Source organism: Enterobacter sp. EC_50, assembly GCF_019584525.1.
GTDB classification, from domain to species: Bacteria; Pseudomonadota; Gammaproteobacteria; order Enterobacterales; family Enterobacteriaceae; genus Enterobacter; species Enterobacter roggenkampii.
Genome location: NZ_VDAF01000005.1, coordinates 61,961 through 172,209, shown reverse-complemented (window position 1 = coordinate 172,209; position 110,249 = coordinate 61,961). Strand labels below are relative to the sequence as shown.

Here is a 110,249-nt window from a genome sequence, read left to right as displayed (position 1 = left end):
ATTTGGTTGCGGGGGCCGGATTTGAACCGACGACCTTCGGGTTATGAGCCCGACGAGCTACCAGGCTGCTCCACCCCGCGTCCGTGGATGCGCACTATACTCGGATAGACTTGTGATGCAACCCCTTTTTCACATTTATCATGATTTTGTATGCAAATTGAACGACATGGCGCTGTTTGGACTATTTTTTGCGCAAAATTTGCCAAAGGGCATGCGATCGCATTTCATTAGCCCTGGCGGTTTGTTATCTTCATCACGCGGAAATGGGCAACTTAAAGACGAGACAGAATGAAAGGACGTTGGGCGAAGTATCTGATGGCGGGCGCAATGGTAGCGATTCTTGCGGCCTGTTCTTCCAAACCGACCGATCGCGGTCAACAGTATAAAGACGGGAAGTTATCCCAGCCTTTCTCTTTAGTTAATCAGCCTGATGCGGTCGGCGCACCGATCAATGCCGGAGATTTCTCCGAGCAGGTCTACCAGATCCGCAACGCGTCACCGCGTCTGTACAGCGCACAGAACAATGTTTATAGCGCGGTGCAGGACTGGCTGCGCGCGGGCGGCGATACGCGCAACATGCGCCAGTTTGGTATCGACGCCTGGCAGATGGAAGGGGCCGATAACTACGGCAACGTCCAGTTCACCGGCTATTACACCCCGGTTATTCAGGCACGACACACGCGTCAGGGCGAGTTCCAGTACCCTATCTACCGTATGCCGCCAAAACGTGGCCGTCTGCCGTCGCGCGCTGAGATCTACGCCGGTGCGCTGAGCGAAAACTACGTTCTTGCTTACAGCAACTCCCTGATGGACAACTTCATCATGGACGTTCAGGGCAGCGGCTATATTGATTTTGGCGACGGCTCGCCGCTTAACTTCTTCAGCTATTCCGGTAAAAACGGCCACGCCTATCGCAGTATTGGCAAGGTGCTGATCGACCGCGGCGAAGTGAAGAAAGAAGACATGTCGATGCAGGCGATCCGCGAGTGGGGCGAAAAGCACAGCGAAGCCGAGGTGCGTGAGCTGCTGGAGCAGAACCCGTCGTTCGTCTTCTTTAAACCGCAAAACTTCGCGCCGGTGAAAGGGGCGAGCGCGGTACCGCTGATTGGCCGTGCGTCGGTGGCATCGGATCGTTCGATTATTCCTGCGGGCACCACGCTGCTGGCTGAGGTCCCGTTACTGGACAACAACGGCAAGTTCAACGGCCAGTATGAGCTGCGTCTGATGGTGGCGCTGGACGTTGGCGGCGCGATCAAAGGGCAGCACTTCGATATCTATCAGGGCATTGGCCCGGATGCAGGCCACCGCGCAGGCTGGTATAACCACTACGGACGCGTGTGGGTGCTGAAGGCCGCACCGGGTGCCGGAAACGTATTCAGCGGCTGATTGTGGTATTCTGAGCGCAATACGGATTACTGTTCAGGGTGAGGAGAACCTCACCCTTTTTACATCTGAGGTGTTATGTCTGTGGTAATCAGCGATGCCTGGCGCCAGCGTTTTGGCGGCACGGCACGTCTCTATGGTGAAAAAGCCCTGCAGCTGTTTGCGGATGCGCACGTCTGCGTCGTGGGCATTGGTGGTGTGGGGTCGTGGGCCGCAGAAGCGCTGGCGAGAACCGGTATTGGCGCAATCACGCTGATTGATATGGATGACGTGTGCGTCACCAACACCAACCGTCAAATCCACGCTCTGCGTGATAGCGTCGGCCTGGCAAAATCGGAGGTCATGGCGGAACGTATCCGCCTGATTAACCCGGAATGTCGGGTCACGGTGATTGATGATTTTGTGACGGCTGATAACGTCGCCGAATACATGAGCAAAGGCTACAGCTATGTGATTGACGCCATCGACAGCGTACGTCCAAAAGCGGCGCTGATCGCCTACTGTCGTCGTTACAAGGTTCCCCTGGTGACGACCGGCGGCGCGGGCGGGCAAATCGATCCGACGCAGATCCAGGTGGCCGATCTGGCGAAAACCATTCAGGATCCTCTTGCCGCCAAGCTGCGTGAACGCCTGAAAAGCGACTTCAACGTGGTGAAGAACAGCAAGGGCAAGCTGGGCGTAGACTGCGTGTTCTCGACCGAAGCGCTGGTCTACCCGCAGGCGGATGGCTCCGTGTGTGCGATGAAAAGCACGGCGGAAGGGCCAAAAAGAATGGATTGCGCCTCAGGCTTTGGCGCGGCCACCATGGTGACCGCTTCCTTCGGCTTTGTGGCGGTGTCTCACGCCCTGAAGAAGATGATGGCGAAGGCGGAACGTCAGGCCTGAGCCTGACGAGCAGCGTCCAGTACCGCGTCGCTGAGCGCGATCAACCCCTGACCGCGCGAGGCGCTGAGCTGCGCGCGCAGCCCCAGCTCATCAAATAACGCCAGCGGCGAATGCGCCAGCAGTTCCGCCGCGCTTTTCCCTTCCACTGCCGTCAACAATACGGCCAACAGGCCCCGGACGATGCGGCCTTCGCTGTCGCCGAAGAAGTGCAGCTTCTCACCGGAAACGCTCACGCCCAGCCAGACGCGATTTTCACAGCCTGCAATCTCTTTCGCCTGCGCCTTGAGATCGTCAGAGAGGGTCGGTAACTGCTTACCGAGAAGAATCAGCTGGCGATATTTATCTTCCCACTGTGAAAGCGGGGCAAAGGTCTGTTTTAACGTCTCTTCAGTGATGACGGTGCCAAACGGATGTCCGGCTAAAGCAGCGTGAGTCATTAATCCACCAGTATTTCAAGCGCGCGGTCAACGGCGGAAACCAGCGCGTCAACATCGCTTTGTGTGTTATAGGGCGCGAACGAGGCGCGCAGCGTGCCGCTCACGCCGAGCGCCGCCAGCAGCGGCTGCGCGCAGTGCTGCCCGGCGCGCAGGGCGATGCCATACCCGGCCAGCAGCGTTACCATGTCGCTGTGATGCACGCCCACAAAATCAAAGGCGAGCAGGCTTGAATCCTGAACGCGGAACGAGCGGAAACCCGGGCGCTTTTTCAGTTCTTCCTCTGCCAGCGTCGCCAGCCCCCGGCTCCAGCTTTCAGCCTGAACACTGTCTGTTTCTGCCAGCCATTCCAGCGCCGCGCTTAGGCCAATCACGCCGGCCACGTTCGGCGTACCGGCTTCAAGGCGGTAAGGCACATCCTGCGTTTTGAAACCGTCAAAAGTCACTTCAGCGATCATCTTGCCGCCCCCGAGCCACGGGGTCATTTTTGCCAGCAATTCCGGCTTGCCGTACAACACCCCAATACCGGTTGGCCCGTAGAGCTTATGTCCTGAGAAGGCATAGAAGTCGATATCCAGCGCCTGCACGTCGGCGGGGAAATGCACCACGCCCTGCGCACCGTCGACCATCACCACCATCCCGTTGGCATGCGCGATGCGAATCGCCTGAGCCAGGTCCGGGCAACCACCGGTGACGTTAGACATCTGTCCAAGCGCCAGAATGCGGCTGCGGGGGGTAATCAACTCGGGGAGACGGGCCACATCGGGCAGAAGGTCTGCGCCCAGCGGAAGCTTCACCACGCGTGCACCCGTTTGTTCGGCCACCATCAGCCACGGCACCAGGTTGGCGTGATGTTCCGCCTCGCTGACGACGATCTCATCGCCCGGCTGAAGCAGCGGGCGCGCGTAGCACTGGGCCACCATATTGATGGCCTCGGTGGTGCCGCGCGTCCAGACGATATTTTTCCCGCTTTCGGCATTGATCAGGTGCGCCACGCGATCGCGTGCGGCTTCGTAGCGCGCGGTTAATCGCTGCGCCTCGGCAAACTGGCTGCGATGCACGTTCCCGGCGCTCAGGCTGTAAAACTGCTGCGTGGCGTCAATGACCGCCTGTGGCTTAAGGGCGGTGGCGGCACTGTCCAGATAAATACCGGCATCGGCCAGCGCCGGAAACTGTGCGCGGAACTGCGCAGGACTGAAAGCGTTCATGGGATTCCTCATTTCAATATCACGATCGTCGCGCAATTTCCGCGGCAGGGCAAGGAGGTTGATATCTATCAGAATTGTCTGCTTATCCTCATGACCCCAAAAAAGCAGGTTATGCTAAATAGTGTTAGGCGGATGTTTTAGCCTGTTATAAATCGAGGTTTGAATAGCATTAATTGCTAAAGGAGAATAATCATGAATAAGACAGCTGCAATCATCTCTGCCTGTGCGTTTACTTTTGCCCTGAGCGCCTGTTCCGGTAACAACTACGTGATGCACACCAACGATGGTCGTTCCATCGTTTCGGAAGGGAAACCGACAACCGATAACGATACCGGGATGATTTCGTACAAAGATGCTAACGGGAACAAGCAGCAGATCAACCGCACGGACGTGAAAGAAATGAAAGAGATCGAGCATTAACCGATCGCAGGCGAAAAAAAAGCACCGCAAGTTGGCGGTGCTACATTAATCACTATGGACAGACAGGGTAAATGTACAGGAAGTGAAAAATTGGTAGCGTTGCTACCGTGGTCTGAATCGCAGACCAATTGCAAACACAACAACACAACATCACAACCGTAAGCCAAAAGCCCTTCAGAACACGCATTCCGAAAAAAGCTCTTCGTTCCGGCTCAGGAAGTGCCGCCACTATAGGTATTTGCTGGTAGTTCCTCAACGGACAAATTATAATGGCTCAGATAAAAAAAACTAATAGGTTAAACGTTGTTTCCTATTTGTTAAATTCCTTTAACATCTAAGCCATATAACCATGTCAAAGCGATTGCCCCCCCTCAACGCATTACGTGTTTTTGATGCAGCAGCACGTCACCTGAGCTTCACCCGCGCAGCCGATGAGCTTTTTGTGACACAGGCCGCAGTAAGTCACCAAATCAAGTCTCTGGAGGATTTTCTGGGCCTTAAGCTGTTTCGTCGACGCAACCGCTCGTTGCTGTTGACCGAAGAGGGGCAGAGCTATTTTCAGGATATTAAAGAGATTTTTTCGCAGCTTACTGAAGCCACGCGTAAGCTACAGGCACGCAGTGCAAAAGGTGCTCTGACTGTCAGTTTATTGCCCAGTTTTGCCATTCAGTGGCTGGTGCCAAGACTCTCAAGCTTTAACTCAGCTTATCCGGGGATAGACGTTCGAATCCAGGCCGTGGATCGTCAGGAAGACAAGCTGGCCGATGACGTGGACGTCGCGATTTTTTATGGGCGCGGTAACTGGCCGGGCTTGCGTGTTGAGAAATTATACGCAGAATATCTCCTGCCGGTCTGTTCCCCTCTGCTGTTAACGGGCGACAAAGCGCTGAAGTCTCCCGCTGACCTGGCGCAGCATACGCTTTTGCATGATGCCTCTCGACGCGACTGGCAAACTTATACCCGTCAATTAGGTCTTACACATATAAACGTGCAGCAGGGACCCATCTTTAGCCACAGTGCGATGGTGTTACAGGCTGCCATTCACGGGCAGGGCGTGGCGTTGGCGAACAACGTCATGGCGCAGTCCGAAATAGAGGCAGGTCGCCTGGTCTGCCCTTTTAATGATGTACTGGTCAGCAAGAATGCGTTTTATCTGGTTTGTCATGACAGTCAGGCAGAACTGGGTAAAATAGCCGCCTTCCGGCAGTGGATACTGGCGAAAGCGGCAAGCGAGCAAGAAAAATTCCGCTTCAGGTATGAACAATAACGTTTGTGTGCCGGGCACGCATCAATTCAGGACTTAAACATGACCAGCCGATTCATGCTGATTTTTGCCGCGGTGAGTGGCTTTATTTTTGTTGCACTGGGCGCCTTTGGCGCACATGTCTTAAGCAAGTCGTTGGGCGCTGTAGAGATGGGCTGGATCCAGACCGGCCTTGAATATCAGGCGTTCCATACGCTGGCAATCTTTGGGCTGGCGGTGGCGATGCAGCGCCGTATCAGCATCTGGTTTTACTGGAGCAGCGTCTTTCTGGCGCTGGGTACGGTGCTTTTCAGCGGCAGCCTTTACTGTCTGGCACTTTCGCATTTACGCCTGTGGGCGTTTGTTACACCTGTCGGTGGCGTCAGCTTCCTGGCGGGTTGGGTATTAATGTTTATCGGAGCTATCCGTCTGAAACGCAAGGGCGTTGTTCATGAATAAGGTTGTTTTATATTGTCGCCCGGGGTTTGAGAAAGAGTGCGCCGCGGAAATTACCGATAAAGCGGCGAAGCGCGAAATCTTCGGCTTTGCCCGCGTAAAAGAAAACGCGGGCTATGTGGTATTCGAATGCTATCAGCCTGAAGATGCGGATAAGCTGGCGCGCGAGCTGCCGTTCAGCTCGCTGATTTTTGCGCGCCAGATGTTTGTCGCGGGTGAGCTGCTCAAAGACCTTCCCCCTGAAGACCGCATCACGCCAATCGTGGGCATGCTGCAGGGCGTGGTGGAGAAGGGCGGCGATCTGCGCGTTGAAGTGGCGGATACCAACGAAAGTAAAGAGCTGATGAAGTTCTGCCGTAAGTTCACCGTTCCGCTGCGCGCGGCGCTGCGTGAGGCGGGCGTGCTGACGAACTACGAAACGCCGAAGCGTCCGGTGGTGCATATCTTCTTTATTGCACCGGGCTGCTGCTATACGGGCTATTCGTACACCACCAACAACTCTCCTTTCTTTATGGGCATTCCGCGTTTGCGCTTCCCGGCCGATGCGCCAAGCCGTTCTACGCTGAAGCTGGAAGAGGCGTTCCACGTCTTTATCCCGGCGGATGAGTGGGATGAGCGTCTGGCAAACGGCATGTACGCTGTCGATCTCGGCGCGTGCCCGGGCGGCTGGACCTATCAGCTGGTGAAACGCAACATGTGGGTATCGTCCGTTGATAACGGCCCAATGGCGCAAAACCTGATGGACACCGGACAGGTCACCTGGCTGCGTGAAGACGGTTTCCGCTATCGCCCGAACCGCAACAACATCTCATGGATGGTGTGCGACATGGTTGAGAAACCGGCGAAAGTGGCCGCGCTGATGGCCTCCTGGCTGGTGAACGGCTGGTGTCGCGAGACCATTTTCAACCTCAAGCTGCCGATGAAAAAGCGCTATGAGGAGGTGTCGCAGAACCTGGCCTACATTCAGGAGCAACTGGACGAACACGGGATTAACGTGGAGATCCAGGCGCGTCAGCTGTATCACGACCGCGAAGAGGTGACGGTGCATATTCGTCGCTGGTGGGCGGCCGTAGGCGGGCGTCGCGACGAGCGATAGCACGTACTTTGTTTTGCCCGGTGGCGCTGCGCTTACCGGGCCTACAAAACCCTGTAGTCGTTTTATCGTTCTAAGCGCAACTGCTGTAAATTCCCGTCCAGCTGTAAATCCGTCTGTAGCGTTGCGATTTCCCGGCAGATAAACGCCATCTCTTTATGCGCCTCCAGCTTCTTGCGCCATTTTTCGGGCACCTCGTCCAGACGGGCGTAAATGCCCTCCAGACTCTGAAAATCGGTCAGCAACTGCGCGGCGCTCTTCGGCCCAATACCGGCCACGCCCGGAACTTTAGAGCTGCTGATGCCTGCCAGACCCCAGTAATCCGGCAACTGCTCAGGCGATACGCCAAACTCGCTGGCAATGAACGGCGCGTCCAGCCAGCGTTTTTGAAAATAGTCGCGAATACGGATAGTGGGGGAGAGCAGCTGGCAGTAGCCTTTGTCCGTTGAAACGATCGTGGCCTGATGCCCGGCACTCGCCACCTTTACGGCCAGGGTGGCCGCGAGATCGTCGGCTTCATTTCCCTGTGCGCCCCAGCAGGGGACGCCCCGCTGTTCAAATGCGGCACGCAGCATGGGTAATTCGGCGTGAAGATCGTCCGGCATCGGTGCGCGTCCGGCTTTGTAGTCGGGCAGACGCTGGTGCCGCCAGCCCGTGTTGCGGGCTTCGTCATCAAAAACCGCGACCGCATGGGTGGGTTCACTGTGGCGGATAAGCTGTTCCAGCGCGTGCAGGCAGGTGTCTTTACAAGGCGTCCCCTGTACCGCATGGATACGGCGAATCAGGTTAAGTGCATCGACGATAAGTAAATGAACGGCCACAGATAATCTCCCTTCTATCTAATGCGTGAAGGGTAACACTGTCAGCAGCGTGAAACTATGAATGGTGGGGAAAACAGGAAGAAGCCTCGCAAAACGAGGCTTCCTGAGAGGCTTAATCGCAGGTTACGATCTTCATCGCCAGGCCACCGCGAGAGGTTTCGCGGTATTTGGCGTTCATATCTTTACCGGTTTCGTACATGGTCTCGATAACCTTATCGAGACAGACGCGCGGTTCGCTGGTGCGGCGCAGCGCCATACGTGCCGCGTTTACCGCCTTCACGGAGGCAATCGCGTTACGCTCGATGCACGGAACCTGTACCTGTCCGGCAACCGGATCGCAGGTCAGCCCCAGGTTGTGTTCCATGCCGATTTCCGCAGCGATGCACACCTGCGCCGGGCTTGCGCCCAACAGCTCCGCCAGACCTGCCGCCGCCATGGAGCACGCCACGCCGACTTCACCCTGACAGCCCACTTCCGCACCGGAAATGGAGGCGTTCATCTTATACAGCGAACCAATCGCACTGGCCACCAGCAGGTAGCGCGCCAGCGAGTTCGCGTTCACTTCACGGATAAACTTGTCGTAGTACGCCAGTACGGCCGGAACGATGCCGCAGGCACCGTTGGTTGGCGCGGTGACCACACGGCCCCCTGCGGCGTTTTCTTCGTTTACCGCCAGGGCGAACATGTTGATCCAGTCCACCACGGCCATTGGGTCCGTAGTCGTTTTGTCAGTGCTCACCAGCATACGGCGCAGCGCTGCCGCACGACGCGGTACGCGAAGCTTGCCCGGCAGAACGCCTTCGGTGGTGATCCCGCGCTCAATACCGCCGCGCATCACGTCCCAGACGTTAGCGAAGTGCTGTTCCAGCTCCTCTTTGCTGTGCAGCGCCAGCTCGTTTTTCATCATCAGACCGGAGAGGGAAAGGCCCGTCTCCTGGCAGTGGCGCTGGAGGTCTGCCGCCGTTTTGTACGGATACGGCACCTCGACAGAAGAGGTACTGGTTTGACCAAAGTGGTCTTCGTCGACGATAAAACCGCCGCCGATAGAGTAGTAAGTCTGGCTGTATACCGCTTTGTCGCCGGCCAGCGCGGTAATGCGCATGCCGTTTTCGTGTAGCGACAGGTTGTCCGCATGGAAATTCATGCAGTGGTCAACCGGGAATTCAACCTCATGCTCGCCGTTCGCCAGCAGCAGGCGCCCGTGGGTGTTCACGTCCTGGATAAAGCCAGGGATCGCATCAATATCAACGGTATCCGGCAGGTTTCCCGCCAGGCCCATGATAATGGCGATATCGGTGTGGTGGCCTTTCCCGGTCAGGGAAAGTGAGCCATATACATCGACAACCACGCGGGTGATGTCGTGCAGGATGCCGCGTGCAATCAAGTCATCCGTGAACTGCTTACCGGCTTTCATCGGTCCGACGGTGTGAGAGCTGGAAGGACCAATACCGATTTTGAAGATATCGAATACGCTAATCATGATGCGTCCATTGCTTTCAGTCAGAGAGGAGGGAGTGCGCCGTCCGGGGACGGCGCGGGTGAGAATCAGAACATGGTGTACAGGGAGTAGAAGATCGCAGAGATAGCGATAAGCCCCATGATAACCACAAAGACGTTGCTGACATGACCGCTGTACTTACGCATAGCCGGGACTTTCTGAATCGCGTACATCGGCATCAGGAACAGAATCATCGCGATGACCGGGCCGCCCAGGGTTTCAATCATGCCCAGGATGCTTGGGTTCAGCGTCGCTACCGCCCAGGTGGTGAGCAGCATGAACAGTGCAGTGATTTTGTTCAGCTTGTTGATTTCAATGCTCTTGCCTTTACCGCGCAGAGATTTAATCACCATACCGTTGAAGCCTTCACGTGCGCCGAGGTAGTGGCCCAGGAAGGATTTGGTGATGGCGATCATCGCGATGATCGGTGCCATCCACGCAATCAGCGGTGCGTTAAAGTGGTTCGCCAGGTAAGACAGAATTGAGATGTTCTGCTCTTTCGCTGCCGCCAGGTCCGCCGGGGAGAGACTCAGTACGCAGCTGAAGACGAAGAACATAACGGTCAGCACCATCATGATGTGAGCGCGTGCCAGGATGCTGGAGCACTTCTTCTCTGCGCCATTACCGTACTCTTCACGTTTCGCCACGGCGAAAGAGGAGATGATTGGGGAGTGGTTGAAGGAGAAGACCATTACCGGGATCGCCAGCCACAGGGTCATCAGCAGGCCGTTACCGGTTGCAGACGCGCTGCTCAGGGATAGGGTTTCCAGCGCTGCGCCGTTCCACTGTGGGATCAGGTAGCAGGCCAGCAGCATCAGTGCGGCCACAAACGGGAACACCAGCACGCTCATCGCTTTCACAATCATCTGCTCACCGAAGCGCACGATGGTCATCATGCCGACAATCAGGATCAGAGACAGGATGGCACGCGGTGGCGGCGTCATGTGCAGCTGGTGCAGCATGAAGCTTTCAACGGTGTTGGTGATCGCCACGCTGTAGACCAGCAGGATAGGGTAAATCGCGAAGAAGTAGAGCAGGGTAATCAGTTTACCTGCGCCCACGCCGAAATGCTCTTCAACCACTTCAGTGATGTCTTCGCCCGGGTTTTTACCGGACAGCACGAAGCGGGTCAGACCGCGGTGTGCAAAGAAGGTCATCGGGAAAGCAATGATAGCCATAATGATCAGCGGAATCAGACCGCCGACGCCTGCGTTGATAGGAAGGAACAGTACACCAGCGCCGATTGCCGTGCCGTAAAGGCCAAGCATCCACATGGTATCCGTTTTGCGCCAACCACTTCGGGATTCAATCGAAGCAACGGTGCTGGTTTGAGTGGTTTCCATCTGTATCTCCTGGAGGAAGCAAATTGTCAGGTTTTTAGTCAAATCCGATGAAAAAGTGCCTGACGGTAATATGAAATTCGTTCAGTGACGGTTTTTTAATAATTTTCGCCCGTAACTATTGGCGGGCGGAAAGATACATTCTCGTTATGAATCTATCAGTGATCGCGATCCCAAATGCAATAATCCACTTATGATGTGGGCATCTTTAGACCATTTATCTGTTAAAAAAACATCAAAGAGAATTTACGCGCGCGAAGGCTACCACCAACGACATGTGCGCTGAAAGACTGGCCCTTGATATAGGTGTCTTTCGCTGTAAAGAAATGGGTTTTTAGTATTTTCTGGCAGGTAATTTGGATTAAGGCTGATAATTTACGGTTGAAGAATACAGGTAATCGTTTGCGTTTGTGGCGATTTTGTAAAAGATATAAGTGATGCCTATGAATTACATCAGGAATAAAAAAAGCCGGGACGCGCAACAGGGCGACCCGGCTTTGATGAGATATCGCTAAGCGTTAGGTGCAGATTTCGTAGCAAGGAATATAGGCAGAGCCCGGCAGCTTCATGCGGTGCTGGGCGACAAAGCCCTGCAGCATGTCATCCATACGGCGCATCATCTCCGGATCGCCGTGGATCTTGTACGGACCGTACTGCTCAATGGCGCGTATACCGACCTCTTTGACGTTGCCCGCCACAATCCCGGAGAAGGCGCGACGCAGATCGGCGGCCAGGACTTCCACCGGCTGATCCGGGTAAAGTTTCAGGTTCGCCATGTTCTCGTGTGAAGGCTCGAACGGAATCTGCAGATCCGGTGCAATGCGGATTGACCAGTTAAAGCTGTAGGCATCCCCGGTATCGCGACGGTTCTCCTTCACCAGCGGCATCGCTTTTTTCATCTGGCGCGCCACTTCCGCAGCATCGTCGATGATGATGCGATAGTGACGACGCGCGGCTTCACCCAGCGTGTGTACGATAAACTCGTCCAGCACGCGGAAGTAGTCGGCGCTCTCTTTTGGCCCGGTCAGGATCAGCGGCAGGACCTGATCTTTGTTGGCCGGGTTCATCAGAATACCCAGCAGATAGAGCAGCTCTTCCGCTGTCCCCACGCCGCCCGGGAAGATGATGATGCCGTGGGCGATACGAACAAACGCTTCAAGACGTTTTTCGATATCCGGCATGATAATCAGCTCGTTAACCAGCGGGTTAGGTGGCTCAGCGGCGATGATGGACGGCTCGGTCATGCCGATAAACCGTCCCTCTTTGTAGCGCTGCTGCGCGTGACCCACTGCGGCACCTTTCATTGGCGCTTCCATCGCACCCGGACCACATCCGGTACAGATATTCAGCTCGCGCAGGCCAAGCTGGGTGCCCACCCGACGCGCATAAAGGTATTCGGTTTCGTTAATGGAGTGACCGCCCCAGCAGACGACCATGTTCGGCGCTTCACCCACGTGCAGGGCACGGGCGTTGCGCAAAATAGAGAACACCAGGTTGGTGATATGGACCGAGCTTTCCAGGTCGAGATGCTGGAAACGGCCTGCGTTGTGGATCTGCCCGTTAACAAACAGGATGTCACGCAGCACGGCAAACAGGTTAGCCTGAAGTGAACGGATGATGCGTCCGTCGACAAACGCCTCTTCCGGCGGGTTGATGACTTCAAGCTTCACGCCGCGCTCGCGGCGCAGCACGTTGATATCAAAGCTTTCGAAGCGGGACAGCAGTTCTTTACTGTTATCTGTCAGGCTTCCGGAGTTCAGAACGGCAAGTGAACAGTTACGAAACAGTTGATAAAGATCGCTGCTGGCCGTGCGTTTAAGCATGTCCACTTCCAGCTGCGACAACATATCCATTGAGCCAAGCGGGCTAATATGTGTAATCAAGTGAGCTCCTTACGGGACGATTATCGTCTTTCCCTGTTGATTACAATAGCCCTGCCGCGTGACGTTTCACAACCTAAAGCGCGGAAGATACCGCGCATATTGTGAAAATATTTATATTACTGACGCACCAGCCGGCCCGTCGCCGGCACAAAATCGGTATTGGTGCGCCACGGGTTGATGTCCAGGCCGCCGCGGCGGGTGTAGCGCGCGTAAACGCTCAATTTTTCTGGCTGGCAGAAGCGTTGGATATCGCTAAAGATGCGCTCCACGCACTGCTCGTGGAATTCATTGTGATGGCGGAACGACACCAGGTAGCGCAGCAGCTTTTCCCGGTCGATTTTTGGCCCGCGATACTGGATCTGCACCGAGCCCCAGTCCGGCTGGTGGGTAATCAGGCAGTTGGATTTCAGCAGATGGCTCACCAGCGTCTCTTCAACCACCTTGCCGCTCGCCGCGTTTTCGAGGTAATCGGCGCTGAATTCATAATTCTCCACCTCGATATCCTGATCGTCGATGCAGGCCCCGTTGAAGTGGGCGACTGGCTGGCCTTCCAGCTCGTGCAGGCGATACAGTGATACGCTCACCTTTCCCTGCGCGCAGGCGCTTAAATCACGTTCCAGGGTGCGCTGAACGTCGTCCCAGCTGTTGAATTTGGTCTGGTTAAAACTGTTGAGATAGAGCTTAAAGCTTTTGGACTCGACGAGATTCACGCTGGCATAGTCCAGCTCAACGTGTCCCACCGCCACCTGCGGCAGGCCGCGCGCGTTGAGCCACGAGAGTTCGTACAGCGTCCAGATATCGCCACCCACGAACGGCAGCGCGTCCGCGTGCAGTCCCAGAGGGTCGCGGTTCAGGCTACGCGGCACGCCCTGCAGCAGGCTTGCATCGTAGGTATCGCGGTAATCGGTCGATTTACCCAGCGTTAAGCCGGTTAACGCCTGATGATTTTCGTAAGACATGTTTCATAGCCACTTTACAGGTACACTTATGGCCTGAGTTTATCCTGTCTGACAAGAAGAGAGAAATCGGTGGACATCGAAACTGCAAATGCCCTCACTACCTTCACGACCCGCTACTGCGACGTATGGCATGAAAAGCAGGGCACGTGGCCGCAAAGTGCTGATTTATATGGCGTCCCTTCGCCGTGCATTATCTCTTCGCTTGAGGATTACGTGATCTGGCAGCCGAAGCCGAATAACGGTGAGCAGAATGTAAATGCGGTTGAACGGGCAATGGACATTGTGGTACAACCAGCGGTTCATGCGTTTTATGCCACGCAGTTTGCAGGGGATATGCCCGCGCGCTTTGCGGACATGACGCTGACGCTGTTGCAGACCTGGAGCGAAGACGATCTGCAGCGTGTTCAGGAAAACCTGATTGGTCATCTGGTCACGCAAAAACGTCTTAAGCTTTCTCCGACGCTCTTTATTGCCACGCTGGACAGCGAGCTGGACGTTATCTCCGTCTGTAACCTGTCAGGCGAAGTGATTAAAGAGACTATCGGTACCCGCAATCGCGAGACTCTCGCCCCTTCTCTTGCGGATTTCCTCACCCGACTTGAGCCCCTTCTGTAATCCATGCTGCTACAGCGCGTGTGAGAGATCTCTTACAAGGTTTGTGAGAGATCGCTGGAACATTCAGTATTACCTCATTAAATTCAGATTAATATCACTCTATTTTTCAACGAATTAGTTGTTCCTCCTATTATTTTTAGGGAGTCCCCGCGTCTTACAACGCTGGCTGAGTGGGTTGTAAGACGAAGCGGAATAGCGGATTCTATCTCCGTCGACAGGAAGCCGACACGAGAAACGAACATCAGGATGATGGCGTTTCTCACACAGGACTCGTCAGGATGGCGCAGCAGGAAGGCTTCTGGATGAAGCGAAGTGGATAACGCAGGATGCGTAAGGGACACCTCCAGGAAGGAGAACGAGAGCCGGTCAGGATGGTCGGTGGGTCAGGAAGGCCAGGACGTTTCAGGATGAAACAAACACGTCAGGAAGATGTGTGCAGGATGCGAAAGGTAGACGGATGACCAGGCCTTCGGGCTTCAGGAAAAGTTGTCACGGATGAGCAGGGAGCACGAATTGTAGCTGGAATGCTGCGGAACGAACCGGGAGCACTGTTTTTACAGTGCTCCCTTTTTTTATTTCTGCCTTTCGCAATGCTATGCTGCGCGCCGTTCACATTTTCAGTTGAGGTTACTATGACGCAACACGATAGCGTTCGTGCTCAGTTGCACGCCATCGAAGCCCTTTTGCGCCAACATCAGCTGTGGCAGGAGACCGCGCCGCAGCCAGAAGCGTTCGCCAGCACCCAGCCTTTCTGCCTGGATACGCTGGCGCCTTTCGAGTGGCTGCAGTGGGTGTTAATTCCGCGCATGCACGCCCTGCTTGAGGGGGGGCACCCCTTGCCGCAGGCGTTTGCTGTCTCTCCCTATTATGAAATGGCGCTCGACGCGACGCACCCTGCGCGCGACGTCATGCTGGTCGAACTGGAAAAGCTGGATGCCCTGTTTGCCGGTGAAAATGCATGACGCTGGAAATCCTCTATCAGGACGAGTGGCTGGTGGCGGTGAATAAACCGTCAGGCTGGCTGGTGCACCGCAGCTGGCTGGATCGCGATGAGAAAGTGGTGGTGATGCAGACCGTTCGTGACCAGATTGGTCAGCATGTGTTTACCGCCCATCGCCTCGACAGGCCGACCTCCGGCGTGCTGCTGATGGGGCTTTCCAGCGAAGCTGGCCGTCTGCTGGCCCAGCAGTTCGAACAGCACCAGATCCAGAAGCGCTACCACGCGATCGTGCGTGGCTGGCTGACCGAGTCCGCCACCCTGGATTATCCGCTGGTGGAGGAGCTGGACAAAATCGGCGATAAATTTGCCCGGGATGACAAAGGCCCGCAGCCGGCCGTGACCGATTATCGCGGCATGGCAACCACGGAAATGCCGGTAGCCACCAGCAAATTTCCGACCACACGCTACAGCCTGGTTGAGCTTCTGCCGAAAACCGGGCGCAAGCACCAGCTGCGACGCCATCTGGCGCATCTGCGCCACCCGATTATTGGCGACAGCAAACACGGTGATTTGCGCCAGAACCGCAGCGCGGCCGAACACTTTGGCTGCCATCGTCTGATGTTACACGCAAGCGAGCTGAGCCTGACGCACCCGTTTACCGGCGAGCCGCTGACTCTCCGCGCGGGGCTGGACGACGTCTGGATGCAGGCGCTGTCACAGTTTGGCTGGCTGGGACAACTCCCCGAAAATGAAAGGGTTGAGTTTGTATCGGGCAACGTTCAGGATGAAGAGTAAGCGCATTCACTATGGGAAAATAGCATGGCTGAAGTAGGCATTTTTGTCGGCACAATGTACGGCAACTCGCTGCTGGTTGCGGAAGAGGCGGAGGCGATTCTGGCAAGCCAGGGTCATAAAGCCACGGTCTATGAAGACCCGGAGCTGGCGGACTGGGAAAAGTATAAAGATAAATACATTCTGGTGGTGACCTCCACCACCGGGCAGGGCGATCTGCCGGACAGCATCGTGCCGCTGTTCCAGGGCATTAAAGACCAGCTTGGCTATCAGCCAGACGTTCACTACGGCATCATCGCCCTCGGCGACAGCGCTTACGCCAACTTCTGCGGCGGCGGCAAGCAGTTCGATGCGCTGTTGCAGGAGCAGAGCGCCCAGCGCGTCGGCGAGATGCTGCTGATTGATGCGGGTGAGCACCCGGAGCCAGAAAGCGAATCAAACCCGTGGGTGGAGAACTGGGCCTCACTTCTCAAATAAACACTCTGCCCGGCGGCGCTTCGCTTGCGCGGGCCTACGGGTTTTCCAGGCCGGGTCAGGCGTAGCCGCCACCCGGCATTACACTCTGCACCAAACGCCATTTCCGTGAACCACCTTCCACTCCTCTGGGCTTATGCCCTAAACAACCTCCCTCACGCCCTTTAATACTGTGTTTTTGCACGGTGAGGTGAAGAGGCACTCCTTCATATACTTTTCCGGTCACGATAAAACGGCTTCAGGCCGTACCAAAACGACAAAAACCAATCTCATTCTGCTTACCCTACCGGTGCTGTACAGAATGAACCAGGCGAAAGCTATGTTTCAGGAGTGCAACAATGAGTTCATTAAGCCACGCAGCGAGCAGCGCTGAAAAGCGCACCAATGCCCGCTACTGGATAGTGGTGATGCTGTTTATCGTCACGTCCTTTAACTATGGTGACCGCGCCACGCTGTCGATTGCCGGCTCGGAAATGGCAAAAGATATCGGCCTTGATCCCGTGGGCATGGGTTACGTTTTCTCCGCCTTCTCGTGGGCCTACGTCATCGGGCAAATTCCTGGCGGCTGGCTGCTCGACCGCTTTGGCTCGAAACGGGTCTACTTCTGGTCCATCTTCATCTGGTCTGCCTTTACTCTGCTGCAGGGCTTCGTCGATATCTTCAGCGGCTTCGGCATTATCGTGGCGCTCTTCACGCTGCGCTTCCTGGTGGGCTTAGCGGAAGCGCCTTCCTTCCCGGGCAACAGCCGCATTGTGGCGGCCTGGTTCCCGGCGCAGGAGAGGGGAACGGCGGTGGCGATTTTCAACTCCGCACAGTACTTCGCGACGGTGATCTTTGCGCCCATTATGGGCTGGCTAACCCATGAGGTGGGCTGGTCGCACGTGTTCTTCTTTATGGGCGGACTCGGGATCGTCATCAGCTTTATCTGGCTGAAAGTGATCCACGAACCCAACCTGCACCCTGGCGTAAACAAAAAAGAGCTGGAGTACATCGCTGAAGGCGGCGCGCTGATCAATATGGATCAGAAATCCTCGACGGCGAAAGTCCCGTTCAGCCAGAAATGGGCGCAGATCAGGCAGCTTGTCGGCTCGCGCATGATGATCGGAATCTATCTGGGCCAGTACTGTATCAACGCCTTGACCTACTTTTTCATCACCTGGTTCCCCGTGTACCTGGTGCAGGCACGCGGCATGTCGATTCTGAAAGCGGGGTTTGTTGCCTCGGTCCCGGCAATCTGTGGCTTCGTGGGGGGCGTGCTCGGCGGGGTCATTTCCGACTGGCTGATGCGCCGCACCGGTTCCCTGAACATCGCGCGTAAAACGCCCATCGTGCTCGGCATGCTGCTCTCCATGACCATGGTGTTCTGTAACTACGTCAATGCCGAGTGGATGATTATCGGCTTTATGGCGATGGCCTTCTTCGGCAAAGGCATTGGCGCGCTGGGCTGGGCGGTGATGGCGGATACGGCCCCGAAAGAGATTAGCGGCCTGAGCGGCGGTCTGTTCAACATGTTCGGCAACATCTCCGGGATTGTGACGCCCATCGCTATCGGCTACATCGTCGGTACCACCGGCTCGTTCAACGGTGCGCTAATCTACGTGGGTGTGCATGCGCTGGTGGCGGTCCTGAGTTACCTGGTGCTGGTGGGGGATATCAACGCGTCGAACTTAAACCTGTTGCGGAGCGTGGCTGATGACAACGCAATCGAGCCCTATCGTCACCGAGATGAAGGTCATCCCGGTGGCCGGGCAGGACAGCATGCTGCTCAATATTGGCGGCGCCCATAACGCCTGGTTTACCCGTAATATCGTCGTGCTAAAAGACAGCGCAGGGAATACCGGCGTGGGCGAGGCCCCTGGCGGAGAGGTGATTTACCAGACGCTGGTCGATGCCATTCCGCAGGTCGTGGGGCAGGAGATTGCCCGTCTGAACAGGCTGGTTCAGCGGGTGCATAAGGGCAACCAGTCGGCAGACTTTGAGACGTTCGGTAAAGGTGCCTGGACATTTGAACTGCGCGTCAATGCGGTCGCCGCGCTGGAAGCGGCTCTGCTTGATTTACTGGGTAAGGCGCTCAATGTCACGGTCTGCGAACTGCTGGGGCCCGGCAAACAGCGCGATGCAGTCACCGTGCTGGGCTATCTGTTCTACATTGGCGATCGCAATAAAACCGATCTCCCCTATCTGGCTCGCTCCAGGGGCGAACACGACTGGTATCGCCTGCGCCACCAGGAAGCGCTCTCCAGCGACGCGGTGGTGCGGCTGGCCGAGGCGGCGCAGGATCGCTACGGCTTTAAGGATTTCAAGCTGAAGGGCGGCGTGCTGCCCGGCGAGCGGGAGATTGAAACGGCCCGGGCGCTGAAAAAGCGCTTCCCGGATGCGCGGATCACCGTCGATCCCAACGGCGCATGGCTGCTGGATGAAGCCATTAGCCTGTGCAAAGGGCTGGGGGATGTCCTGACCTATGCGGAAGACCCCTGCGGCGCGGAACAGGGCTTCTCGGGCCGCGAAGTGATGGCCGAGTTCCGTCGGGCCACCGGGCTGCCGGTGGCGACCAATATGATCGCCACGAACTGGCGCAAAATGGGCCATGCGGTGATGCTCAACGCCGTCGACATTCCGCTGGCGGACCCGCACTTCTGGACGCTCTCAGGCGCGGTCCGCGTGGCGCAGCTGTGCGATGACTGGGGACTCACCTGGGGCTGTCATTCGAACAATCACTTTGATATTTCGCTGGCGATGTTTACCCACGTTGGCGCCGCTGCGCCGGGTAACCCGACCGCCATCGACACGCACTGGATTTGGCAGGAAGGCGAAGCCCGCCTGACGAAAAATCCGCTGGAAATCATCAATGGCAAGATTGCCGTACCGGATGCGCCGGGCCTGGGCGTGGAGCTGGACTGGGATCGGATCCATAAAGCCCATGAGGCGTATAAAAAATTGCCGGGCGGCGCGCGTAACGATGCGGGCCCGATGCAGTACCTTATTCCCGGCTGGACATTTGACCGTAAGCGCCCTGTTTTCGGACGTCACTGATAAAAGGATTACACGATGAGTACTTTTACGACCCCTGTCGTCACCGCCATGCAAATCATTCCGGTTGCGGGCCATGACAGCATGCTGATGAACCTGAGCGGCGCGCACGCGCCGTTCTTCACGCGCAACATTGTTATCATCAAAGACAATGCCGGCCATACCGGCGTGGGTGAAATTCCGGGCGGGGAGAAGATCCGCAAAACGCTGGAGGACGCCATTCCGCTGGTGGTGGGCAAAACGCTGGGTGAGTACAAAAATGTCCTCAACACCGTGCGTAACACCTTTGCCGATCGCGATGCCGGGGGCCGGGGTCTGCAGACCTTCGATCTGCGCACCACTATCCACGTGGTGACCGGCATTGAAGCCGCGATGCTGGATCTGCTGGGCCAGCATCTGGGCGTTAACGTTGCGTCGCTGCTGGGCGAGGGGCAGCAGCGCAGCGAAGTGGAAATGCTGGGCTATCTGTTCTTTGTCGGCGACCGCAAGCTGACGCCACTGCCGTATCAGAGCCAGCCGGATGAACAATGCGACTGGTACCGGCTTCGCCACGACGAGGCAATGACCCCGGATGCGGTGGTGCGCCTGGCGGAAGCGGCATACGAAAAATATGGCTTCAACGATTTCAAACTGAAGGGCGGCGTGCTGGCCGGGGAAGAAGAGGCGGAAGCCGTCACCGCGCTGGCAAAACGTTTCCCGCAGGCGCGTGTGACGCTCGATCCGAACGGGGCCTGGTCCCTTGATGAAGCGATTGCGATCGGCAAGCAGCTGAAAGGCGTGCTGGCCTACGCGGAGGACCCGTGCGGGGCTGAGCAAGGCTTCTCTGGCCGTGAAGTGATGGCGGAATTCCGTCGCGCTACGGGGCTGCCGACCGCGACCAATATGATTGCGACCGACTGGCGTCAGATGGGACACACCTTATCCCTCCAGTCAGTCGATATTCCGCTGGCCGACCCGCACTTCTGGACGATGCAGGGTTCGGTGCGCGTGGCGCAGATGTGCCATGAGTTTGGCCTGACCTGGGGTTCGCACTCCAACAACCACTTCGATATCTCGCTGGCGATGTTCACGCACGTCGCCGCCGCTGCGCCGGGCACGATCACTGCTATCGACACCCACTGGATCTGGCAGGAAGGTAATCAGCGTCTTACTAAGCAGCCGTTTGAGATCAAAGGTGGCATGGTGCAGGTGCCTTCCACGCCGGGGCTGGGGGTTGAGCTGGATATGGATCAGGTCATGAAGGCCCATGAGCTGTATCAGAAACACGGTCTGGGCGCGCGCGACGATGCGATGGCGATGCAGTATCTGATCCCTGACTGGACATTCGACAATAAACGCCCGTGCATGGTACGATAAACGCATTGGGACCGCTCCCATGAGCGGTCTTTTACGTGGTGTATGCTTAACGTAACGACTATGCGTAAGGATGGCTTATGAAAATTGTTATCGCACCGGACTCGTATAAGGAAAGTTTGAGTGCGCTTGAGGTTGCGACAGCGATAGAGCGTGGTTTTCGCGAGATCTTTCCCGAGGCGGTTTACGTGAAGCTGCCGGTCGCGGACGGTGGCGAAGGGACGGTTGAGGCGATGATCGCGGCAACGCAGGGAAGCATTGTACATGTTCCGGTGACCGGCCCGCTGGGCGAGCGCGTGGAGGGGTTTTATGGCTTGTCCGGTGATAAGCAGAGCGCCTTTATTGAAATGGCGGCGGCAAGCGGCCTGGAGCGGGTTGCGCCTTCGCAGCGTAATCCGCTGAAAACCACCTCCTGGGGCACGGGCGAACTGATTCGTCACGCGCTGGATGCGGGCGTTAAGCATATTATTATTGGCATTGGCGGCAGCGCTACCAACGACGGCGGCGCAGGGATGGTGCAGGCGCTGGGGGCGAAGCTGCTGGACGACAATGAACAGCCTCTTGGGCAGGGCGGGGGCGAGCTGGGAAAACTCGCGCGTATCGACCTGAGCGGGCTGGACAAGCGTCTGGTGGAATGCCGGATTGAGGTGGCCTGCGATGTAACCAATCCGCTTACCGGGAAGGATGGCGCGTCAGCGGTATTCGGCCCGCAGAAGGGCGCCACACCCGAGATGATCGTCACCCTGGACAACGCGCTTGCGCACTATGCGAGCGTCATTGTCCGGGATCTGGATATCGACGTACTGAACCTTGCTGGCGGCGGCGCGGCGGGGGGCATGGGCGCGGCGCTCTACGCCTTTTGCGGCGCGCAGCTGCGCCAGGGCATTGAGATCGTGACCGATGCGCTACACCTGGCCGACCAGGTGGCCGATGCGGATCTGGTGATCACGGGGGAAGGCCGCATTGACAGCCAGACGATCCACGGCAAAGTCCCGGTGGGGGTGGCGAAGGTGGCAAAACGCTTTAACAAACCCGTTATTGGCATTGCAGGCAGCCTGACGGCGGACGTTGGCGTGGTACACGATCACGGCATTGATGCCGTGTTTAGCGTGATCTACACCATTTGCACGCTGGAAGACGCGCTGGAAAATGCCGGCGAGAACGTCAGGATGGCCGCAAGGAATATCGCGGCGGTGCTGAAAGTGGGGCAGGCATTTTAGCTGTGATTGCCGGGTGGCGGCTTCGCCTTACCCGGCCTACGTTAGTGCACCTGTAGGCCCGGCAAGCGTAGCGCCACCGGGCTTTTACCTCAGCTCCCCAACACCTTCATCGCTTCGCGCGTCACGTTATCCATTTCATCCAGCAGCTCCAGGAACTCCGGTTCAAGCTCCGATTCCGGCGTGCCCGCACGCAGCTGCTGCTCCAGCAACTGACAGAGGTTTTTCAGCCGCGGTACGCCGCTGTACCCGCAGCTGCCGTGCAGCTTGTGGATTGCGTCCAGCAGATCTTCCGGGTTTTCACCCACCAGCTGCTCTTCCACCTTGTTGCGAATTTCCGGCAGAAACGCGACCAGCATTTGCAGCATGTCGCGGGCCAAATCGGGTTTACCTGCCGCCTGGCGCAGCGCGAGCTGCCAGTCAAAGGTGGCGTTCTGATTAACGCTTATCTCAGCCTGCTCGCTGGAAACCGTGTACGTTCCGCCAATATGACCCGGCTTGTAGCGCAACAGCAGGCTATGAAGTTTCTCTTCATCGATGGGCTTTGCCAGATAGTCATTCATCCCGGCGCTCAGCAGCTTCTCCTTCTGGCCCGCCATCGCGTGCGCGGTGACAGCAATAACCGGCGTTTGCTGCTGATGCGGCAACTGGTGGATCAGCTCGCAGGCCCGGATGCCGTCCATGCCCGGCATCTGAATATCCATCAGGATTAAATCGAACTGCATCTGCTTAGCCTGTTCAACCGCCTGCGCGCCGCTGGTGCACAGCTCCACATGCTGAACCTGGTCCTCAAGCAATGCGCCAATGAGCTTCAGGTTGGCCGGATTATCATCCACCGCCATCACGCTCATCGGCAATTTTTGCTCATCGTTAATCAGCGGAATGGCATGCTGGCTAAGACGGCAATATTCCGTGAGGGCTGGCAGCAAACGGGTTGCGGTCAGTGGTTTCAAAAGGCACGCGGCCGCGCCGTCGTTTTTCAGTTCTTCCGCGTTGAGCTGCCCATGGCACGGCAGCGCCAGCAGCAGGTAGTCGGTCATCGACGCGGCTTTCGCCAGGCGCTCCTGCTGCATGGTCAACTCGCCGGTGAAGGTGACCGGAATGCCCATCAGCAGAATATCGTAATGCTCTACGGCAAGCGCCGAGAAGGTGGGGCTGTAGACCACCTCCAGCGGCGTGGTGCTTAAGATGTCGAGCGTACACTGCGCCGCCGCCGCGTTAGGCTCAACGTAGGCCAGACGCTTGCCTTTCAGGCAGTCCGTCACCGGGCCATCGGTCAGCACGTTCGGATTAAGGTCCAGATTAATGTGGAACCAGAAGGTTGAACCGCGGTTTGGCTGGCTGTGGAAAGAGATATCGCCGCCCATCTCGTTCACCAGGCGCTGGGTGATCACCAGCCCCAGACCGGTACCGCCATGACGGCGGGAGATGCTGGCGTCCGCCTGACGGAACGCCTGGAACAGACGCGACTGGTCGCGCTCCGGAATACCGATGCCGGTATCGCGGATCTGGACTTCAATCTGGACCTTATTGCTGCTGATCGAGCGTTTCTCTACCAGGATGTCGATATTACCGCTTTCGGTGAACTTAATGGCATTCCCGACAAGGTTGGTTATGACCTGCTGCAGGCGCAGCGGATCGCCAATAACGTTATCCGGCACGTCGTTTTTAATGTTAAGCGTCAGCTCCAGGCCTTTGTCGTGCGACGAGTGCGCGAGCAGCGTCACCACTTCATCCAGCGTGCTGCGCAGCGGGAAGGGGATACTCTCGAGGATCAGCTTGCCCGCTTCCAGCTTGGAGAAGTCCAGCACGTCGTTAATGATCGCCAGCAGGTTGTTGGCCGAGCGTTCAATGGTATGCAGGTGATCCCGCTGAGTGGGGTTGAGCTCGCTTTTCAGGGTCAGACGGGTAAAGCCGATCACGCCATTGAGCGGCGTGCGCAGCTCGTGCGACATATTGGCAAGGAATTCCGATTTAATACGCGCCGCTTCCTGAGCGCGCTTTTTCGCCAGATCCAGCTCAACGTTCTGGATCTCCATCTGCTCCAGCGTTTCGCGCAGGTCGGACGTCGCCTGGTCAACGTTGTGCTGCATCTCTTCGTGATAGGCCGCCAGCGACATCGCCATCGAGTTGATGCCGTTTTTCAGCATGTCCAGCTCGCCCAGCATAAACCCTTCCACACGGCTGTCGAGCTGTCCCCGGCGGATGCGGTCAACCGTGTTAACCATGTTGCGGATGGGACCCGTCACGTCGCGCATCAGGCGCCAGCCGAAGATCAGCGCAATGCCGATGCAGAACAGCATCATCACGCCGGAAATGAAGATCTCTTTGTACTGCTGTAGCCGGACCGACTTGAGATCCAGCTCCAGCGCCACATATCCCAGCATATTATTGCTGGATTTGGCGTCGGACTGCGCAGACTCATCGGGGGAATAGCTTTCCGACACGATCGGCGTGCGCAGGATCATGATATCGCCGCGCCGCAATACGGTGAGGTGGCGCGGGAACGGCGTACCGTCCGGGATCTTCAGTGCTGCCGGATCGAGATGAAAGTTTGAGGTCACAAACAGGCGGTTATGTTCGTCGTAAACGGAAATGGCGCGTACGATATCCGAGTGACGACGGTGGAGTACGCTGATTAACTGCCCAATGGATTCGCGGTTTTGCAGGTTCATGCCGTACTCGCTGGAGACGGCAAGCGGTTCGATAATACTGGCACCTGCATCTTCCAGCTGTCGCTGCAAATCGTTATAGCGGTGCACCACAAAGAAGATACTCAGCAGCAAACCGATAAGAACGGTGGGGGCGAGGATCAAAATCATCATGCGCGCGCGCAGGCTGTAGTTGGTCATGGCGTTCCGTTATGGGACAATTAAGATAATTATGGTTATGTGAGAAAAATCTCGGCGATGGCGCAATTCTACTCTGCAAAGCGACGCGTGACGACGCGTCAAATCATCACTGTTGAGGCCACGGACCTCGATCCGTTTGGCCAGGGAGTGGCACGCCACAATGGTAAGGCTCTGTTTATAACAGGTTTACTGCCAGCAGAACGAGCAGAAATTACGCTGACGGAAGATAAACGCCAGTTTGCGCGCGGGCAGGTTAAGCGTCGCCTCAGCGATAGCCCGGAGCGTGTGGCACCCCGCTGCCCCCATTTTGGCGTGTGCGGCGGCTGCCAGCAACAGCATGCGAGCACAGAATTACAGCAAAAAAGCAAAAGCCGCGCGCTGGCGCGTCTGCTCAAACATGACGTTAACGAAATTGTTGCCGATGAGCCCTGGGGCTATCGTCGTCGCGCGCGCCTGAGCCTCAGCTATCAGCCAAAAACGGAGCGGCTGGAGATGGGGTTTCGCAAGGCCGGCTCCAGCGACATCGTTGACGTGAAGCAGTGCCCCATTTTGGTGCCCCATCTTGAGGCATTGCTTCCGGAAGTGCGCATCTGCCTTTCCGGGCTGGACGGCGTACGCCATCTTGGGCACGTCGAACTGGTCATGGCAAACAATGGCCCGCTGATGGTGCTGCGCCATACCGCGCCGTTGTCGAAGAAAGATCGCGAAAAACTGGAACGCTTTTCGCATTCCCACGACCTGGCGCTTTTCCTTGCACCACAAAGCGAGATACTTGAACAGGTTACCGGTGAGGCGCCCTGGTATGCGTCAAACGGGCTACGCTTAACGTTCAGCCCGCGGGATTTCATTCAGGTGAATGATGGCGTTAACCAGCAGATGGTGGCGAAAGCGCTGGCGTGGCTGGACGTTCAGAAAAGCGACCGGGTGCTCGATCTGTTCTGCGGAATGGGCAACTTCACGCTGCCGCTGGCGCAAGAAGCGGCCAGCGTCGTCGGTGTGGAAGGCGTTGAGGCGCTGGTGGCGAAAGGGCAGGGAAACGCGCGGCAGAACGGCTTGCAAAATGTGACATTCTTTCATCAAAATCTTGAGGACGATGTCACCCAACAGCCGTGGGCAAAGCAGGGCTTTGATAAAATTTTGCTCGACCCGGCACGTGCCGGTGCCCCGGGCGTGATGGCACATATTATTAAACTCGCGCCAAAGCGTGTGGTCTATGTTTCCTGTAACCCGGCAACGCTTGCCCGGGACAGCGAGGCACTGCTCAGCGCGGGTTACCAGATTCAGCGTCTGGCAATGCTGGACATGTTCCCGCACACTGGGCATCTGGAATCGATGGTGTTGTTCGAGCACATCTAATTTGTTTGGCTTGTCGACTTCGACAGGCCCTGGTCCCTAAAGGAGAGGACAATGGTTGCGGTAAGAAGTGCACATCTCAATAAAGCTGGGGAGTTTGACCCACAAAAATGGATCGCAAGTCTGGGAATTTCCAGCCAGCAGTCGTGTGAACGCTTAACCGAAACCTGGGCCTATTGTCTGCGCACCACGCAGGGGCATCCCGACGCCGATCTTCTCCTGTGGCGCGGCGTGGAGATGGTTGAAATCCTGTCCATGCTGAACATGGACATCGAAACGCTGCAGGCCGCGCTGCTCTTCCCCCTCGCGGATGCGGACGTGGTCAGCGAAGACGTGCTGCGCGACAGCGTCGGAAAATCCGTCGTCGCGCTGATCCACGGCGTGCGCGATATGGCAGCCATTCGTCAGCTCAAAGCCGCGCATACGGATTCTGTCTCCTCAGAGCAGGTCGATAACGTTCGCCGGATGCTGCTGGCCATGGTGGATGATTTCCGCTGCGTGGTCATCAAGCTGGCCGAGCGTATTGCCCATCTGCGAGAGGTGAAGGATGCGCCGGAAGACGAGCGCGTGCTGGCTGCCAAAGAGTGTACAAACATCTATGCGCCGCTGGCGAACCGGCTGGGGATTGGTCAGCTGAAGTGGGAGCTGGAAGATTACTGCTTCCGCTATCTGCACCCGGCGGAATACAAACGGATTGCCAAACTCCTGCACGAGCGCCGTATCGATCGCGAGCACTATATCGAGGAATTTGTCGGCGGACTGCGCCAGGCGATGAAAGAAGAGAACGTGCGCGCCGAAGTCTACGGTCGACCAAAGCACATCTACAGCATCTGGCGCAAAATGCAGAAGAAACACCTCGCCTTCGACGAGCTGTTTGACGTGCGCGCCGTGCGTATCGTGGCGGAGCGTCTGCAGGACTGCTACGCCGCGCTGGGGATAGTGCACACGCACTTCCGTCATCTGCCCGATGAGTTCGACGACTATGTCGCCAACCCCAAACCGAACGGCTATCAGTCAATCCATACCGTGGTGCTTGGCCCTGGCGGTAAAACGGTCGAGATTCAGATCCGCACCAAACAGATGCACGAGGACGCCGAGCTGGGCGTTGCCGCGCACTGGAAATACAAAGAAGGCACGTCCGGCGGGGCGCGTTCAGGCCACGAAGACCGCATTGCCTGGCTGCGTAAGCTGATTGCGTGGCAGGAAGAGATGGCCGATTCCGGCGAGATGCTCGACGAAGTGCGCAGCCAGGTCTTTGACGATCGCGTCTACGTCTTTACCCCGAAAGGGGACGTTGTCGACCTGCCGGCCGGCTCTACGCCGCTCGATTTTGCCTACCACATCCATAGCGATGTCGGGCACCGCTGCATCGGGGCGAAAATTGGCGGGCGTATCGTACCGTTCACCTATCAGCTGCAGATGGGCGACCAGATTGAAATCATTACCCAGAAGCAGCCGAACCCGAGCCGGGACTGGCTTAACCCGAACCTGGGGTATGTCACCACCAGCCGCGGGCGCTCGAAGATTCACGCCTGGTTCCGCAAACAGGATCGAGACAAGAATATCCTTGCCGGCCGCCAGATCCTTGACGACGAGCTGGAGCATATCGGGATCAGCCTGAAAGAGGCGGAGAAATTCCTGCTGCCGCGCTACAACTTCAACGAGCTTGATGAGCTGTTAGCGGCGATTGGCGGCGGTGATATTCGTCTGAATCAGATGGTGAACTTCCTGCAGGCGCAGTTCAATAAGCCAAGCGCGGAAGAGCAGGACGCGGCGGCGCTGAAGCAACTGCAGCAGAAAACTTACGCGCCGCAGCAGCGCAGCAAAGACAACGGCCGCGTGGTGGTCGAAGGTGTCGGTAACCTGATGCACCACATTGCCCGCTGCTGTCAGCCAATTCCAGGCGACGATATCGTCGGCTTTATCACTCAGGGGCGCGGAATTTCGATTCATCGTTCCGACTGCGACCAGCTTGCCGAGCTGCAGTCCCATGCGCCGGAGCGCATCGTGGAAGCGGTCTGGGGCGAGAGCTACTCCGCCGGCTACTCGCTGGTGGTGCGCGTCACCGCCAACGACCGCAGCGGCCTGCTGCGCGACATTACGACCATTCTCGCCAACGAGAAGGTCAACGTGCTGGGCGTCGCCAGCCGCAGCGATACCCGCGAGCAGCTTGCCACCATCGATATGACCATCGAAATCTATAACCTGCAGGTGCTGGGCCGCGTGCTTGGCAAGCTGAACCAGGTGCCGGATGTGATTGACGCGCGTCGTCTGCACGGCGGCTAAACATCCTCTTCCGTAGGCCGGGTAAGGCAACGCCGCCACCCGGCATTTTTCATCAGGACAGTATTATGACTCAAATCGACCGCCTGCTCGGCATCATGAAACGCCTGCGCGACCCGGAAAACGGCTGCCCGTGGGACAAAGAGCAGACTTTCGCCACCATCGCCCCGTACACCCTTGAAGAGACCTACGAGGTGCTGGACGCCATTTCCCGTGAAGATTTTGACGACCTGCGCGGCGAGCTGGGCGATCTGCTTTTCCAGGTTGTGTTCTACGCGCAGATGGCGCAGGAAGAGGGGCGCTTTAACTTTGACGATATCTGCGCTGCCATCAGCGACAAGCTTGAGCGCCGTCATCCCCATATTTTCGGTGACGCTACCGCAGGAACCAGCACCGAAGTCCTGGCCCGCTGGGAGCAGATCAAGAGCGCCGAGCGGGCAGAAAAATCCCAGCACTCCGCGCTGGACGACATTCCGCTGAGCCTGCCCGCGCTGATGCGCGCGCACAAAATCCAGAAACGCTGCTCCGCCGTGGGGTTTGACTGGACCTCACTCGGCCCGGTGCTGGATAAAGTGCACGAAGAGATTGACGAGGTGATGCACGAAGCGCAGCAGGCGGTGGTGGATGAAGCAAAGCTTGAGGAAGAGATGGGCGATCTGCTGTTTGCGACCGTCAACCTTTCTCGCCACCTGGGTGTAAAAGCGGAAACGGCGCTGCAAAAAGCCAACCTTAAGTTCGAACGCCGCTTTCGCGAAGTGGAGCGGATTGTCGCCTCGCGAGGCCTGGAAATGAGCGGTATTGACCTCGACGCGATGGAAGAAGTCTGGCAGGAAGTAAAGCGCCAGGAATCTGATCTCTAACGAAATTTTGCGATCAAGCGCAATTTGTGTGATTTTTTAAATGACAAGCGCTTGATTTGCGTCAAAAACATTTACCCAAAAGGGGCTATTTTCTCACTCCTTATGTTTGTCATGGCCTGGAATGGAGACGGAGAATGAAAGTTTGTGGCGCTCGCCGTGTTCGGGTATACTACTTTCCCGTCCTGGTTATTCCATCGTTTCACCCTAACTTCTCAGGTTCAGCATGACAACGAACTATATTTTTGTGACCGGCGGGGTCGTATCCTCTCTGGGTAAAGGCATTGCCGCAGCCTCCCTCGCAGCCATTCTTGAAGCCCGTGGCCTCAATGTGACCATGATGAAACTGGATCCGTACATCAACGTCGATCCTGGCACCATGAGCCCAACCCAACACGGGGAAGTGTTCGTTACTGAAGACGGCGCTGAAACCGATCTGGATCTTGGCCACTACGAGCGTTTCATTCGTACCAAAATGACCCGTCGTAATAACTTCACGACTGGCCGCATCTACTCTGACGTTCTGCGTAAAGAGCGCCGTGGTGACTATCTGGGCGCGACCGTGCAGGTTATCCCACACATCACCAACGCCATCAAAGAGCGTGTCCTTGCCGGTGGCGAAGGACATGACGTTGTGCTGGTTGAAATCGGCGGTACCGTGGGTGATATCGAATCCCTGCCGTTCCTCGAAGCGATTCGTCAGCTGGCGGTAGACATTGGTCGTGAACACGCGCTGTTCATGCACCTGACGCTGGTGCCTTACATGGCGGCGGCAGGTGAAGTGAAAACCAAACCGACCCAGCACTCTGTTAAAGAGCTGCTCTCTATTGGTATTCAGCCTGACATCCTGGTTTGCCGTTCCGATCGCGCCATTCCGGCGAACGAACGTGCGAAAATTGCATTGTTCTGTAACGTGCCTGAAAAAGCCGTTATTTCAATGAAAGATGTCGATTCCATTTATAAAATCCCGGGCCTGTTGAAATCACAGGGTCTGGACGATTATATTTGTAAACGATTCAGCTTGAACTGTCCGGAAGCTAACCTGTCTGAATGGGAACAGGTTATTTACGAAGAAGCCAACCCGGCAGGCGAAGTGACTATCGGTATGGTCGGCAAGTACATCGAGCTGCCGGATGCCTATAAGTCCGTGATCGAAGCGCTGAAACACGGTGGTCTGAAGAACCGTGTCTCCGTGAACATCAAGCTGATTGATTCGCAGGATGTTGAAACGCGTGGCGTTGAAATCCTGAAAGATCTGGATGCTATCCTTATCCCTGGCGGCTTTGGCTACCGTGGTGTAGAAGGCAAGATCGCCACCGCGCGTTATGCGCGTGAAAACAATATTCCATACCTCGGCATCTGTCTGGGTATGCAGGTTGCGCTGATCGAATTTGCGCGCAACGTAGCGGGAATGGAAAACGCGAACTCTACGGAATTTGTGCCAGACTGTAAGTACCCTGTTGTGGCGCTTATCACTGAATGGCGTGATGAAGACGGTAACGTCGAAGTCCGTACCGAGAAGAGCGATCTGGGTGGCACTATGCGTCTCGGCGCACAGGCCTGCCAGCTGACTGACGATAGCGTGGTTCGCAAGCTTTACGGCGAGCCGGTCATCACCGAGCGCCATCGTCACCGCTATGAAGTCAACAACATGCTGTTGAAACAAATTGAAGCTGCGGGTCTGCGTGTTGCGGGCCGCTCCGGGGATGATCAGTTAGTCGAGATCATCGAAGTGCCAAACCATCCGTGGTTTGTCGCCTGCCAGTTCCACCCGGAATTTACTTCAACGCCACGTGACGGGCATCCGCTGTTTGCAGGCTTCGTGAAGGCCGCCAGCGACTACCAGAAGCGTCAGGCGAAGTAAAAAAAGTTAGAACGGCAACGCGTACCTTTGGTACGCGTTGTTTGTCTGGAGTTTTAGTTTAACTTGTACTGAGGAAAATCTAATGTCCAAAATCGTTAAAGTCATCGGTCGTGAAATCATCGACTCCCGTGGTAACCCGACCGTTGAAGCCGAAGTTCATCTGGAAGGTGGTTTCGTCGGTATGGCAGCTGCTCCATCAGGTGCTTCTACCGGTTCCCGCGAAGCGCTGGAACTGCGTGATGGCGACAAATCCCGTTTCATGGGCAAAGGCGTACTGAAAGCGGTTGGCGCTGTTAACGGTCCTATTGCTCAGGCTATCGTTGGCAAAGATGCCAAAGATCAGGCTGGCATCGACAAGATCATGATCGATCTGGACGGTACTGAAAACAAATCTAACTTCGGTGCGAACGCAATCCTGGCCGTTTCCCTGGCGAACGCCAAAGCGGCTGCGGCGGCTAAAGGTATGCCACTGTTCGAGCACATCGCTGAACTGAACGGCACCCCAGGCAAATACTCCATGCCTGTACCAATGATGAACATCATCAACGGTGGTGAGCACGCAGACAACAACGTTGATATTCAGGAATTCATGATTCAGCCAGTTGGCGCGAAATCCCTGAAAGAAGCAGTACGTATGGGTTCTGAAGTGTTCCACAACCTGGCTAAAGTTCTGAAAGCTAAAGGTATGAACACGGCTGTGGGTGACGAAGGTGGCTATGCGCCAAACCTGGGTTCTAACGCAGAAGCACTGGCTGTTATCGCTGAAGCGGTAAAAGCAGCGGGCTACGAGCTGGGCAAAGACATCACCCTGGCGATGGACTGTGCAGCATCTGAATTCTACAAAGACGGTAAATACGTTCTGGCTGGCGAAGGCAACAAAGCGTTCACCTCCGAAGAGTTTACTCACTTCCTGGAAGACCTGACCAAACAGTACCCAATCGTGTCTATCGAAGACGGTCTGGACGAGTCTGACTGGGCTGGCTTCGCATACCAGACTAAAGTACTGGGCGACAAAATCCAGCTGGTGGGTGACGACCTGTTCGTAACCAACACCAAGATCCTGAAAGAAGGTATCGAGAAAGGCATCGTTAACTCCATCCTGATCAAATTCAACCAGATCGGTTCCCTGACCGAAACGCTGGCTGCGATCAAAATGGCGAAAGACGCTGGCTACACCGCGGTTATCTCTCACCGTTCTGGCGAAACTGAAGACGCGACCATTGCTGACCTGGCTGTGGGTACCGCTGCTGGCCAGATCAAAACGGGTTCTATGAGCCGTTCTGACCGTGTTGCTAAATACAACCAGCTGATTCGTATCGAAGAAGCGCTGGGCGAAAAAGCACCATACAACGGTCGTAAAGAGATCAAAGGCCAGGCGTAATCGCCTAAGCTTTAACATGAAAATGCCAGTCGAATGACTGGCATTTTTTTTGGCTATTTAAAATCGACCGCCATTTGCTCCGGAATGGTCAGCCCCCGGGTGGTTTGCACGCAGCGGGCAATATAATCCGTAAACCGGGGTGGCTTCGGCATCCCCATGCTCAGCAGCTTATCGTTGCTGAAGCGCACGTTAAGCGTGGCAAACGCGCCGTATAACCGCATGGCTCTCAGCATCAGACGTTCGTTGCACGGGCCAAAAATCGTTTTCAGTTCACGGCGCATTCTGACCAGCGTTTCGTAGCTGACCTGGGCATATTTATCTCCGACGGGGGCTTTCTCCAGCGCCTGCGCCATCGCATTATCAATATCCGCAAAGCGAACGCTGTTCTCTTCTCCGGCCGAAATGTGTACCACTTCCCCCGGACGCGCGTTGCTGTTGAGCAGCATTAACAGCGCGTCGGCGCAATAATCCACCGGGACAACGTCGATCCGGTCCTCCATCGAGCACATAAACTTCTGCAGCATCAGGCCCATGCTGAAGACCCAGAAAATACTGCTCGAGGGCGTGCAGCCGTGGCGGGTATGGCCGACAACGATGGACGGACGCGCGATGAGCAACGGCAGGTTCGGACATTCCTGGCGCATCAGCTGTTCGATGGTTGACTTCGAAAACGTGTATTCCACCAGGTGTTCAGCATTCTCTCTGAATTCGGCGCTTTCGGCGACCAGGGAATCCTGCTCCGGCGTACATGACATTGCCGTGCCCACGTGGAGGAAGCGTTGTAGCGTTGAAACCTGCTCCATGCGGCGCGCCAGTGCCAGCGTTCCTTCCACGTTGACCTTCCAGATGAGCGGGTTGTTACCAAATGAGGCAACAGCTGCACAGTTGACGACATGCGTGACCTGGTCCAGACGCGGATCGTTCAGGAAGGCTTCAGGCTGGCTGAGATCGCCAATGAGAATATTGTCCACGCTCAGAGTGGCCAGTTTGTTCTCAGGAACGTTGAACTTGCGCATGTTCTCCAGCACGCGCTCCAGCCCGCTCTGCGGATCGCTGGCACGCGCGAGCAAAAGCAGTTTTACGGATTGATCGCTGGTCAGAATTTTTTCCAGTACTGCACCGCCCAGAAACCCCGTCACGCCTGTAATCATTAACATCTTCATTAATACCGTCTCATTATGATTGATGAGGCGGATTGTAGGCGTGCAAAAGTAAACGGCATTTAAATAATAAAACGCCGAAATAGACAGCATCTTAAGCTTATTTTAAGGAAAGGAATTCGGGTGGAGATATTGGACATTACAGGCAGGGTGAAAATTCAATTTATTAAAATGAATATTTCAACATGATGATTTTAAAGTTCTTTTTGTGATACTCATCGGATGATGAACTTAATTCTAAATGTAATAAATATAATACTTTGTTACACCAAACATTTACCGGATAAATGATTTAAACACCACTTAACTTAAATCAGGCGACATTAAGCGCAGGCTATTTTATTTAGCCTGCGAAGGGTTTTTAGAGTAACAGAGGAAGCGTGGCGCTGGCCGTTTGCTGGCTAACGTCGCCGTAACGGCCATCCAGCGCAATCATGGACGTGGTCAGCAGTTCGACCAGCAGCATGACCCCAACTTTGGCATTGAGCGCGCCCGCGCTAAGCGGCCCCTCTGGCTTGGCGGCCACCAGCTGCATGTCGCTCAGGGACGCCAGCGGGCTGCGAGGCGTATTGCTGAGTGCCAGAACCTTAACGCCGCGTTTGCGGGCAAGCTTCACTACATGGAGTAGATCCCGCGTTGAGCCGGAACTGGAGATTGCCACCACCAGGGTTTCTGACGAAAGCGTTGTCGCATTCATTGCCGCGCGGTGCATATCGCTAAACAGCTGTGCGGGTTTGCCCAGCCGCAACAGCTTGTAGTGCAGATACTCCCCGAGGATCGCGCTGGCTGCAACGCCATAAATCTGCACCGACTGCGCCTGATGCAGCGCCAGCGCGGCCTTTTCAAGCAGCGTGCGGTCAAGGAGCCTGGCGGTGTCCTGCAAAGCCTGCACCGACTCATCCACGACGTTATCAATCTCATCCCCCGCCTGACGCGCGGGCTGGCCCTGCTGAATATCCAGCGCAAGCGCCATTTTAAATTCGTTATAGCCCTTGCAGCCCAGCGTGCGGCAAAGACGCGTCACGCTGGCCTCGCTGGTGTGGCTCTCGCGCGCCAGTTCGGTGATCGTCAGGTAGAGCACCCGGGCAGGATCGCTGAGAACAAACTCACCGAGTTTTTGTTGTGTTGGGCTGTACCCGGAAGCCTCCTGGCGTAGCTTCAGCAGCAGGTTTTCATGGTCTGACATGCTCGATCCTTAATGCGTTTCTCTGCGACTAGTGTGGCGGAAAGCGGGGGAAGGATGCCAGTCATTTCGAAAAAGTATGATCGTCGTCCTGGTTTTTGATGATAATTTTCACTGCTTAAAATTAATATGGTAAAAATTTTCATCTATTAATGGGGGGATGAAAAAATGATGCAAATATTCAGTGGGGCTTCTTCAGGGGGATGGTTTGAAAAAGCGCAGCGCTTTGGCAAATCCTTTATGTTGCCGATTGCCGTGCTGCCTGCGGCAGGTCTGCTGCTGGGGATAGGCGGCGCGCTATCCAATCCCAACACGCTGGCGGCCTATCCGTTTTTAGACGTGAGCTGGCTGCAGGCCATTTTCACCATCATGAGCAGCGCAGGATCCATCGTGTTTGCGAACCTCTCGGTGCTGTTTGCCGTTGGGGTGGCCGTCGGGCTGGCAAAAAGCGATAAGGGCACGGCGGGGCTGGCGGCGCTTCTCGCGTTTCTGGTGATGAATGCCACCATCAACGCGCTGCTGATCCTCACCGGCAAACTGGCGCATGAGAACCCGGGCGCGGTGGGGCAGGGCATGACGCTGGGTATTCAGACGCTGGAAACCGGCGTCTTTGGCGGCGTGGTGATTGGGCTGGTAACCTGCGCGCTCCATCATCGGTTTAACAAGATTGCACTTCCGCAGTTCCTGGGCTTTTTTGGCGGCTCGCGCTTTGTTCCTATCATCAGCTCGCTGGCGGCGATACTCGTCGGTGCGCTCATGACCGTGGTCTGGCCGCATTTCCAGAAGCTGATTTTTGGTCTCGGCGGGCTGGTGGATGCGACCGGGTATCTGGGCACTTTGCTGTACGGCTTCATTTTACGCATGCTGGGTCCGTTCGGTCTGCACCACATCTTCTATTTGCCTTTCTGGACCACGGCGCTTGGCGGGAGTGAAATCGTCAATGGCCATCTGGTTGAGGGCACACAGCGGATCTTCTTCGCTCAGCTGGCTGACCCGAACACGCAACATTTCTATGAGGGCACGTCACGCTTCATGTCCGGGCGTTTTATCACGATGATGTTTGGCCTGCTCGGGGCGTGCCTGGCGATGTACCACACGGCAAAACCCGAGAACAAAAAACGCGTTGCCGGGCTGCTGCTTTCTGCGGCGTTAACCTCGTTCCTGACCGGGATTACCGAGCCTATCGAATTCTCGTTTCTGTTTATTGCGCCGGTGCTCTACGTCATCCATGCGCTGTTTGACGGGCTGGCATTCATGCTCGCGCACATGCTGCATATCACCATCGGGCAAACCTTCTCCGGCGGTTTCATCGACTTCGTGCTGTTCGGCATTTTGCAGGGAGAAGCCAAAACCAACTGGATGTTCGTTCCGCTGGTCGGCGTACCGTGGTTCTTCCTTTACTACTTTACCTTCCGCTATCTGATTAACCGCTTTGATTTCGCGACGCCAGGTCGGGAAAAGGAGGCGATGGCTGATGAGGTCAGTCTGCCGCAAAACGAACGCGCAGCCGCGGTGATCGCCGGATTAGGCGGAAAAGAGAATCTGGACGAGGTGGACTGCTGCGCCACGCGTCTTCGCGTCACGGTTAAAGACGGCAGCAAAGTGAATGAGTCGGCACTGAAAGCCACCGGGGCGCGCGGCGTTATCGTGCGCGGCAACGGCGTTCAGGTCATTTATGGCCCGCACGTCACGATTATCAAAAACGAAGTGGAAGAGATCTTATCGTAATGAAAACTGTACTGGATAACCTGAAGGGAAAACTGGTCGTCTCCTGTCAGGCGCTGGAAAATGAACCGCTGCACAGCCCGTTTATTATGTCGCGCATGGCGCTGGCTGCGGCACAGGGCGGGGCTGCCGCCATTCGCGCGAACAGCGTGGTGGATATCGAGGCCATCAGGCAGCAGGTGTCTTTGCCGGTCATCGGCATCATCAAACGGGATTATCCCGAAAGCGAGGTGTTTATCACCGCGACAATGAAAGAAGTGGATGAGCTCATGAGCGTCTCGCCGGACATCATTGCGCTTGATGCGACGGCGCGGCCACGTCCCGGCGGAGAATCTCTGGAAACGCTGGTCTCACGCATCCGCGCACGTTATCCCGCGGTGCTGCTGATGGCGGATATCTCCTCCGTGGAGGAAGCCGTGACGGCGCAGGCGCTGGGCTTTGACTGCGTCGGCACCACGCTTTACGGCTACACGGCGGAAACGGCGGGCCATTCACTTCCGGAAAACGACTGCGCGTTCCTGAAGGCGGTGCTGGCCGCCGTGACGGTGCCCGTGGTTGCCGAAGGCAACGTGGATACCCCCGAGCGTGCGGCCAGGTGTCTGGCGCTGGGCGCGCATACGGTGGTGGTCGGCGGCGCGATCACCCGTCCGCAGCAAATTACCGAACGGTTTATGGCGGCGATTGACGCGCAAAGCACCGATGGAGCATGACCATCCGGCGGGGATCTGCGATACTTATCGTTTATCCCCTTTACTGAGATGACTATGCAGTACCCGATTAACGAGATGTTCCAGACCCTGCAAGGCGAGGGTTACTTTACCGGCGTTCCCGCTATTTTCATTCGTTTACAGGGATGCCCGGTTGGCTGTGCCTGGTGTGATACCAAACATACGTGGGATAAGCTCGCAGATCGGGAAGTGTCGCTGTTTAGCATTCTGGCGAAAACCAAAGAGAGCGATAAGTGGGGGGCAGGCAGTGCCGAAGATCTGCTCGCCATCATTGGTCGTCAGGGCTGGACGGCGCGTCACGTGGTGATCACCGGCGGTGAACCCTGCATCCACGATCTGACGCCGCTGACCGAGCTGCTCGAAAAGAACGGCTACAGCTGCCAGATCGAGACCAGCGGCACCCATGAAGTGCGCTGCTCGCACACCACCTGGGTGACGGTATCGCCAAAAGTGAATATGCGCGGCGGGTATGACGTGCTGTCTCAGGCGCTGGAGCGCGCGGATGAGATTAAGCACCCGGTAGGACGCGTGCGTGATATCGAAGCGCTGGATGAACTGCTGGCCACGCTGACGGACGAAAAGCAGCGGGTCATTGCCCTGCAGCCTATCAGCCAGAAAGACGATGCAACGCGCCTGTGCATTGAAACCTGTATTGCGCGCAACTGGCGCCTGTCGATGCAGACGCACAAGTATTTGAATATCGCCTGAAAAAAAGCCCGGTGGCGCGAGCGCTTACCGGGCCTACGGTTCCAGGCGATTGTAGGCCGGGTAAGGCGAAGCCGCCACCCGGCAAGCATCACTCGCCGCGATACACGCAGCCTGCCGTACAGGTCTCTTTGATCATCACCGCGCTCAGCAGCGGTACCCGCGGTTTCATCTGATCCCAAATCCATTTTGCCAGCACCTCGCTGGTCGGGTTTTCAAGGCCCGGGATCTCATTCAGGTAGTAGTGATCCAGACGATCGTAGGTCGGCTTAAACGCCGCCTTCAGCTCGGCAAAATCCATGATCCAACCGGTATGCGGATCAACTTCACCGGTGATCTCAAGACGCACCATGAACGAATGCCCGTGCAGACGGCCACATTTATGCCCTTCAGGGACATGCGGAAGGTGGTGGGCGGCTTCGAAGGTGAAATCTTTAAACAGTGTGGTGGACATGATCGCTCTCAGTAATGCGGAAAAAACCGCCGCATAGTACCGGAAAGCACAATTTTTAGCATTAACTAAAACGGCTCTGAGCGGCAACCGCCTCGTATACGGGGTGTTTATCGCTATTTGTTCTTATATTTCAAATAATTATTTAATCGCTTTTATCGCTAAGCATGACAATCAAAACAGGTTAGTCCATTTGGTTATTTATTATTTCCATCCCTTCTTTAATTGTTATTATCCTCGCCGTTAACCTTATCTTCAGTTTGGATTTATTCGATTAAAGTCCGCTTGGCTACTGGAACATAACGACGCATGACAACACAGGCCCCACCTTCAAACTTGCTTCCCCTGAACCCGGAGCAGCTGGCGCGCCTTCAGGCTGCCACCTCTGATTTTTCTCCCACTCAGCTTGCCTGGGTCTCCGGTTATTTCTGGGGAATGCTTAATCAGCAGCCTGGCGCTGTGGCGGGTGCACCGGCCACGGCCGTAGAAATTCCGGCCATTACCCTGATTTCCGCCTCGCAGACGGGTAACGCCCGCCGCGTGGCCGAAGCGCTGCGTGACGACCTGCTGGCCGCCAGGCTGAACGTGAACCTGGTCAACGCCGGGGATTATAAATTTAAGCAAATCGCGTCAGAAAAACTGCTGGTGGTGGTGGCTTCTACGCAGGGTGAAGGTGAACCCGCAGAAGAAGCGGTGGCGCTGCATAAGTTCCTGTTCTCGAAAAAGGCGCCGAAGCTGGATGGCACGGCGTTTGCCGTCTTTGGCCTGGGCGATACCTCCTATGAATTCTTCTGCCAGTCCGGCAAAGACTTCGACAGCAGGCTGGCGGAGCTGGGCGCAGAGCGCCTGCTGGACCGCGTTGACGCAGATGTCGAATACCAGACCGCCGCCGCTGAATGGCGTGCCCGCATCGTCGACGTGCTAAAAGCGCGCGTGCCGAAAGAGACGTCAGCCCAGGCCGCGTTCACCGCGACGGGTGCTGTTAACGACATCCACACCAGCCCATACACCAAAGAGGCGCCGCTTGCGGCGAGCCTGTCGGTGAACCAGAAAATTACCGGCCGCGATTCCGAAAAAGACGTTCGCCATATCGAAATCGATCTCGGCGACTCGGGCCTGCGCTATCAGCCTGGCGATGCGTTGGGCGTCTGGTATCAGAACGATCCGGCGCTGGTGAAAGAGCTGGTTGAGCTGCTGTGGCTGAAAGGCGACGAGCCCGTCACCGTTGACGGCAAAACGCAGCCGCTTTCTGAAGCGTTGCAGTGGCATTTTGAGCTGACGGTGAATACCCCGAATATCGTCGAAAATTATGCCACCTTAACGCGCAGCGAATCCCTGCTGCCGCTGGTGGGCGACAAGGCGAAGCTGCAGCATTACGCCGCGACGACGCCGATTGTCGATATGGTGCGCTTCTCTCCGGCTCAGCTGGATGCCGATGCGCTGATCGGCCTGCTGCGTCCGCTGACCCCACGCCTGTACTCGATTGCCTCGTCTCAGGCCGAGGTGGAGAGCGAAGTGCATATCACCGTCGGCGTGGTGCGCTACGACATCGAAGGCCGCGCCCGTACGGGTGGAGCATCGGGCTTCCTGGCAGACCGCGTGGAAGAAGAGGGCGAAGTGCGCGTCTTTATCGAGCACAACGACAACTTCCGCCTGCCTGCAAACCCGGAAACGCCGGTCATCATGATTGGCCCGGGCACCGGCATTGCGCCGTTCCGCGCCTTCATGCAGCAGCGCGCGGCAGACGGCGCGCCGGGTAAAAACTGGCTGTTCTTCGGCAACCCGCACTTTACGGAAGATTTCCTCTACCAGGTGGAGTGGCAGCGCTATGTGAAAGAAGGCGTACTGACCCGCATCGATCTGGCCTGGTCCCGCGATCAGAAAGAAAAAGTATACGTACAAGACAAACTGCGCGAACAGGGCGCAGAGCTGTGGCGCTGGATCAATGACGGTGCCCACATTTATGTCTGCGGCGACGCCAATCGCATGGCGAAAGACGTTGAGCAGACTTTGCTGGAAGTGATTGCCGAATTCGGCGGTATGGATGCCGAAGCGGCGGATGAATTTTTAAGTGAGCTGCGCGTTGAGCGCCGTTATCAGCGAGATGTCTACTAATGAGCGAAAAACATCCAGGGCCACTGGTGGTCGAAGGTAAACTGACAGACGCCGAGCGCATGAAGCTGGAAAGCAACTATCTGCGTGGCACCATTGCTGAAGATCTGAATGACGGTCTCACCGGCGGTTTCAAAGGTGACAACTTCCTGCTGATCCGTTTCCACGGCATGTACCAGCAGGACGACCGCGACATCCGCGCCGAGCGTGCAGAGCAGAAGCTGGAGCCGCGTCATGCGATGCTGCTGCGCTGCCGTCTGCCGGGTGGGGTGATTACCACCAAACAGTGGCAGGCGATCGACAAGTTTGCCGGTGAAAACACGATCTACGGCAGCATCCGTCTGACTAACCGTCAGACCTTCCAGTTCCACGGCATTCTGAAGAAGAACGTCAAGCCGGTGCACCAGATGCTGCACTCCGTTGGGCTGGACGCGCTGGCGACCGCCAACGACATGAACCGTAACGTGCTCTGCACCTCGAACCCGTATGAGTCCGAGCTGCATGCCGAAGCGTACGAGTGGGCGAAGAAGATCTCCGAGCACCTGCTGCCGCGCACCCGCGCCTATGCAGAGATCTGGCTCGATCAGGAAAAAGTCGCGACCACCGATGAAGAGCCGATCCTCGGCCAGACCTACCTGCCGCGTAAGTTTAAAACCACGGTAGTGATCCCGCCGCAGAACGATATCGACCTGCACGCCAACGACATGAACTTCGTGGCGATTGCCGAAAACGGCAAGCTGGTGGGCTTTAACCTGCTGGTGGGCGGCGGCCTGTCCATTGAGCACGGTAACAAGAAAACCTATGCCCGCACCGCGAGCGAGTTCGGCTTCCTGCCGCTGGAGCATACGCTGGCCGTGGCGGAAGCGGTGGTGACGACCCAGCGCGACTGGGGTAACCGTACCGACCGTAAAAACGCGAAAACCAAATACACCCTGGAGCGCGTGGGCGTGGAGACGTTCAAAGCGGAAGTGGAGCGTCGCGCGGGCATCAAGTTTGAGCCGATCCGCCCTTACGAATTCACCGGTCGCGGCGATCGCATTGGCTGGGTGAAGGGTATCGACAATAAATGGCACCTGACGCTGTTTATCGAAAACGGCCGTATTCTGGATTATCCGGGGCGTCCGCTGAAAACCGGTCTGCTGGAAATTGCGAAGATCCATAAGGGCGAGTTCCGCATTACGGCTAACCAGAACCTGATCATTGCCGGCGTGCCGGAAAGCCAGAAGGCGAAGATCGAGAAGCTGGCGCGCGAACATGGATTGATGGATGCGGTGAAGCCGCAGCGTGAAAACTCAATGGCCTGCGTGTCGTTCCCGACCTGTCCGCTGGCGATGGCGGAAGCGGAACGTTTCCTGCCGTCATTCACTGACAAGGTAGAAGCGATTCTGGAAAAACACGGCATTCCGGACGAGCATATTGTTATGCGCGTGACGGGCTGCCCGAACGGCTGCGGTCGCGCGATGCTGGCCGAACTGGGGCTGGTGGGGAAAGCGCCGGGGCGCTACAACCTGCACCTGGGCGGTAACCGTATCGGCACGCGCATTCCGCGTATGTTCCGCGAGAACATCACCGAGCCGGAAATTCTTGATTCCATCGACGAGCTTGTCGGGCGCTGGGCGAAAGAGCGCGAAGCGGGTGAAGGCTTCGGCGACTTTACGGTGCGTGCGGGCATCATTCGCCCGGTGCTCGATCCCGCCAGGGATTTCTGGGAGTAAACACGAGAGGTAATTATGTCCGTACTCGATCTAAACGCCCTTAATGACCTGCCAAAAGTCGAACGCATTCTGGCGCTGGCAGAAACCAATGCCCACCTTGAAAAGCTGGACGCTGAAGGGCGCGTGGCGTGGGCGCTGGAAAACCTGCCGGGAGAGTATGTGCTCTCGTCAAGCTTTGGTATTCAGGCTGCGGTCAGTTTGCATCTGGTGAATCAGATCCGTCCGGACATTCCGGTGATCCTCACCGATACCGGCTATCTGTTCCCGGAAACCTACCAGTTCATTGACGAGCTGACGGACAAGCTCAGGCTGAACCTGAAAGTTTACCGCGCGACGGAAAGCGCGGCCTGGCAGGAGGCGCGCTACGGCAAGCTGTGGGAGCAGGGCGTTGAGGGCATTGAGAAATACAATGAGATCAACAAGGTCGAGCCGATGAACCGGGCGCTGAAAGAGCTTAATGCCCAGACGTGGTTCGCGGGCCTGCGCCGTGAGCAGTCCGGCAGCCGGGCAACCTTACCGGTGCTGGCGGTGCAGCGCGGGGTCTTTAAAGTGCTGCCGATTATCGACTGGGATAACCGGACGGTGTACCAGTACCTGCAAAAGCACGGGCTGAAATACCATCCGCTGTGGGACCAGGGCTATCTGTCGGTGGGCGATACCCACACCACGCGTAAGTGGGAACCGGGCATGGCGGAAGAAGAGACGCGATTCTTCGGGCTGAAGCGCGAGTGCGGGTTGCACGAAGGGTGATAACCTTTTTGCCCGGTGGCGCTGCGCTTACCGGGCCTACTAAGGCTCGTTCCATATGTAGGCCCGGTAAGGCGTAGCCGCCACCGGGCTTAACGGCCTCAGGCTTTCCCCGCTTTCGCCAGCTCCTTCACCAGCGGCAGCATCACCTTCACCACATCACGACTGCGGTGTTCAATCCGCTGCGGCAGCGCGCGATCGATGTGCTGCTGATTGTCCAGCATCACGTTGTGCCAGCTTGTCCCGTCCGGGAAGGCCTTCGATTTAGCCCGCTGCTGGTAGCCATCTTTTTTGCCCAGCGCCCAGTTCGTCGCTTCCACGTACAGCACCGGAATGCCCGCCCTATCGAACACTTCCCCGTCGTTGCAGCAGCCTGTGCCTCGCGGATAATCTGGGTTACCGCCGGGGTTGCTGGTGGCATAAACCCCATGGCTGCGGGCTATCGCCAGCGCCCGGTCGCGCGTCAGTTTCCGCACGGTACCCGGCGTACTCTGCCCGCTGTTGAAATAGAGCTTGTCGCCGACGATCAGGTTGTCGAGGTTGATCACCAGCAGCGTATTTTTCTTCTCCTCAGCGCTCATACGCTTAAGGAGATTCTCAGCGCCGAGTTTGCCCTCTTCCTCACCGCTGGTGGCAACAAAACGAATGCCATATTGGGTGGGAATATCTTTCATCCGCTCGGCCAGTTCAAGCATCACGCCGAGGCCTGCGGCATTGTCGTCCATGCCCTGCAGCGTCAGCCCGCCAAGATTGTTATCCGTATCGGCGTCACTCATCGGGGCGTAGGTATCAAGGTGCGCCATAATGATAATTTGCTCTTTTGCGCTGCCTTCGTGGGCCGCAATCACCGTACTGCCGGTCACGTTATGCCAGTTTTTCGTTTTATTGCGTGAGGTATAGACGTAGCGGCTGTGAAACGATCGGATATCGCTCTGGTAACCCATGTCGGCAAACTGCTGGCGAAGATAGTCCGCGGAGAGCATTTCCGCAGGCGATCCGGTCATGCGGCCAGGGAAAACGGTGGCAATATGCCGCGCCTGCATAGTGGCGATTTCACCATAAGGTTGGTTTTTTGCCTGGGCAGGAAGAATAAAGCAAACGCCGAGCGCCAGGGCAGCAATACGGTGGCGCGTTGCGGAAAACATAGTGAGTCCTTAAAAACAGAGCAAAATAATAACCCGCCTAGTATGAAACTGTGATCGTCCATACACAATTTGAATCGTTCTTAAATGCCCGAAATGTCGCGCGTTAAGCACTTTTTGGTATTAGCTTTTTCATAGCGTTATTCCATTGAGTAACTACTCATTCCAATTCGTAATTTCATTCGGTCTAAGCCGCCCCCTATAGTCCCTCTATTCCTCGTTGTTAGTGAGTTGTTGCCTGTGGACTATCTGCCCTTATTTGCTGCGATTAAAGAGAAACCGGTGCTGGTGGTTGGCACGGGTGAAATCGCCGATCGCAAAATCGTGTTTCTGCAGCGCGCAGGGGCCCAGGTGCAGGTCGTTGAAGAGGCGGATTTCGACGAGTCACAAATCGACAGCGTCGTGCTGGTAATTGCGGCGACCGACGATCGTGAACTGAACCAGCGGATCTCCGACGCCGCTCAGGCCCGTTACCGCCTGGTGAACGTGGTGGACGACCAGCCTTTATGCTCGTTTATTTTCCCGTCGATCGTTGACCGTTCGCCGCTGCTGGTGGCGATCTCCTCCGGCGGTACCGCACCGGTGCTGGCGCGCGTGCTGCGGGAAAAAATCGAAGCGCTGCTGCCGACCAGCCTCGGGCGCATGGCGGAGAAAGCCAGCTACTGGCGCAACCATCTGAAAACCCGCCTGACCAGCGTGACGGAGCGCCGTCGCTTCTGGGAACGCGTGTTTCGCGGCCGCTTTGCCAGCCTGATGCATGCCGGTAATGAGACAGCTGCGCAGAAAATCCTCGAGGACGAACTGGATAACCCCGGCAGTACGGGCGGGGAGATCATTCTGGTGGGCGCGGGGCCGGGCGATGCCGGGCTCCTGACGCTGCGCGGCCTGCAGGTGCTGCAGGATGCGGACGTGGTGTTCTACGACCACCTGGTCACCGACGGCGTGCGCGAGCTGATCCGTCGCGACGCGGAGCAAATCTGCGTCGGCAAACGGGCGGGCGAACACTCGGTGCCGCAGCACGACACCAACCAGATGCTAATTGACGCCGCGAAAGCGGGCAAAACCGTGGTGCGCCTGAAGGGGGGCGATCCGTTCATTTTCGGTCGCGGCGGCGAAGAGCTGCAGGCGGCAGCCGAAGCGGGCGTTCCGTTCCAGGTGGTGCCCGGCATCACGGCGGCTTCTGCGGTAACGGCCTACGCCGGTATCCCGTTGACCCACCGCGATTACGCCCAGAGCGTCACCTTTGTGACCGGCCACTACAAGGCGGACAGCACGCCGTTCGACTGGTCGCATCTCGCCCAGAGCCGCCAGACGCTGGCGATATACATGGGCACGATGAAAGCGGCGGACATCAGCGAACAGCTTATTCAGCACGGTCGCGAGGCGACGACCCCCGTCGCCGTCATTTCTCGCGGCACGCGCGTCGATCAGCATGTTGCTGTCGGCACACTTCAAGACCTTGCAACCCTGGCGAAAGATGCCCCGATGCCTGCCCTGATCGTGGTGGGGGAAGTGGTGCAGCTGCACAGCACGCTCGCCTGGTTTCAGCACACAACCGATACAGAAGGCTTTGGTTCTTCTGTTGTAAATTTGGCTTAAGGAACGGTTATGGACCAAAAACGTCTTACACACCTGCGGCAGCTCGAAGCGGAAAGTATCCATATTATCCGCGAAGTGGCCGCCGAGTTTTCTAACCCGGTGATGATGTACTCCATCGGTAAAGATTCCAGCGTCATGCTGCATCTGGCGCGTAAAGCGTTTTATCCGGGCACGCTGCCGTTCCCGCTGCTGCACGTGGACACCGGTTGGAAATTCCGCGAGATGTACGAATTCCGCGACCGTACCGCGAAAGCCTACGGCTGCGAGCTGCTGGTGCATAAAAACCCGGAAGGGGTGGCGATGGGCATTAACCCGTTCGTGCACGGCAGCGCCAAACACACCGATATCATGAAGACCGAAGGGCTGAAGCAGGCGCTGAATAAATACGGTTTTGACGCGGCCTTCGGCGGCGCGCGCCGTGACGAAGAGAAGTCCCGCGCCAAAGAGCGTATCTACTCCTTCCGCGATCGCTTCCACCGCTGGGACCCCAAAAACCAGCGTCCGGAGCTGTGGCACAACTACAACGGCCAGATTAACAAGGGCGAAAGCATCCGCGTCTTCCCGCTCTCCAACTGGACCGAGCTGGATATCTGGCAGTACATCTATCTGGAAAACATCGAGATCGTTCCGCTGTATCTGGCCGCCGAGCGCCCGGTGCTGGAGCGTGACGGCATGCTGATGATGATCGACGACGATCGCATCGACCTGCAGCCGGGTGAAGTGATCAAAAAACAGATGGTGCGTTTCCGCACCCTCGGCTGCTGGCCGCTGACCGGCGCTGTGGAATCCAACGCCCAGACGCTGCCGGAGATCATCGAAGAGATGCTGGTGTCGACCACCAGCGAGCGACAGGGGCGCGTGATTGACCGCGACCAGGCAGGCTCCATGGAGCTGAAGAAACGTCAGGGTTATTTCTAAGGAGCCGCCATGAATACCACTATTGCTCAACAAATTGCCAACGAAGGCGGCGTGGAAGCGTATCTGCACGCGCAACAACACAAAAGCCTGCTGCGTTTTCTGACCTGCGGCAGCGTGGATGACGGGAAAAGTACCCTGATTGGCCGTCTGCTGCACGATACGCGCCAGATTTATGAAGATCAGCTCTCCTCCCTGCATAACGACAGTAAGCGTCACGGTACCCAGGGCGAAAAGCTGGATCTGGCACTGCTGGTAGACGGCCTGCAGGCGGAGCGCGAGCAGGGCATCACGATTGACGTGGCCTACCGCTATTTCTCTACCGAGAAGCGCAAATTTATTATCGCCGACACCCCGGGGCACGAACAGTACACCCGCAATATGGCGACCGGCGCGTCGACCTGTGACCTGGCGATCCTGCTGATCGACGCCCGTAAAGGCGTGCTGGATCAGACCCGTCGCCACAGCTTTATCTCCACGCTGCTGGGGATCAAACATCTGGTGGTGGCGGTCAACAAAATGGATCTGGTGAACTTCAGCGAAGAGAAGTTCGAGGAGATCCGCCAGAGCTACCTGGCCTTTGCCGAACAGCTGCCGGGCAACCTGGATATCCGCTTTGTGCCGCTCTCGGCGCTGGAAGGGGATAACGTCGCCTCCCAGAGCGCGAACATGCCGTGGTATAGCGGCCCGACGCTGCTGGAGGTGCTGGAGACGGTTGAAATTCAGCGCGTGGTCGACACTCAGCCGATGCGCTTCCCGGTGCAGTACGTCAACCGTCCAAACCTTGATTTCCGCGGCTTCTCCGGCACGATTGCCTCCGGGACCGTGAAGGTAGGGCAGCGCGTCAAGGTGCTGCCATCCGGTGTGGAATCGACCATCGCACGCATCGTGACCTTCGACGGCGATCTCCAGGACGCAGGCGCCGGTGAAGCGGTTACGCTGGTGCTGAAAGACGAGATTGATATCAGCCGGGGCGATCTTCTGGTGGATGCCCAGGAAACGCTGGCCGCCGTGCAGGGGGCTTCCGTGGATGTGGTGTGGATGGCGGAGCAACCGCTGACGCCGGGCCAGAGCTACGACATCAAAATCGCCGGCAAGAAGACCCGCGCCCGCGTGGACGGTATTCAGTTCCAGGTGGACATCAACAACCTGACCCAGCGCGAGGTCACCGAGCTTCCGCTGAACGGTATTGGTCTGGTCGATCTGACCTTTGACGAACCGCTGGTGCTCGATCCGTATCAGCAAAATCCGGTGACGGGCGGGCTTATCTTTATTGACCGCCTGACGAACGTCACCGTCGGCGCGGGGATGGTCCGTGAGCCAAACGAACAGGCGTCCGCAGCTTCAGAATTCAGCGCCTTTGAGCTGGAGCTGAACGCGCTGGTGCGTAAGCACTTCCCGCACTGGGGCGCGCGCGATCTGCTGGGAGGCAAGTAATGGCTGCCCATGATGAGAACGTCGTCTGGCATCCTCATCCGGTCACCGTCGCCCAGCGCGAACAGCTCCACGGTCACCGTGGAGTTGTGCTGTGGTTTACCGGGCTGTCCGGCTCGGGTAAATCGACGGTGGCGGGCGCGCTGGAAGAGGCATTGCATCAGCAGGGCGTCAGCACGTACCTGCTGGATGGCGACAACGTGCGCCATGGCCTGTGCAGCGATTTAGGGTTCAGCGACGACGACCGCAAAGAGAACATCCGCCGGGTCGGGGAGGTCGCCAGCCTGATGGCCGACGCCGGGCTGGTGGTGCTGACCGCATTTATCTCTCCACACCGCGCCGAGCGCCAGATGGTGCGCGAACGGGTCGGTCAGGATCGCTTTATCGAAGTGTTTGTGGATACGCCGCTGGAGGTTTGCGAAGCGCGCGACCCGAAAGGGCTGTACAAAAAAGCGCGTGCCGGAGAATTGCGCAACTTCACCGGCATTGACGCGGTATACGAAGCGCCTGAATCGCCAGAAATTCACCTGGAGGGTCAACAATTGGTAACAAATTTAGTAAGCCAATTATTAGACCTGCTCAGACGGGACGATATTATCAGATCCTGAGACGGTATCGTTCGGGAGCTGTCTTCCCGAACGATGAGTCACGGTCACAGGACTAGCTATGCGCAACAGTGAACATTACATCACCACCACCGGGTCGGAGCCGCTTGCGACCGACGACGAAACGACCTGGTCATTTCCTGGGGCCATCATTGGCTTCGTCTCATGGTTGCTGGCGCTGGGTATCCCGTTTCTTATCTACGGCGGCAACACGCTGTTCTTCTTTCTCTACACCTGGCCTTTCTTTCTGGCGCTGATGCCCGTGGCGGTTGTCGTCGGCATTGCGCTTCACTCGCTGCTCAACGGCAAGCTCCTGTACAGTACCGTGGTCACGATTGTGACGGTGGTGCTGATGTTTGGTCTGTTATTTTTGTGGCTCATGGGCTAACTTCAGCCATAATTCAAACCGTAACCAACTGTGTAACGATATTGAGCAGGACGATTCTGCGGAAAAAATGTGGTACATTTGCCCGCGATGTTGCGGCATCTCTGTTACCCCGGCGTAGTGCTCTGGGGAAGTCTTGGGATGATGATGCCGTTTTTCAGGGGGCAGGATGGGTAAACTAACGCTGCTGTTGCTGGCTTTGCTAATCTGGCTGCAATATTCGCTGTGGTTCGGTAAGAACGGACTGCACGACTATAGCCGGGTGAGCGATGACGTCGCGGCTCAGCAGGCAACAAACGCCAAACTTAAGGCGCGAAACGATCAACTCTTCGCTGAAATTGATGACCTCAATGGCGGGCAAGAGGCGATTGAGGAACGCGCACGCAATGAACTCAGTATGACTAAGCCGGGCGAAACCTTTTATCGTCTGGTTCCGGATGCGTCTAAACGCAATCAGGGCTCAGCACAAAACAATCGATAATCAGGCCCAGGATTACGACATGGCAGTAACTTTTTCGGACGTATGCGCCGTGGTGCCGGCCGCAGGTTTTGGCCGGCGCATGCAGACAGAATGTCCCAAGCAATACCTCTCTATTGGCGATAAAACGATCCTCGAGCACGCCGTGGCGGCGCTGCTGGCGCACCCGCGGGTGACGCACGTGGTCATCGCCATCAGCCCCGGCGATGCGCGCTTCGCGCAGCTCCCGCTGGCAAATCATCCACAGATTACCGTTGTCGATGGCGGTGCCGAGCGCGCCGATTCCGTGCTGGCAGGCATTCAGGCGGCCGGTAATGCGCCGTGGGTGCTGGTCCATGACGCGGCGCGTCCGTGCCTGCATCAGGACGATCTCGCTCGCCTGCTGGCATTGAGCGAAACCAGCAAAGTGGGTGGCATTCTGGCCGCCCCCGTGCGCGACACCATGAAGCGTGCCGAGCCGGGCAAACGGGCTATCGCCCACACCGTCGATCGCGTCGATCTCTGGCACGCGCTGACGCCGCAATTTTTCCCCCGCGAACTGCTCCACGACTGCTTAACGCGCGCGCTTAACGAAGGTGCGACCATCACGGACGAAGCCTCTGCGCTGGAGTACTGCGGTTTCCACCCTGAGCTTGTTGAAGGACGTGCTGATAATATTAAAGTGACGCGTCCGGAAGATTTACAGCTCGCGGAATTTTATCTTACCCGTTCGACCCATCAGGAGAAGGCATAATGCGAATTGGACACGGTTTTGATGTACACGCCTTTGGCGGCGAAGGCCCAATTATCATTGGCGGCGTGCGCATTCCTTATGAAAAAGGGCTGCTGGCGCATTCTGATGGCGACGTGGCGCTGCATGCGCTGACCGACGCGCTGCTGGGCGCGGCCGCACTGGGTGATATCGGCAAGCTGTTCCCGGACACCGATCCGGCGTTTAAAGGGGCGGACAGCCGTGAACTGCTGCGCGAAGCGTGGCGCCGCATCCAGGCGAAAGGCTACACCCTTGGCAACGTCGACGTGACGATTATCGCTCAGGCCCCAAAAATGCTGCCGCACATTCCGCAGATGCGCGTATTTATTGCAGAAGATCTGGGCTGCCACATGGACGACGTGAACGTGAAAGCGACGACGACCGAGAAGCTGGGCTTTACCGGTCGCGGCGAAGGCATTGCCTGTGAAGCCGTGGCGCTACTGGTGAAGGCGAGCAAATGACAGACTTCGACAACCTGACATACCTGCACGGTAAGCCGCAGGGGAACGGGGTGCTAAAAGCCAGCCCGGAAGATTTCCTCGTGGTGGAGGATCTGGGCTTTGAGCCGGATGGCGAAGGCGAACATATCCTGGTGCGTATTCTGAAAAATGGCTGCAATACCCGCTTTGTGGCCGACGCGCTGGCAAAATTCCTCAAAATTCATGCCCGCGAGGTGAGCTTTGCCGGGCAGAAAGATAAACACGCCGTCACGGAACAGTGGCTCTGCGCGCGCGTTCCCGGCAATGCGATGCCTGATTTAAGCAAATTTGAGCTTGAGGGCTGTAAGGTACTGGAATATGCCCGCCACAAGCGCAAACTGCGTCTGGGCGCGTTAAAAGGCAACGCGTTTACGCTGGTGCTGCGCGACGTGACTGACCGTGAAGACGTTGAAAAACGCCTGAATGCCATCAGCGACCGCGGCGTACCGAACTACTTTGGCGCGCAGCGCTTTGGCATCGGCGGCAGCAACCTGCAGGGCGCACTGCGCTGGGCGCAAAGCGACGCGCCGGTGCGTGACAGGAATAAACGCAGTTTTTGGTTGTCGGCGGCCCGCAGTGCGTTGTTTAATCAGATTGTGAGCGAAAGGCTGAAAAAACCGGACGCGAATCAAGTTGTTGTTGGCGATGCGCTACAATTAGCGGGACGCGGAAGCTGGTTTGTGGCAACGGCCGAAGAGATGGCCGATGTCCAGTCGCGCGTGGACGCAAAAGGGCTGCTGATCACCGCCGCGTTGCCCGGTACGGGCGACTGGGGAACACAGGGCGACGCGCTGGCCGCCGAGCAGTCAGCCGTGGCGGATGCGCCAGAATTGCAGTCCTTGCTGGTGCGGGAAAAAGTCGACGCGGCACGCCGCGCGATGCTGCTCTATCCGCAGCAGTTAAGCTGGAACTGGTGGGATGACGTGACCGTCGAGTTACGCTTCTGGCTGCCGGCAGGCAGCTTTGCCACCAGTGTTGTCAGGGAACTTCTCAACACCTCGGGTGATTATGCGAATATTGCTGAGTAACGATGACGGGATCCACGCGCCAGGCATTCAGACCCTGGCGAAACACCTCCGTGAGTTTGCGGATGTGCAGGTTGTGGCGCCCGATCGTAACCGCAGTGGAGCGTCTAACTCGCTGACGCTGGAGTCGTCGCTTCGCACCTTTACCTTTGAAAATGGCGATATTGCCGTACAGATGGGTACGCCAACCGACTGTGTTTTTCTGGGCGTGAACGCGCTGATGCGGCCGCGTCCGGATATCGTCGTCTCCGGCATTAACGCCGGGCCTAACCTCGGCGATGACGTGATTTACTCCGGCACCGTGGCGGCCGCAATGGAAGGCCGCCATCTGGGATTCCCGGCGCTGGCGGTCTCGTTGAACGGCTACACGCACTACGACACGGCCGCCGCGGTGACCTGTTCGATCCTGCGGGCGCTCGGCCGCGAGCCGTTGCGTACCGGGCGCATCCTCAACATCAACGTGCCGGATCTTCCTCTCGATGAAATTAAAGGCATCCGCGTCACCCGTTGCGGGAGTCGACATCCTGCCGATAAGGTGATCCCGCAGCAGGATCCGCGCGGCAACACGCTTTACTGGATCGGCCCTCCTGGCGATAAGTGTGATGCGGGTCCGGATACCGACTTTGCCGCCGTGGAGGAAGGCTATGTTTCGGTTACCCCGCTGCACGTAGATTTAACCGCGTATAGCGCGCATGATGTGGTGTCGGGCTGGCTGGATCGCGCAGGAGTGAACGCGCAATGGTAAACAAACGTGTACAAACTCTTCTGGAACAACTACGCGCGCAGGGGATCCGCGACGAGCACGTGCTCGAAGCGCTCGCCCTGGTTCCGCGTGAGAAATTTGTAGACGAGGCGTTTGAACACAAAGCGTGGGAAAACGTGGCGCTGCCCATCGGGCAGGGCCAGACGATTTCGCAGCCTTACATGGTGGCTCGCATGACGGAGCTGCTGGAGCTGACGCCCGATTCCCGCGTGCTGGAGATTGGCACCGGGTCGGGGTATCAGACCGCGATCCTGGCGCATCTCGTTCATCACGTATGCTCCGTGGAGCGGATCAAAGGTTTACAGTGGCAGGCGCGTCGTCGCCTGAAACAACTTGATTTACATAATGTTTCGACACGACACGGTGATGGATGGCAGGGTTGGAAGGCTCGCGCCCCGTTTGACGCGATCATCGTGACGGCGGCCCCGCCAGAAATTCCAGCTGCCCTGTTGTCGCAGCTGGATGAGGGGGGCATTCTGGTTCTGCCTGTCGGGGACGAGCAGCAGCTGTTGAAGCGCGTTCGTCGGCGCGGCGGCGAGTTTATTATCGACACCGTGGAAGCCGTGCGCTTTGTGCCTCTGGTGAAGGGGGAGTTGGCCTGAGACTCGGAATTATCCAGGGTTATTAAGGCAAATTCAGCGTATGGTGTGGCGCGAAAGATTCGTGCCATCACGGTAAATTTTAAGTCACTGGTAGTTAACACATTCCTGGGGGATAAATGAGCGCGGGAAGCCCTAAATTCACCATCAGCCGTGTTGCGGCATTATCACTGGTTTCGCTCTGGCTGGCAGGCTGTACAAGTTCTAACAACGCACCTGCGCCCGTCAGTTCCGTCGGCGGAAACAGCGGCTCCGGTAACACGTCCAGCGGAATGTTAATCACGCCGCCACCTAAAATGGGAACAGCTGCGCCGCAGCAAACACCACAAATCCAGCCTGTGCAACATCCTGTTACACAGCCAATGCAGGTTCAGCCAGTTGAACAGCCTGTTCAGACCCAAAACGGCCGCATAGTCTATAACCGCCAGTATGGGAACATTCCGAAAGGCAGCTACACCGGTGGCAGCACCTATACCGTGAAACGCGGCGATACGCTGTTCTACATTGCGTGGATCACCGGGAACGATTTCCGTGACCTCGCGCAGCGCAACAACGTCCAGGCCCCATATGGTCTGGAAGTCGGGCAAACGCTCCAGGTGGGCAACGCGACGGGTACGCCGCTTACGCCTGGCAACACGGTTTCAGCGGCCGATGTGACGGCTCAAAATAACAGCGTTAAGCCTGCACAAAAATCCACCACGGTGGTTGCTTCACAACCTGTAATTACGTATTCTGAGGATTCAGGTGATCAGACTGCTAACAAAATGTTGCCGAATAATAAAGGGACTGCGACTGCTGTCACAGCACCGGTTACGGCACCTGTGGTTAGCTCTACTGAACCGACTGCCAGCAGTATGACCTCCAGTTCGCCGATTTCTGCATGGCGCTGGCCGACTGACGGCAAGGTTATCGAGAACTTCTCTTCTTCCGAAGGGGGAAATAAAGGGATCGATATCGCAGGGAGTAAAGGACAGGCTATCATCGCGACCGCAGATGGACGCGTTGTGTATGCCGGTAACGCTCTGCGCGGTTACGGTAATCTTATCATCATCAAACACAACGATGATTACCTGAGTGCCTACGCCCATAACGACACAATGCTGGTCCGGGAACAACAAGAAGTTAAGGCGGGGCAAAAAATCGCTACCATGGGTAGCACCGGAACCAGTTCTACACGCTTGCATTTTGAAATTCGTTACAAGGGGAAATCCGTAAACCCGCTGCAGTACTTGCCGCAGCGATAATTTGACGGGGCATGCCAGCCAGGGTGTCTCGTTCAGGGATCACGGGTAGGAGCCACCTTATGAGTCAGAATACGCTGAAAGTTCATGATTTAAATGAAGACGCGGAATTTGATGAGAACGGAGTAGAGGCTTTTGACGAAAAAGCCTTAGTAGAAGAGGAACCCAGTGATAACGATTTGGCTGAAGAAGAGCTGTTATCGCAGGGCGCCACACAGCGTGTACTGGACGCGACTCAGCTTTACCTTGGGGAGATTGGTTACTCCCCACTGCTAACGGCCGAAGAAGAAGTCTATTTCGCACGTCGTGCTTTGCGTGGTGATGTGGCCTCGCGTCGTCGCATGATTGAAAGTAACCTGCGACTGGTCGTGAAAATTGCCCGCCGTTACGGCAATCGTGGTCTGGCTCTGCTGGATCTGATTGAAGAGGGCAACTTAGGTCTCATCCGCGCAGTTGAGAAGTTTGACCCGGAACGCGGGTTCCGTTTCTCAACCTACGCGACCTGGTGGATTCGTCAGACCATCGAACGGGCTATTATGAACCAGACCCGTACGATTCGCCTGCCGATTCACATCGTCAAAGAGTTGAACGTGTATCTGCGTACCGCGCGCGAGTTGTCCCATAAGCTGGACCACGAGCCAAGCGCAGAAGAAATTGCCGAACAACTCGATAAACCGGTTGATGACGTAAGCCGTATGCTGCGTCTCAACGAGCGCATTACCTCGGTTGACACCCCACTGGGTGGCGACTCCGAAAAAGCGCTGCTGGACATCCTGGCCGATGAAAAAGACAACGGTCCGGAAGACACCACGCAGGACGATGACATGAAACAGAGCATCGTCAAATGGCTGTTCGAACTGAACGCCAAACAGCGTGAAGTGCTGGCGCGTCGTTTCGGTTTACTGGGGTATGAAGCTGCGACACTGGAAGACGTCGGCCGCGAAATTGGCCTGACCCGTGAACGTGTTCGTCAGATTCAGGTTGAAGGTCTGCGTCGCCTGCGTGAAATCCTGCAGGGGCAAGGTCTGAATATCGAAGCGCTGTTCCGCGAATAAGCAACCTTTCGTCAAAAAAGGCCCGTCGTGAGACGGGCCTTTTTCTTTTGTGTTACGGCTGCGTCGCCGTCTCGTGCAGCAGACGCCAGGTTATTTTGTCACCTTCCTGATTAAGCACCGCGGTTGACCAGCGCACGTTAACGGGCAGGTCTGGCCGGGTTTGCGTCTCCCGGTAGTGAAGCACTGCACCCCGTTCGCCGCTCTGGATCGTGGTTAATTCGTCAATGACGATTTTCAGCCCGGGACGGCTTCCGCGCTGTTTTTCCAGAAAACTGGCCAGGCCGTTATAGTCGACCTGCACACCGCCCGGCGGGATCATCAGAAAATCGCGCTGGAAACGGGCGAGCAGCGCGTCGGCCTCGCCTTCACCTTTGCCTAACCATGCTTCAAGCGCAATGTGGAGGTCGATAATGTCGTGTTCGAAAGGCGTCATGAATTCTCCTGTCGCAGCGGGTTTAGCACCTGCGTATTGTTAAGACGAAAAACGTACGGTACAGGCAGCAAGGTCATGCCTGCGGCAAAAATAAACATCCCGTGCCAGGCGGCGTGTGGCGTCAGCCACGCCTGCGCCAGGTTCAGCACCTGCGCCAGCAGCAGGGCACCGGCAAAAAAGCTCAATTGACGATTGAGATTCCACAGCGCGCTGGCATCCGGCATCTCGTCCCGGCGCGTTGTCAGAAACGCGCTGCTCTGAGCCGTGCTGCTGCACAGGCTTCCCCCGGCGCCCATCAGGGCAAACGCGACGGCAGGCAACAGCGTAGCCGAACTGACGTCAATCAAAAGCAGAATGCCCGTCGCCTGCAACAGGCAGCCGATGACGATCAGGGGGCGGGGGCCGATACGGTTAAAATAACGTCCCGTTGCCGTGATGGCGATAAACGATGCCACAGACCACGGCAGCATGAGCATGCCCGTAGCGGCTGGGCTCATGTTCGCCACGTTCTGAAGATAAAACATGCCCGTGACGTTCACCCCAATAAATACGCCAGGAACGCAGATATAGACAAGCATGGAAAAACGCAAAAGCGGGTCCGCGAGCAATGACAGGTTTAGCAGTCTGGCCGCGTTCATCGCAGGCATTTCGTGTTTAAGCCACAGGCAGGCCAGAACAAAGGTCACGATAGCGACCGGTAGCGTGGCGAAAAAGATCCATCGCCAGCTTAGCGTCTGTACCAGCAGTCCCCCGATAGCCGGGGAGCAGGCCGGGGCAAGCAGCGCGACCAGCATCACCGCCGAGGAGAGTCTGGCACGCTCGTGAGGCTTATACTGTTGCCAGGTCAGCGCCTGTCCAACGGGGATCAGTAAGCCTCCTCCCACGCCCTGAAGCACTCGCCAGGCGATCAGACTTTCCAGCGTTGCAGACAGGCCCGCCGCTGCGGAGGCTGCGCTGAACAGAAAAAGCGAAAGCAGGATGACGCGCTTTGGTCCGATGCGGCGCGAGAGCAGGCTGCTGAACGGGATCGCCAGCGTCAGGCCGGCAATGTAGCCGTTACTGACCCAGGCAAGGGCAGAAGGCGTGGCGTTAAAGGCGTGAGCCATCGCCGGAAAGGCGACGCTGGCAATAAACATGTTGATCAAATCAAGAAAAAAGCCCAGCAGATAGACAACGGCAACTTGGCTGCGATACGTCATGGTGGATCCTCCGGTGAGGTGGCGTATCGTATCGGCTCGGGCATCACGGATAAACCTGACAAAGCGCGATATACTGTCAAAAATATTTTGACAGTAAAGGGCGTGATGATGATTAACCTACAGCGGACGCAGATGTTTGTCGCAGTGGCCGACACCGGCAGTTTTACGGCGGCCGCCGAGGCGATGGGGCTGACAAAAGCGGTCGTCAGCTTCAATATCCGCCAGCTTGAAGATGAGCTGGGCGTTACGCTGCTGCTGCGCTCCACCCGCCGCCTGACGCTAACCGAGGCGGGCGTGCTTTTTCATCAGCGCAGCGTGGCGCTTCTGAAGGAGGCCGAACGGCTGCAGGATGATGTCCGCGCGAACCATGCGGGGCTCACCGGCGAACTGCGGATCACGACCACGCCTGAATATGGCGCCCGGGTCGTGGTGCCGCTGCTGGCCAGGTTTAGCCAGCAGCACACGGATCTTCGCGTCCGACATGTTTCGTCGTCACTGCACGCAGACCTTATCTCGGAGCGCTTTGACGTGGCCATCCGGCTGGGGACGCTTGTTGATTCGCGCAACCACGCCGCACTGATTTCTCACTTTTCTATTCTCCCCGTCGCGACGCCCGAGTGGCTTGCGAGAAACCCGATCGAATCGCTTGCGCAGCTGGCGCAGGCCGACTGGATTATCCACGAGCGCTTAGCCTCGCCGCTGCGCTGGCAGGTGAAAGATGCCCGCGGTGCGCCTGACATGCTGGAGATAAAAAAGGCGCCGCGTTTGTTTGCCGACAGCGCTCAGGCCCTTATGGCTTTTGCGCTCGCAGGCGGTGGGGTGGCGTTACTGCCGGAATGGCTGGTGCGCGATTCGCTTGATGCGGGAACGCTGGTGACGATTTTACCGGAGTATACCTTTGCGCGGCAGGGGATCTATGCGGTCTATCCTGATGCCCGGCATGTGCCCGCAAAAGTGCGCACCTTTATCGATTTTATGCGCACCAGCGTGAGTTAATCGTGCATCATCTTTTTGATGAGCGCAGAGAACTGCTCCCGCTCGGCCTTGTTAAGGCGTCCTAAAAAGGCCTCATCAACCTCATTGCCTACCGGCTTACAGTCTGCAAGCAGGGCCTCACCTTCTGGCGTGAGGAAGACAAAGCGACGGCGCTTATCCGCAGGGTCGTGCTCGCGTTTGACCAGCCCGCGCGCCTCCATGCGGCTCAGCATTTCCGCCAGGGTCGCTTTCGTGCTGACCGCGACTTCAGTCAATGCCACCTGTTCAATGCCCGGATGCTCGGCAATCGAGCGCATCACCGCATACTGCGGCTTGGTCAGTTCCGGCAGGGCATGTTGCCACTTCGCGGTATGCTGTTGAAAAAGCTGACGTAACAGGTGGAACGCCTCTTGTCTTAGTTCCATGAACACTCCGACAGAAAAAATCACCCCCTATGATAGCCGCTAAAGTCCAGGATGATAATGCGGCATTTTTTAGCATTTTGTGTGATCGTGTACGAACAATCTTGTCAGAAAAACAATCCGGGAGTAGTTTACCTCTAATGTTCGTACACGAACAAATTGATTGAGGTGATGAATGAGATTGATCGTGGGAATGACGGGGGCGACGGGTGCTCCGCTGGGCGTGGCGCTGCTGCAGGCGCTGCGGGAAATGCCGGAAGTAGAGACGCATCTGGTGATGTCGAAGTGGGCAAAAACCACCATTGAGCTGGAAACGCCTTACACCGCCCAGGACGTTGCTGCCCTGGCTGACGTCGTCCACAGCCCGGCTGACCAGGCCGCCACCATCTCCTCCGGCTCGTTTCGTACCGACGGCATGATCGTCATTCCCTGCAGCATGAAAACGCTGGCCGGGATCCGCGCGGGCTATGCCGAAGGGCTGGTGGGCCGTGCGGCGGATGTCGTGCTGAAAGAGGGGCGTAAGCTGGTACTGGTGCCCCGTGAAACGCCGCTCAGCACCATTCATCTGGAGAACATGCTGGCGCTCTCCCGCATGGGCGTGGCGATGGTGCCGCCCATGCCTGCGTACTACAACCACCCGCAAACCGCCGATGACATTACCCAGCATATTGTGACCCGCGTGCTCGACCAGTTTGGCCTGGAGCATAAAAAGGCGCGTCGCTGGAACGGGTTGCGGGAGGCGAAACATTTTTCACAGGAGAATAAAGATGGCATTTGATGATCTGAGAAGCTTCCTGCAGGCGCTCGATGAGCAAGGGCAACTGCTGAAAATTGAGGAAGAGGTAAACGCCGAGCCGGATCTGGCGGCGGCAGCCAACGCGACCGGCCGCATCGGTGACGGCGCACCCGCGCTGTGGTTCGACAACATTCGCGGCTTTACCGATGCCCGCGTGGTGATGAACACCATCGGCTCCTGGCAAAATCACGCTATTTCGATGGGGCTGCCTGCGAACACGCCGGTGAAAAAGCAGATCGACGAGTTTATTCGCCGCTGGGATAAATTCCCGATTGCGCCAGAGCGCCGCGCCAACCCGGCCTGGGCGCAGAATACGGTGGACGGTGAAGACATTAACCTGTTCGACATCCTGCCGCTGTTCCGCCTGAACGACGGGGACGGTGGTTTTTATCTCGACAAAGCGTGCGTTGTCTCGCGCGATCCGCTCGACCCGGATAACTTCGGCAAGCAGAACGTTGGCATCTACCGCATGGAAGTGAAGGGCAAGCGCAAGCTCGGCCTGCAGCCGGTGCCGATGCACGATATCGCCCTGCATCTGCACAAAGCGGAAGAGCGCGGCGAAGACCTGCCGATTGCGATTACGCTGGGCAACGACCCGATCATCACCCTGATGGGCGCGACGCCGCTGAAATACGATCAGTCGGAATATGAAATGGCCGGCGCGCTCCGTGAAAGCCCGTACCCGATTGCCACCGCGCCGCTGACCGGCTTTGACGTGCCGTGGGGTTCTGAAGTGATCCTGGAAGGGGTGATTGAAGGCCGTAAGCGCGAAATTGAAGGGCCGTTCGGCGAGTTTACCGGCCACTACTCCGGTGGCCGTAACATGACGGTTGTGCGTATCGACAAAGTTTCTTACCGCACCAAACCGATTTTCGAATCCCTTTATCTCGGCATGCCGTGGACCGAGATTGATTATCTGATGGGGCCAGCCACCTGCGTGCCGCTCTACCAGCAGCTGAAAGCGGAGTTCCCGGAAGTGCAGGCGGTGAACGCGATGTACACCCACGGCCTGCTGGCGATTATCTCCACCAAAAAGCGTTACGGCGGTTTTGCCCGCGCGGTCGGCTTGCGCGCCATGACCACGCCGCACGGCCTGGGATACGTGAAGATGGTGATCATGGTGGATGAGGATGTCGACCCGTTCAACCTTCCGCAGGTGATGTGGGCGCTGTCATCGAAGGTCAACCCGGCAGGCGATCTGGTGCAGCTGCCGAACATGTCGGTGCTTGAACTCGATCCGGGATCCAGCCCGGCGGGCATTACCGACAAACTGATTATTGATGCGACCACGCCTGTCGCACCGGACACCCGGGGCCACTATAGCCAGCCGGTTCAGGATCTGCCTGAAACCAAAGCCTGGGCTGAAAAACTGACCGCGATGCTGGCTGCACGCCAATAAGGAGGAAAAGATGATTTGTCCACGTTGTGCCGATGAGCATATTGAAGTGATGGCGACGTCACCGGTGAAAGGGGTCTGGACCGTTTACCAGTGCCAGCATTGTCTGTATACCTGGCGCGATACCGAACCGCTGCGTCGTACCAGCCGCGAGCACTACCCGGAAGCGTTCCGCATGACGCAGAAGGATATTGACGAGGCGCCACAGGTGCCGACAATCCCGCCGCTGCTCTAAAAAAAAGCCCGGTGGCGCTGCGCTTACCGGGCGATAATATTGTGCGGCCTTTTGCCCGGTGGCGCTGCGCTTACCGGGCCTACGGTTTTGTAGGTCGGGTAAGGCGAAGCCGCCACCCGACAAAACAGACCGCAGAGAACTAAACCAGACTCTTCAACCGATAAATCCACTCCAGCGCCTGACGCGGCGTCAGGGAATCAGGATCGAGATTCTCCAGCGCTTCCACTGCAGGCGATGTCTCTTCCGCTGGCACCAGCAGCGACATCTGCGTACCATCGATCTGCGTCGCCGCCGCATTCGGTGACAGGCTTTCCAGCTCACGCAGTTTCTGACGCGCGCGCTTGATCACCTCTTTCGGTACACCGGCCAGCGCCGCAACGGCCAGACCATAGCTCTTGCTTGCCGCGCCATCCTGCACCGTGTGCATAAAGGCGATGGTGTCGCCATGCTCCAGTGCATCAAGGTGGACGTTAGCCACGCCTTCCATTTTCTCCGGCAACTGCGTCAGCTCGAAGTAGTGGGTGGCGAACAGCGTCATGGCCTTGATTTTATTCGCGAGGCTTTCCGCACAGGCCCAGGCCAGCGACAGACCATCGTAGGTTGACGTTCCGCGTCCGACTTCGTCCATCAGCACCAGGCTGTGCTCCGTCGCGTTATGCAGAATGTTAGCCGTTTCAGTCATTTCGACCATGAAGGTTGAGCGGCCGCTCGCCAGATCGTCCGCAGCCCCGACGCGGGTAAAAATACGGTCGATGGGGCCAATCTCCACGTTTTGCGCCGGGACGTAGCTGCCGATATAGGCGAGCAGCGCAATCAGCGCCGTTTGACGCATATAGGTACTCTTACCGCCCATGTTCGGACCGGTAATGATCAGCATTCTTCGCTGCGGCGACAGGCTCAGCGGGTTGGCGATGAACGGTTCGTTCAGCACCCGCTCGACCACCGGGTGACGGCCTTCAGTGATGCGAATGCCGGGCTTGTCGGTAAAGGTCGGGCAGGTGTAGTTCAGCGTTTCCGCGCGTTCGGCCAGGTTCACCAGCACGTCCAGTTCCGCCAGCGCGCTGGCGCTCAGCTGCAGGTCGGCCAGGTGCGGCATCAGCATGTCAAACAGCTCTTCATAGAGCTGTTTTTCCAGCGCCAGCGCTTTGCCTTTCGAGGTGAGAACTTTGTCCTCGTACTCTTTCAGCTCGGGAATGATGTAGCGTTCAGCGTTTTTCAACGTCTGGCGGCGCACGTAGTGAATCGGCGCCAGATGGCTCTGCCCGCGGCTGATTTGAATGTAGTAACCGTGAACCGCGTTATACCCCACCTTCAGGGTGTCGAGACCAAGACGCTCGCGCTCGCGGATTTCCAGCTTATCAAGGTAGTCCGTCGCGCCGTCGGCCAGCGCGCGCCATTCGTCCAGCTCCTCGTTGTAGCCAGGGGCAATCACGCCGCCATCACGCACGAGAACCGGAGGCGCATCAATAATGGCGCGTTCAAGCAGCTCGCGGAGTTCGGTAAATTCGCCCATGGTTTCGCGGAGTTTCTGTACCGGCGCGCTGTCAACGTCGCTCAGCTGCGCACGCAGTTCCGGCAGCTGCTGGAAAGCATGACGCATCCGCGCCAGATCGCGCGGTCGCGCCGTGCGCAGCGCCAGACGGGCCAGGATACGTTCCAGATCGCCCACCTGACGCAGGACCGGCTGCAGCTCGGTATAGCGATCCTGCAGGGCGGCAATCGTCTGCTGACGGCAAACCAGCGTAGCGGTATCGCGAATCGGCATATGCAGCCAGCGTTTCAGCATACGGCTGCCCATTGGCGTGACCGTACTGTCGAGGACCGACGCGAGCGTATTTTCTACGCCGCCCGCCAGGTTCTGGGTGATCTCCAGGTTACGGCGCGTGGCGGCATCCATGATGATGCTGTCCTGCTGGCGCTCCATGGTGATAGAGCGGATATGCGGCAGGGCGGTGCGCTGGGTATCTTTTACGTACTGCAGGAGGCAACCAGCCGCGCACAGCCCGCGCGGGGCATTTTCAACGCCAAAGCCAATCAGATCGCGTGTGCCAAACTGCAGATTCAGCTGCTGGCGCGCGGTATCAATTTCGAATTCCCACAGCGGACGGCGGCGCAGCCCGCGACGGCCTTCAATCAGCGACATTTCGGCGAAATCTTCGGCGTAGAGCAGTTCTGCCGGGTTGGTGCGCTGCAGTTCGGCTGCCATTGTTTCTCGGTCAGCCGGTTCACTCAGACGAAAACGCCCGGAGCTGATGTCCAGCGTCGCGTAGCCAAAGCCTTTGCCGTCCTGCCACAGCGCGGCCAGCAGGTTATCCTGGCGCTCCTGAAGCAGGGCTTCATCGCTGATGGTGCCTGGCGTGACGATGCGCACGACCTTGCGTTCCACCGGACCTTTTGAGGTCGCGGGGTCGCCGATCTGTTCGCAGATGGCGACAGACTCACCCTGATTCACCAGTTTCGCCAGGTAGTTTTCTACCGCGTGGTGGGGTATACCGGCCATTGGAATGGGTTCACCAGCCGATGCGCCACGTTTGGTCAGCGAGATGTCGAGCAGCTGCGATGCGCGTTTGGCATCGTCATAAAACAGCTCGTAAAAATCGCCCATACGATAGAACAGCAGGATTTCCGGATGCTGTGCCTTCAGCTTCAGATACTGCTGCATCATCGGCGTATGTGCGTCGAAATTGTCGAGTGTGCTCATGGAGTTATGATGTCCATTTCTTTGAATATAAACCGTTTTGAGCGGCTCAGTGGCCGTTTGTTCCTTCTATTGTCGCATGAAAAAAAGGTACGGCGCAGAAAAATGTCGCCGCTTTACGAGGCGTCTTCCGACATGAGCTCAATGACGATTTTTCCATGCTCCACACCCACTCGCACCCGGGAGTGGGTGGTAAACCCTGCCTTTTCAAGCCAGTCACCTTTTAAGCTCAGCGCCGCATGCACGCTGTAGCGCTTCGGTATCTTGGTATTGCGGTCTTCATGGCGCTTTCTGACATATCCCACTGTTAAATGGCGATAGGGTTTGTTGATAGCGAGTTCTTGCATAGGGTCTCCCGACAACACGGATAAAAGTCATTACTGATGCCTGTATAAAATACCAGTGATGGTTGGGCCTTGCAGGGCTAAAACTGGAATCAGGCTTCAGAAAACGACATGCAATAACTGAAATCCCGCATTGAAAGGTGTATTATTTTTGCACTTTATTGTTCGGTAAGTCGCTATGTCCGGTAAACGAATTTCACGCGAAAAAGAGACCATCGCGAAAATGATCGCGCTGTATCAGAAGCAGTGTCCTCAGGCCTCTGTGGAAGAGGGGCACTATCAGGCGCTAAATGCCTATGCCGATAAGCGTCTGGATAAATGCGTTTTCGGGGAGGAAAAGCCCGCCTGTAAACAGTGTCCGGTCCACTGCTACCAGCCTGCAAAACGCAAAGAGATGAAGCAGATTATGCGCTGGGCAGGCCCGCGAATGCTCTGGCGTCACCCCATTCTGACCGTCCGCCATCTGATGGATGACCGTCGTCCCGTACCGGAACTGCCGGAAAAGTATCGTCCGAAAAAGTGACCGGTTCAGCTTCTGAGCGGGCGGCAAATCACGTTAAGGGCCAGCGCGCTGCAGAGCGGGAAGAGGGCCAGGAGCAGCCAGGGGAGCATCGCCTGCGTTGAGGGCACCAGCGCGCGATCCAGAAGGCTGCCAAACAGCAAATTTCCGGCCAGTACCGCAATGCCTCCGGCGGTGGCGAGTGCGCCGTAGTGCGCCCCCAGCGTGGACTCCTCGGCAAACCGGGGGACCAGATCCTTAGCTGAGGGTACCAGCAGCATCTGTCCCAGCGTCAACAGCGTCACGAAACAGACCGACGGCAGCAGGCGCAGCCAGCCCTCAGGCGGTGCCGTCGGCGCAAACATTGCCACGCTTGCAAAGGCGGCGGAGAGGAATAAAAAGCCCACCGGCAGGATCCTCACCGCGCCCACGCGCCGGGCGAATCGCGCCAGCGGCAGCTGTAAAGCAACAATCAGTACAGAGGCCAGCATAAAAAGCGGGCCGAGATCTTTCTCGTTACCGCCGGCGCGCTGGATCTCTACCGGCAGCGCCAGATAGAGCTGGTTATAGCTTAAAAGCCACGAGCTATAGGCAATGATAAAGGCGACAAAGCGGGGCTGGCGGAACGTCGTCCACCAGGGAACGAGCTTCAGCGTCCGCGCGGCGTGGCGTGACGCGGGCAGGCAAAAGTAGAGAACCACCAGCGCAACGAGAAAGACGCCAGCGCCCGCCAGCGCCACCTGGCGAAAGCCCAGGCCGGTGAGCAGGGCGCCGGCAACCGGACCCAGTACCGCACCGAGTTCCCCGCAGACCGCAAACAGCGCGAACCACTCCGCCCGGCTTCGTTTACCTTTCGCCTCGCTGTGCGTGCCCGCTTTCGCCAGCAATGCCTCAATAGAGGGAGAAAACAGCGCGCCGCCCACCCCCGTCAGGCACGCGCCCAGAATAATCGGCCACAGCGATTCTCCAAGCGCCAGCAGCAGATACCCCGCGACGCGAATAATGCACCCGCTCAGGATAACGATTTTCGCGCCAAACCGGTCCGAGAGCGCGCCGCCGATGATAAACATCCCCTGCTGAGAGAACGTGCGCAGGCCGAGGATCAGCCCGATCAGCCCGCCGGAGAGCAGCATATCGTCGCGCAGGAATATCGCCAGGAAGGGGACAACGGCGTAAAAGCCGATGTTAAAAACAAACTGGCTACCCAGTAAAACGGGCGGCCAGAGCGTGGTGGCAGGGCGAAGGGGCATCGTTGGTCACTCGCCCCTAAACGATAAAGTGAATGTGTTTTTTGCCATGGAACGGCGAGATCTCGATTTTGGTTTTGACCCGGAAGACGTCCCAGAGCAACGACTCGGACAGGATGTCCTGCGGTGTCCCCGTCGCCACAATTTGCCCTTTCTGCATCACAATCAGCGAGTCGCAGAACATCGAGGCGTGGTTGAGATCGTGGATAGCGACAATGCTGGTGACCGGTAATTCGCTGATCAACTGCATCAGCTGCATCTGATGATGAATGTCCAGGTGGTTTGTTGGTTCATCCAGCAGGATTTCCGTCGGGGTCTGGGCCAGCGCGCGGGCAATGTGGACGCGCTGGCGCTCACCGCCGGAGAGGCTCAGCCACCCCTGGTCGCTTTTATCCAGCATATCCACGCGCTGCAGAGCGGCGGTGACGGTTTCGTCATCGTGCGTGCTCCAGTTGGAAAAGGCGGAGTGGTGCGGAATCCGCCCGAGTTTGACCACGTCGCGCACGCGCATGTTGGCGTCAGTCATGCCGTGCTGCTCCACGAAGGCGACCCGGCGGGCCAGCTGCTTTTTGGCAATACGAGAGATGTCCTGGCCGTCCAGCGTCACACAGCCCGCATCCGGGCGACGCAGCCCCGCGAGGATACGTAAAAGAGACGATTTACCGCAGCCGTTAGGGCCAAGCAGTCCTACCGTTTCGCCCCGGGAAACCTTCAGCGAGACGTCATTAACGATGACTTTTTTGCCGACCTTCCAGGTAATATTTTCAGCGCAGATGCTCATCACTTATTCCTTGAGCGGTAGATAATCACGGCAAAGAACGGAACGCCAACCAGCGCGGTGACCACGCCGACGGGCAGGCTTTGCGGCGCAATCAGCATGCGCGAGGCAATGTCTGCCAGCACCATCAGGATCGCGCCTGCCAGCGCGCTGGCAATCAGCAGCGTGCGGTGCAGCGGCCCGAACAGGAAACGCATGACGTGCGGCACCACCAGCCCGACAAAGCCGATTGAGCCCGCCATGCTGACGATGGTTGCGGTAATCAGCGCGGTGGTGGTAAAGAGCGCCAGGCGCACCCAGGGGACTGCAATGCCCAGCGACGCCGCGGCGTCATCGCCGAACGTAAAGGCATCCAGCGCCCGGGAATAGTAGAGGCACACGGCTAACCCAATCAGCACCACGACCAGCGCCAGCTGGAATTCGGGCCAGCGCACGCCGCTGAAGCTGCCCAGTAGCCAGAACATCACGTCGCGCGCCTGCTGGGCACTGGCGGAGGTGCTAATGGTGTAGGCGGTAATGGCGTTAAAAAGCTGCGAGGCGGCGACGCCTGCCAGAATCGTACGTTCATTCCCGCCGCGCGCCCCGTTCGTCAGAAACGCGACAAACGCAAACGCGGCGAACGCCCCGGCAAAGGCTCCGGCAGAGAGCGACACCGCACCGGTGCCGATCCCCAATACGACGACAGAAACCGCCCCGGTCGATGCGCCCGCGGACACGCCGAGCACGTAGGGTTCCGCCAGCGCGTTCTTCAGCAGGCTCTGCAATACGGCCCCGCAGATGGCCAGACCTGCGCCGCAGCAGGCCGCCACCAGCGCGCGGCTCAGGCGGAAGTCCCAGATCACGCTCTCATAGATGCGAGTGAGCGGAACATCGGTGAGCCCCATTTTATTGCTAATGGCGTAAAACACGTTATCCAGCGGGATGGACAGCTCGCCGACGCTGACGCTCAGCGCGATAACCAGAAATAGCAGGACAAAGGCGAGCAAACACGAGGTCGTCAGAACCAGGCTCTGCCTGGCCTGAAGGACAGCGGTGGTCATCAGTGCAGCCCCAGTTTTCTGAGCTGTTCGCCAACCTGCTCAGCCCCGTAAATCGTGCGAATTGTCGGGTTCATGGCCTGACCGTCCATCACCACGATATGGCCTTTTTTCACCGCGTCCAGCTGGCTGACGGCCGGGTCGCTTTTCAGGAATTTGATTTTCTCTTCCGCGTTATCCAGCGCCCAGCGGTTGCGATCCAGGCTGGAGACCACAATCACATCCGGATTGGCGGCAATAATGCTTTCCCAGCCCACGGTTGGCCATTCGGTCTCGGAGGTGATGGCGTTATGCCCGCCCATCAGGCTGGCGATAAACCCAGAGGGGCTATTTTTACCGCCTACGTAGGCGTCCGCAGAGGGGGATGAGCTGGAGAACCAGAAAACAAAGGAGAGATCTTTTTTGTTCTTGCCGAATTCCTTACGCAAGTCGGCCTCACGTTTTTTGAAATCGGCAATCACGGCCTGACCGCGGTCTTCAACGTTAAAGATTTTGGCGAAATCCTCAATCTCCTGATAGAGATACGTCATATCCCACAGTTTCTGGCGGCTGCCGTACATATCGCCGGTGGCTTTTTTGGTCGCACACATGCCCGGGGACACGTAGCTGTTCACGCCCAGGGTCATCAGATCGTCGCGTTTTGCGACCTTGCTTTCTGGCCCCAGCAGCAGCGGTGACTGCGCGGGGACAAAGTCGGGATTTTGCGCAAGCACGGATTCAAGGGTAGGGATTTCGACCGTCAGGGTTTTGATTTTTGCGTTCTGTTCCGCCAGCTGCGGCAGCACTTTCGTCGGCCAGAAGGCGCTGGCCTTCACCTTATCTTCCAGCCCCAGCAGGAGCAGAATTTCGACGGTATTCTGACCCAGCGCCACGACGCGTTCCGGCGCTTTGGTGAATGTCTCTTTATAGCCACAGTTTTCAATCGTCAGAGGATATGTGGTTGCCAGAGCAGAACTGACCGACGCAACCGCCAGGCCTAACGCGCAGATGACCTTCTTCATGAAACGCTACCCTTGATTAATATTATTATTGATGCAAATGAAACTCATTATTAAGGCGGAATTTTATACAGAGGAAACGATTTTGTGTCAATGAGGGACAATTGCGCAGGGTAACGAAAGGCGGTGCCAGAAAAACACCGCCGGATTGGGGGCTTAAACCAGGCTCTCTTTATCGATCCCGAGACGCTTCATGCGCGACAGCAGGGTAGTGCGTTTTAACCCTAAACGCTGGGCGGCACCTTTTGGCCCGGCAACCACGCCGTTGGTCTCTTTGAGTACGCGCATAATGAGCTGATATTCATCTTCTCCCTCTTTCGCTGTCTCGGCGGCGGGCACGGTCACGTCAGGCAGCGTCACTTCAGGCAGGGAGAGCTGCAGTACATTGCCGCGCGTCAGCAGCACCGCACGCTCGATGACGTTTTCCAGTTCGCGCACGTTGCCGGGCCACTCCATTGATGAAAGGGTACGTAACGTCTCGGCAGGAATGCTGTCGATGTTTCGCCCCATCCGACGCGCGATCTTGGCGGTAAACGCTTTGACCAGCAGGGGAATATCTTCCGGGCGCTCGCGCAGCGGCGGCAGGAAGATCGGGAAGACGTTCAGGCGATAGTAGAGATCGCTGCGAAACTCGCGGTCGGCGACCATTTTTTTCAGGTCGCGGTTGGTGGCGGCAATCAGCCGCACGTCAGTCTGGATAAGCTTGTTGCTGCCAAGACGTTCAAACTCCTGCTCCTGCAGGACGCGCAGCAGTTTCGGCTGTAGCTCCAGCGGCATATCGCCCACTTCGTCGAGAAACAGCGAGCTCTTGTCCGCCAGCTCAAAACGGCCCAGCCGCTGGCTGCTGGCCCCGGTGAATGCACCGCGCTCGTGGCCGAACAGGTCGCTTTCCAGCAGGCCTGCAGGCATCGCCGCGCAGTTCATCTTCACCATCCGACGGCTGTTGCGGTTGCTCAGGTTGTGGATGGCGCGGGCAATCAGCTCTTTACCCGTACCGGTTTCGCCCAGGATCAGCACCGTGCTGTCGCTTTGCGCCACCATCTCAACCTGCTTGAGCACGCTGTACATGGCGTCGCTGCGCCCGATGATTTCACCAAACTCGCTGTCCACGTTGTTGAGCTGTTCGGTCAGGGCCAGGTTCTCATCCACCAGCCGCTCTTTCAGGCGGTGGATCTCCTGATAGGCGAGGGCGTTATCCAGCGCGATGGAGATACGCTCGGCGATCTGGCGCAGCAGCTTCAGGTTGGCGGTGGTAAACACGGCTTCATCACACTGCGCCAGCTTCAGCACCCCCAGCATGGTGTTGCCGGACATCAGGGGAAGCAGGCACAGGGTCTGTATCTTGTTGCCCCAGGTGTTAAACAGCATCCGCTCGTACGGTGCCACCGGGTCCTGCTCGCTCAGGTTGAGCAGCAGGATCTCTTTGCTCTTAAACACCCGCTCAGACAGGGTGCCAGCTTCGTCCACTTCGCTCTGCTCGTGCGCCGGGTTGGCTTCATCCAGATAATGCGTGGAGTAGATGTTCAGCTTGCCCTTGCGATGGCCGCGCAGCGCGATGCTGATGGCATCGATTTTGAAATAGTGGTGGATCTCTTTCGACACTTCGCTGACCAGCTCGTCCATATCAAGGCGCGACAGCACGGCGTTGGTGATGGCGACCAGAATGCGGAAGTTGTCGCGCTCGCGGCTCAGCAGGTCGTAATCCACGTTATTGGTCACGCGGCTTTGGATCTGCTCCGCGACGACGGCCACAATCTGGGTAAAGGTGTGCAGACGCTCGTATTCCGCCTCGCTCCAGGGCTGGTCGGTCGTGCGAATAAACTCGCAGCCACCAAAAATATGTCCCTCCGCCGCGAGCGGCAGCATGCTGTAGTGGCCGAACGGCTGGTAGAGGTTGCTCTCCGCGAGCCGCGGCCACGCCGTGCGGAACTCCTCAAAGTTGCAGTGCAGCGCTTCCGGACGGGAGAGAATACGGCGCACCGGGCCATGCGCGAGATACGTTTCGTCTTCGTACTCAAACGTTTTGCCATTATCGCGCGTTGAGTAGTAGCTCGCGCGGTGCGTTCCGCTATGCCACAGTACAATCGCCGCGCTGTCGGCCAGCGCTGATTGCCTGACCAGCCGCGTCAGGGCATCGCTCAGCGCGCCGAGATCGGGCTGCTGTAAAAGTGTGCGCGTGATATCAAACAGGCCCTGCTGTCCAAGATCGCTCATCGGTGTATACGGCATTATTGCTTTCCAATAGAAACTGGCAAAAAAGAGACATTCAGTGCTGACCGCTTATGGCGCGGCTCTAGCAAATTCGGGGTAAGGGTTCTGCGTGCGGCAGGTCCAGCGTGCGCTTCACGCCGTAAAGTCCGGTCAGGCGCACCCCCTTGCGCTCAACCACTTCGCCGATGATGGCGGCCTCTTTCCCTAATGGATGCGCGCGCAGCTCTGCAAGAACGGCTTCCGCCGCCGCGCGTTCCACGCCGATCACCAGCTTGCCTTCGTTAGCAAAGTTCAGTGGGTCAAGTCCCAATAGTTCGCACAGCCCGCGCACGGCAGCCTTTACAGGCAGGCCACGCTCGGTCAGTTCAATCCCGCACCCGCTGCTTGCGGCGAATTCGTGAACCACCGCATTCACCCCGCCGCGGGTGGCATCGCGCAAGGCCTTCACGCCGGGAATAGCACACAGCGTCTGAATGAGCGGGGTGAGCACCGCGCAGTCGCTGCGCAGTTCACCGTCCAGCCCTAAGCCTTCACGCAGGTTAAGGATAGTCGCTCCGTGGCAGCCCAGCGTGCCGGTTACCAGCAGCACGTCGCCCGCGCTAAGCCGCTGTGCGCCCCAGTGAATGTTGGCGGGGATAGCCCCCATTCCGGCGGTGTTGATAAACAGCTTATCGGCCGCACCGCGCTGGACCACTTTGGTGTCCCCGGTGACGATAGCGATACCCGCCTCGCGCGCGGTGTGTGCCATGCTGTTCACCACCGCCGTGAGCGTCTCCATCGGCAGACCCTCTTCGAGGATGAATCCGCAGGAGAGGTAGCGGGGAATGGCGCCGCTGACGGCCACGTCGTTGGCCGTGCCGCAGACGGCGAGCTTGCCGATATCGCCGCCGGGAAAGAACAGCGGATCGATGACATAGCTGTCGGTGGAGAAGGCCAGCCGGTCGCCCTGGGCGGTGAGGGTGGCGAGGTCAATGCGCGCCTGGTCTTCCTGCTCGCCGAGCCAGGGGTTGTTAAAGGCCTCCATGAACAGCCGGTTAATCAGCTGCTGCATCGCCTGTCCACCGCTTCCGTGCGCCATTTCCACCGTGTTCATGCTTCACACTCCTGGTTGCGATATTGATACCACGCGGCGCATGCCCCTTCGGAGGAGACCATCAGCGCGCCAAACGCCGTTTGCGGGTTACAGGTTTTGCCAAATAACGGGCACTGATGCGGTTTGCATTTGCCGGTGAGCACCTCGCCACAGCGGGCCCGGGGATCGTCGCAAACCTGCTGCGGCTGCGGGCGGAAATGCGCTTCGGCATCGAACGCGCGATAGGCTGGCGTCAGGCGCACGCCGGATTCGGCAATCAGCCCCAGTCCTCGCCACTCGCTGTCGCCTTCGACGCTGAACACCTCCGCAATGGCACGCTGAGCCCGTTCATTGCCGGCATCCGGCACCACGCGGCGGTACTGGTTTTCGACCGCGCTCAGGGCCGCTATTTTCTGCTCAACCAGCATGGTGACACCTTGCAGTAGATCAAGTGGTTCGAAACCAGCCACCACTAACGGACGATTGTACTGTTCAGCGATAAAACCGTAGGCGTCTGTGCCAATCACCATGCTGACGTGGCCCGGTGCCAGAAAGGCGTCAATGCCGTTGCCTGGCGCTTCCAGCAGGCTGCGCAGGGTGGGGATAAGCGTAATGTGCTGGCAGAAGAAGAAAAAGTTATCGACGCCGCGCGCTTTCGCCTGCTGCAGCGTGATGGCCGTCGCGGGCATGGTGGTTTCAAACCCCAGGCCAAAAAATACCACCTTGCGCGCGGGGTTATCCGCTGCCAGCGTCAGGGCATCCATCGGCGAATAGACGATCCGGATGTCGGCCCCGCGCGCTTTCGCCTGCAGCAGCGAGCCGTTTTTCCCCGGCACGCGCATCGCGTCGCCAAAGGTGCAGAATATGACGTCGGGCCGGCTGGCAATCTCGATACAGCTGTCGATGCGTCCCATTGGCAGCACGCAGACCGGGCAGCCGGGGCCGTGGATAAACTCAATGTTCTCCGGCAGCAGCTGGTCGAGGCCAAATTTGAAGATCGCGTGCGTGTGCCCGCCGCACACCTCCATGATCCGCAGCGGCCTTTCTTTGGTGTAGTCCAGCCGCGCCGCGCGCGTTTTGAGGTGTCCGATAAGCTGCAGCACCTGCTCCGGCGCGCGGTATTCATCAACGTAACGCATGATTACCGCTCCTCGCCGTACAGCAGCGCGCCGACGTCCGGCTCCACGTCGAACATGTTTTGCAACGCATCCAGCGTGTCGCGGGCTTCCGCTTCGTTAATCACGCTCATGGCAAACCCCACGTGGACCAGCACCCACTGGCCGAGACGCGACGCGCCCGTTTCATCGGTGCTGCCCACCAGCGTCAGGTCTACATCACGCAGGATGCCGCAAACCTCGACTTTGGCCTGATTACCGTTGAGGGAATGGATTTGTCCCGGTACGCCTATGCACATCGTTCGTTCTCCAGCCAGCGTAACCAGCCGTCCATGCCGTCGCCGCGCGTGGCGGAGACCATCATGATCTCAATCTCCGGGTTCACCTCGCGGGCATACGCCAGGCACTTATCCACGTCGAAATTCAGGTACGGCAGCAGGTCGACTTTGTTCAGCAGCATCAGGGATGCCGCGGCGAACATGTGGGGGTATTTCAGCGGCTTGTCTTCGCCCTCGGTCACCGAAAGCACCGCCACCTTGTGTCGTTCACCCAGATCGAAGCTCGCCGGGCAGACCAGGTTGCCGACGTTTTCAATAAACAGGATGCCGTTATCCGCCAGCGGCAGGCGCGGGGCGGCGTCGGCAATCATCTGCGCATCCAGATGGCACCCTTTGCCGGTGTTGACCTGTATTGCCGGGGTGCCGGTCTCGCGGATGCGCGCCGCGTCGTTTACCGTTTGCTGGTCGCCCTCGATCACCGCGCAGGAGACGCGCCCGTTGAGGCGTTTGAGCGTTTCGGTCAGCAGCGTGGTTTTGCCGGAACCGGGGCTGGAGACCAGGTTCAGCGCCAGCTGTGTGCGGGCGGCGAAGCGGGCGCGGTTGCGGGTGGCGATCTGGTTATTTTTGTCCAGCACGTTGATTTCCACGTCCAGCATTTGACGCTGGCTCATGCCCGGCGCGTGGGTACCCGCTTCGCCGTGGCCGTAATGCAGGTCGCCCGCGTCGGAACGCTGCGGCGCAAAGGTAATGCCGGTCAGGGCTGCCGCAGGGCGCGGGGCAGGGGAAAAGGGCGCGGAGCGAAACGCGGAGTGGGGACGGTGCTCATCCCCTTCTATATACAGGTTGCCTTCGGCGCAACCGCAGGTACTACACATACTTTACTCCTTCTCGATTTCGAGGCGTTGGATCTGCATGCCGTCATCCGCCACGATGCGCAGCCCGGTGCTCTGACACTGCGGACAGCGCTGTACCTTTGATGAGAGCAGGGTGACGTACTGCTGACACTGTTCGCACCAGCACTCCGCCTGCTGCTCCTCAATATGCAGTTCGCAGCCTTCCGCCAGCGTGCCGCGGCACACCAGCTCAAAACAGAAGGTCAGGGCGCTGGTCTCGACGCAGGAAAACGCCCCGACCTTCAGCCAGACGCCGGTGACGCGTTTCGCGTGGTTTTGCACAGCCTGCTGTTCGATAAGTTCCAGAGCCCGCTGGCAGAGGGTGATTTCGTGCATGACGCCTCCTCAATGAATTGCCCCGGTAATGCAATAACAGTGCCAGCTTGATTTTTGTTAAGGCGTGTCGATGTCACCGCTGTCGAAATGACACGTCGACACCGCGATGTTGACAGCGAATTTTTAATTAAATCCATTGAAAATCATAAGCATAAAAACTGGCATGGAATCTGCTTAACAGCCGCTATCTCCATTAAACGGATACCTTTTATGACTATTTGGGAAATCAGCGAAAAAGCGGAATACATCGCGCAGCGTCATCAGCAGTTACAGGACCAGTGGCACCTTTACTGCAACTCTCTGGTTCAGGGCATTACCTTGTCGAAAGCGCGTCTTCACCACGCGATGAGCTGTGCGGCGCAGGGCGATATGCGCTTTGTCCTCTTCGGCCATTTCATCATCAACGTCACCCTGGCGGATAACTTCAACAGCCACACCATCGAGTACCACCTCGAGACAAAAGACGGTGAAAAACAGTGTATTGCAAAGGCACAGCTGATGGCTGACGGCATGGTGGACGGCCACGTCAGCAACCGCGATCGCCAGCAGGTACTGGAGCACTATCTGGAAAAAATCGCCCCGGTTTATAACGGCCTGTACACCGCCGTTGAACACGATCTCCCGGTCAACCTGAAGCAGCTGATGGACGGAAATACCTCAGCGAACGTGGCCTGACCCCCCGTGTGTCGAGAAGTGTCGACAAGACAGTTTTTCGTCAAAAATGACTATCACCAGAGGATAACCCGGTGAACCGTTTTGTAATTGCTGACTCGACGGTCTGTATTGGCTGTCGAACCTGTGAGGCGGCGTGTTCGGAAACGCATCGCCTGCATGGGCTACAGTCCATGCCGCGCCTGCATGTCATGCGTAATGAAAAAGAGTCTGCCCCGCAGCTCTGCCATCACTGTGAAGATGCCCCCTGCGCGGGTGTCTGTCCTGTGAACGCCATCACCCGCGTGGATGGCGCAGTCCAGCTGAACGAAAGCCTGTGCGTAAGCTGCAAGCTGTGCGGCATTGCCTGCCCGTTCGGTGCGATTGAATTCTCCGGCAGCCGCCCGCTGCATATTCCGGCCAATGCCAACTCGCCTAAAGCCCCGCCCGCGCCTCCGGCGCCTGCACGCGTCAGCACGCTGCTGGACTGGGTGCCCGGCATCCGCGCCGTGGCGGTGAAGTGCGACCTGTGCAGCTTCGATGACCAGGGCCCGGCCTGCGTGCGCACCTGTCCAACCAAAGCGCTGATTCTGGTGAACATTCGCGACATCGCCCGCACCAGCAAGCGCAAGCGCGAGCTGACCATTAATACCGACGTCGGCGATCTTTCGCTTCTGCAGGCGCTCAACGAGGGGGTGAAATGAACGCGATTACGATGATTACCAGCGCCGTGGCGTACTTTGCCGCCGCCGCCGTGCTGGCGTGGCTTCTGTCATTCCATAAAACCCTGAGCGGCTGGATCGCCGGGATCGGCGGGGCGGTCGGCAGCCTGATGACGCTGGCGGCGGGTGGAGTTGTCCTGCTCGGCGGGCAGTCCGCAGAGGCCGTGATGCCGCTGATTCGCCACACCGTTGCGATTACGCCGCTGAACGCCATCTGGCTGGTGACCTTTGGCCTGTGCGGGCTGTTTATCAGCCTGTTCAATATCGACTGGCACCGCCATCCGCACGCCAAAGCCAACGGCCTGCTGGTGAACCTGCTGATGGCGACGGCGGTCTGCACCGTGATCGCCAGCAACCTCGGCGCGCTGGTGGTGATGGCGGAGATCATGGCGCTCTGCGGCGTGTTCCTGACCGGCTGCAGCGCCTCCGGGAAAGTGTGGTTTGCGCTGGGACGCCTCGGGACGCTGCTGCTGGCGCTGGCCTGCTGGCGGGTGTGGCAGCGTTTCGGCACGCTGGAGTTCGCTGCGCTTAACGGGCATCCGCTGGGCAATGACGTCTGGCTGCTGGGTGTGATCGGCTTTGGCCTGCTGGCCGGGATTATCCCGCTGCACGGCTGGGTGCCGCAGGCGCATGCGAATGCCTCCGCGCCCGCTGCCGCGCTGTTTTCTGTGGTGGTGATGAAGGTCGGTCTGTTCGGGATTCTGGCGATGACGCTGACCGGTGGCCAGCCGCCGCTGTGGTGGGGCGTGGTGCTGCTGATTGCGGGCATGATCACCGCCTTCATCGGCGGCCTGTACGCGCTGATGGAGCACAATATCCAGCGTCTTCTGGCGTACCACACGCTGGAGAATATCGGCATCATCCTGCTCGGCATGGGCGCGGGCGTGACCGGGCTGGCGCTTAATCAACCGGCGCTGATTGCCGCCGGCTTTATCGGCGGTTTGTATCACCTGATCAACCACAGCCTGTTTAAAAGCACCCTGTTCCTCGGGGCGGGCAGCGTCTGGTTCCGCACCGGCCATCGGGATATCGAAAAGCTCGGTGGGATTGGCAAAAAAATGCCGGTGATTTCGCTGGCGATGCTGGTCGGGCTGATGGCGATGGCCGCGCTGCCGCCGCTGAACGGCTTTGCCGGGGAGTGGGTGATCTATCAGTCCTTCTTCGCCCTCGGTCAGAGCGAGGCGTTTATCGCCCGTCTGCTGGGGCCGCTGCTGGCGGTCGGGCTGGCGATTACCGGGGCGCTGGCGGTGATGTGCATGGCGAAAGTCTATGGCGTGACCTTCCTCGGCGCGCCGCGTACGCGTGAGGCTGAGAACGCCTGCCGCGCACCGGTACTGATGGGCGTAAGCGTGGTCGCGCTGGCGCTGTGCTGCATCGCGGGCGGGGTTGCCGCGCCGTGGCTGCTGCCGCTGCTGGGCAAGGCCATTCCGCTGCCGCTTGAGACGGCGCACACCGTCGTTTCCCAGCCAATGATTGCGCTGCTGCTGATTGGCGCACCGCTGCTACCGTTCGTGCTGATGCTGTTCTTCAAACGCGACCGGCTTACCTCCCGCTCGCGCGGTGCCGCGTGGGCCTGCGGTTATGAACACGAACAGTCGATGGTCATCACCGCCCACGGTTTTGCTATGCCGGTGAAAGAGAACTTCGCCGCCGTGCTGAAGCTGCGCCACTGGCTGAACCCGGTGGGCTGGGTACCCGGCTGGCAGAACGCTGCCGTGCCCGCGCTGTTCCGCCGTCTGGCGCTGATCGAGCTGGCGGTGCTGGTAGTGATTGTGATTTCACGAGGAGCCTGACATGAGTCTGTTACTGGCAATTCTTCAGGCGCTGGTGCTGTTCGCCGCCGCGCCGCTGCTGTCGGGCATCACGCGCGTGGCGCGTGCCCGGATGCACAACCGTCGCGGGCCTGGCGTACTGCAGGAGTACCGCGATCTCTTCAAGCTGCTTTCTCGCCAGAGCGTGGCCCCGGATGCCGCAGGCTGGGTCTTCCGCCTGACGCCGTTTGTGATGGTGGGCGTGATGCTCACCGTCGCCACGGCGCTGCCGGTGGTGACGGTGGCTTCGCCGCTGCCCGTGCTTGGCGATCTGATTACCCTTATCTACCTCTTCGCCATCGCCCGCTTCTTCTTTGCGATTGCGGGTCTCGACACCGGAAGCCCGTTTACCGGCATCGGTGCCAGCCGCGAGGCAATGCTCGGCGTGCTGGTTGAGCCGATCCTGCTGCTGGGGCTGTGGGTCGCCGCGCAGGTTGCGGGTTCCACGCACATCAGCTTTATCACCGACACCGTTTACCACTGGCCAGTTGCCCGCTCCCTTCCGCTGGTGCTGGCGCTGTGCGCCTGCGCGTTCGCCACGTTTATCGAGATGGGCAAGCTGCCGTTCGATCTGGCCGAAGCCGAGCAGGAGCTGCAGGAAGGGCCGCTCACCGAATACAGCGGCTACGGCTTTGCGGTGCTGAAGTGGGGCATCAGCCTCAAACAGCTGGTGGTGCTGCAGATGTTTGTCGGCGTCTTCTTCCCGTGGGGGCAGATGACGCACTTCTCCGCGGGCGGTCTGCTGCTGGCCGTCGTGGTTGCCGCCCTCAAGCTGCTGGTCGGCGTGCTGGTGATTGCCCTGTTCGAAAACAGCATGGCGCGCCTGCGTTTTGTGGAAACGTCCCGCATCACCTGGGCCGGGTTTGGTTTTGCATTTTTAGCGTTCGTCTCCTTGCTGGTGGCGTGATTAAAGAGAGTATTTATGTCTGAAGAAAAGAAAGGTCAGCAGTATCTCGCCGCGTTGCATCAGGCTTTCCCGGGCGTGGTGCTGGAGGAGTCCTGGCAAACCAAAGACCAGATCACCGTCACCATTAAGGTGAACTATCTGCCGGAAGTGGTGGAGTTTCTCTACTACCAGCAGGGCGGCTGGCTGTCGGTGCTGTTCGGTAACGACGAGCGCCAGCTGTGCGGCAGTTACGCGGTGTACTACGTGATGTCGATGGAGCAGGGCGAGAAGTGCTGGATCACCGTGCGCGTCGAGGTCGACCCGAATAAACCGGAATACCCGTCCGTCACGCCGCGCGTGCCCGCCGCCGTCTGGGGTGAGCGCGAAGTGCGCGATATGTATGGCCTGGTGCCGGTTGGCCTGCCGGACGAGCGCCGTCTGGTGCTGCCGGACGACTGGCCGGACGAACTCTATCCGCTGCGCAAAGACAGCATGGGCTACCGCCAGCGCCCGGCGCCGACTACCGACAGCGAAACCTACGAGTTCATCAACGAGCTGGGCAGCAAGAAGAATAACGTGGTGCCGATCGGCCCGCTGCACGTCACCTCTGACGAACCGGGCCACTTCCGCCTGTTCGTTGACGGCGAAAACATTATCGACGCCGACTACCGCCTGTTCTACGTCCACCGCGGCATGGAGAAGCTGGCGGAGACCCGCATGGGCTACAACGAAGTGACGTTTCTTTCTGACCGCGTGTGCGGCATCTGCGGCTTCGCCCACAGCACCGCCTACACCACCTCGGTAGAGAACGGCATGGGGATCGTGGTGCCGGAACGCGCGCAGATGATCCGCGCCATCCTGCTGGAGGTGGAGCGCCTGCACTCGCACCTGCTGAACCTCGGCCTGGCCTGCCACTTCGTCGGCTTTGACTCCGGGTTTATGCAGTTCTTCCGCGTGCGCGAAGCGTCGATGAAGATGGCGGAGATCCTCACCGGGGCGCGCAAAACCTACGGCCTGAACCTGATCGGCGGCATCCGCCGCGACCTGCTGAAAAACGACATGATCCAGACCCGCCAGCTGGCGCAGCAGATGCGCCGCGACGTGCAGGAGCTGGTGGATATGCTGCTCAGCACCCCCAACATCGAGCAGCGCACCGTGGGCATCGGCCGTCTTGACCCGGAAATCGCCCGCGACTTCAGCAACGTCGGCCCGATGGTGCGCGCCAGCGGCCACGCCCGCGACACCCGCGGCGATCACCCGTTCGTCGGCTATGGCCTGCTGCCGATGACCGTGCACAGCGAGCAGGGCTGCGACGTCATTTCCCGCCTGAAGGTGCGCATCAACGAGGTGTTCACCGCGCTGAACATGATCGACTTCGGTCTGGACAACCTGCCGGGCGGCCCGCTGATGGTGGAAGGCTTCACCTACATTCCAAACCGCTTTGCCCTCGGCTTTGCCGAAGCGCCGCGCGGGGACGACATCCACTGGAGCATGACCGGCGACAACCAGAAGCTCTACCGCTGGCGCTGCCGTGCGGCGACCTACGCCAACTGGCCAACCCTGCGCTACATGCTGCGCGGCAACACGGTCTCCGACGCGCCGCTGATCATCGGCAGCCTCGACCCGTGCTACTCCTGCACCGACCGCATGACCGTCGTGGACGTGCGCAAGAAGAAAAGCCAGGTGGTGCCGTACAAAGAGCTTGAGCGCTACAGCATCGAGCGTAAGAACTCGCCGCTGAAATAAGGATTCGTCATGTTTACCTTTATCAAAAAAGTGATCAAAACCGGCACGCAGACCAGCCGCTATCCGCTGGAGCCGATGCCGGTCGACAAAAACTTTCGCGGCAAGCCGGAGCACAACCCGCAGCAGTGCATCGGCTGCGCGGCCTGCGTCAATGCCTGTCCGTCGAATGCCCTGACGGTGGAAACGGATCTCAAAACCGGCGAGCTGGCCTGGCAGTTTAACCTTGGACGCTGCATCTTCTGCGGCCGCTGCGAGGAGGTCTGCCCGACGGTCGCCATTCGCCTGTCGCAGGAGTACGAGCTGGCGGTGTGGAAGAAAGAGGATTTCCTGCAGCAGTCGCGCTTTGACCTGTGCCACTGCCGGGTCTGCCAGCGCCCGTTCGCCGTGCAAAAAGAGATCGACTACGCCATCGCGCTGCTGCAGCACAACGGCGACGCGCGCGCGGAACACCACCGCGAAAGCTTCGAAACCTGCCCGGCGTGCAAGCGTCAGAAATGCCTGCTGCCGTCCGACCGCATTGATATCACCCGCCACATGAGAGAGGCCAGCTGATGGAAAACCTACTGGGCCCGCGCGACGCAAACGGCATTCCGGTGCCGATGACGGTGGACGAATCCATCGCCAGCATGAAGGCGTCGCTGCTGAAAAAAATCAAACGCTCGGCCTACGTCTACCGGGTGGACTGCGGCGGCTGCAACGGCTGCGAGATTGAGATCTTCGCTACGCTGTCGCCGCTGTTTGACGCCGAGCGCTTCGGCATCAAGGTGGTGCCGTCCCCACGTCATGCGGACATCCTGCTGTTCACCGGGGCCGTCACCCGCGCCATGCGCTCGCCCGCGCTGCGCGCCTGGCAGTCCGCGCCGGACCCGAAAATCTGCATCTCGTACGGCGCCTGCGGCAACAGCGGCGGCATCTTCCATGACCTCTACTGCGTCTGGGGCGGCACCGACAAAATCGTGCCGGTGGACGTCTACATCCCGGGCTGCCCGCCGACGCCCGCCGCCACGCTGTACGGCTTTGCGATGGCGCTTGGCCTGCTGGAGCAGAAAATCCACGCTCGCGAGCCGGGCGAACTCGACAACCAGCCGGCCGCCATTCTGCACCCGGACATGGTGCAGCCGCTGCGGGTGAAGGTTGACCGCACGGCGCGCAGGCTGGCGGGGTACCGCTACGGCCGTCAGATTGCCGATGATTATCTGCGCCTGCTGAGCCAGGGTGACCACCAGGTCGCACGCTGGCTGGAGGCGGAAAACGATCCGCGCCTCAATGAGATTGTGGCGAACCTGAACAGCATCGTCGATGAGGCGCGTATCCGATGAGTGAAACGGTGGTGTTCAGCCAGCTGAGCCGTAAGTTTATTGATGAGAACGATGCCACGCCGGATGCGGCGCAGCAGGTGGTCTATTACAGCCTGGCGATTGGGCATCACCTCGGGGTGATTGACTGCCTGGAGGCAGCGCTGAGCTGCCCCTGGCCGGAATACCTGGCGTGGATTGCCACGCTGGAGGAGGGCAGTACGGCGCGGCGCAAAATGGAAGGCGTGCCGAAGTACGGCGAGATCGTGATCGATGCGAACCACATTGCCATGCTCGCCAACGCCTTTGACGCGGCGCTGGGCAGACAAACCCCGGAGCAGCAGGCGTGGAGCAAAACGCTGCTCGGCATGCTGCATGATATTCATCAGGAGAGCGCCATCTACCTGATGGTGAGGAGATTACGTGACTGACGTTTTACTGTGTGTCGGCAACAGCATGATGGGCGACGACGGCGCGGGTCCGCTGCTCGCAGAGATGTGTGCCGCCAACCCGCAGGGCGACTGGGTGGTGATTGACGGCGGCAGCGCGCCGGAAAACGACGTGGTGGCCATTCGCGAGCTGCGCCCGGACAGGCTGTTAATCGTCGATGCCACCGATATGGGGCTCAACCCCGGCGAGATCCGTCTGATTGACCCGGACGACATCGCCGAGATGTTTATGATGACCACCCACAATATGCCGCTGAACTACCTCGTGGATCAGATCAAAGGTGACGTGGGCGAGGTGCTGTTTTTGGGCATTCAGCCGGATATTGTCGGGTTTTATTACCCGATGACGCCGCCGGTGAAAGAGGCGGTGGAAGTGGTGTATTCACGGCTAGCGGGATGGGTTGGGAACGGAGGGTTTTCTCAGCTCTGAGCAGCGCCCGGTGGCGCTACGCTTACCGGGCCTACGGTTTTGTAGGCCGGGTAAGGCGAAGCCGCCACCCGGCAAAACAGGCTACGCCAGATCCGCCCCGTTACTCGCAATCACTTTCTTATACCATCCGAACGATTTCTTGCGTTTCCGTTCCAGCGTGCCGTTCCCGGCGTCGTCGCGGTCAACGTACACAAACCCGTAGCGCTTGCTCATCTCACCGGTTGAGGCCGAGACCAGGTCAATGCAGCCCCAGGTGGTGTAGCCCATCAGCGGCACGCCGTCCTCAATCGCATCGCCCATTGCGCGGATGTGCTCGCGCAGGTAGCTAATGCGGTAGTCGTCGTTGATCTCGCCGTTTTCATCAACGACATCTTTCGCTCCCAGGCCGTTTTCCACCAGGAACAGCGGCTTCTGGTAGCGGTCGTACATCATGTTCATGGTGATGCGCAGCCCGAGCGGGTCGATGCCCCAGCCCCATTCGCTCACCTGAATGTGCGGGTTGCGCAGGGACTTCACGATGTTCGCCGCGCTGGTGTTGCCCGCGTTCATGTCCGCCGAGGCGCAGCGCGAGGCGTAGTAGCTAAACGAGACAAAATCGACGGTATTTTTCAGCAGTTCGTCATCGCCCGGGTCTTTAACAATCACCACGCCTTTCTCGCGGAACACGCGGGCAGAGTAGGCCGGGTAGCTTCCGCGCGCCTGCACGTCGATAAAGAACAGGTTCTCGCGGTCTTTCTCCAGCGCCATCCACACGTCTTCCGGCTTGCAGGAGTAGGGGTAGAAGTTACCGCCCGCCAGCATGCAGCCGACCTGGTTTTCCGGGTTTACCTCGTGGGCAATTTTGGTCGCCAGCGCGCTCGCCACCAGCTCGTGGTGCGCGGCCTGGTATTTCACCTGGTCTTCGTTTTCGCCTTCCTCAAACACCAGTCCCGCGCCGGAAAACGGGCTGTGCAGCATGATGTTGATTTCGTTGAAGGTCAGCCAGTATTTCACCAGCCCGTTAAATTCTTCGAAGCAGGTGCGGGCGTAGCGGGCGAAGAAATCGACCATCTTGCGGTTGCGCCAGGAGCCGTACTCCGTCACCAGGTGCATCGGCACGTCAAAGTGGCAGAGGGTCACCAGCGGCTCGATGTTGTACTTTTTGCACTCCTCGAACACCGCGCGGTAAAAGGCAATGCCCTCTTTGTTCGGCAGCGGCTCGTCGCCGTTCGGATAGAGGCGGCTCCAGGCGATCGAGGTGCGGAACACCGTAAAGCCCATCTCCGCCATCAGGGCGATGTCCTCTTTATAGCGATGGTAAAAATCAATCGCCTCGTGGCTCGGGTAGAACTCGTCGTCACGCAGCGAGAAACGCTTTTCCTTACCGAGCTTCACCGCCAGGCGATTCGCGCCGTGGGGGATCATATCGACCGTCGTCAGCCCTTTGCCGCCTTCACGGTAAGCCCCTTCGCTCTGGTTGGCGGCAAGCGCGCCGCCCCATAAAAATCCTTGTGGAAAAACAGACATTCTTACCTCGCTTTCAATTTATGCTTTTGCTGCGTTGTTCTGTACCGGTGCGGTCTGCAGGGCGCGCGCTTTTTCAGCCTCGTCTTCGACCGGAATATCCTCAAAGCCCAGTATCAAAGTCAGAATAAACGACAGCACCACTGCCAGACCCATCACGCCAAACACCCAGACGATGGTCATCGGGTTGGCCGGGTCGAAGAACTGCACGCTGGTGAACAGCCCCGGTGCCGCCATCGAATGGCTGGCAAGACCGGCTATGCCCGCCACCGCGCCGCAGATAAAGCCGCTGATCAGGCTGGCAATCAGCGGGCGTTTCAGACGGATCGCGACGCCGTACAGGGCCGGTTCAGAGATCCCCGCCATGATGGCGGAGGCCGCCGCCGCCAGCGCCGTCTGGCGCAGCTCCGGGTTTTTCGTTTTCCACGCCACCGCCAGCGACGAACCGCCGAGCGACAGGTTGGCGCCAATTTCCGACGGCATCACCATCCCTTCCTTGCCCGTTTCGGCAATGGTCTGAATGATGGTCGGCGTAAAGACGCGGTGCATCCCGGTCATCACCAGCAGCGGCCACAATGCGCCCATGATCGCCACGGAGAGCCAGCCCAGGTAGCCGTGAATGGTGTAGACCAGCGCGGAGATGGCGCTACCGATCCAGATCCCCAGCGGGCCAATCAGCACGATGGCGAGCGGGGCGGCAATCAGCACGATCAGCATCGGCTTGAGGAAGTTTTTCGTCACCGCCGGGGTGATGCGATCCACCCAGCGTTCGATGTACGACAGGCACCAGGTCATCACCAGCGCGGGGATGACGGTGTAGGTGTATTTCACCGCCGTCACCGGGATAAAGGCGAACTCAACGTGCTCGCCCTGCGCGGCTTTCGCCATCAGCTCGATAAAGCTCGGGTGCACCAGCACGCCCGCAATGGCTATCGCCAGCGACATGTTGGTTTTGAATTTTACCGCCGCCGAGGCCGCCACCATCAGCGGCAGGAAGAAGAACGCGCCGTCGCCGATGACGGTCAAAATGGTGAGCGTCGGTGCGCCTTTGGGCAGCACGCCGGTCATCTCGAGGATCATCGCCAGCAGCTTGACCATCGAGCCGCCGATGATCGCCGGGATCAGCGGGGACATGGTGCCGATCAGCGCGTCGAGGATCCCGGCGCCAATGCGGCGTAACGTCAGCTTTTGCGGGCCTTCCGGCACCGCGGGCTGCAGGTCAGCGGGCAGCAGGCTTACCACCTCGCGGTACGCCTGAGAGACGGTATTGCCAATAATCACCTGGCACTGGTTGTCGTTACGCACCACGCCGAGCACGCCGCTGATGCTTTTCAGGCGCGCGGCGTCGGTGAGGGTTTCGTCTTTCAGAACGAAACGCAGTCGCGTCATGCAGTGGGTGACGGCGACGATGTTCTCTTTGCCGCCCAGCGCGCTGATAACGTCGTTCGCCAGCGCAGCGTAATTTTTGGCCATCGGATGTGATCCTGTTATCGTTGTGTGAAATGTAGGAAACCGGTTCCACATAATCATCATGAGTTTTTATGAGTGAAACAAGATCGCTTTTTGACCATTTTTTCGTTTCGTGATGAATGTCGCAATGAGGTGCCGAAAGCGTGATGTCGCCGCTGCGACAATTTTTCTGCAGTGCAGTACACTGCCCGCATGAGTTTCGGATGGAAAAAAAACATGACCACGATGCTGGAAGTGGCGAAGCGGGCAGGCGTTTCGAAAGCGACGGTGTCCCGGGTGCTGTCGGGTAACGGCTACGTCAGCCAGGAGACCAAAGACCGGGTGTTTCAGGCCATTGAAGAGAGCGGCTATCGCCCAAATTTGCTGGCGCGCAACCTGGCGACCAAACGCACCCAGACGCTGGGCCTGGTGGTGACGAACACCCTTTATCACGGCGTCTACTTTAGCGAACTGCTGTTTCACGCCGCGCGCATGACCGAAGAGAAAGGGCGACAGCTGATCCTCGCGGACGGCAAGCACAGCGCCGATGAGGAGCGCGAGGCGATCCAGTATCTGCTGGATATGCGCTGCGACGCGGTGATCATCTATCCGCGTTTTCTGAGCGTGGATGAGATGGATGCGATCGTCGAGAAGTGCGAGCAGCCCATTATGGTGCTCAACCGCCGCCTGCGGAAAAACAGCAGCCACAGCGTCTGGTCCGATCATAAAGCCTCCAGCCAGGACGCGGTGTCACAGCTGATTGCGAAAGGGCATCGGGAGATCGCCTTTATCACCGGCTCGATGGATTCCCCCACCGGGGTCGAGCGTCTCTCCGGCTACAAGGACGCGCTGGCGCAGCACGGTATTCCGCTGCGCGAGGGGCTGATCGCGCAGGGGAAGTGGAACCCCGCCAGCGGCGCGGCGGCGGTGTCCGACCTGCTTGCGCGCGGTGAGCGCTTTACGGCGCTGGTGGCGAGCAATGACGATATGGCCATCGGTGCCCTGAAGCAGCTGCACGACAGCGGCGTGGCCACGCCGGACGCGGTGTCGGTGATCGGTTTCGACGATGTGGCCATCGCGCCCTACATCGTGCCGTCGCTCTCCAGCGTACGCATTCCGGTAACGGAGATGATTCAGGAGACCATCAGCCGCCTGATCTTCATGCTCGACGGCGGCGAGTTTAAATATCAGCAAACCTTCTCCGGCGAGCTTGTCCTTCGCGACTCGGTTATTGACGGCCCACACCGCTGATGTCGACAGCTGTCATCGTCATAAGTGACGATGACAGCGCCGCTGCGATTTTAAAAGTCCCATAAAATCAATGTGTTAATTATTGGCACGGTTTATGAATATCTCCGCGCATAACTGTAATGCTGGAGAAGCAGATGAACCGTTTTATTATGGCCGATGCCAGTAAGTGTATTGGTTGCCGTACCTGTGAAGTGGCGTGCGTGGTTTCCCATCAGGCGGAGCAGGACTGTGCGTCGCTCACCCCTGACACCTTCCTGCCGCGCATCCACGTCATCAAAGGCGTGAATATCTCCACCGCCGCCATCTGTCGCCAGTGCGAAGACGCTCCGTGCGCGAACGTCTGCCCGAACGGGGCGATTAAACGCGAGAAAGGCTTTGTGCACGTGATGCAGGAGCGCTGCATTGGCTGCAAAACCTGCGTGGTTGCCTGCCCGTATGGCGCGATGGAGGTGGTGGTCCGTCCGGTGGTGCGCAACAGCGGCATGGGGCTGAGCGTGCGGGCGGAGAAAGCCGAAGCCAACAAGTGCGACCTGTGCTACCACCGTGAGGCCGGCCCGGCCTGTATGGAAGCCTGCCCGACGCACGCGCTGGTCTGCGTGGATCGCGACAAGCTTGAGCAGATGAGCGCCGAAAAGCGCCGTCGCGCGGCGTTCGACACCTCGTCATCACTGCTGTTCTGAACCGTATGAGCAGCAACGGCGTTCAGCTGCGGGTGCGCGGCAAGGTGCAGGGCGTGGGGTTTCGTCCCTTCGTCTGGCAGCTGGCGCAGGCGCTTCAGCTGACCGGTGACGTCTGCAATGACGGAGAGGGCGTGCTGGTGCGCCTCGCGGGTAATGGGGGGGCCTTTACCGCGAGGCTGCATCAGGACTGCCCGCCGCTGGCACGCATTGATCGCGTGGAAACGCAGCCGTTTACCTGGGCGCACGTGCCGGAGGACTTTACCATCCGCCACAGCGGGGCCGGGACGATGGACACCCAGATTGTCCCCGATGCCGCGACCTGCCCGGCGTGTCTGGCTGAGATGTGCGACCCACGCGAACGCCGCTATCGCTATCCGTTTATCAACTGCACCCACTGCGGGCCGCGGTTTACCATTATCCGCGCGATGCCCTATGACCGTCCGGCCACGGCAATGGCGCCGTTCCCGCTCTGCGGGCCGTGTGAAGCAGAGTACCGTAATCCTGCCGACCGCCGTTTTCACGCCCAGCCGGTCGCCTGCCCGGACTGCGGACCCGCGCTGGCGTGGCGTGCGGGCGACATGACCGCTGAGCGCGAGGCTGCGCTGCGCGCGGCGGTAGCGATGCTGAAAAGCGGCGGTATTGTCGCGGTTAAAGGGCTGGGCGGCTTTCACCTCGTCTGCGATGCGCGTAACCCGCAGGCGGTCGCGACGCTTCGGGCACGCAAGCAGCGCCCGTCGAAGCCGCTGGCGGTAATGATCCCGCATGCGGATGACCTGCCGGAGACGGTTCAGGCGCTGCTACGCTCACCCGCCGCACCCATTGTGCTCACGCCAAAAGCCTGGCTGCCCGCGCTCCCGGAAGGTATCGCGCCCGGTCTGGATACCGTAGGTATCATGCTTCCTGCGAACCCGCTGCAGCATCTTCTGATGATGGACTGTCAGCGCCCGCTGGTGATGACCTCCGGCAACCTCAGCGGCAGACCGCCTGCCGTCACCAACCGCCAGGCACTGGATGAGCTCAGCGGCATCGCGGACGGCTTCCTGCTGCATAACCGCGATATCCTGCAGCGGATGGACGATTCGGTGATGGATCGGGACGGTGCGATGCTGCGTCGCGCGCGCGGCTTTGTGCCCGATGCCATCACGTTGCCTGCCGGGTTCGACAATATCCCCGCCATGCTGTGCACCGGGGCGGAGATGAAAAACACCTTCTGCCTGGTGCGTGGGAACCAGGTGGTGCTGAGCCAGCATTTTGGCGATCTCGGTGACGAGGGTGTGGAAGCGCAGTGGCGTTCGGCGCTGTCGGTGATGCAGGACATTTACGCCTTTCAGCCGACGCGCGTGGTGTGCGATGCCCATCCGGGGTATCGCGCTCGCCAGTGGGCGCAAGCGCAGGCGTTGCCCCTTGAAGAGGTACACCACCATCACGCTCACGCGGCGGCGTGCCTGGCCGAAAACGGCTGGCCGCGCGAGGGCGGAGACGTTATCGCCCTGACGCTGGACGGGATCGGCATGGGGGAAAACGGCGCGCTGTGGGGTGGAGAGTGCCTGCGGGTCAGCTATCTCGAATACGCGCATCTGGGTGGCCTGCCTGCCGTTGCGCTGCCGGGCGGCGATCTGGCGGCGCGGCAGCCGTGGCGCAATCTGCTCGCCCACTGCCTGGCGTTTGTGCCTGACTGGCAGCAGTACCCGGAAACCCACGCGGTGCAGCGCCAGAACTGGCCGCTGCTGGCGACGGCGATCCAGCGTGGCCTCAACGCGCCGCGGGCCTCGTCCTGCGGTCGCCTGTTTGATGCAGTCGCCTGCGCGCTGGGTATCGAAACCCAATCCTGGGAAGGTGAGGCCGCCTGCCGGCTGGAAGCCCTGGCATCGCAGTGCGCGGGTGTCGACCATCCGGTGACGCTGGACGCGGATAATCTCGCGCTTTTCTGGCAGCAGTGGCTGAGCTGGCAGGCGGAGCCCTGCGCGCGCGCCTGGGCGTTTCACGACGCGCTGGCAAAAGGGCTGGCGCAGCTCGCCGCGTTTCACGCCCGGCGCCTGTCGCTGTCGACAATCTGCCTCAGCGGCGGGGTATTGCACAACCGTCTGCTGCGCGCGCGTCTGCGTCATTATCTTTCTGACTTTACGCTTCTTTTTCCTTCGCGCCTGCCCGCAGGTGACGGAGCGATCTCCTTCGGGCAGGCGGTGGTCGCCGCTGCCCGGTCATGTTTACAAAGGACTTAAAATGTTACGACTGTTACGCAATGAACCTCGCGCCGCGCTCCTGCTGCTGGCTCTGGTAATGGCAAACCTGCTGGCCTGGGGATGGGCATGGCACACCTTTAGCGGCAGCACGGCGCTGATGGCGGCAAGCCTGCTGGCGTGGTGCTACGGACTGCGTCACGCGGTGGACGCTGACCACATTGCCGCCATTGATACCGTGACGCGTAAGATGATGCAGCAGGGCAAACGCCCCTCTGGAGTGGGGGCGTGGTTCTCGCTGGGCCACTCTACTATCGTGGTGCTGGCCTCCATTGCCATCGCCGCTACCGCCACGGCGTTTCAGAAGAACATGGCGTGGTTCCACGAAACCGGCAGCCTGATTGGCACCGCCGTTTCCGCGACCTTCCTGCTGGCGATGGCGCTGGTGAATATGGTGATCCTGCGCGGCGTCTGGCGCAATTTTCAGGCGCTAAAACGCGGCAGGCCGGTGCAGGACGACATCACGCTACCTGTTCAGGGCGGGGTGATGAACTGGCTGTTCGGCAAGACCTTCCGCCTCGTCAATAAAAGCTGGCAGATGTACCTGGTCGGTTTCCTGTTTGGTCTCGGCTTTGACACGGCCACCGAGATCGGCGTGCTGGGGATCTCTGCCGCCAGCGCGTCCAGCGGAATGTCGGTGTGGTCAATCATGATCTTCCCGGCACTCTTCGCCAGCGGCATGGCGCTGGTGGATACCCTCGACAACCTGCTGATGGTGGGTGCCTACGGCTGGGCGTTTAACAAACCGCAGCGCAAGCTTTACTACAACATGACCATCACCGGCACCTCCGTGGTGGTGGCGCTGTTTATCGGCGGGCTGGAAGCGCTGGGTCTGCTGATGGATAAATTTGCCCTCAGCGGCGGCCTCTGGGATCTGATTGGCGCGGTGAACGACAATCTGGGCAACGCCGGGTTTGTCGTCGTGGGTCTGTTTGTCGCCTGCTGGCTGATCTCGATGGCGAATTACCGCTGGCGCGGCTACGACGCGCTGGTGGTACGTTCCTGAACGAACCAGTCCAGTGGCGCTACGCTTTCACGGGTCTGCATGTAGGCCGGGTAAGCGGAGCGCCACCCGGCAATACGAGGGTTAAGCAGGGAGCGATTTCAGCAGGGCGAAGGCCTCCTTCATTCTGTCCTCACTGACGACAAAGGCGCGCATCTGACCGTCGGTATCGGTGCCGCGCGCCACCATGCCCTGCGGCGAAAGGGCAATCTGCCAGTCCAGATCCTGACGCTGCGTTTCGCCTGCGAGATGCAGCGGTAATTCCGGCGTTTTCACTTTGACCAGCATGGCGGGTAATTTCACCGGGGCGTTGCCGCCGAGCAGGTTTTTCGCCAGGCACATGGCGCTTAACTGAATCGGTTGCAGGAACGGCAGCACCTGGCCGTTAATTTCCGCGCAGTCGCCCAGGGCATACATGTCCGGCTGGGTGGTTTGCAGGTAGCTGTTAACCTTCACGCCGCGGTTGATTTCGGCGCCTGCGCGGTGCGCCAGCGCCGTTTCCGGGCGCAACCCCGTCGCCGCAATCACCACATCCACCTCCACGCTGCGGCTGCGGTCGAGCGTCGCACGTATGCCGCTGCCGGTTTTGCTCAGGCTCTGCAGCTGCGATTTCAGCAGCAGATGCACGCCCATGTCGGTCAGACGATGCTGTAAGCGACTGCTCACTTCCGCGGGCATCAGCGCTGACAGAATGCTCGCCGCGTGGTCGACCAGGGTCACGGATTTTCCCGCCCGGCAGAAGTCCATCGCCAGCTCGGTACCGATCAGCCCGCCGCCGACAATCATCACCCGCGTGGCGTCGCGAAGCTCCGTTTCGCTGGCCTGATACGCCTGCTGGCTGTTGAGCGTGACCATCAGCTCGCGGCCCTCAACCGGCGGCACAAACGCAGAGGCACCCGTGGCCAGCACCAGCTTGTCGTACTGCCAGGTTTTATCTTTCGCTTTCACCAGACGGGCGTTGGCGTCGATATCGGTGACCCAGGTGTACGGAAACAGACGCAGGTTAAACTGTTCTGCGAACGCCCCCGCCGTCTGGCGGGTGAGATCGTCTGCGCGCTGGTTCTGGCTAATGACGTGGCTTAAATCAGGCTTGTTGTACTCGTCCATGCTGTCGGCGGCGATCAGCGTCAGCGGCACGTTAGCGTCCTGCTTGCGGATATTTTTCACTAGCTGGCGGGCGGCAAAGCCCGAGCCGATAATGACGATGCCGTGGCTCATTTTGCCTCCGTTGCCAGTTCATCAAAGACGTCTTTCCCGAGGGAACATTCCGGGCAGAGGAAATTGTCCGGCACCTCGCTCCACGGCGTGCCCGGGGCGACATCCTGCAGCGGCTCGCCCCGTTCCGGGTCGTAAATCCACTGGCACACGCTGCACTGCATGCAAGGACCGAGGTCGGCAGCGGCGGCTTCAGCTACGGCTTCCGGCGCAACCGCCGCAGCGGGGGCGGTTTCCGGCAGCGGTGCGAGCGCCCACTGACGGGCAATGTCGCGGCCGTGCTGGCGGCAGATTTCCAGGGCGTCGATATCCGGCCGCCATTTCGCCTTCAGACTCATCGACATCTCAAACCCTGCATCCTGTAAACGGGTGGAAAGGCGGTCGACCGCGCCGCCGCTCCAGCCGTGGGAGCCAAAGGCGCTGGCGCGCTTGTTGCGAAAACGCAGGCCGGTCATCTCTTCGACCAGACCGGCAATCTTCGGCATCATCACGTTGTTCATGGTGGAGGTGCCCACCAGAACGCCCTTGGAGCGGAAGACGTTGGTGAGGATCTCGTTTTTATCGCTGCGCGCCACGTTGAAGATTTTCACCGCCACGTTCGGGTCCACTTCGTTGATGCCCTGGGCAATGGCGTCCGCCATCATGCGGGTGTTGTTGGACATGGTGTCGTAGAAGATCGTGATGCGATCTTCCTGATAATCCGCCGCCCACTTCAGGTACAGCTCCACGATCTGGGTGGGGTTTTCACGCCACACCACGCCGTGGGAGGTGGCAATCATCTCCACCGGCAGGTTAAAGCCGAGGATCTCGGTGATTTTAGGCGTCACCAGACGGCTGAACGGGGTGAGGATGTTGGCGTAGTACCGCTGGCACTGTTCGAACAGCTCGGTCTGATCCACCTCGTCGTTGAACAGACGTTCGTCGCAGTAGTGCTGGCCGAAGGCGTCGTTGCTGAACAGCACCGCGTCGCCGGTCATGTAGGTCATCATGCTGTCCGGCCAGTGCAGCATGGGCGTTTCCACGAAGATCAGCTGCTTGCCGTTGCCGATATCCAGCGCGTCGCCGGTTTTCACGATGTGGAAGTTCCACTCCGGATGGTGGTGGTGGCCGTTGATCGAGTCGATGGCGTTGGTGGTGCAGTAGATCGGGGTGTCCGGAATATACGACATCAGCTCGGTCAGGGCCCCGGCGTGATCCTCCTCCGCGTGGTTGATGATGATGTAGTCGATGGCGTTCAGATCGATTTCGCCGCGCAGGTTCTGCACGAACTCGCGGCTGAACTTGTGATCGACGGTATCGATCAGCACATTTTTACCTTCACGAATGAGATAGCTGTTGTAGCTGCTGCCGCGCAGCGTTTTATATTCCGTCCCGTGGAAATCGCGCACTTCCCAGTCACGTTGACCCACCCAATGAATGTTATTTTTAACCAGAATAGACATAGCAAACCTCAGCGTAATATCGCGTTTTTCAAATAGGATGGTTTGCTTATATCAAGCCGCGTGCCAACTTTTAATACATTGATTTTTATAGCTTAATGCTTTGACGATCCGAAATGGGTAGTCATTATGACTATTAAAAACAGTGTCACTATGACAACATGCATTGTCAAAATGACAGCGAGGCAGAGATGAGCTTTTCCGTAGACGTGCTGGCGAAAATCGCCATTGAACTGCAAACCGGTATTGGTCATCAGGACCGCTTCCAGCGGCTGATCTCCACGCTGCGCCACGTGCTGGCGTGCGACGCCTCGGCGCTGCTGCGCTACGAGGGGCGGCAGTTTATTCCCCTGGCCATCGACGGCCTGGCGAAGGACGTGCTCGGGCGGCGCTTTACCCTTGAAGGCCATCCGCGTCTGGAAACTATCGCCCGCGCGGGTGACGTGGTGCGCTTCCCGGCGGACAGCGATCTGCCCGACCCGTACGACGGGCTGATTCCAGGCCAGGAGAGCCTGAAGGTGCACGCCTGTATCGGCCTGCCGCTGTTTGCCGGGCAGAATCTGATTGGGGCGCTGACCCTCGACGGCCTGTCACCGGACCAGTTCGATACCTTCAGCGATGAGGAGCTTCGCCTGATTGCCGCCCTGGCCGCCGGGGCGCTGAACAATGCGCTGCTGATTGAACAGCTGGAGAGTCAGAATATTTCTCCCGGCAGCCCGGCGGCGTTTGAGCAGGTGACGCACACGGAGATGATTGGCCTCTCGCCGGGCATGGCGCAGCTCAAAAAAGAGATTGAGATTGTTGCCGCGTCCGATTTGAACGTGCTGATCTTCGGGGAGACCGGCACCGGCAAGGAGCTGGTGGCGAAGTCGATTCACGAAGCGTCGCCGCGCGCGGTCAGTCCGCTGGTGTACCTCAACTGCGCCGCGCTGCCGGAAAGCGTGGCGGAAAGCGAATTGTTTGGCCACGTCAAAGGGGCGTTTACCGGCGCCATCAGCAACCGCAGCGGCAAGTTCGAAATGGCCGATAACGGCACGCTGTTTCTGGATGAAATTGGCGAGCTCTCTCTGTCGCTCCAGGCCAAACTCCTGCGCGTATTGCAGTACGGCGATATCCAGCGCGTGGGGGATGACCGCAGTCACAGAGTGGACGTTCGCGTGCTGGCGGCAACCAACCGCGACCTGCGTGAGGCGGTGCTGGCCGGACAGTTCCGCGCCGACCTGTTCCACCGCCTGAGCGTGTTTCCGCTTACCGTGCCGCCGCTGCGCGAGCGCGGGGACGACGTGGTGCTGCTGGCGGGCTATTTCTGCGAACAGTGCCGTCTCAGGATGGGGCTTTCCCGCGTGGTGTTAAGCCCGGGGGCGAGGGCGCATCTGCTGAGCTACGGCTGGCCGGGCAACGTGCGCGAGCTGGAGCACGCGATTCACCGCGCGGTGGTGCTGGCGCGAGCGACGCGTTCGGGTGATGAAGTGGTTATACATGCCCGGCATTTTGCGCAGCATGATGAAATTGCGTCTATTGCGCAGGCTGTACCAGAGAGAGCGCATGAAAATCTGCGTGACGCGACAGAGGCGTTTCAGCGTCAGATGATTACCCGCGCGCTGGAGCAGAACAACCGCAACTGGGCGGCGTGCGCCCGGGCGCTGGAGATGGACGTCGCCAACCTGCACCGGCTGGCGAAGCGTCTCGGGCTGAAGGGTTAGATAATCCCGGCCTGATAGAAATCCTGCAGGTTGATGGCACCGCACAGCCTGCCGGTGTCATCCACCACCGGTGCGGCGGTGATTTTGCGCTTCATCAGCACCTCTTTGGCTTCAATGGCGCGGCTCTCGGCGTTCAGCGTCAGCCCGCCCTGGGTCATGGCGTCCGACACGTCTGTTTCCAGCTTACCGCCGCTCACCAGCCAGCGGCGCAGGTCGCCGTCGGTGAACACGCCTTTGACGTATCCGTCGTCATCGCACACCGCCACCAGCCCCAGACCGGTACGGCTCAGCTCCAGCATCGCGTCCATGACGCTGGTATTGAGTTTGACCTGTGGAATCGCATCTTCTGTGCGCATCAGGTGGTGAACCTTGTTGAGCAGGCGCGCTCCGAGCGCACCCGCCGGATGCGAACGGGCGAAATCTTCTTCGTTAAACCCGCGCGCCTGCATTACCGCCATCGCCAGCGCGTCGCCCATCATCAGGGTATTTACGGTGCTGGAGGTGGGGGCGAGGTGCATCGGACAGGCTTCACGCTCAACGGAAATATCCAGCGTTGCTTTGGCGGCCAGCGCCAGGGGCGAGCGGGATTTCCCGGTCATCGCCAGCAGGGCGACCGATTTTTCCTGCAGGCGCGGAATAATGAGATCCAGCTCTTTCGCCGAACCGGAGTAGGAGATAAACAGCATCACGTCGCGGCTTTCAATCATTCCCAGATCGCCGTGCAGCGCTTCGGCAGGGTGCACGAAGAAGGCCGGGGTGCCGGTGCTGGCCAGCGTCGCGGCAATCTTTTTGCCGATATGGCCGGATTTACCGATGCCCGCCACGATCACTTTGCCTTCGCAGTGGATAATGGTGTTGGCCGCGCGGACAAAATCCTCGCCCAGACGTTCCGGCAGGCGGCTGGCTTCCTGCAGCTCCAGCATCAGCGTCTGGCGGCCCGTTTCTAACAGAAAATCACTCATCTCTCTCTCCGGTTACGATCACGTCGATGCCTTTCTCTTCCAGCGCTTTTTTGAACGCCGGATCGATACCCGCGTCGGTAATCAGCTTATCAACGCTTTCAAGGCTACAGACTATGTTGGGGCTTTTGCGGCCAAACTTCGACGAGTCCGCCATCAAAATCACTTCCCGCGCGGCGTTGCACATGGCTTTACTGACGCTGAACACCTCGTTGAAGGTGGTGACGCCCGCGTTCAGGTCGATGCCGTCGGTGCCCATGAACAGTTTATCGAAGCTGAAGTGGTCGAAGGCGTTCTCCGCCAGCTGTCCGTGAAACGACGCCGATTTTTTGCGGAAGGTGCCGCCGGGCATCAGGATGGTCTGCTCGCAGTCGTTCTCCGACAGGGCGTTGACGATGTGCAGGCTGTTGGTCATCACCGTGATGTTGTTAAAGCGGCTGAGCAGGGGGATCATCTGCAGGACGGTACTGCCTGCATCCAGAATGATCGAGTCGCCATCGTGGATAAATTTTACGGCGGCTTCGGCAATCAGCGCTTTCTGGTGGGTATTGATCAGCGTTTTGTGGTCGATAGGCGGGTCCGCTTCGTCTTTATTGAGCACCACGCCGCCGTAGGTTCGAATGACGGCGCCAGAGTTTTCGAGCAATACGAGGTCCTTGCGTATCGTCGTGCCGGTGGTGTCAAAGTAGTGGGCCAGATCCTCCACCGAGCATTTTCCCTGTTTTTGCAGATGCTCAAGAATGGCCGCCTGCCGCTGACGAGGTTTCATAGGCGCTTCGTTCCTTAGGTTGCGAAATGATAATTTCGCAAGTCTATATCTTTCACAACGAAATTATCCATGTTTCAGATTAAGCGCTAATGATAGTGCATTCTGACAAAGTGGATCATGGGGAAAGATCACATCGGGCTGCAATTCCTGCAGCGAAATGCCGTTGATTGCCTGGATTTTCACCGGACGGGCAAAGACGGTCATGCCGCGCATGATGAGGGAATCGCAGACCTTGTTGTTTTCATCCAGCGCAACAGCCACGACGACCCGCGGCTTGAAACGTCCACCGGAACGCCCGACGCCCACGCGGCCTTTCTGGCACAGGGCGTCAAACGCGCGGTTAAACCGATGGATTTGCCAGCCGCCAAACGCCATCTGGCAGATCCAGGCGAGGGCGGCGACGGTAATGAGTGCGGTGACCATATCGGCTCCTTTAATTGCCGGGTGGCGGCTGCGCCTTACCCGGCCTGCGGGGATGGTAGCCCCGGTAAGCGCAGCGCCACCGGGGAATGAACTCAGAACATCACCTGCCCACCGGTGACGTTAATCGACTGTCCGGTGCAGTATGAGGCTTTCGGGCTGGCGTAAAACAGCAGCATGTTCAGCACGTCCTGATAGTCGCACCCGCGCTTGAGCGGCACTTTATCGATGTAGTACTGCTCCACTTCTTCCGCTTTAATACCGAGCTTGGTGGCGTACTGCGGCAGCAGGGACTGGAACATCGGCGATTTCAGCAGATTGCCCAGCATCAGCGAGTGGACGGTAATGCCGTATTCGGCCAGATCCAGCGCCAGAGACTGCGTCAGCCCCACGCCGCCAAACTTCGCCGCGCTGTAGCCGGAGTTGTGCTTGCTGCCCACTTTCCCCGATTTTGAGTTGATCTGAATGATGCGCCCCTGAATGCCGTCGCGGATCATCAGACGGGAAAACTCGCGGGCGCAGAGGAAATAGCCCACCAGATTGACCTGCAGCGAGCGGTCAAAATCCCCCAGCTCGAAGTCGCTGATAAAGGCCGCTTTCGCAATGCCGGCGCTGTAAACCAGCAGGTCGGTACGCCCAAAAATGTCGTCCACGCCGCGGGCGAGCGCCATCACGCTCTGCTCGCTGGTGGCGTCGGCGCCAAACCCGTAAGCCATTCCTTCGCCAAACTCGGTGTTGATGGTGTCCGCCACGCGGGCGGCCTTTTCACTCTGAATATCCACTACCGCCACGCGGTAACCCTCAGCGGCAAGCCCACGGCAGAGGAACTCGCCTAAGGTTTGTCCCCCACCAATGACAACGGCAACCTGACTCATGTCTATCTCCTTAATTACGCAACAAATTTTAACGTGCAGCCTGGGGTAACGGCCTGCGGAACCGGGCCCGCTACGTGAACCGTGCCGGGATATTCCGCCTGCGGCTGGCCGTCGAAACGCAGGGTGATGTGGCCCAGCTCGCGCAGGTTTTGTTCAGCGACGTCGCCGACGGCGGTCACGGCATAGCGCGCCTCGCCCAGCTCCAGCTGGCTCCCGGCCTTTAGCTCACCGTTCAGCTCGCCGTGGCAGTGGATGAAGCAAAACTCTTCGATATCCGCAGGCGCCCCTTCGCGAAAGGTGATCAGCATCTGGTCGCTCAGCGCATCCGCCGCGCTCTGGCCGATGCGGGTAATGGTGGTCTGGTAAATCACGGTCATGGCAGGAACCTCTTATTGATAAATAAAGCCGGAGACAAACCAGGCAATCAGCACCGTCGGCGCGCCCGTCAGGAAGCGGCTGACCAGCACGGACGGCACGCCCACGCGCACGGTGTCCTGGCGTGCTTCCGCCAGCGACAGCCCCACGGGGATAAAGTCGCACGCTGCCTGGGCGTTAATGGCAAACAGGGCGGGCAGGGCGAGGTGCGGGGGAATGTTCCCCAGACCAATCTGCACGCCAATCAGCACGCCGATGACCTGAGCAATCACCGCGCCCGGGCCGAGGAACGGCGACAGCAGCGGGAAGGAGCAGATCAGCGCCAGCGTCACCAGCCCAAGCGGGTGGCTGGCGAGCGGGGCGAGGCCGTGGGCAATCCAGTCGCCCAGGCCGGAGGCCATGATGATGCCGATCAGCGCCGAGACGAACGCCATAAACGGCAGGATGGTCTTCAGCACCGTGTCGATGGTGTCGCGCCCGGACTGGAACAGCACCGCCACGGCGGACCCCATCCCCATCCCGACCTTTGCCAGCAGGCCGTCGCTCTGCTCGGTAATTTTCTTGCTGGTGTCGTACTCGCGCGGGGCCGCTTTTTGCGGCGCAGACGTCCCCTTCACCAGGGTGATGTTGTCTTCCTTCACGCCTGAGACATAAATGTCTTCGAGGATGTACTGCGCCAGCGGGCCGGATTTCCCGGTGGAGTGAATATTTACCGTCGGAATGCGGCGCTTCGGATAGATGCCGCAGCGCAGCGTGCCGCCGCAGTCGATCACCGCCACGCCAATTTCCGCTTCCGGCGGTTCGCCTTCCTTGAAGCCATCGACCGCTTCCCAGCCGGTCAGATCGCGCAACGTGTCGACGATCGCCGGGCGCGTGCCCGCGGTGATGTACACAATCTTTTTGCCTTCGGTGGCGTCGAACTCCAGCGGGCCGCCCCAGCCGCCCTTGCCTTTCTCAATGCGGATCCGGTTCATGCTGTGGCTCCTGAAAGATGGACTTTCTGTTGAAGCTGGATGCCCATTTTTTTCTCAAAAATGGCGGTGGTGAGGTCGGTCACCCAGCCGCGGAAGAAGTTGGTCACCAGACCGACCAGCAGGTAGCTCACCGCCAGCGGGCCGAGCGGCAGGCCAAGCGTGGTCAGGCCGCTGGCGATCCCGAGATAAACGAACAGTTCGCCGGGGTTGATGTGTGGGAACAGGCCGTTCATGGAATGGCAGCTGTAGGAGGCGGCGGCGTAATAGCTCGGCTTGTACTTCTCTGGCATAAAGCGGCCGAGGCTTAAGGTCATCGGGTTGCAGAACACGAAGGTGCCGATAAAGGGCAGTATCAGGTAGCGGGACAGCGGGTTTCCGGCGCAGCGCTGGGCGAAGCGCTCAATGCGCTGCTGGCCGATAAAGTTAATCAGCGCGTTCATGATCACCAGCAGGCTGATCAGCAGGGGCAGGATCCCGGTCACCATGCCGGTGAACACTTCTCCGCCTTTCTGAAACAGCCCGATGAACCACTCGGCGCCGTGGGTGATGGTTTCTATCATTCTTCTCTCCTGTAGGGCGTTTGTTTTTGTCTATCTGTGGCTAATAATAATCACTTTGAAAGGTTTTAAAGTGTTAGTTAGATCTCACAATGAAAGAAAAATGGATTATTTTGAAAGATAATTGACGTGGTGAATGATTTTCGGGGGAAAAAAGCACGGATTTGCGTTGGGGAGGTGCGTACCGCTTCCTTGAGGTGTTGCGGATGCTTTACCATACTGGGTTCTTATCGAACCCGTTAAATGGATGTCTCATGTTCAAGCGTCGTTATGCAGCGCTGTTGCCTGCGCTTATTCTGCTGTCTGCCTGTAGTAGCAAACCTAAGACCGAAGCCGTTCAGCAAACGGCGGGCGCGCCTTCCGGAGGATTCCTGCTGGAGCCGCAGCACAATATGATGCAGATGGGCGGCGACTTCGCGAATAACCCGGCGGCCGAGCAGTTCATCGATAAAATGGTGAGCAAGCACGGCTTTGACAGACAGCAGCTGCACGAAATTTTGTCTCAGGCCAAGCGTCTGGACTACGTGCTGCGCCTGATGGACAGACAGGCGCCGACGGCCCAGGTGCCGAGCGGGCCAAATGGGGCGTGGCTGCGCTATCGCAAACAGTTCATTACCCCGGACAACGTGCAAAACGGCGTGGCGTTCTGGAATCAGTATGAAGATGCGCTTAACCGCGCGTGGCAGGTGTACGGCGTGCCGCCTGAAATTATCGTCGGGATTATCGGCGTGGAAACCCGCTGGGGCCGCGTGATGGGCAAAACCCGCATTCTGGATGCGCTGGCGACGCTCTCCTTTAACTACCCGCGCCGCGCGGAGTATTTCTCTTCCGAGCTGGAAACCTTCCTGCTGATGGCGCGCAACGAGCAGGACGATCCGCTCGATCTGAAAGGGTCGTTTGCCGGCGCGATGGGCTACGGCCAGTTTATGCCGTCGTCCTATAAGCAGTATGCCGTCGACTTTAACGGAGATGGCCATATCAACCTGTGGGATCCGGTGGATGCCATCGGCAGCGTGGCGAACTACTTCAAAGCGCACGGCTGGGTGCCGGGCGGCCAGGTGGCGGTACAGGCGAACGGTCAGGCGCCGGGGCTGGAAAACGGCTTCAAAACCAACTACAGCATTTCGCAGCTGTCCGCGGCAGGCCTAACGCCAACGCAGCCGCTGGGCAATGCACAGCAGGCGAGTCTGCTGCGTCTCGATGTCGGAACGGGCTATCAGTACTGGTACGGGCTGCCGAACTTCTACACCATCACCCGCTATAACCACAGCACCCACTATGCGATGGCCGTATGGCAGCTGGGGCTGGCGGTATCGCAGGCCCGCGTGCCGGCGGCGTCACCGTTTAGTCAGTAAGTTACCCCGACGGGTAGGCCGGGTAAGGCAACGCCGCCACCCGGCATGGCTGCGCGCACGGTGCGGCCTGTTGCCCTCTCCCATGGGAGAGGGCGTTTTGCAGAAACATTTCGCCACACTCCCTTTTCAACCCTGCCATTTACATCCTAATCACCTTTCATTATTGTTATGTTATAACATTTAAATTGGTGCCGAGATGTCAATGTCCCTTTTCTCTCTGTCTGCGCCGGTTCGGCTTTTGCTGGCGCTGGTGCTTATCGTCTTTCTCGGCCTGGCCGTGCGCTGGGCGGTGGCATTGCCATGATCGTGATGAATGAACTGGTTGCGGGTTACGACCACCAGCCCGTCACGCGCGCGCTTTCGGGCGTCATTGAACGCGGCAGCATGACCGCCATTGTTGGGGCCAACGGCTGCGGCAAATCCACGCTGCTGAAAACGCTCGCGGGTTTTATCCCACCCGTAAGCGGCGGTTTTCGCTGGCAGGGGAAGCGCCCGGTGATTGGCTGGCTGGCACAGCGTCACGCGCTGGAGGTGCAGTTTCCGCTGACCGTTCGCGATGTCGTCAGCATGGGCTGCTGGCCGGGCATTTCGCTGCTTTCCGGGTTTCGTCGCGAAACGCGGTTGCGTATTGCCAGCGCGCTTGAGCGGGTCGGGCTGGAATCCATGGCATCATCCACCATTGATGAGCTCTCCGGCGGCCAGTTCCAGCGCATGCTGTTTGCCCGCGTCCTGGTACAGCAGGCGCCGCTGGTGATGCTGGACGAGCCCTTTACCGGCATCGATGAAGCCACCTGTAACGTGCTGATGGATGTGATGCTGGAGATGTATATGCAGGGGCAAACGCTGCTCGCGGTACTGCACGACAGCGAGCGCGTGTCGCGCCACTTCCCGCAGACGTTGCGGCTGGATGCTGACGTGCCTCAGTGGAAAACCGAGCGGGTGAGGGTGGCATGATCTGGCACACATTCTTCCAGCCGTTCATCGAGTACGGCTTTATGCGCCGCGCGCTGGTGGTTTGCCTGGCGCTTTCTATCAGCACCACCGCGCTCGGCGTATTCCTCCAGCTGCGCCGGATGAGCCTGATGGGCGATGCCCTTTCTCACGCTATTTTGCCGGGCGTCGCCGTGGGATACCTGCTCAGCGGCCTGTCGCTGCTGGCAATGAGTATCGGCGGTTTTGTCGCGGGCATTACCGTGGCGCTGCTGGCCGGTCTGGTCAGCCGACGCACGCCGCTTAAGGAAGATGCCAGCTTTGCCGGGTTTTATCTTGGCTCACTGGCGCTGGGGGTCACGCTGGTATCGCTTCGTGGGTCGAATGTCGATCTGCTGCATCTGCTGTTTGGCTCCATCCTCGCCGTGGACAACGACGCCGCGCTGTTTGTCACAGCCGTGTGCATGTTCACTCTTATCGTGCTGGCAATGTTTTATCGCGGCCTGGTTACCGAAGCGTTTGACACCGCCTGGCTACAGGTGAACGCCCGCTGGCTGCCCGGCCTGCTGCACGGACTGTTTCTGGCGCTGCTGGTGCTTAACCTGGTGGCCGGTTTTCAGGTGCTCGGCACGCTGATGGCCGTCGGTCTGATGATGCTGCCAGCCGTGGCGGCACGCTGCTGGGTACGCACGCTACCGGCGTTACTCCTGATGGCGGGCATCAGCGGTATTGTCTGCGCATGGCTGGGGTTGAGCCTCTCCTGGGCGATGAGTCTCCCGGCCGGGCCATCCATTGTGCTCACCGCCAGCGCGCTGTTCTTTATTTCCATTTTATTGGGTACGCGAAGCAGGCTCGCTGGCAGTCTGCGGGCGTATTTTTAACGCAAGGGGAAACGATGAAACGTACAGGACTAGTAGTGGCAGTGGCGCTCGCGCTGGGGATGATGTCGCAGGGCGTGATGGCGAAAACGCTGAATGTGGTCACCAGCTTCTCGATACTGGGGGATATCACCCAGGAGGTGGGCGGCGATCATGTGAAGGTGACGACGCTGGTGGGGCCGGACGGCGATCCGCATACCTTCGAACCGTCGCCGAAGGACAGCGCGGCGCTGAGCAAGGCCGATGTGGTGGTGGTGAACGGTCTGGGGCTGGAGGGCTGGCTTGACCGCCTGGTGAAAGCCTCCGGGTTCAAAGGGCAACTGGTCATCGCCTCAACAGGCGTGAAAACGCACACGCTTGAGGAAGATGGAAAGACCGTGACCGATCCGCACGCGTGGAACAGCGCGGCGAACGGGGCGTTATATGCACAAAATATTCTGAACGGGCTGGTGAAAGCCGATCCGCAGGACAAAGCCGCGCTGGAAGCCTCCGGTAAACCCTATATCACGCAGCTCAACCAGCTGGATAGCTGGGCCAAAACGCGCTTTAGCCAGATCCCGCAGGCGAAGCGCAAGGTGCTGACCAGCCATGACGCCTTCGGCTATTTCAGCCGCGCTTATGGCGTAACCTTCATGGCACCTCAAGGACTCTCTTCAGAGAGCGAGGCCAGCGCGGCGCAGGTTGCTGAGATCATCAATCAGATCAAAGCCGACGGCGTAAAAACCTGGTTTATGGAAAACCAGCTCGATCCGCGTCTGGTGAAGCAGATTGCCTCGGCGACGGGCGCGCAGCCAGGGGGAGAACTTTACCCGGAGGCCTTGTCGGCAAAAGGCGGCGTGGCAGACACCTACGTCAAGGCGTTCCGCCACAATGTGAATACCCTCGCCGACAGCATGAAATAACCTCTTCCACGGCCGGTGCGTTTGCACCGGCTTTTTTCTGAAGCCCCCTCGTAAAACCTGAAGCGCATCCCCACATCTGACGAGAAAGTGCTATCTTGTGCAGCACGTTTTTCTGATGCCTGGAGCGAGAATGACTGACCATGAATTGATGCAGCTTAGCGAGATCGTTGGCCTGGCGCTTAAGCAGCGTGGGGCGACAATCACCACCGCGGAATCCTGCACCGGCGGCTGGGTGGCGAAAGTGATTACCGATATTGCCGGCAGTTCCGCCTGGTTTGAACGCGGTTTTGTGACCTACAGTAACGAAGCTAAGGCACAAATGATTGGCGTGCGTGAAGCCACGCTGGAACAGCATGGCGCGGTCAGTGAACCGGTGGTCATTGAAATGGCCATTGGCGCGCTCAAGGCGGCGCGGGCAGATTACGCGATTTCCATTAGCGGCATCGCGGGGCCGGACGGCGGCAGCGACGTGAAGCCTGTTGGCACCGTCTGGTTTGGGTTTGCCACGTCTAAAGGGGAAGGGATCACCCGCCGGGAGTGCTTCAGCGGCGATCGCGAAAGCGTGCGCCGTCAGGCAACGGAATATGCGTTAAAAACGCTCTGGCAACAATTTCTACAAAACACTTGATACTGTATGACCATACAGTATAATTGCACCAACAGAACAGAAATCCACGGTGAAGCACAGTCGCTTCTCCCGGCATGACAGGAGTAATAATGGCTATCGACGAAAACAAACAGAAAGCGTTGGCGGCAGCACTGGGCCAGATCGAAAAGCAATTCGGTAAAGGCTCCATCATGCGCCTGGGTGAAGACCGTACCATGGATGTGGAAACGATCTCCACCGGTTCGCTTTCTCTGGATATCGCGCTGGGCGCGGGCGGCCTGCCAATGGGCCGTATCGTAGAGATCTACGGGCCAGAATCCTCCGGTAAAACCACCCTGACGCTGCAGGTGATTGCTGCGGCACAGCGCGAAGGTAAAACCTGTGCGTTCATCGATGCCGAGCACGCGCTGGATCCTGTTTATGCGCGTAAGCTGGGCGTGGACATCGACAACCTGCTGTGTTCTCAGCCGGACACCGGTGAGCAGGCCCTGGAAATTTGTGACGCGCTGGCGCGCTCCGGTGCGGTTGACGTTATCGTTGTTGACTCCGTTGCCGCACTGACGCCAAAAGCGGAAATCGAAGGTGAAATCGGCGACTCTCACATGGGCCTCGCGGCACGTATGATGAGCCAGGCGATGCGTAAGCTGGCCGGTAACCTGAAGCAGTCCAACACGCTGCTGATCTTCATCAACCAGATCCGTATGAAAATTGGTGTGATGTTCGGTAACCCGGAAACCACAACCGGTGGTAACGCCCTGAAATTCTACGCGTCTGTCCGTCTGGATATCCGCCGTATCGGTGCGGTGAAAGAGGGTGAAAACGTCGTCGGTAGCGAAACCCGCGTGAAGGTGGTGAAGAACAAAATCGCTGCACCGTTCAAACAGGCTGAGTTCCAGATCCTCTACGGTGAAGGGATCAACTTCTACGGTGAACTGGTTGACCTGGGCGTGAAAGAGAAGCTGATTGAAAAAGCGGGCGCCTGGTACAGCTACAACGGTGACAAGATTGGTCAGGGTAAAGCGAATGCTATCTCCTGGCTGAAAGAGAACCCGGCTGCGGCGAAAGAGATTGAGAAGAAGGTGCGCGAGCTTCTGCTGAACAACCAGGACTCCAAACCTGATTTCGTAGTCGATGCTGCGGATGCTGAAGAAACCAACGAAGACTTTTAAGTCTCTCGTGTAAAGATGAAGGGCTGCTGATGCGGCCCTTTTTGCATTTCTGATTCTACAGGTTTTTTATGAGTGAACCGACATCACGCCGACCCGCCTACGCGCGCTTGCTGGATCGTGCGGTGCGCATCCTGGCCGTGCGTGACCACAGTGAGCAGGAGCTGCGGCGGAAGCTGTCGGCTCCGGTGATGAGTAAAAACGGGCCGGAAGAGATTGATGCCACGGCGGAAGACTACGACCGCGTGGTGGCCTGGTGCTATGAGCATCATTACCTGGACGATGACCGCTTTGCCTCGCGCTTTCTCGCCAGCCGCGGCCGCAAGGGGTACGGCCCTGCGCGCATCCGGCAGGAGCTGAACCAGAAAGGGGTGGCCCGGGAGTCCATCGAAAAAGCGATGCGCGAGTGCGACATTGACTGGTGCGAGCTGGCAAAAGAGCAGGCCATTCGCAAGTACGGCGAACCGCTGCCGCGTGATTTTTCAGAAAAAGTCAAAATCCAGCGCTTTTTGCTCTACCGCGGCTTCCTGATGGAAGATATTCAGGATATCTGGCGTAATTTTGCCGATTGAACGCATGCGGGATTTTACTTCCCACTAAAGAAAACTTATCTTATTCCCACTTTTTCCAGTAGCTGGTCTGTCCAACGGTTTACCGATACAGGCTGGCTACGACATTTCGTTAGCTTGATTTCAGGATAATTATGAGCAAGAGCACCGCTGAGATCCGTCAGGCGTTTCTCGATTTTTTCCATAGTAAGGGACACCAGGTTGTTGCCAGCAGCTCCCTGGTACCGAACAACGATCCGACTCTGCTGTTTACCAACGCCGGGATGAACCAGTTCAAGGATGTGTTCCTTGGTCTCGACAAGCGTAATTATTCCCGCGCCACAACCTCACAGCGTTGCGTGCGTGCGGGCGGTAAACACAACGACCTGGAAAACGTCGGTTACACCGCGCGTCACCACACCTTCTTCGAAATGCTGGGTAACTTCAGCTTCGGCGACTACTTCAAACACGATGCCATTCAATACGCGTGGGAACTGCTGACCGGTGAAAACTGGTTCAACCTGCCGAAAGAGCGTCTGTGGGTTACCGTCTATGAAACCGATGACGAAGCCTACGAAATCTGGGAAAAAGAGGTCGGTATCCCGCGCGAGCGTATTATTCGCATCGGTGATAACAAAGGCGCGCCATACGCGTCTGACAACTTCTGGCAGATGGGTGACACCGGTCCTTGCGGTCCGTGCACCGAGATCTTCTACGATCACGGCGACCACATCTGGGGTGGCCCTCCAGGCAGCCCGGAAGAAGACGGCGATCGCTACATTGAGATCTGGAACATCGTCTTCATGCAGTTCAACCGTCAGGCCGACGGTACCATGGAGCCGCTGCCGAAGCCTTCCGTTGATACCGGTATGGGTCTGGAGCGTATTGCCGCGGTACTGCAGCACGTTAACTCCAACTATGAGATTGACCTGTTCAGCACTCTGATCAAAGCCGTTGCGGAAGTCACCGGCGCGACCGACCTGAACAACAAATCGCTGCGCGTTATCGCGGACCACATTCGTTCCTGCGCGTTCCTGATTGCCGACGGCGTTATCCCGTCGAATGAAAACCGTGGCTACGTGCTGCGTCGTATCATTCGTCGTGCTATCCGTCACGGCAACATGCTGGGCGCGAAGGACACCTTCTTCTATAAACTCGTTGGGCCACTGATTGGCGTGATGGGGTCAGCGGGTGACGAGCTGAAACGCCAGCAGGCGCAGGTTGAGCAGGTTCTGAAAACCGAAGAAGAGCAGTTTGCCCGCACGCTGGAGCGCGGTCTGGCGCTGCTGGACGAAGAGCTGGCGAAGCTTAAGGGCGACACCCTGGACGGCGAAACCGCTTTCCGCCTGTACGACACCTACGGCTTCCCGGTTGACCTGACGGCGGACGTTTGCCGCGAGCGTAACATTAAAGTTGACGAAGCGGGCTTCGAAGCCGCGATGGAAGAGCAGCGCCGTCGTGCGCGCGAGTCCAGCGGTTTCGGTGCAGACTACAACGCGATGATTCGCGTTGATAGCGCGTCTGAATTCAAAGGCTATGAGGCGCTGGAACTGACTGGCAAAGTGACCGCCCTGTTTGTTGACGGCAAAGCCGTGGACAGCATCAGCGCAGGTCAGGAAGCCGTAGTCATTCTGGACAAAACGCCGTTCTACGCCGAATCCGGCGGCCAGGTTGGCGATAAAGGCGAACTGAAGGGCAATGGCTTTAGCTTCAGCGTGACCGATACCCAGAAATACGGTCAGGCGATTGGCCACCAGGGCAAACTGGTTTCCGGTTCTCTGAAAGTGGGCGAGGGCGTCCAGGCTAACGTTGATGAAGCTCGCCGCGCGCGCATTCGTCTGAACCACTCGGCAACCCACCTGATGCACGCTGCCCTGCGCGACGTGCTCGGTACCCACGTTGCACAGAAAGGTTCTCTGGTTAACGATAAAGTGCTGCGCTTCGACTTCTCGCATTTTGAAGCGATGAAGCCGTCTGAAATCCGCGCGGTGGAAGATCTGGTGAACGCGCAGATCCGTCGTAACCTGCCAATCGAGACCCACATCATGGATCTCGAAGACGCGAAGAAAAAAGGTGCGATGGCGCTGTTTGGCGAGAAATACGACGAACGTGTTCGCGTGTTGAGCATGGGCGACTTCTCTACCGAACTGTGCGGCGGTACACACGCCTCGCGCACCGGTGACATCGGCCTGTTCCGCATCGTTTCCGAGTCGGGTACGGCGGCAGGCGTGCGTCGTATTGAAGCGGTGACCGGTGAAGGTGCGATTGCCAGCCTGCATGCGCAGAGCGATCAGCTGCACGACATCGCGCAGCTGCTGAAAGGCGATAGCCAGAACCTGGGCGAGAAAGTGCGCGTTGCGCTGGATCGCACGCGTCAGCTGGAAAAAGAGCTGCAGCAGCTGAAAGAGCAGGCTGCGGCGCAGGAGAGTGCAAACCTCTCCAGCAAGGCTGTAGACATTAAGGGCGTCAAACTGCTGGTCAGCGATCTGGCGGGCGTTGAGCCTAAGATGCTGCGTACTATGGTCGACGATCTCAAGAACCAGCTCGGTTCTACCGTTATCGTGCTGGCGACAGTAGCAGAAGGTAAGGTTTCTCTGATTGCGGGCGTCTCTAAGGATGTGACTGACCGCGTAAAAGCAGGGGAACTGATTGGCATGGTCGCTCAGCAGGTGGGCGGCAAGGGTGGCGGTCGTCCGGACATGGCGCAAGCCGGTGGTACGGATGCGGCGGCACTTCCTGCGGCATTAGCCAGCGTTGAAAGCTGGGTAAGCGCGAAACTGTAATAACTACAAAGCACAAGCAGACGCCATAGCGGTAACGTTATGGCGTCTTGTTCACTGTGCTATCGATAACGATAAAGTCAGGTTGAGTTTGTGTATATCGGCTAAACTTACGTTTAACAGAATGTGATGCCGTGACTGCTTACACTTTACGTGTTTGTCATCGCTTACTTTTTGGCGTTATATGATGGATAATGCCGGGATACAAGAGACCCGACTCTTTTAATCTTTCAAGGAGCAAAGAATGCTGATTCTGACTCGTCGAGTTGGTGAGACCCTCATGATTGGGGATGAGGTCACCGTGACAGTTTTAGGGGTAAAGGGTAACCAGGTACGTATTGGTGTTAACGCTCCTAAAGAAGTATCTGTCCACCGTGAAGAGATCTACCAGCGTATCCAGGCTGAAAAATCCCAGCAGTCCAGTTACTGATATTGTCGCGTCTCGCTGTCGGGCGAGACGCAACCCTCCCGCTATTTTTCCTGCGCAAAGTTACCGTTTAATTTCAATCGCTCTCTTTTTGACCACTCCGCTACCCTTATCTCGTCCCAACACTGTCTTTTCCGCATCAGTTTTCTGTGAAGATGCCTGCAAAATCCGCTTATAAAACACCCTCTTTGCGGCTTTTACATGCGAATTGCGTGTGATTTGTGCAAACGATAAAAGCTTTTGGAAAATTGTTTGACTTATAAGTCCCAGAAAGTAATATATGCGCCACGCAGCGACGAGAAGCTCTTAACGAGTTACTCGAAGCACTCGAAAGAGGCGTTGTGTGGTGAGGTGGCCGAGAGGCTGAAGGCGCTCCCCTGCTAAGGGAGTATGCGGTCAAAAGCTGCATCCGGGGTTCGAATCCCCGCCTCACCGCCATTTTGCATCCGTAGCTCAGCTGGATAGAGTACTCGGCTACGAACCGAGCGGTCGGAGGTTCGAATCCTCCCGGATGCACCATCTATTACTTCATATTGCTTTAGAAGTGATATGAACATCGAGCAGTACAGTAGTAAATCCCGATGCATCCGTAGCTCAGCTGGATAGAGTACTCGGCTACGAACCGAGCGGTCGGAGGTTCGAATCCTCCCGGATGCACCAT

Annotated in this window: 103 protein-coding genes, 4 tRNA genes and 1 pseudogene; 69 read left to right on the top strand and 39 right to left on the bottom strand. The window is 58.3% G+C overall.

The genetic code is table 11. The features are described from left to right. Positions 1-3: 3 nt before the first annotated feature. Positions 4-80: transfer RNA gene (locus tag FHC48_RS06430), tRNA-Met, on the bottom strand. A 208-nt stretch (positions 81-288) separates the two neighbouring features. On the opposite strand from FHC48_RS06430, the gene mltA reads away from it, so the two are divergent. Together mltA and tcdA are read left to right on the top strand one after the other, a co-directional pair. Next, the gene (gene mltA, locus FHC48_RS06425) at positions 289-1,386 is read left to right on the top strand and encodes a murein transglycosylase A (RefSeq protein WP_021241890.1); all 1,098 of its coding nucleotides are present in this window, start codon (positions 289-291) and stop codon (positions 1,384-1,386) included. 75 nt (positions 1,387-1,461) lie between these two features. Then, positions 1,462-2,268, top strand: a complete 807-nt coding sequence (gene tcdA, locus FHC48_RS06420) for a tRNA cyclic N6-threonylcarbamoyladenosine(37) synthase TcdA (RefSeq protein WP_008499651.1) — start codon at positions 1,462-1,464, stop codon at positions 2,266-2,268. Here the strand turns inward: tcdA and csdE are convergent. Then, positions 2,259-2,705, bottom strand: a complete 447-nt coding sequence (gene csdE, locus FHC48_RS06415; RefSeq protein ID WP_045908462.1) for a cysteine desulfurase sulfur acceptor subunit CsdE — start codon at positions 2,703-2,705, stop codon at positions 2,259-2,261. The two genes, tcdA and csdE, sit on opposite strands and share 10 nt — an antisense overlap. Beyond that, positions 2,705-3,910, bottom strand: a complete 1,206-nt coding sequence (gene csdA / locus FHC48_RS06410) for a cysteine desulfurase CsdA (protein ID WP_059362098.1) — start codon at positions 3,908-3,910, stop codon at positions 2,705-2,707. Before csdA ends, csdE begins: the two co-directional genes overlap by 1 nt. Positions 3,911-4,102: 192 nt before the next feature. Between csdA and FHC48_RS06405 the strand changes: the two genes are divergently transcribed. From FHC48_RS06405 to rlmM, 4 genes are all read left to right on the top strand, one after another. Further along, complete coding sequence (locus tag FHC48_RS06405; protein ID WP_008499648.1) at positions 4,103-4,330, top strand: YgdI/YgdR family lipoprotein; 228 nt, start codon at positions 4,103-4,105, stop codon at positions 4,328-4,330. Between the two features lie 349 nt (positions 4,331-4,679). Further along, on the top strand, positions 4,680-5,597 hold the full coding sequence (gcvA, locus tag FHC48_RS06400) for a glycine cleavage system transcriptional regulator GcvA (protein WP_008499647.1): 918 nt from the start codon (positions 4,680-4,682) through the stop codon (positions 5,595-5,597). A 39-nt stretch (positions 5,598-5,636) separates the two neighbouring features. Further along, positions 5,637-6,032 (top strand): DUF423 domain-containing protein, encoded by a 396-nt coding sequence (locus tag FHC48_RS06395; RefSeq protein WP_008499646.1) that lies wholly within the window; start codon positions 5,637-5,639, stop codon positions 6,030-6,032. Continuing rightward, a complete protein-coding gene (rlmM, locus tag FHC48_RS06390; protein WP_059362096.1) occupies positions 6,025-7,125 on the top strand; it encodes a 23S rRNA (cytidine(2498)-2'-O)-methyltransferase RlmM in 1,101 nt (366 codons plus the stop codon). The genes FHC48_RS06395 and rlmM overlap by 8 nt, the downstream gene beginning before the upstream one ends. Positions 7,126-7,187: 62 nt before the next feature. Here the strand turns inward: rlmM and xni are convergent, their stop codons facing one another. The 5 genes from xni to queF all read right to left on the bottom strand — a co-directional run bounded on the left by xni (position 7,188) and on the right by queF (position 13,623). Beyond that, on the bottom strand, positions 7,188-7,943 hold the full coding sequence (gene xni / locus FHC48_RS06385; RefSeq protein ID WP_021241892.1) for a flap endonuclease Xni: 756 nt from the start codon (positions 7,941-7,943) through the stop codon (positions 7,188-7,190). A 112-nt stretch (positions 7,944-8,055) separates the two neighbouring features. Continuing rightward, complete coding sequence (gene sdaB / locus FHC48_RS06380) at positions 8,056-9,423, bottom strand: L-serine ammonia-lyase II (protein WP_008499643.1); 1,368 nt, start codon at positions 9,421-9,423, stop codon at positions 8,056-8,058. A gap of 65 nt (positions 9,424-9,488) precedes the next feature. Then, positions 9,489-10,784, bottom strand: coding sequence for an HAAAP family serine/threonine permease (locus FHC48_RS06375; RefSeq protein ID WP_008499642.1), 1,296 nt, complete (start codon positions 10,782-10,784; stop codon positions 9,489-9,491). Positions 10,785-11,299: 515 nt separating this feature from the next. Further along, positions 11,300-12,664 carry a nucleotide 5'-monophosphate nucleosidase PpnN gene (gene ppnN, locus FHC48_RS06370; protein ID WP_008499641.1) on the bottom strand — a complete coding sequence of 455 codons (1,365 nt, stop codon included), beginning with the start codon at positions 12,662-12,664 and terminating at the stop codon, positions 11,300-11,302. 116 nt (positions 12,665-12,780) lie between these two features. Further along, positions 12,781-13,623 (bottom strand): NADPH-dependent 7-cyano-7-deazaguanine reductase QueF, encoded by an 843-nt coding sequence (gene queF / locus FHC48_RS06365; RefSeq protein WP_059362095.1) that lies wholly within the window; start codon positions 13,621-13,623, stop codon positions 12,781-12,783. A 69-nt stretch (positions 13,624-13,692) separates the two neighbouring features. On the opposite strand from queF, the gene syd reads away from it, so the two are divergent. The 8 genes and pseudogenes from syd (at position 13,693) to FHC48_RS06325 (ending at position 22,047) form a co-directional block, all read left to right on the top strand. Beyond that, on the top strand, positions 13,693-14,238 hold the full coding sequence (syd, locus tag FHC48_RS06360; protein ID WP_069598737.1) for a SecY-interacting protein: 546 nt from the start codon (positions 13,693-13,695) through the stop codon (positions 14,236-14,238). Between the two features lie 632 nt (positions 14,239-14,870). Beyond that, the gene (locus FHC48_RS06355; protein ID WP_084832976.1) at positions 14,871-15,200 is read left to right on the top strand and encodes a YqcC family protein; all 330 of its coding nucleotides are present in this window, start codon (positions 14,871-14,873) and stop codon (positions 15,198-15,200) included. Then, positions 15,197-15,973 (top strand): tRNA pseudouridine(65) synthase TruC, encoded by a 777-nt coding sequence (truC, locus tag FHC48_RS06350; protein ID WP_023344820.1) that lies wholly within the window; start codon positions 15,197-15,199, stop codon positions 15,971-15,973. Before FHC48_RS06355 ends, truC begins: the two co-directional genes overlap by 4 nt. Positions 15,974-15,997: 24 nt before the next feature. Next, positions 15,998-16,447, top strand: coding sequence for a flavodoxin (locus FHC48_RS06345; RefSeq protein ID WP_023325989.1), 450 nt, complete (start codon positions 15,998-16,000; stop codon positions 16,445-16,447). Between the two features lie 335 nt (positions 16,448-16,782). Further along, a pseudogene (locus FHC48_RS06340) lies at positions 16,783-18,137 on the top strand (MFS transporter). After that, positions 18,137-19,477, top strand: a complete 1,341-nt coding sequence (locus tag FHC48_RS06335) for a glucarate dehydratase family protein (protein ID WP_220420515.1) — start codon at positions 18,137-18,139, stop codon at positions 19,475-19,477. Before FHC48_RS06340 ends, FHC48_RS06335 begins: the two are co-directional and overlap by 1 nt. A gap of 15 nt (positions 19,478-19,492) precedes the next feature. Beyond that, the gene (gudD, locus tag FHC48_RS06330; protein WP_059362089.1) at positions 19,493-20,830 is read left to right on the top strand and encodes a glucarate dehydratase; all 1,338 of its coding nucleotides are present in this window, start codon (positions 19,493-19,495) and stop codon (positions 20,828-20,830) included. 77 nt (positions 20,831-20,907) lie between these two features. After that, positions 20,908-22,047: a glycerate kinase gene (locus tag FHC48_RS06325; protein WP_039265523.1), complete on the top strand. Its 1,140-nt coding sequence runs from the start codon at positions 20,908-20,910 to the stop codon at positions 22,045-22,047. Positions 22,048-22,136: 89 nt separating this feature from the next. Here the strand turns inward: FHC48_RS06325 and barA are convergent, their stop codons facing one another. Further along, positions 22,137-24,896 (bottom strand): two-component sensor histidine kinase BarA, encoded by a 2,760-nt coding sequence (gene barA, locus FHC48_RS06320; protein WP_119312221.1) that lies wholly within the window; start codon positions 24,894-24,896, stop codon positions 22,137-22,139. A 57-nt stretch (positions 24,897-24,953) separates the two neighbouring features. Here barA and rlmD point away from each other — a divergent pair, with 57 nt between their 5' ends. From rlmD to eno, 5 genes are all read left to right on the top strand, one after another. After that, positions 24,954-26,252 (top strand): 23S rRNA (uracil(1939)-C(5))-methyltransferase RlmD, encoded by a 1,299-nt coding sequence (rlmD, locus tag FHC48_RS06315; protein WP_059362085.1) that lies wholly within the window; start codon positions 24,954-24,956, stop codon positions 26,250-26,252. A 51-nt stretch (positions 26,253-26,303) separates the two neighbouring features. Further along, positions 26,304-28,535 (top strand): GTP diphosphokinase, encoded by a 2,232-nt coding sequence (gene relA / locus FHC48_RS06310; RefSeq protein ID WP_008499628.1) that lies wholly within the window; start codon positions 26,304-26,306, stop codon positions 28,533-28,535. 65 nt (positions 28,536-28,600) lie between these two features. After that, a complete protein-coding gene (gene mazG, locus FHC48_RS06305; RefSeq protein WP_008499627.1) occupies positions 28,601-29,392 on the top strand; it encodes a nucleoside triphosphate pyrophosphohydrolase in 792 nt (263 codons plus the stop codon). A gap of 223 nt (positions 29,393-29,615) precedes the next feature. Beyond that, on the top strand, positions 29,616-31,253 hold the full coding sequence (pyrG, locus tag FHC48_RS06300; protein WP_008499626.1) for a glutamine hydrolyzing CTP synthase: 1,638 nt from the start codon (positions 29,616-29,618) through the stop codon (positions 31,251-31,253). A gap of 82 nt (positions 31,254-31,335) precedes the next feature. Next, positions 31,336-32,634, top strand: coding sequence for a phosphopyruvate hydratase (gene eno / locus FHC48_RS06295; RefSeq protein ID WP_003862715.1), 1,299 nt, complete (start codon positions 31,336-31,338; stop codon positions 32,632-32,634). A 53-nt stretch (positions 32,635-32,687) separates the two neighbouring features. Here the strand turns inward: eno and FHC48_RS06290 are convergent, their stop codons facing one another. Together FHC48_RS06290 and FHC48_RS06285 are read right to left on the bottom strand one after the other, a co-directional pair. After that, positions 32,688-33,797: an SDR family oxidoreductase gene (locus FHC48_RS06290; protein WP_032653198.1), complete on the bottom strand. Its 1,110-nt coding sequence runs from the start codon at positions 33,795-33,797 to the stop codon at positions 32,688-32,690. Between the two features lie 358 nt (positions 33,798-34,155). Further along, complete coding sequence (locus tag FHC48_RS06285; RefSeq protein ID WP_008499624.1) at positions 34,156-34,980, bottom strand: MurR/RpiR family transcriptional regulator; 825 nt, start codon at positions 34,978-34,980, stop codon at positions 34,156-34,158. 165 nt (positions 34,981-35,145) lie between these two features. On the opposite strand from FHC48_RS06285, the gene FHC48_RS06280 reads away from it, so the two are divergent. From FHC48_RS06280 to queE, 3 genes are read left to right on the top strand one after another with little or no spacing between them, the layout of a single operon-like run. Continuing rightward, positions 35,146-36,705, top strand: a complete 1,560-nt coding sequence (locus tag FHC48_RS06280; RefSeq protein WP_023294452.1) for a PTS transporter subunit EIIC — start codon at positions 35,146-35,148, stop codon at positions 36,703-36,705. Continuing rightward, positions 36,705-37,412 carry an N-acetylmannosamine-6-phosphate 2-epimerase gene (locus FHC48_RS06275; protein WP_049121055.1) on the top strand — a complete coding sequence of 236 codons (708 nt, stop codon included), beginning with the start codon at positions 36,705-36,707 and terminating at the stop codon, positions 37,410-37,412. Before FHC48_RS06280 ends, FHC48_RS06275 begins: the two co-directional genes overlap by 1 nt. Before the next feature lie 54 nt (positions 37,413-37,466). Then, positions 37,467-38,138, top strand: a complete 672-nt coding sequence (queE, locus tag FHC48_RS06270) for a 7-carboxy-7-deazaguanine synthase QueE (protein WP_021241905.1) — start codon at positions 37,467-37,469, stop codon at positions 38,136-38,138. Positions 38,139-38,226: 88 nt separating this feature from the next. Here the strand turns inward: queE and queD are convergent, their stop codons facing one another. After that, positions 38,227-38,589: a 6-carboxytetrahydropterin synthase QueD gene (queD, locus tag FHC48_RS06265; RefSeq protein ID WP_008499619.1), complete on the bottom strand. Its 363-nt coding sequence runs from the start codon at positions 38,587-38,589 to the stop codon at positions 38,227-38,229. Positions 38,590-38,895: 306 nt separating this feature from the next. On the opposite strand from queD, the gene cysJ reads away from it, so the two are divergent. Genes cysJ through cysH form a run of 3 tightly spaced genes read left to right on the top strand, consistent with a single transcriptional unit; the run spans position 38,896 to position 43,163 of the window. Further along, positions 38,896-40,701, top strand: coding sequence for an NADPH-dependent assimilatory sulfite reductase flavoprotein subunit (cysJ, locus tag FHC48_RS06260; protein ID WP_023344814.1), 1,806 nt, complete (start codon positions 38,896-38,898; stop codon positions 40,699-40,701). Beyond that, positions 40,701-42,413, top strand: coding sequence for an assimilatory sulfite reductase (NADPH) hemoprotein subunit (gene cysI, locus FHC48_RS06255; protein ID WP_008499617.1), 1,713 nt, complete (start codon positions 40,701-40,703; stop codon positions 42,411-42,413). The genes cysJ and cysI overlap by 1 nt, the downstream gene beginning before the upstream one ends. A gap of 15 nt (positions 42,414-42,428) precedes the next feature. Continuing rightward, entirely contained in the window at positions 42,429-43,163 is a 735-nt protein-coding gene (cysH, locus tag FHC48_RS06250) for a phosphoadenosine phosphosulfate reductase (protein WP_008499616.1), read from the top strand. Positions 43,164-43,261: 98 nt separating this feature from the next. Here cysH and FHC48_RS06245 read toward each other — a convergent pair whose 3' ends face one another. Next, on the bottom strand, positions 43,262-44,305 hold the full coding sequence (locus tag FHC48_RS06245) for an aminopeptidase (protein ID WP_046091897.1): 1,044 nt from the start codon (positions 44,303-44,305) through the stop codon (positions 43,262-43,264). A gap of 237 nt (positions 44,306-44,542) precedes the next feature. On the opposite strand from FHC48_RS06245, the gene cysG reads away from it, so the two are divergent. From cysG to rpoS, 13 genes are all read left to right on the top strand, one after another. Beyond that, a complete protein-coding gene (cysG, locus tag FHC48_RS06240) occupies positions 44,543-45,901 on the top strand; it encodes a siroheme synthase CysG (protein WP_059362083.1) in 1,359 nt (452 codons plus the stop codon). Between the two features lie 9 nt (positions 45,902-45,910). Next, on the top strand, positions 45,911-46,819 hold the full coding sequence (cysD, locus tag FHC48_RS06235) for a sulfate adenylyltransferase subunit CysD (protein ID WP_008499613.1): 909 nt from the start codon (positions 45,911-45,913) through the stop codon (positions 46,817-46,819). A gap of 9 nt (positions 46,820-46,828) precedes the next feature. After that, a complete protein-coding gene (cysN, locus tag FHC48_RS06230; RefSeq protein ID WP_119312220.1) occupies positions 46,829-48,253 on the top strand; it encodes a sulfate adenylyltransferase subunit CysN in 1,425 nt (474 codons plus the stop codon). After that, positions 48,253-48,858, top strand: coding sequence for an adenylyl-sulfate kinase (gene cysC / locus FHC48_RS06225; RefSeq protein ID WP_021241908.1), 606 nt, complete (start codon positions 48,253-48,255; stop codon positions 48,856-48,858). Before cysN ends, cysC begins: the two co-directional genes overlap by 1 nt. Positions 48,859-48,916: 58 nt before the next feature. Next, a complete protein-coding gene (locus FHC48_RS06220) occupies positions 48,917-49,243 on the top strand; it encodes a DUF3561 family protein (protein WP_008499610.1) in 327 nt (108 codons plus the stop codon). 166 nt (positions 49,244-49,409) lie between these two features. Further along, positions 49,410-49,721 (top strand): cell division protein FtsB, encoded by a 312-nt coding sequence (ftsB, locus tag FHC48_RS06215; protein WP_008499609.1) that lies wholly within the window; start codon positions 49,410-49,412, stop codon positions 49,719-49,721. Positions 49,722-49,740: 19 nt separating this feature from the next. After that, positions 49,741-50,451 carry a 2-C-methyl-D-erythritol 4-phosphate cytidylyltransferase gene (gene ispD / locus FHC48_RS06210; RefSeq protein WP_059362380.1) on the top strand — a complete coding sequence of 237 codons (711 nt, stop codon included), beginning with the start codon at positions 49,741-49,743 and terminating at the stop codon, positions 50,449-50,451. Beyond that, positions 50,451-50,930, top strand: coding sequence for a 2-C-methyl-D-erythritol 2,4-cyclodiphosphate synthase (gene ispF, locus FHC48_RS06205; RefSeq protein ID WP_008499607.1), 480 nt, complete (start codon positions 50,451-50,453; stop codon positions 50,928-50,930). Before ispD ends, ispF begins: the two co-directional genes overlap by 1 nt. Beyond that, positions 50,927-51,976: a tRNA pseudouridine(13) synthase TruD gene (gene truD, locus FHC48_RS06200; RefSeq protein ID WP_059362377.1), complete on the top strand. Its 1,050-nt coding sequence runs from the start codon at positions 50,927-50,929 to the stop codon at positions 51,974-51,976. The genes ispF and truD overlap by 4 nt, the downstream gene beginning before the upstream one ends. Further along, positions 51,957-52,718, top strand: coding sequence for a 5'/3'-nucleotidase SurE (gene surE / locus FHC48_RS06195; protein ID WP_059362373.1), 762 nt, complete (start codon positions 51,957-51,959; stop codon positions 52,716-52,718). The genes truD and surE overlap by 20 nt, the downstream gene beginning before the upstream one ends. After that, positions 52,712-53,338, top strand: coding sequence for a protein-L-isoaspartate(D-aspartate) O-methyltransferase (locus FHC48_RS06190; RefSeq protein ID WP_008499604.1), 627 nt, complete (start codon positions 52,712-52,714; stop codon positions 53,336-53,338). The genes surE and FHC48_RS06190 overlap by 7 nt, the downstream gene beginning before the upstream one ends. Positions 53,339-53,454: 116 nt before the next feature. Then, complete coding sequence (gene nlpD, locus FHC48_RS06185) at positions 53,455-54,579, top strand: murein hydrolase activator NlpD (protein WP_008499601.1); 1,125 nt, start codon at positions 53,455-53,457, stop codon at positions 54,577-54,579. Positions 54,580-54,638: 59 nt separating this feature from the next. Continuing rightward, on the top strand, positions 54,639-55,631 hold the full coding sequence (gene rpoS / locus FHC48_RS06180) for an RNA polymerase sigma factor RpoS (RefSeq protein ID WP_008499600.1): 993 nt from the start codon (positions 54,639-54,641) through the stop codon (positions 55,629-55,631). 52 nt (positions 55,632-55,683) lie between these two features. Here rpoS and FHC48_RS06175 read toward each other — a convergent pair whose 3' ends face one another. Both FHC48_RS06175 and FHC48_RS06170 read right to left on the bottom strand, forming a co-directional pair. Continuing rightward, a complete protein-coding gene (locus tag FHC48_RS06175) occupies positions 55,684-56,064 on the bottom strand; it encodes a DUF4440 domain-containing protein (protein WP_021241912.1) in 381 nt (126 codons plus the stop codon). Next, a complete protein-coding gene (locus FHC48_RS06170) occupies positions 56,061-57,263 on the bottom strand; it encodes an MFS transporter (protein ID WP_032653179.1) in 1,203 nt (400 codons plus the stop codon). The genes FHC48_RS06175 and FHC48_RS06170 overlap by 4 nt, the downstream gene beginning before the upstream one ends. 108 nt (positions 57,264-57,371) lie before the next feature. Here FHC48_RS06170 and FHC48_RS06165 point away from each other — a divergent pair, with 108 nt between their 5' ends. Next, the gene (locus FHC48_RS06165; protein WP_032664263.1) at positions 57,372-58,259 is read left to right on the top strand and encodes a LysR family transcriptional regulator; all 888 of its coding nucleotides are present in this window, start codon (positions 57,372-57,374) and stop codon (positions 58,257-58,259) included. On the opposite strand, the gene FHC48_RS06160 is transcribed toward FHC48_RS06165, so the two are convergent. Continuing rightward, positions 58,256-58,663: a MarR family winged helix-turn-helix transcriptional regulator gene (locus FHC48_RS06160; RefSeq protein ID WP_008499596.1), complete on the bottom strand. Its 408-nt coding sequence runs from the start codon at positions 58,661-58,663 to the stop codon at positions 58,256-58,258. The two genes, FHC48_RS06165 and FHC48_RS06160, sit on opposite strands and share 4 nt — an antisense overlap. Before the next feature lie 172 nt (positions 58,664-58,835). On the opposite strand from FHC48_RS06160, the gene FHC48_RS06155 reads away from it, so the two are divergent. The 3 genes from FHC48_RS06155 to FHC48_RS06145 are packed head-to-tail and all read left to right on the top strand — an operon-like array spanning position 58,836 to position 61,087. Next, positions 58,836-59,438, top strand: a complete 603-nt coding sequence (locus FHC48_RS06155) for a non-oxidative hydroxyarylic acid decarboxylases subunit B (RefSeq protein WP_008499595.1) — start codon at positions 58,836-58,838, stop codon at positions 59,436-59,438. Next, positions 59,428-60,855, top strand: coding sequence for a non-oxidative hydroxyarylic acid decarboxylases subunit C (locus FHC48_RS06150; RefSeq protein WP_008499594.1), 1,428 nt, complete (start codon positions 59,428-59,430; stop codon positions 60,853-60,855). The genes FHC48_RS06155 and FHC48_RS06150 overlap by 11 nt, the downstream gene beginning before the upstream one ends. A 10-nt stretch (positions 60,856-60,865) precedes the next feature. After that, positions 60,866-61,087, top strand: a complete 222-nt coding sequence (locus FHC48_RS06145; RefSeq protein WP_003862116.1) for a non-oxidative hydroxyarylic acid decarboxylases subunit D — start codon at positions 60,866-60,868, stop codon at positions 61,085-61,087. 139 nt (positions 61,088-61,226) lie between these two features. On the opposite strand, the gene mutS is transcribed toward FHC48_RS06145, so the two are convergent. Further along, positions 61,227-63,788: a DNA mismatch repair protein MutS gene (gene mutS, locus FHC48_RS06140; protein ID WP_063453178.1), complete on the bottom strand. Its 2,562-nt coding sequence runs from the start codon at positions 63,786-63,788 to the stop codon at positions 61,227-61,229. Positions 63,789-63,901: 113 nt separating this feature from the next. Then, positions 63,902-64,132 (bottom strand): SymE family type I addiction module toxin, encoded by a 231-nt coding sequence (locus FHC48_RS06135; RefSeq protein ID WP_059362198.1) that lies wholly within the window; start codon positions 64,130-64,132, stop codon positions 63,902-63,904. Positions 64,133-64,307: 175 nt separating this feature from the next. Between FHC48_RS06135 and FHC48_RS06130 the strand changes: the two genes are divergently transcribed. Then, positions 64,308-64,652 carry a nitrous oxide-stimulated promoter family protein gene (locus tag FHC48_RS06130; RefSeq protein ID WP_059362201.1) on the top strand — a complete coding sequence of 115 codons (345 nt, stop codon included), beginning with the start codon at positions 64,308-64,310 and terminating at the stop codon, positions 64,650-64,652. A 5-nt stretch (positions 64,653-64,657) separates the two neighbouring features. Here FHC48_RS06130 and FHC48_RS06125 read toward each other — a convergent pair whose 3' ends face one another. From FHC48_RS06125 to hypA, 10 genes are all read right to left on the bottom strand, one after another. Further along, the gene (locus FHC48_RS06125) at positions 64,658-65,878 is read right to left on the bottom strand and encodes an MFS transporter (protein ID WP_059362204.1); all 1,221 of its coding nucleotides are present in this window, start codon (positions 65,876-65,878) and stop codon (positions 64,658-64,660) included. 16 nt (positions 65,879-65,894) lie between these two features. Next, positions 65,895-66,656: an ABC transporter ATP-binding protein gene (locus FHC48_RS06120; RefSeq protein WP_008499588.1), complete on the bottom strand. Its 762-nt coding sequence runs from the start codon at positions 66,654-66,656 to the stop codon at positions 65,895-65,897. Further along, complete coding sequence (locus FHC48_RS06115; RefSeq protein WP_008499587.1) at positions 66,656-67,693, bottom strand: iron ABC transporter permease; 1,038 nt, start codon at positions 67,691-67,693, stop codon at positions 66,656-66,658. The genes FHC48_RS06120 and FHC48_RS06115 overlap by 1 nt, the downstream gene beginning before the upstream one ends. Next, positions 67,693-68,691, bottom strand: coding sequence for an ABC transporter substrate-binding protein (locus FHC48_RS06110; RefSeq protein WP_023294434.1), 999 nt, complete (start codon positions 68,689-68,691; stop codon positions 67,693-67,695). Before FHC48_RS06110 ends, FHC48_RS06115 begins: the two co-directional genes overlap by 1 nt. 153 nt (positions 68,692-68,844) lie before the next feature. After that, complete coding sequence (flhA, locus tag FHC48_RS06105) at positions 68,845-70,917, bottom strand: formate hydrogenlyase transcriptional activator FlhA (protein ID WP_021241929.1); 2,073 nt, start codon at positions 70,915-70,917, stop codon at positions 68,845-68,847. A gap of 64 nt (positions 70,918-70,981) precedes the next feature. Beyond that, positions 70,982-71,992: a hydrogenase expression/formation protein HypE gene (hypE, locus tag FHC48_RS06100; RefSeq protein ID WP_059362207.1), complete on the bottom strand. Its 1,011-nt coding sequence runs from the start codon at positions 71,990-71,992 to the stop codon at positions 70,982-70,984. Beyond that, positions 71,989-73,110 carry a hydrogenase formation protein HypD gene (gene hypD / locus FHC48_RS06095; RefSeq protein WP_023294432.1) on the bottom strand — a complete coding sequence of 374 codons (1,122 nt, stop codon included), beginning with the start codon at positions 73,108-73,110 and terminating at the stop codon, positions 71,989-71,991. The genes hypE and hypD overlap by 4 nt, the downstream gene beginning before the upstream one ends. 2 nt (positions 73,111-73,112) lie before the next feature. After that, complete coding sequence (locus FHC48_RS06090) at positions 73,113-73,385, bottom strand: HypC/HybG/HupF family hydrogenase formation chaperone (protein WP_008499582.1); 273 nt, start codon at positions 73,383-73,385, stop codon at positions 73,113-73,115. Then, positions 73,376-74,239 carry a hydrogenase nickel incorporation protein HypB gene (gene hypB / locus FHC48_RS06085; protein ID WP_119312219.1) on the bottom strand — a complete coding sequence of 288 codons (864 nt, stop codon included), beginning with the start codon at positions 74,237-74,239 and terminating at the stop codon, positions 73,376-73,378. Before hypB ends, FHC48_RS06090 begins: the two co-directional genes overlap by 10 nt. A gap of 3 nt (positions 74,240-74,242) precedes the next feature. Beyond that, positions 74,243-74,593, bottom strand: a complete 351-nt coding sequence (gene hypA / locus FHC48_RS06080) for a hydrogenase maturation nickel metallochaperone HypA (protein WP_008499580.1) — start codon at positions 74,591-74,593, stop codon at positions 74,243-74,245. Between the two features lie 210 nt (positions 74,594-74,803). Here hypA and hycA point away from each other — a divergent pair, with 210 nt between their 5' ends. The 9 genes from hycA to hycI all read left to right on the top strand — a co-directional run bounded on the left by hycA (position 74,804) and on the right by hycI (position 82,583). Next, positions 74,804-75,268, top strand: coding sequence for a formate hydrogenlyase regulator HycA (hycA, locus tag FHC48_RS06075; protein ID WP_023294428.1), 465 nt, complete (start codon positions 74,804-74,806; stop codon positions 75,266-75,268). 71 nt (positions 75,269-75,339) lie between these two features. Then, positions 75,340-75,948 (top strand): 4Fe-4S dicluster domain-containing protein, encoded by a 609-nt coding sequence (locus FHC48_RS06070; protein ID WP_059363633.1) that lies wholly within the window; start codon positions 75,340-75,342, stop codon positions 75,946-75,948. Next, the gene (gene hycC, locus FHC48_RS06065) at positions 75,945-77,759 is read left to right on the top strand and encodes a formate hydrogenlyase subunit 3 (protein ID WP_059363632.1); all 1,815 of its coding nucleotides are present in this window, start codon (positions 75,945-75,947) and stop codon (positions 77,757-77,759) included. Before FHC48_RS06070 ends, hycC begins: the two co-directional genes overlap by 4 nt. Before the next feature lies 1 nt (position 77,760). After that, positions 77,761-78,684 carry a respiratory chain complex I subunit 1 family protein gene (locus FHC48_RS06060; RefSeq protein ID WP_023294425.1) on the top strand — a complete coding sequence of 308 codons (924 nt, stop codon included), beginning with the start codon at positions 77,761-77,763 and terminating at the stop codon, positions 78,682-78,684. Between the two features lie 15 nt (positions 78,685-78,699). Beyond that, positions 78,700-80,409, top strand: a complete 1,710-nt coding sequence (locus tag FHC48_RS06055; protein ID WP_059363630.1) for an NADH-quinone oxidoreductase subunit C — start codon at positions 78,700-78,702, stop codon at positions 80,407-80,409. Between the two features lie 9 nt (positions 80,410-80,418). Then, positions 80,419-80,961: a formate hydrogenlyase complex iron-sulfur subunit gene (locus tag FHC48_RS06050; protein WP_008499573.1), complete on the top strand. Its 543-nt coding sequence runs from the start codon at positions 80,419-80,421 to the stop codon at positions 80,959-80,961. Further along, positions 80,961-81,728, top strand: coding sequence for an NADH-quinone oxidoreductase subunit B family protein (locus FHC48_RS06045; protein ID WP_021241938.1), 768 nt, complete (start codon positions 80,961-80,963; stop codon positions 81,726-81,728). Before FHC48_RS06050 ends, FHC48_RS06045 begins: the two co-directional genes overlap by 1 nt. Then, on the top strand, positions 81,725-82,135 hold the full coding sequence (locus FHC48_RS06040; protein WP_023294422.1) for a formate hydrogenlyase maturation HycH family protein: 411 nt from the start codon (positions 81,725-81,727) through the stop codon (positions 82,133-82,135). Before FHC48_RS06045 ends, FHC48_RS06040 begins: the two co-directional genes overlap by 4 nt. Beyond that, the gene (gene hycI / locus FHC48_RS06035) at positions 82,128-82,583 is read left to right on the top strand and encodes a hydrogenase maturation peptidase HycI (protein ID WP_059359401.1); all 456 of its coding nucleotides are present in this window, start codon (positions 82,128-82,130) and stop codon (positions 82,581-82,583) included. The genes FHC48_RS06040 and hycI overlap by 8 nt, the downstream gene beginning before the upstream one ends. An 81-nt stretch (positions 82,584-82,664) precedes the next feature. On the opposite strand, the gene FHC48_RS06030 is transcribed toward hycI, so the two are convergent. Continuing rightward, entirely contained in the window at positions 82,665-84,089 is a 1,425-nt protein-coding gene (locus tag FHC48_RS06030; RefSeq protein ID WP_032664241.1) for a 6-phospho-beta-glucosidase, read from the bottom strand. An 18-nt stretch (positions 84,090-84,107) separates the two neighbouring features. Next, a complete protein-coding gene (gene ascF / locus FHC48_RS06025) occupies positions 84,108-85,559 on the bottom strand; it encodes a PTS cellobiose/arbutin/salicin transporter subunit IIBC (protein WP_008499568.1) in 1,452 nt (483 codons plus the stop codon). 213 nt (positions 85,560-85,772) lie between these two features. Between ascF and FHC48_RS06020 the strand changes: the two genes are divergently transcribed. The 4 genes from FHC48_RS06020 (at position 85,773) to FHC48_RS06005 (ending at position 90,712) form a co-directional block, all read left to right on the top strand. After that, positions 85,773-86,786, top strand: a complete 1,014-nt coding sequence (locus tag FHC48_RS06020; protein ID WP_023325960.1) for a LacI family DNA-binding transcriptional regulator — start codon at positions 85,773-85,775, stop codon at positions 86,784-86,786. A 134-nt stretch (positions 86,787-86,920) separates the two neighbouring features. Continuing rightward, complete coding sequence (gene hydN / locus FHC48_RS06015) at positions 86,921-87,466, top strand: electron transport protein HydN (RefSeq protein WP_008499565.1); 546 nt, start codon at positions 86,921-86,923, stop codon at positions 87,464-87,466. A 5-nt stretch (positions 87,467-87,471) separates the two neighbouring features. Then, entirely contained in the window at positions 87,472-89,688 is a 2,217-nt protein-coding gene (hypF, locus tag FHC48_RS06010; RefSeq protein ID WP_059363627.1) for a carbamoyltransferase HypF, read from the top strand. A 1-nt stretch (position 89,689) separates the two neighbouring features. Continuing rightward, positions 89,690-90,712 (top strand): HoxN/HupN/NixA family nickel/cobalt transporter, encoded by a 1,023-nt coding sequence (locus FHC48_RS06005; protein WP_045336550.1) that lies wholly within the window; start codon positions 89,690-89,692, stop codon positions 90,710-90,712. A gap of 81 nt (positions 90,713-90,793) precedes the next feature. Here the strand turns inward: FHC48_RS06005 and norW are convergent, their stop codons facing one another. Then, on the bottom strand, positions 90,794-91,927 hold the full coding sequence (norW, locus tag FHC48_RS06000; RefSeq protein ID WP_045336553.1) for an NADH:flavorubredoxin reductase NorW: 1,134 nt from the start codon (positions 91,925-91,927) through the stop codon (positions 90,794-90,796). After that, positions 91,924-93,366, bottom strand: coding sequence for an anaerobic nitric oxide reductase flavorubredoxin (gene norV, locus FHC48_RS05995; protein WP_059363626.1), 1,443 nt, complete (start codon positions 93,364-93,366; stop codon positions 91,924-91,926). The genes norW and norV overlap by 4 nt, the downstream gene beginning before the upstream one ends. Positions 93,367-93,554: 188 nt before the next feature. Here norV and norR point away from each other — a divergent pair, with 188 nt between their 5' ends. Beyond that, positions 93,555-95,066: a nitric oxide reductase transcriptional regulator NorR gene (gene norR, locus FHC48_RS05990; protein ID WP_049122685.1), complete on the top strand. Its 1,512-nt coding sequence runs from the start codon at positions 93,555-93,557 to the stop codon at positions 95,064-95,066. Here norR and gutQ read toward each other — a convergent pair. The 7 genes from gutQ to srlA form a co-directional block, all read right to left on the bottom strand. Further along, complete coding sequence (gene gutQ, locus FHC48_RS05985) at positions 95,063-96,028, bottom strand: arabinose-5-phosphate isomerase GutQ (protein WP_045418125.1); 966 nt, start codon at positions 96,026-96,028, stop codon at positions 95,063-95,065. The genes norR and gutQ overlap by 4 nt on opposite strands. Continuing rightward, entirely contained in the window at positions 96,021-96,794 is a 774-nt protein-coding gene (locus FHC48_RS05980; RefSeq protein WP_008499558.1) for a DNA-binding transcriptional repressor, read from the bottom strand. Before FHC48_RS05980 ends, gutQ begins: the two co-directional genes overlap by 8 nt. A gap of 63 nt (positions 96,795-96,857) precedes the next feature. Next, complete coding sequence (gene gutM, locus FHC48_RS05975; protein ID WP_032653148.1) at positions 96,858-97,217, bottom strand: transcriptional regulator GutM; 360 nt, start codon at positions 97,215-97,217, stop codon at positions 96,858-96,860. Positions 97,218-97,309: 92 nt separating this feature from the next. After that, positions 97,310-98,089, bottom strand: coding sequence for a sorbitol-6-phosphate dehydrogenase (gene srlD, locus FHC48_RS05970; RefSeq protein ID WP_008499555.1), 780 nt, complete (start codon positions 98,087-98,089; stop codon positions 97,310-97,312). A 14-nt stretch (positions 98,090-98,103) separates the two neighbouring features. Further along, positions 98,104-98,466 carry a PTS glucitol/sorbitol transporter subunit IIA gene (gene srlB / locus FHC48_RS05965; RefSeq protein WP_008499554.1) on the bottom strand — a complete coding sequence of 121 codons (363 nt, stop codon included), beginning with the start codon at positions 98,464-98,466 and terminating at the stop codon, positions 98,104-98,106. Between the two features lie 12 nt (positions 98,467-98,478). Beyond that, on the bottom strand, positions 98,479-99,438 hold the full coding sequence (locus FHC48_RS05960; protein WP_059363625.1) for a PTS glucitol/sorbitol transporter subunit IIB: 960 nt from the start codon (positions 99,436-99,438) through the stop codon (positions 98,479-98,481). After that, positions 99,435-99,998 (bottom strand): PTS glucitol/sorbitol transporter subunit IIC, encoded by a 564-nt coding sequence (gene srlA, locus FHC48_RS05955; RefSeq protein ID WP_059363624.1) that lies wholly within the window; start codon positions 99,996-99,998, stop codon positions 99,435-99,437. The genes FHC48_RS05960 and srlA overlap by 4 nt, the downstream gene beginning before the upstream one ends. 251 nt (positions 99,999-100,249) lie before the next feature. On the opposite strand from srlA, the gene mltB reads away from it, so the two are divergent. From mltB to FHC48_RS05895, 12 genes are all read left to right on the top strand, one after another. After that, positions 100,250-101,350, top strand: coding sequence for a lytic murein transglycosylase B (gene mltB / locus FHC48_RS05950; RefSeq protein WP_008499552.1), 1,101 nt, complete (start codon positions 100,250-100,252; stop codon positions 101,348-101,350). 300 nt (positions 101,351-101,650) lie between these two features. Continuing rightward, positions 101,651-102,304 carry a metal ABC transporter ATP-binding protein gene (locus tag FHC48_RS05945; protein WP_059363622.1) on the top strand — a complete coding sequence of 218 codons (654 nt, stop codon included), beginning with the start codon at positions 101,651-101,653 and terminating at the stop codon, positions 102,302-102,304. Then, complete coding sequence (locus FHC48_RS05940; protein ID WP_045354344.1) at positions 102,301-103,161, top strand: metal ABC transporter permease; 861 nt, start codon at positions 102,301-102,303, stop codon at positions 103,159-103,161. The genes FHC48_RS05945 and FHC48_RS05940 overlap by 4 nt, the downstream gene beginning before the upstream one ends. Before the next feature lie 14 nt (positions 103,162-103,175). After that, on the top strand, positions 103,176-104,060 hold the full coding sequence (locus FHC48_RS05935) for a metal ABC transporter substrate-binding protein (protein WP_046091876.1): 885 nt from the start codon (positions 103,176-103,178) through the stop codon (positions 104,058-104,060). A 130-nt stretch (positions 104,061-104,190) separates the two neighbouring features. Beyond that, entirely contained in the window at positions 104,191-104,688 is a 498-nt protein-coding gene (pncC, locus tag FHC48_RS05930) for a nicotinamide-nucleotide amidase (protein ID WP_023617003.1), read from the top strand. An 89-nt stretch (positions 104,689-104,777) separates the two neighbouring features. Beyond that, complete coding sequence (gene recA, locus FHC48_RS05925; protein ID WP_008499546.1) at positions 104,778-105,836, top strand: recombinase RecA; 1,059 nt, start codon at positions 104,778-104,780, stop codon at positions 105,834-105,836. Positions 105,837-105,904: 68 nt separating this feature from the next. Then, positions 105,905-106,405 carry a recombination regulator RecX gene (gene recX, locus FHC48_RS05920; RefSeq protein WP_059363621.1) on the top strand — a complete coding sequence of 167 codons (501 nt, stop codon included), beginning with the start codon at positions 105,905-105,907 and terminating at the stop codon, positions 106,403-106,405. 131 nt (positions 106,406-106,536) lie between these two features. Further along, positions 106,537-109,164 carry an alanine--tRNA ligase gene (gene alaS / locus FHC48_RS05915; RefSeq protein ID WP_008499543.1) on the top strand — a complete coding sequence of 876 codons (2,628 nt, stop codon included), beginning with the start codon at positions 106,537-106,539 and terminating at the stop codon, positions 109,162-109,164. A gap of 241 nt (positions 109,165-109,405) precedes the next feature. Next, the gene (csrA, locus tag FHC48_RS05910) at positions 109,406-109,591 is read left to right on the top strand and encodes a carbon storage regulator CsrA (protein ID WP_000906486.1); all 186 of its coding nucleotides are present in this window, start codon (positions 109,406-109,408) and stop codon (positions 109,589-109,591) included. Between the two features lie 342 nt (positions 109,592-109,933). Continuing rightward, positions 109,934-110,026: transfer RNA gene (locus FHC48_RS05905), tRNA-Ser, on the top strand. Positions 110,027-110,030: 4 nt separating this feature from the next. Beyond that, positions 110,031-110,107, top strand: a tRNA-Arg gene (locus FHC48_RS05900). Positions 110,108-110,171: 64 nt separating this feature from the next. Further along, positions 110,172-110,248, top strand: a tRNA-Arg gene (locus FHC48_RS05895). Position 110,249 lies beyond the last annotated feature (1 nt).

Excerpts from the sequence above, each read along its gene's own strand:
- mltA (WP_021241890.1), top strand. The coding sequence starts at position 289 with ATGAAAGGACGTTGGGCGAAGTATCTGATGGCGGGCGCAATGGTAGCG.
- tcdA (WP_008499651.1), top strand. The coding sequence starts at position 1,462 with ATGTCTGTGGTAATCAGCGATGCCTGGCGCCAGCGTTTTGGCGGCACG.
- csdE (WP_045908462.1), bottom strand. The coding sequence starts at position 2,705 with ATGACTCACGCTGCTTTAGCCGGACATCCGTTTGGCACCGTCATCACT.
- csdA (WP_059362098.1), bottom strand. The coding sequence starts at position 3,910 with ATGAACGCTTTCAGTCCTGCGCAGTTCCGCGCACAGTTTCCGGCGCTG.
- FHC48_RS06405 (WP_008499648.1), top strand. The coding sequence starts at position 4,103 with ATGAATAAGACAGCTGCAATCATCTCTGCCTGTGCGTTTACTTTTGCC.
- gcvA (WP_008499647.1), top strand. The coding sequence starts at position 4,680 with ATGTCAAAGCGATTGCCCCCCCTCAACGCATTACGTGTTTTTGATGCA.
- FHC48_RS06395 (WP_008499646.1), top strand. The coding sequence starts at position 5,637 with ATGACCAGCCGATTCATGCTGATTTTTGCCGCGGTGAGTGGCTTTATT.
- rlmM (WP_059362096.1), top strand. The coding sequence starts at position 6,025 with ATGAATAAGGTTGTTTTATATTGTCGCCCGGGGTTTGAGAAAGAGTGC.
- sdaB (WP_008499643.1), bottom strand. The coding sequence starts at position 9,423 with ATGATTAGCGTATTCGATATCTTCAAAATCGGTATTGGTCCTTCCAGC.
- FHC48_RS06375 (WP_008499642.1), bottom strand. The coding sequence starts at position 10,784 with ATGGAAACCACTCAAACCAGCACCGTTGCTTCGATTGAATCCCGAAGT.
- queF (WP_059362095.1), bottom strand. The coding sequence starts at position 13,623 with ATGTCTTACGAAAATCATCAGGCGTTAACCGGCTTAACGCTGGGTAAA.
- FHC48_RS06355 (WP_084832976.1), top strand. The coding sequence starts at position 14,871 with ATGACGCAACACGATAGCGTTCGTGCTCAGTTGCACGCCATCGAAGCC.
- truC (WP_023344820.1), top strand. The coding sequence starts at position 15,197 with ATGACGCTGGAAATCCTCTATCAGGACGAGTGGCTGGTGGCGGTGAAT.
- FHC48_RS06345 (WP_023325989.1), top strand. The coding sequence starts at position 15,998 with ATGGCTGAAGTAGGCATTTTTGTCGGCACAATGTACGGCAACTCGCTG.
- FHC48_RS06335 (WP_220420515.1), top strand. The coding sequence starts at position 18,137 with ATGACAACGCAATCGAGCCCTATCGTCACCGAGATGAAGGTCATCCCG.
- gudD (WP_059362089.1), top strand. The coding sequence starts at position 19,493 with ATGAGTACTTTTACGACCCCTGTCGTCACCGCCATGCAAATCATTCCG.
- FHC48_RS06325 (WP_039265523.1), top strand. The coding sequence starts at position 20,908 with ATGAAAATTGTTATCGCACCGGACTCGTATAAGGAAAGTTTGAGTGCG.
- barA (WP_119312221.1), bottom strand. The coding sequence starts at position 24,896 with ATGACCAACTACAGCCTGCGCGCGCGCATGATGATTTTGATCCTCGCC.
- rlmD (WP_059362085.1), top strand. The coding sequence starts at position 24,954 with ATGGCGCAATTCTACTCTGCAAAGCGACGCGTGACGACGCGTCAAATC.
- relA (WP_008499628.1), top strand. The coding sequence starts at position 26,304 with ATGGTTGCGGTAAGAAGTGCACATCTCAATAAAGCTGGGGAGTTTGAC.
- mazG (WP_008499627.1), top strand. The coding sequence starts at position 28,601 with ATGACTCAAATCGACCGCCTGCTCGGCATCATGAAACGCCTGCGCGAC.
- pyrG (WP_008499626.1), top strand. The coding sequence starts at position 29,616 with ATGACAACGAACTATATTTTTGTGACCGGCGGGGTCGTATCCTCTCTG.
- eno (WP_003862715.1), top strand. The coding sequence starts at position 31,336 with ATGTCCAAAATCGTTAAAGTCATCGGTCGTGAAATCATCGACTCCCGT.
- FHC48_RS06290 (WP_032653198.1), bottom strand. The coding sequence starts at position 33,797 with ATGAAGATGTTAATGATTACAGGCGTGACGGGGTTTCTGGGCGGTGCA.
- FHC48_RS06285 (WP_008499624.1), bottom strand. The coding sequence starts at position 34,980 with ATGTCAGACCATGAAAACCTGCTGCTGAAGCTACGCCAGGAGGCTTCC.
- FHC48_RS06280 (WP_023294452.1), top strand. The coding sequence starts at position 35,146 with ATGATGCAAATATTCAGTGGGGCTTCTTCAGGGGGATGGTTTGAAAAA.
- FHC48_RS06275 (WP_049121055.1), top strand. The coding sequence starts at position 36,705 with ATGAAAACTGTACTGGATAACCTGAAGGGAAAACTGGTCGTCTCCTGT.
- queE (WP_021241905.1), top strand. The coding sequence starts at position 37,467 with ATGCAGTACCCGATTAACGAGATGTTCCAGACCCTGCAAGGCGAGGGT.
- queD (WP_008499619.1), bottom strand. The coding sequence starts at position 38,589 with ATGTCCACCACACTGTTTAAAGATTTCACCTTCGAAGCCGCCCACCAC.
- cysJ (WP_023344814.1), top strand. The coding sequence starts at position 38,896 with ATGACAACACAGGCCCCACCTTCAAACTTGCTTCCCCTGAACCCGGAG.
- cysI (WP_008499617.1), top strand. The coding sequence starts at position 40,701 with ATGAGCGAAAAACATCCAGGGCCACTGGTGGTCGAAGGTAAACTGACA.
- cysH (WP_008499616.1), top strand. The coding sequence starts at position 42,429 with ATGTCCGTACTCGATCTAAACGCCCTTAATGACCTGCCAAAAGTCGAA.
- FHC48_RS06245 (WP_046091897.1), bottom strand. The coding sequence starts at position 44,305 with ATGTTTTCCGCAACGCGCCACCGTATTGCTGCCCTGGCGCTCGGCGTT.
- cysD (WP_008499613.1), top strand. The coding sequence starts at position 45,911 with ATGGACCAAAAACGTCTTACACACCTGCGGCAGCTCGAAGCGGAAAGT.
- cysN (WP_119312220.1), top strand. The coding sequence starts at position 46,829 with ATGAATACCACTATTGCTCAACAAATTGCCAACGAAGGCGGCGTGGAA.
- cysC (WP_021241908.1), top strand. The coding sequence starts at position 48,253 with ATGGCTGCCCATGATGAGAACGTCGTCTGGCATCCTCATCCGGTCACC.
- FHC48_RS06220 (WP_008499610.1), top strand. The coding sequence starts at position 48,917 with ATGCGCAACAGTGAACATTACATCACCACCACCGGGTCGGAGCCGCTT.
- ftsB (WP_008499609.1), top strand. The coding sequence starts at position 49,410 with ATGGGTAAACTAACGCTGCTGTTGCTGGCTTTGCTAATCTGGCTGCAA.
- ispD (WP_059362380.1), top strand. The coding sequence starts at position 49,741 with ATGGCAGTAACTTTTTCGGACGTATGCGCCGTGGTGCCGGCCGCAGGT.
- ispF (WP_008499607.1), top strand. The coding sequence starts at position 50,451 with ATGCGAATTGGACACGGTTTTGATGTACACGCCTTTGGCGGCGAAGGC.
- truD (WP_059362377.1), top strand. The coding sequence starts at position 50,927 with ATGACAGACTTCGACAACCTGACATACCTGCACGGTAAGCCGCAGGGG.
- surE (WP_059362373.1), top strand. The coding sequence starts at position 51,957 with ATGCGAATATTGCTGAGTAACGATGACGGGATCCACGCGCCAGGCATT.
- FHC48_RS06190 (WP_008499604.1), top strand. The coding sequence starts at position 52,712 with ATGGTAAACAAACGTGTACAAACTCTTCTGGAACAACTACGCGCGCAG.
- nlpD (WP_008499601.1), top strand. The coding sequence starts at position 53,455 with ATGAGCGCGGGAAGCCCTAAATTCACCATCAGCCGTGTTGCGGCATTA.
- rpoS (WP_008499600.1), top strand. The coding sequence starts at position 54,639 with ATGAGTCAGAATACGCTGAAAGTTCATGATTTAAATGAAGACGCGGAA.
- FHC48_RS06175 (WP_021241912.1), bottom strand. The coding sequence starts at position 56,064 with ATGACGCCTTTCGAACACGACATTATCGACCTCCACATTGCGCTTGAA.
- FHC48_RS06170 (WP_032653179.1), bottom strand. The coding sequence starts at position 57,263 with ATGACGTATCGCAGCCAAGTTGCCGTTGTCTATCTGCTGGGCTTTTTT.
- FHC48_RS06165 (WP_032664263.1), top strand. The coding sequence starts at position 57,372 with ATGATTAACCTACAGCGGACGCAGATGTTTGTCGCAGTGGCCGACACC.
- FHC48_RS06160 (WP_008499596.1), bottom strand. The coding sequence starts at position 58,663 with ATGGAACTAAGACAAGAGGCGTTCCACCTGTTACGTCAGCTTTTTCAA.
- FHC48_RS06155 (WP_008499595.1), top strand. The coding sequence starts at position 58,836 with ATGAGATTGATCGTGGGAATGACGGGGGCGACGGGTGCTCCGCTGGGC.
- FHC48_RS06150 (WP_008499594.1), top strand. The coding sequence starts at position 59,428 with ATGGCATTTGATGATCTGAGAAGCTTCCTGCAGGCGCTCGATGAGCAA.
- FHC48_RS06145 (WP_003862116.1), top strand. The coding sequence starts at position 60,866 with ATGATTTGTCCACGTTGTGCCGATGAGCATATTGAAGTGATGGCGACG.
- mutS (WP_063453178.1), bottom strand. The coding sequence starts at position 63,788 with ATGAGCACACTCGACAATTTCGACGCACATACGCCGATGATGCAGCAG.
- FHC48_RS06135 (WP_059362198.1), bottom strand. The coding sequence starts at position 64,132 with ATGCAAGAACTCGCTATCAACAAACCCTATCGCCATTTAACAGTGGGA.
- FHC48_RS06130 (WP_059362201.1), top strand. The coding sequence starts at position 64,308 with ATGTCCGGTAAACGAATTTCACGCGAAAAAGAGACCATCGCGAAAATG.
- FHC48_RS06125 (WP_059362204.1), bottom strand. The coding sequence starts at position 65,878 with ATGCCCCTTCGCCCTGCCACCACGCTCTGGCCGCCCGTTTTACTGGGT.
- FHC48_RS06120 (WP_008499588.1), bottom strand. The coding sequence starts at position 66,656 with ATGAGCATCTGCGCTGAAAATATTACCTGGAAGGTCGGCAAAAAAGTC.
- FHC48_RS06115 (WP_008499587.1), bottom strand. The coding sequence starts at position 67,693 with ATGACCACCGCTGTCCTTCAGGCCAGGCAGAGCCTGGTTCTGACGACC.
- FHC48_RS06110 (WP_023294434.1), bottom strand. The coding sequence starts at position 68,691 with ATGAAGAAGGTCATCTGCGCGTTAGGCCTGGCGGTTGCGTCGGTCAGT.
- flhA (WP_021241929.1), bottom strand. The coding sequence starts at position 70,917 with ATGCCGTATACACCGATGAGCGATCTTGGACAGCAGGGCCTGTTTGAT.
- hypE (WP_059362207.1), bottom strand. The coding sequence starts at position 71,992 with ATGAACACGGTGGAAATGGCGCACGGAAGCGGTGGACAGGCGATGCAG.
- hypD (WP_023294432.1), bottom strand. The coding sequence starts at position 73,110 with ATGCGTTACGTTGATGAATACCGCGCGCCGGAGCAGGTGCTGCAGCTT.
- FHC48_RS06090 (WP_008499582.1), bottom strand. The coding sequence starts at position 73,385 with ATGTGCATAGGCGTACCGGGACAAATCCATTCCCTCAACGGTAATCAG.
- hypB (WP_119312219.1), bottom strand. The coding sequence starts at position 74,239 with ATGTGTAGTACCTGCGGTTGCGCCGAAGGCAACCTGTATATAGAAGGG.
- hypA (WP_008499580.1), bottom strand. The coding sequence starts at position 74,593 with ATGCACGAAATCACCCTCTGCCAGCGGGCTCTGGAACTTATCGAACAG.
- hycA (WP_023294428.1), top strand. The coding sequence starts at position 74,804 with ATGACTATTTGGGAAATCAGCGAAAAAGCGGAATACATCGCGCAGCGT.
- hycC (WP_059363632.1), top strand. The coding sequence starts at position 75,945 with ATGAACGCGATTACGATGATTACCAGCGCCGTGGCGTACTTTGCCGCC.
- FHC48_RS06060 (WP_023294425.1), top strand. The coding sequence starts at position 77,761 with ATGAGTCTGTTACTGGCAATTCTTCAGGCGCTGGTGCTGTTCGCCGCC.
- FHC48_RS06055 (WP_059363630.1), top strand. The coding sequence starts at position 78,700 with ATGTCTGAAGAAAAGAAAGGTCAGCAGTATCTCGCCGCGTTGCATCAG.
- FHC48_RS06050 (WP_008499573.1), top strand. The coding sequence starts at position 80,419 with ATGTTTACCTTTATCAAAAAAGTGATCAAAACCGGCACGCAGACCAGC.
- FHC48_RS06045 (WP_021241938.1), top strand. The coding sequence starts at position 80,961 with ATGGAAAACCTACTGGGCCCGCGCGACGCAAACGGCATTCCGGTGCCG.
- FHC48_RS06040 (WP_023294422.1), top strand. The coding sequence starts at position 81,725 with ATGAGTGAAACGGTGGTGTTCAGCCAGCTGAGCCGTAAGTTTATTGAT.
- FHC48_RS06030 (WP_032664241.1), bottom strand. The coding sequence starts at position 84,089 with ATGTCTGTTTTTCCACAAGGATTTTTATGGGGCGGCGCGCTTGCCGCC.
- ascF (WP_008499568.1), bottom strand. The coding sequence starts at position 85,559 with ATGGCCAAAAATTACGCTGCGCTGGCGAACGACGTTATCAGCGCGCTG.
- FHC48_RS06020 (WP_023325960.1), top strand. The coding sequence starts at position 85,773 with ATGACCACGATGCTGGAAGTGGCGAAGCGGGCAGGCGTTTCGAAAGCG.
- hydN (WP_008499565.1), top strand. The coding sequence starts at position 86,921 with ATGAACCGTTTTATTATGGCCGATGCCAGTAAGTGTATTGGTTGCCGT.
- hypF (WP_059363627.1), top strand. The coding sequence starts at position 87,472 with ATGAGCAGCAACGGCGTTCAGCTGCGGGTGCGCGGCAAGGTGCAGGGC.
- FHC48_RS06005 (WP_045336550.1), top strand. The coding sequence starts at position 89,690 with ATGTTACGACTGTTACGCAATGAACCTCGCGCCGCGCTCCTGCTGCTG.
- norW (WP_045336553.1), bottom strand. The coding sequence starts at position 91,927 with ATGAGCCACGGCATCGTCATTATCGGCTCGGGCTTTGCCGCCCGCCAG.
- norV (WP_059363626.1), bottom strand. The coding sequence starts at position 93,366 with ATGTCTATTCTGGTTAAAAATAACATTCATTGGGTGGGTCAACGTGAC.
- norR (WP_049122685.1), top strand. The coding sequence starts at position 93,555 with ATGAGCTTTTCCGTAGACGTGCTGGCGAAAATCGCCATTGAACTGCAA.
- gutQ (WP_045418125.1), bottom strand. The coding sequence starts at position 96,028 with ATGAGTGATTTTCTGTTAGAAACGGGCCGCCAGACGCTGATGCTGGAG.
- FHC48_RS05980 (WP_008499558.1), bottom strand. The coding sequence starts at position 96,794 with ATGAAACCTCGTCAGCGGCAGGCGGCCATTCTTGAGCATCTGCAAAAA.
- gutM (WP_032653148.1), bottom strand. The coding sequence starts at position 97,217 with ATGGTCACCGCACTCATTACCGTCGCCGCCCTCGCCTGGATCTGCCAG.
- srlD (WP_008499555.1), bottom strand. The coding sequence starts at position 98,089 with ATGAGTCAGGTTGCCGTTGTCATTGGTGGGGGACAAACCTTAGGCGAG.
- srlB (WP_008499554.1), bottom strand. The coding sequence starts at position 98,466 with ATGACCGTGATTTACCAGACCACCATTACCCGCATCGGCCAGAGCGCG.
- FHC48_RS05960 (WP_059363625.1), bottom strand. The coding sequence starts at position 99,438 with ATGAACCGGATCCGCATTGAGAAAGGCAAGGGCGGCTGGGGCGGCCCG.
- srlA (WP_059363624.1), bottom strand. The coding sequence starts at position 99,998 with ATGATAGAAACCATCACCCACGGCGCCGAGTGGTTCATCGGGCTGTTT.
- mltB (WP_008499552.1), top strand. The coding sequence starts at position 100,250 with ATGTTCAAGCGTCGTTATGCAGCGCTGTTGCCTGCGCTTATTCTGCTG.
- FHC48_RS05945 (WP_059363622.1), top strand. The coding sequence starts at position 101,651 with ATGATCGTGATGAATGAACTGGTTGCGGGTTACGACCACCAGCCCGTC.
- FHC48_RS05940 (WP_045354344.1), top strand. The coding sequence starts at position 102,301 with ATGATCTGGCACACATTCTTCCAGCCGTTCATCGAGTACGGCTTTATG.
- FHC48_RS05935 (WP_046091876.1), top strand. The coding sequence starts at position 103,176 with ATGAAACGTACAGGACTAGTAGTGGCAGTGGCGCTCGCGCTGGGGATG.
- pncC (WP_023617003.1), top strand. The coding sequence starts at position 104,191 with ATGACTGACCATGAATTGATGCAGCTTAGCGAGATCGTTGGCCTGGCG.
- recA (WP_008499546.1), top strand. The coding sequence starts at position 104,778 with ATGGCTATCGACGAAAACAAACAGAAAGCGTTGGCGGCAGCACTGGGC.
- recX (WP_059363621.1), top strand. The coding sequence starts at position 105,905 with ATGAGTGAACCGACATCACGCCGACCCGCCTACGCGCGCTTGCTGGAT.
- alaS (WP_008499543.1), top strand. The coding sequence starts at position 106,537 with ATGAGCAAGAGCACCGCTGAGATCCGTCAGGCGTTTCTCGATTTTTTC.
- csrA (WP_000906486.1), top strand. The coding sequence starts at position 109,406 with ATGCTGATTCTGACTCGTCGAGTTGGTGAGACCCTCATGATTGGGGAT.